Below are 113279 nucleotides of genomic sequence, written 5' to 3' on the forward strand. Positions count from 1 at the left end.
AACAACCATGAACTCCCCAGAGCCCGCCCGAGCCCGCATCAGCATCATCGGTGCCGGCCCCGGCGGACTGACCTGCGCCCGCATCCTCCAGCAGCGCGGCATAGCAGTCACCGTCTACGACCGCGACCGGGGCCCCGACGCGCGCAACCAGGGTGGCACTCTCGACCTGCACGCCGACAACGGCCAGATCGCCCTGCGTGAAGCCGGCCTGCTCGACGAGTTCTTCAAGCTCGCTCGCCCCGAAGGGCAGGAAATGCGTCAGATCGACCCGACCGGCACGATCACGTCCCATCAAGTCCCGGAGATCGACGAGCTGTTCAAGCCGGAAATCGACCGCGGCCAGCTGCGCAACCTGCTGCTCGACTCCCTACAACCGGGAACTGTGCATTGGGGCCGTGCCCTGGAAATGATCAGTGGACCCGACGACGGGCCGCGGCGGTTGCACTTCACCGACGGCTCGACCATCGAGACCGATCTGGTCATCGGCGCCGACGGCGCCTCCTCCCGGGTGCGCCCGGCCGTGTCTCCCGCCGTCCCCGGGTACACCGGGGTGAGCTTCCTGGAAGCATGGTTCTCAGACGTCGAGAACCGGCACCCGGGCATCGCCGAGCTGGTCGGCCAGGGCAGCGCCCACGCAGCCGACGGTGAGCGCGGCCTGTTCGCCCAGCGCAACAGCGGAAACCACATCCGCGTCTACATCATCCGACGAGTCCCGGTCGACTGGATCAACGCGAGCGGCCTGACCGTCGAGGACACCGATGGCATCCGCGCCCTGCTCCTCGGCGAGTACGCCCACTGGTCGCCCCGCATGCGCAAGATGATCATCGAAAACGACGGCCCCTACGTCGACCGCCCGATCTTCGCCCTCCCTGTCCCGCACACCTGGGAACACAACCCGACGGTGACCCTGCTCGGCGACGCCGCCCACCTCACGCCCCCGCTCGGCGTCGGCGTCAACCTCGCCATGCTCGACGCCAGCGAACTCGCCCTCGCTCTCGCGAACGCCGCCACCATCGACGACGCGATCCGCACCTACGAGAAGACCATGCTCCCCCGCTCCACCGAGACGGCCAAGGCCCTCGAAGGCGGCGCCGAGCACCTGCTGTCCGCAGGCGTACCCGACGTCGGCAGCGACGACGCCGCCCAGCCCTGAGAACTGGGATCAGACTGAGGTCTTCAGCCGCCGCCAGCAGATGATGGCGCAGCCGAGGGTGACGAGGGCTTGGTGAATGTCTTCGCGGATCTCCCAGCGGATGCGCAGGCGCCGGAACCAGTGCAGCAGCGCGATGGCGCCCTCTACGACCCAGCGGTGGACTCCGAGGCCGGAGCCGTGTTCGGCACCGCGTCGGGCGATAACCGGGGTGATTTCGAACCGGCGGACCTTGTCGCGGTAGACGTCGTGGTCGTAGCCGCGGTCGGCGTAGACCCGGCGGGGGCGGCGCAGGGGTCGGCCGCTCCTGCCACGAATCGGCGGAACGGCCTGGATCAGCGGGATCAGCTGTGTGACATCGTTACGGTTTCCACCGGTCAGGGTCACCGCCAGAGGGATGCCGTGCGCCTCGACCATCACGTGGTGCTTGCTGCCGGTCTTGCCCCGGTCCACCGGGGAGCGTCCGGTGGCTGGCCCGCCCTTCATCGCGCGCACGTGCGAAGAGTCGACGGCAGCCCGGGAGAAGTCCAACATCCCAGCCGACCGCAGCTCGGCCAGCAGCAGCTCGTGCAGGCGCTGCCACACCCCGGCCTCGTTCCAGTCCCGCAGCCGCCGCCAGCAGGTCATCCCCGATCCGAAGCCGAGCTCCTGCGGCAGGTACCGCCACGGGATGCCGGTGTATAGCACGAACAGGATCCCGCACAGCACCCGACGGTCATTGATACGCCGACGCCCCGGATACCGGAACCGCCGCTCGACCACCGGCAGCAGCGGCTCGATCCGCTCCGCGAGCCATATTGAAGACCCACCAGTCGACCGCGTGGCGCATTCGCTTGTTGGCTGCATAGCGGAAGCGGACCTGCCGGGTGCGGCCGGAAGACCGGGTGACCGGGGCGACTCCGGTCTCGGCCATGAGTGCGGCCGGGGTGGGGAAGCGATCGCGGTCCTCGCCCATCTCGGCCAGCAGAGTTGCCGCGCAGGAGCGGCCCATGCAGGGGAAACTGAGGAAGATCGGCGCGTCGGGGTGAGCAACCAGGAGCTCGTCGATCCGTTTGTTGAGGATGCGGATGTGGTCGTTGAGCAGGGCGAGTTGCTCGGCGAAGAGCACGGCGGTCAGCTGCTTGCCGGCGACCGTGCCTGGGGCTGCGGTCAGCAGGTGCGTACGCAGTCGTTCCACCAGCACTTCGGGGCGAGTGCGCCCGGAGTAGCCGTGACGGCTGGTGAACGCCTTCATCCGCTCAGGGCCGACGCGGCGGGCCTGCTCAGGGGGGTAGTCCTCCAGGAACGCGAGGCTGATGTCGCGGTCGAGGGAGGAGAACAGGTGCAGCACGGCCGGGTGATAGGACTCCAGGATGGCCCGCAGCTGGTTCTCCAGGTCGCGCTGGTTCCAGACGACGCGTTCCCGATCGCGGATGACGGCCCGCAGCTCGGCCAGCTTCGGTGAGGCGACCGGCAGCGGCCGCCAGTGCCGGTATTCGTGCCGGAGACTGTCGGCAAGGACGAACGCATCGAAGGCATCGTCCTTCTTCGGTGCCATCCGGTAGCGTTCCCGCGCTCGCGCGGAGATCTTCGGAGAGACGCAGTAGAGGGTGTGCCCTGCGGCTTGAAGGCGCTCGACCAGCAGGCCCTCGCCTCGTTCGATGGCGATCCCGGCCAGTGGTGCGTGGCGGCGCAGGTGCCGGTCCAGACGCTCGAGGCCGTCAGCGGTGTGCGCGTAGCGCCTTTGGTGCACGACCTGGCCGGCCTCGTCCACGAGGCAGAGCTGCTGATGGGCGTTGCCCCAGTCGACGCCGGCGAACACCCCGATGGGATCTGTGGTGTTGGTGGGTAACGAATGGTCCATGGATTCCGTCCCGTCGGTCCTGGTCACCGGCTGGGCGGCTCCGCTGGTACCTCATCTCGGCGCTCGAGGCGCGACTCCCGCTGGCCAGTTCGCGGCCCGCCTCCAGCGGGAGGGACTGGTCTGCATGGGGGCCTCGAAGGCAACGCGTCTGCATAGGTCCTCTCCCGCTGGCGCGGTGACCGGTGGGGAATTCCCGCCACCAAGGAGTGTGCACGGATGAGGTCTGCACGATGGTGCGAGGCCAGACCGTCTCCACCGCCTCGGGCAGACCCTTGAGCCCGTCGCAGACCAGCATCAGTACGTCGCTCACGCCGCGGTTCTTGATCTCGGTGAGGGTGTGCAGCCAATACTTGGCGCCCTCACCGCCGTCGCCGGCCCACAAGCCCAGAATCTCCCGCCGGCCCTCGACGGTGACAGCCAGGGCCACATAGACGGGGCGGTTGGCGACCGCGCCGTCACGGATCTTGGTTCTGTCGACGATCTTGTGATCCGGACGGTTGAGCGGGCTGTGCCGACTGTTCGCGATCATGCATCGGGTGCTCTCGTGATGTGCTCCTGGAGCTGTTTCCGTACCTGTCCGCGCTGGTGATCGAGGGGGTCGAGCGACGGCCGGACAAGGTAGTACTGCGGGCACGAGCGCGGTCGACGACGGGGACCTGCCACTGCGGTCATAGCTCGTCGCGGGTGCACGGCGGGTATGTACGCAAGCTGCGTGATGCCGCTGTGGGCGGTCTCGGTGTCGTGATCGAGTTACACATACGTCGCTTCCGCTGTGAGAATCCCGCCTGCCCGGCAGTGACGTTCGCCGAGCAGATCGCGGGGCTGACGACTCCGCACGGCCGCTATACGCCTTTGCTGCGCGGGCTGTTGATGCAGATCGGATTGGCGCTGGCCGGCCGGGCCGGGGCCCGCCTGGCGGCCGCTGTCGGCATCACGGTGGGCAGGGACACCCTGCTGCGGATGGTCCGGGCCCTGCCCGAGCCGGAGATCGGCGAGGTTGAGGTGCTTGGTGTCGACGACTTTGCCTTCCGCAAGGGTCGCCACTACGGCACAGTGCTGATCGACATGGCCACCCACCGGCCGCTGCATCTCTACGACGGCCGCGAGGGCGAGGACCTGGCCGCCTGGCTCCAATGCCATCCCGAGGTGAAGGTCATCTGCCGGGACCGCTCCAGTGGTTACGGGGAGGGCGCGCGGGTCGGGGCGCCACAGGCCCAGCAGGTCGCGGACCGATATCACTTGTGGGCCAACCTTGCCAGGCGGTTGAGAAGACGGTCAACGCCCACCGCTCCCGCCTGGCAGAACCGCTTGCTGGAGCGGAAGACGGCCCCGGCCACCCGGAAGCGGAGCCCGAGGTGGTGCAGCCGTCGAAGGAGCTGAAGATCGTGACCCGGCTGCGGGAGCAGCATGCCGCCGCCCACGAGCTGTGGGCGCAGGGGATGTCGAAGGCGGCGATCCGCCGGAAGCTCGGGCTGCACCAGGCCACCGTCCGCAAGCTGGTCAACGCCCGCTCCGCTGATGATGTCGTCGCCAAGAGCCTGCAGCGGGCGCATGTCGTCGACCCGTACGTCGGCTACCTGCACCGACGCTGGAACGAAGGCATAAGAAATGCCGCACAGCTCCACCGGGAGATCCAGAAACTCGGCTTTCCCGGAGGCGAGTTGGCCGTCCAGCGTCACCTGCGGCGCTACCGCACCGGGCGCGGCCACGCACCCGCCGTCGGCCCCACACCGCCGACGGTCCGCGAGGTCACATCCTGGATCATGACCCACCCCGAACACCTCCGCGACGGCGATGCCGACAAACTGCACCGCCTGCGTGAGCGCGACCCCGAGCTGGACCGGCTCACCGGCCACGTCAGGAAGTTCGCCGTCATGATGACCGCACGCCACGGCGACCGGCTCGAGGAGTGGATCGCCGGCGTCGAGCACGACACCCTGGCTCCGCTTGCGGGCTTCGCCCGCAACCTCCGCCGCGACTTCGACGCCGTCCACAACGGTCTGTCCCTGCCACATAGTTCAGGCGCTGTTGAAGGCAACATCAACCGGCTGAAGATGCTGAAACGCCAGATGTTCGGCCGTGCTGGCCTCGATCTCCTTCGCAAACGCGTCCTGCTCGCACGGTGACATCCTCTGCACTGGATCACAAGATCGTCGACAGAACCCTGATCTTCACGTGGATGGCGTCCACGAAGACCACCGGATAGACGGGGTCGAGAGGGCGGCTCTGCCATTCGGCCATGCCCTCGAGGACCTTGTCGGTGATGGTGGAGATGGTCTGCCGGGACACCTCGGCTCCGTAGACCTCCGCCAGATGGGCCTGGACCTCGCCGGTGGTCAGGCCCTTCGCGGCCAGCGAGATCACCATATCGTCAACGCCGGTCAGGCGCTTCTGCCGCTTCTTGACGATCTTCGGCTCGAACGAGCCGTCCCGGTCGCGGGGCACGGCTATCTCCACCGGCCCGACCTCGGTCAGGACGGTCTTTGAGCGCTTGCCGTTGCGGGAGTTGCCCCCGTCCTTGCCTGCCGGATCGTGCTTGTCATAACCGAGGTGGTCGGTGATCTCGCCCTCGAGGGCGGACTCCAGCAGCCGCTTGGTCAGCTGCTGGAGCAGTCCGCCCTCACCGGTCAGCTGCAGGCCCTCTGCCTGAGCCCGGCTCACCAGCTCGTCGATCAGCTGGTCGTCCACGGCCTTCGCCGACACAGCCGCTGCCAACTCGACAGCCTCGTGCTCGGCCACGTTCACTGGTCATCGATGCATCTTCCATAATCGGGAGTTACACCGAACGATTTACAGTCCCCTGGAGACGGTTGAATGCTCTGGTGACGGACTGGACGCAGATGATCGATGCTCACGGGATGATTGGACGAGTGCCACTGCTCCTGGATCAGGTAGGGCGGGAGGAAGCTCCGGAGACTTGGGAGGAGCTTTGGGACCGTCTGTGCCTGCACGGTGAGACGGTCTCCCCGGCGAGCTTCACCGCTCTTCCGCGCTTGGCAATCCTGGCTCCCACATGTGCCCAGGCGCTTGAATTGGCCGGCGCCATCGTGCGTGGCACCTTGCAGCATCCTGACGGCGAAGCTCTGCTCGCGGGCTGCGCGGATGCGATCGCCCGACTGCGGGAACTCGTGGACCAGCAGCTTCGGACGCGTCCTGCCAACTACAACCGGATCTTCGGCGATCTGCTCGCGCTTGAAGGGCAGTACCACTGGAGCGCCGCTCTGGAAGACTTCACCGACGACTTCTACACCGTGTCCTGCCCGCACTGCGGAGCGGAGGTGACCATCGCCGTCAGCGACTACGGCTGCTACTCGGCCATCCGTGACTGGGATCTGGGCGACATCGAGCGGCGGCCGCTGCGGCCCGCTTCGGCCGAGGAGCTTCGCGACCCCGGCCGATGGATGCATGCCACAGCCGTCCGGGACGAGCAGCAGCGACTCGCCGAGGGGATCAGGCACGTCTTTGGCCGTGCGGAGTGCCCGGCTTGCGCCAGCGTCTTCAGCATTGCGGAAGCGCACACGAGCGCGAACCTTCCCCCAGCCCTTGAGACGTCCTGACCTGGGACAGGGTGCCCCCCACCGCCTGTCATGATCTTGGTATGGCTGGCGTAATCACGGCTTCGGAACCTTCGTGGATAGCCCCCTCCACCGGGCTGAGCCCCCGGCTCTTCCGTAAGTTGATCGCAGCGCTCCGCCGCGAGAGCCCGGACAGGGCCCGTCCGGGACGTCCGTGGTCGCTGCCGCTGGAGGACCGGGTCCTGCTGGTGGCCTGTTGGGTGCTAGAAGTCCCATACTGGCGCTGAGCTGCGCATTTCGCCGGAGCATCGTGATCTTCGTCAGGCGGTGTCGCGGTACTGGTGCATCAGTCCGCCGAGAATGTCGTGTCGTTGGATGCGCTGCGCCGGGAAGGGAATGACGTCCGGGGCGTCGGCGGGAGCTCGAAGATCGAGGGCGCGGTGCGGCCTTCCGGTGTTGTGGTGCGTCGCATACTGGGCAGGACGTGTCGGGCGTGCTGCTCGTTGTAGATGAGCATCCGGTCGGTGCACTCGGCTCGTACGCTGCGGATGAACCGCTCCGCGTGGGCGTTCATCCGCGGCGCCTGCGGCGCGGTCTTGAGGATCTTGATGTTGTCGCTGGTGAAGACGGTGTCGAAGGCCTGGGTGTAGCGGCTGTCACGGTCGCGCAGGAAGTAGCGGAAGCCAGCGGCTCGCTCGCCGAGGTCAGCCAGGAGGTTGCGGGCGAGCTGGGTGGCCCAGGCCGCGGTCGGGTGGGCGGTGACGCCGAGGATGTGCACCGTGCGGGTGCCGACCTCCATGACGGCGAACGCGTACAGCCTGGTCAAGCCACGGTGTCAACGCGGAAGAAGTCTGCGGCGAGCAGGCCGGAGGCCTGGGCGCGCAGGAACTCGCGCCAAGTGGGCCCGGCGTCCGGGCCGCGTCGAGGTGCCGGGCCGAGTCCGGCGCCGTGCAGGATGCGGCGGATGGTGGAGGCGCCGACCCGGTGGCCGAGACGCCGCAGCTCGCCCTGGATGCGAGTCGAGCCCCAGGTGGGGTTCTCCCGGGCCAGGCGCAGGATCAGCGCCGTAAGCTCCTCGGATATCGGTGGTCGCCCGGTGCGTGCGGGTTTCTGTCGCCACTTCCAGCGGACCGGCCGGCGGTGCCAGTTCAGCAGCGTGCCGGGTGTGACCAGACGGTGCCGACGCAGTCGGCCCGGGATGTGCCGGGCGAGACCTGCGAGCACGGCACGCTCCGGCCAGGTCAGCCGCGGACATCCCCCGACCTGCCGGCGCAGCACCGCGACCTCGTGGCGCAAAGCGAGCAACTCGACATCCCTCGCCCGGTCGGTACGGGAGAGCAACAGCAGCAGGCCGAGGAGCCTGATGAAGATCAGGTAGAGCATGCGCAGCACCATGCCCGCTGAGCGTGCCACGCCCGCCGACCCTCGCAAAGTTCCAGCTCAGGACCTATACACGAGTTTCGGCACCCCACAGGTGAACCGCCCATCGGGCCGCTCGTGCAGCCAGCCGTGGTCGGCGAGCTTGGTCATCTTCGCCCGCAAAGGTTCCAGCTTGCCGCGCACCGCAGTGTCCAGGCCCAGCCGCTCGCCGACCGCCCTGACCTGCACCGGGCCGTCGGCCTCCCGCACGATCGCCAGGATCCTGCGGTAGTCGCCGGGCAACGCACCCTCGTCGACCGTGTCGCTGCGGTGCGGGATGAGCAGGACCGCCCCCCGGCCCTGCGCGGTTACCGGACCGACAGCCTCGGCGTCGGCCTGGACCTGCTCGGCCAGGCGGTTCAACACCCGCTCCACGATCGCCAGTTCGTCCCGCTCGGCCTGGACCTCCTGAAGCTGCTTGGCCAACTCCTCGGCAAGGGCGTCCAGTTCGCTTCGGCGGGCGGTGATCCACTGCCGCTCCTGCATCCCCGCGCCCTCCCGCGTTCTCACGGCGTGCCGACCTGCTGACGGATCGTAGCGAGGGTCGGTTTGGGCGCAGCCGAACCCGGCATCCCGCCGGAGCCGGGACCTGCCCGATGATCTACACCATGGTCATCGGCCGCCGACCGGCACGAGCACCCAACTCGCCATTCACACCAGACCCGTGAGCTGCGACTTCACGATGCACACCGCTCAATGGATGGAGAGTGGGTGTGCTTCTGGGACGTGCGACGGCCCCGAACGGAGCGACTCAGCAGGCTCCGCCGCAGGTGTTCGCCTGTTCACGCTGTCCATGTCGTCGGCTACTCCCAGGCGCCCCATGAATGCCGACTCGCTGCGTGCCAGGACAAGCCGCAGTTGCTCCTTAAACGCTGCGTAGGGCACGTCCGAGCCAGGCCTCTGTGTTGCCACGACTGGATCAACGAGACATGCGGGGCAGCCGATGTGCGTCGGACGGGCGGACGTGCCGATCGCGGCCGCGCGCATGCATCAAGGCGCAGACGCACGGTCTGCGGGAGGCGCGTAGCCACGTGCGGCGCCGCCGATGTCGTCTTACGGTCGTGGAAGGGGACTCAACGACCTTCCACCTCAGCGCCTGAAGGGCAGGCGAAACCCATGGAAGCGCCCGGCATGCGCGTGGTCGTCGTCGGGGCCACCGGAAACCTCGGCACCAGCGTTGTCCAGACACTCGCGCGGATCCCCGGATCGACTCGATTCTGGGATTGGCCCGCCGCCTTCCGCAGTGGTCTCCGACGAAGACCGAGTGGGCGAGCGCGGACATCGCGGACGACAGCACCGACCTGGCCGGTCACTTCGCCGACGCGGACGCCGTCGTCCACCTGGCGTGGCTGTTCCAGCCCACGCATCACCCGGCGACGACCAGGCGCACAAACGTTCAGGGCAGCATCCGGGTCTTCGACGCCGCGGCCGCGGCCGGCGTCCCCGCGCTGATCTACGCATCCTTCGTGGGGGCCTACTCACCCGGACCCAAGGGCCGGGTCGTGGACGAGCTCTGGCCCACTGACGGCTGGCCGGAGTCGACGCTGTGCCAAGAGAAGGCCTATGTCGAGCGCGTCCTGGACGCCTTCAAACTCCAGCACCCCGAGGTCCGCGTGGTGCGGATGCGGCCGGGCTTCATGTTCAAGCGGGAAGCCGCGTGCGAGCAGCACCGTTTGTTCCGCGGCCCGCTGGTGCCCAAGCGCCTGACCCGCCCGGAGCGCATGCCCGCAATCCCGACATCCCCGGCATGCGCTACCAGGCCCTGCACACCGATGACGCGGCCGAGGCCTTCCGGCAGGCCATCGTGCGTACGGTGCACGGAGCCTTCAACCTGGCCGCCGAGCCCGTCGTGGATGGACACGACGCGGGCACAGCGCGAACTGGAGTGGGCGCCCCGGTATACCGTCCAGGATGCTCTGCTGGAGTGGCTGAACGGTCTCCACGAGGACGCGGGACTGCCCACCCCGCCACTGGTCGGTTCACCAGGACTGCGCCGGTGAGGCAACACCAAGGCGGTCGCCCGACCGTGAAGCCGCACCCGGCTCAGGTACCGGCCAGCAACATCGATTCGGCGCTGCAGGTCACGACGGGCGGACCTGCCCAGGCGGTGTGCCGGACCGTCAGCCTCACTCCAGTGACAGGGCCCACCTCGGGAGGTACGTGATGACCAGTTCGCCGGACACCCGGCCGATCGTGGTGGGCATCGACCCCGATCCCACGCAGTGGCTGGCGCTGGCCTGGGCCGCCGACGAGGCCGGCCGGCGCAGGCTTCCGCTGCGCCTGGTGGACGTGTGAGAGGCACTGCCCTCCAAATACCGGACGGCGGAACTGACACCGGCGTGGGAGACGTCGGACGAGGCGCGGCGTACGCTCGGCACACGCGCCCTTGAGCAGGTCGAGGCTTTCTCAGGGACCGACGGCCCGAGGTTGAGGTGTCGGTCCTGCAGCGCATGGCGTGCAGCACGAGGGCGTCGTCGCGGACGCGAAGCAGGCCGAGGCGTTCGCGTCCTGACCAGGCGTATTTCGCGACGGCCACCTTGGAGGACCGGCCGAGTGCCTGGACGAGCAGCTTGTACGGCTTGACTGCGACGTCGTCGACGGATTGCAGGTAGTAGCCCTCCGCTATGCGGATGGGGTCGATGCTCGCAGTTGAAGAACTCAGCCATCTGCCTTGGCCACGCCGATCGGGCAGGACACGCTGGAGCCTCCCAGCCCGCAGTACCCGTTCGGGTGGTGACTGCTCTCGCTTGACCAGGATGGGTGTTTTGGCACGCACTGTCGGTTGCTCAGCCCTCGGTGAAGCACGCCGGCCATGCGGTGAGCGGCACGCTGGACGCCGCCGTGGGACAGCTGGCCCTCCCCGCCAGGCCGAACGTCACTGGTCGCCGGAGCGGCGCGGTGTTGTCATGGGTAGGGAGACGGGTGTGGACGAGCGGCCCGGGGAGGCCGGGGCTCCGCCCCGTCGCGAAGTGGAGGAGGCCGATGCCATGCTGCACCGCCGCAAGGTCAGTGACGTGATGACTGAGGAGGTCGTCACCCTCCGCCCCGACACAACGTTCCACGAGATCGTCGCCTTGCTGGACGCCAACGACATTGCCGCGGCCCCGGTTATCGACGACGAGGGCGCTCCCATCGGCGTCGTGTCCGCGTCCGACGTGCTGCGGCACGAGACCGGTATGCCCGACCCACAGGGGCAGGACGGCAATGACGAGCACGCGTGGGGCAAGGCTCGGGCCCGGACCGCGGGCGCGCTCATGAGCAGTCCCGTCTTCACGGCCCGTGCTGACTGGACGATCCCCCAGGCCGCGCGGGAACTCCGCAGGCGGCACGTCAAACAGTTGCCGGTGGTCGGCGACCACGGGCTCCTGACCGGCATCGTCAGCCGCAGCGACCTGCTGGACGTCTTCATCCGCTCCGACGTCGAGATCCGCGGCGAGGTCGAGCAGGACGTCCTGGGGCACATCCTCGGTCTGGAAAAGGGCACCGTCGCGGTCGAGGTTCGGGACGGCGCCGTTACCCTGCGGGGTCACGTCCCGGAGCCGCGTCTCGTCCCGGTGGCCGTGGGCCTGTGCCAGGGCGTCGACGGTGTCGTTGCCGTGGATGCCCAGCTTGCGGCCCCCTAGGCGGACTACTGAGGTTGTAGGCGCGTTGTCGTCGGGGTGAGTCCGGTGCCGGTGAGGCATCCGTTGATGAGATCGCTGCGGTACTGGAGTCGGCGAAGGCCGTGGCGGAGTGCGGCGATGAGGTGTTCGGGATCGGTGAAGGCGGTGTTGGCCTGGCTGCTGCGACGCAGCAGAGACCAGATGCCTTCGACGGGGTTGAGGTCGGGTGCGTAGGGCGGCAGGTGATATGCGGTGATCCAGTCGTGTGCATCGATGAAGGCCCGCAGGCGTCTGTCTTTGTGGACGTTGAGGATGCCCCTATGTTGCGTCAAGCGGCAGAAGAGGAGGCAGCAAGGGCCGATGCCGGCCGGATCTCACGGTAGATCTCGCGAGCGACGTAGCGTTTGAGGCAGCGGATGATCTGGCGTTTCGACATGCTCTGTTTCGTGCGTCGTTCGAGGTAGACACGTGTGCGGGTATCACGGCGGATGCGGGTCACGACGATGCGGCAGAGGGCGGCGTTGGCTTGCCGGTTGCCCCCGCGGTTCAGCCTCCGACGCTGCGTCTTCCCGGAAGACTGCTCGACAGGGCTGACGCCGCATAGCGCGGCGAACGACGCCTCACTGGCTAGCCGCTCTGGGGTGTCGCCAGCGGCGATCAGCAGGGCAGCAGCACTGTCGGGCCCGACGCCGATGACGTCCAAAAGCTGCGGATGACAGTGACGGACAGCCTTAGTGACCCGGTGGGCGAGCTCCTTCACCTCGACGGTCAGCTGCTGGATGCGCCGGGCCAGCAGCCGGAGCGTGAAGACGGCCGCATCGCCGGTGTCGGGAAGGTCGGCGCATCTGGCGATCAGCGCCGTGTTGGTGAGCTTGGAGAGTGCCTCGCGCAGCGCGGGATCAACTCCGAGCAGCACAGCCTTGAGCTGGTTCTTCGCCTGCGTGCGAGCCTTGACGGCCGACTCCTTCGCCAGCCGTAGCACGCGCATGTCGGCCGCCGGGCCCTCACCGGTCTTGGGTGTGACGTCAGCGCGTCCGGACAGCACTGCGCGGGCGGCGGCCTCCGCATCCACGGCGTCGGTCTTGCCGCGCTTGCGGCGGATGGCGCGGTCCGGCTGATTGACCTCGACGACCTGCACGTTCTCCCGGCTCAGGAAGCGTGCCAGAGCCGCTCCGTAGGAGCCCGTGCATTCCACACCGGCCCGGCGCAGGGCGCCGAAAGAGCATGCCCAGGCCAGGAGTTGCCGGTATCAGGCGGCCGTGGCCGGGAACTCTTGGTGGGCCAGGAGAGCCCCGAGCACGGTGATCACGGCGGCGACATGCACGTCCTTGTGGGTGTCCACCCCCAGGATTACGTCCTCTGCCGGCGGTTCTTCCGGCTGTGCGGGCAGAGTCGGCTGGGGGCATGCTGATGGCGGTCACTCGGCTCCTCGATCGGCACGGGGCTGTGGCCGGCGTCGGGCCGGTGGGCGGTCAGAACTGTGACGGTGCCTTGTGCGGCAAGGCACCTATCGAGACACGCTCGCCGGTCCGGCGGCAGCGAGCACCGCCCAGGACCACAGGCCGACAGATCCTCAACAAGGCAGGCTAGCCAGTTGTCCCACGGGTCAGACCCTGGCCCCGGACGGCGCCCCATGAGTCTCACAGTTGTCCCACACGAGCACGATCGGGCCGCCGAGCTGCAGGTGGGCTGTGATGAGGAGGTCGCGGTAATCGATCCAGGCGAAGCTGCGTCGTCCGCCGCTCTTGTGGTCGCTGTGTCTTCGGGGACGGTAGATCAAGCGGGAGCGTTCGCTGGGCTTGTAGCAGGTCAGGGCGGCGATCGAATAGCGGCGCTGGGACCGGCCGCGGACCCGGACGACCGGGGTGCAGCCGCACTTGGCCCAGGTGCGGCGGGCAGGCGGCGTCATCGAGAACCCGGCCTCGTCTTCAAAGACGATCCAGGCCCCGAGCGCCGCCGCGGTGCTTCCACGTGCGGCCACACGTCTTTCACCCAGCCGGCCACAGCGTCCTCGTTGCGTTCGACTGCGCGGCGGGCGGGCACCTGGTGGCTGAAGCCGTGCCGCCTCAGCATCTGCGCGATGCCGGAGAGCGTCATGGTCTTGTGGAACCTGCGGCCGATCAGCGTCTTGATGCGGGCCAGGGTCCAGGTCTGATCTGGCCAGCCGTGAGCGACCGGGCCCCTGGCCAGCTCCTCCCCCAGCACGGCGAACAGGGCATCGTTCAGCTTCGGGTGGGAGACCGGCCCCCGTGAGCGCAGCCCATCAGGGCCTCGCTCCTGCCAGGACCGGCGCCATCTTTGAACGGACCGGACGCTGACCCGTAACTCCTTCGCGACCGTGGCATTGTCCTGCCCGGCGGCGAACAACTCGGCCGCCATCATCCGGATGCGCTCACGAAACGCCTGCCGCTCAGGCGACAGACCCCCACCCTGCGGATACCTCACACTTTGGGCATACCGCGACGATCAAGACCTGTCAGCCCTCAACGACAACGCGCCTACAACCTCAGCTTGTTGTTTAACCTCGCACGTCACCCGACCTGCTGAGATCTCCCGTTTCCGGCAGCACGTGACACGGCCGTCCTCCACGCTTCGAGATGTCGAGTAACGGAGCATGAAGGAACGGCCGCTGAAGATGAGTCTTCCTCCGGATCCCCCTGCCGTCGAGGCATTGGGCGCCTTGTCCCGCTTTCGGGTTGAGTTCTATGAGTCCCTGTATTCACGCTCGGACGCGCTCTTCGAGCTGACCGACGCGATGCTGTGCACGGACGGCCCGGTGAAGTCGCTGGTCGAGCTGACGCTGGCGGCCGAGCACCGGCGCGGGCATGGTGCGATGTATGCCGCACTGGATATGGGCTGGTTGCAGCCGCGTCGCCTGCGCCGCGCCCTGGCCGACCTCCCGCTGCCGGGCGCCGCCGATGGGCGGATCGTGCTCGCGGCGGACGTGTGCAACTGGCTCCGTCCGGACGCCCCCACCAGCCCCGACCGGCTCTTCTGCCACGTCTACGGACGCGGCGGCCGCTCCAGCGACCAGTTCGTGCCCGGCTGGCCGTACTCCTTCGTCGCCGCCCTGGAGACCGGCCGCACCTCCTGGTGCGCCCTGCTCGATGCCGTGCGCCTGGGTCCGACCGACGACGCGACCGCTGTGACCGCGGCCCAACTACGCGACGTGGTCCAGCGGTTGATCGCTGCCGGGCACTGGCAGCCGGGAAGTAAGGCGATCCTGATCGTGCTGGACGCCGGCTACGACGCTCCGCGCCTCGCCTACGCGCTGCGCGATCTGCCGGTGGAGGTGATGGCCCGACTGCGCTCGGACCGGGTGATGTACCAGGACGCAGGCCCCGCGCGCTCCACTCCCCGGGGCGGGCGCCCTCGCAAGCACGGGGCGAAGTTCACCCTCGCCCAGCCCGACACTTGGCACCGCTCCGACCACTTCACCACCTGCGACACCGCCCGTTACGGCCGGGCCGAGGCGCGCGCCTGGGACCGCATGCACCCCAAGCTGCAGGCCCGCAGTTCCTGGCTCGATCACGAGGGCGAACTGCCAACGCAGCACGGCACATTGATCCGCCTCGAGGTGGAGCGCCTGCCCGGCGAGCGTGAAGCGAAACCGGTATGGCTGTGGACCTCAGCCACCGGCCTCGCCGCTGACCAGGTGGACGTGCGCTGGCGAGCGTTCCTCCGCAGGTTCGATCTGGAGCACACCTTCCGGTTCCTCAAGCAGACCCTCGGGTGGACCCGCCCGAAGGTCCGCCACCCCGACACCGCGGACCTGTGGACCTGGCTGGTGATCGCCGCCCACACCCAGCTCCGCCTCGCCCGCCCCCTCGCCGAGGACCTGCGACGCCCCTGGGAACGGCCCGTCGAGCCCCGCCGACTCACACCCGCCCGGGTCCGCCGGGGGTTCCGTCACCTCCGCGCGAAGACCACCCGTCCAGCGGGCGGGCCGAAACCCACCCGGCCGGGCCCCGGACGCCCACTCGGCTCGAAAAACCGCAGGCCAGCACCACGGCATCAGCCTGGGAAGACCGTGAAACGAACCGAAACCCTCACCGAGCACGTCCGCCTAAAACAGCAGCGAGGTTAAACAACAAGCTCAGAAGGTGTTGTCTTTCCGATCTCGAGAGATGCGCGTCGAACGGAAGTCCCCAGATTGGGTGGTCGCGGGGCGCGTGGCGCAGGTCATCGGCCCGGGCCCGAGCCGAGACCGGTCCGCGAGTGTGTTAAGGGTGCGCTGGTAGTCCACCGACACCACCGACTAGGCCAGCCCTTCACACCGCACCGGCACCTGCGACTCGGCTTCGCCGCGCCGACTGCGCGTCCGCATCTCGCGGATCCGCGGTGACCTCTGTGTCGGCGGTGTTGCCGCCCTCGGCCTCGGCGGCCTGGATGCGGTCGGCCTCCTCCCGCAACCCGTCGACTCGAGGACGAGAGCGACCTCGCGCTGTTCCAGCAGTGCGACAACCGACGGCATCCTCGACGTCCTGGGAGCGACGCCACGACAGGCCACCACTCCCACGGAGTCGCCTACGCCATACCTCACCAGTGAAAAAGCGGTTCCCGCCTGGCGCTGGAGGGCATGCCGGCCTCAACGGCGACGCCTGCGGCCGCTCCTGCGTCCGCTCGCGCAGCTCGGCGGCCACGGGTCCTGGGCATGCCCCGCGGGACGGCGGCGGTCGCCGGCAGTCACACCGCGGAACGACTGTCTATGAACAGGGTCCCGGCGGTCTCGATGAACAGTTCCGCGATGGCCTTGGCTGACGGTGTCGGTGGATTGTCGCGCAGCCGGGTGAGCAGGATGCGGCGAACCGGGGCCGCGGGGCCCAGGTCGATGGTGGTGACGTCATCCCGCAGGCTGGCCAGGGCGAACCTGGGGGCGAGCGTGATGCCCAGGCCGACCGCCGCCATGGCCTGGGCCTCTTGGTAGTCGTGTGCCCGGTAGGCGATCTTCGGCTCGAAGCCGGCGGCACGGCAGCTACGGGTGAGCAGCTCGGCGACCGGGTGATCGCCCCGGACGATCCAGTTCTCCTCGGCCAGCTCCTCAAAACCGGCGGAGTGCCGGGCGGCGAGCGGGTGGCTGGTGGCGACGACCAGGCAGGTGTGGTCGTCCAGCAGATGGATGACATCGAGGTTGGTCTCGTCCAGGCGCCGCCACGGGTAGTCCCACATCAAGGACAGCTCGATCTCCCGGCTCTCCAGGATGTCCATCAGGCCGGCGTTGCGGTCGCTGTGCACGGCCAGCTCAACCTGCGGGTACCGGGTGCGAAAGGCGCGCACGACGCGGGGCAGCAGGGATGCGGCGATGGTGGGGAAGGTACCGATGTGCAAGGTCCCGCTGTGCAGGCCCGCGATGTCATCGAGGGATCGGCGTGCGGCCCGCAACTGGCGATCGATCCGTGCAGCATGCTCGGCCAGAGTGCGGCCGGCCTCGGTGAGCGTGACGCCCCGGGGGTGCCGCGCGATCAGCGGCTGCCCGGCCTCCGCTTCCAGCCTGCTGATCTGCTGAGACACCGCCGAGGGCGTATAGCTCAGGGCAATCGAGGCCGCCGTGATGGAGCCCCGGCGAGCCACCTCGGCCAGCACCAGCATGCGGCGTACGTCGAGGCTCATCACAACCGCCTTAAGTATTTATGAAAGCAACTTCAATTTCTTTCGATTGTACTGATGGCACTGCTGGCGCATCGTCGTACTGACCGGCAGGCGGGCCGCGCAGGCCGTCGACCCGCTCACCGGGCCCTGGTGAAAGAGATCCATGCTGCGGTCGCGTACGCACACAGCCCCTGATCCGTACGCCCCAGCCCCGAAAGGATCTCCGATCCGGACATCTGCCATCCGAACCCATGGGAGTACACATGACCGAGCAGTGGGACGTCGTCGTGGTCGGCGGCGGGAACGCCGGCTTCAGCGCGGCTCAGTCCGCCCGACAGCAGGGAGCACGGGTGCTGCTGCTGGAGAAGGCCCCCCGCCAGTGGGCCGGAGGCAACTCCTACTTCACTGCCGGGGCGATGCGCACCAGCCACGGCGGGCTCACCGACCTCACCTCGCTGGTCGAGCCACTTCCCGCGGACCGCGCAGGACGCGTCGACCTCGCCCCCTACACCGACGACGACTTTCTCGCCGACCTGACCCGGGTAACCCAGGGAAGGACCGACCCCGAACTCGCCCGGATCCTGGTCGGCGAATCCCGCGAGACGATGACCTGGCTGCGCAGCCTCGGCCTGCGATTCGAGCTTATGTTCCACCGGCAGGCTTACGAGGTGGACGGGCGCTACCGGTTCTGGGGCGGACTGGCCGTCGGCGTGGTCGGCGGGGGCAAAGGAATGATCGACCAGCACCTTGCCGCCGCCGATCGCAGCGGCATCGAAGTCCGCTTCGACAGCCCCGTCACCGGCCTGGCCACCGGGCCCGACGGCTCCGTCCGCGGCGTGATGCTCGCCGACGGGCAGCGCATCGAGGCCGACGGCGTGGTACTCACCAGCGGCGGCTTCGAGGCCAACCCGCAGATGCGGGCCGGCTACCTGGGCGCGGGCTGGGACCTGGCCCTGGTGCGCGGAACCCCGCACAACACCGGCGACGGCATCCGCATGGCCCTGGCGGCCGGCGCACAACCCTACGGCCACTGGAGCGGCTGCCACGCGGTGGCCTGGGACAGCCAAGCCCGAGCGACCGGCGACCGGGAGCTGACCAACCAACTCACTCGCGGCGGCTACCCGTTCGGCATCGTAGTCAACGCCGAGGGCCGCCGGTTCGTCGACGAGGGAGCGGACTTCCGCAACTACACCTACGCCAAGTACGGTGCCGAGATCCTCAAGCAACCGGCAGGCGTCGCCTACCAGCTCTTCGACGCGACGTCCGCGCCGCTGCTGCGCCCCGAGGAGTACGCCTCGGCGGGCATCACCAGGGTAGAGTCCGACACCGTGGAGGGCCTGGCCAAGGAACTCGGCATAGACGAGGGCCAGCTGGCGGAGACGGTCGAGCGGTTCAACGCCGCCGTTGTCTCCGGTCGCTTCGATCCGACGGTCAAGGACGGCTGCCGGACCGAGGGCATCACCCCTCCCAAGTCCAACTGGGCCCAGCCGCTGACCACTCCTCCGTACGTCGCCTTCCCGGTGACCTGCGGCATCACCTTCACCTTCGGCGGGCTGCGGATCGACGCCGACGCGCGCGTGCTGGATCTGAGCGGCCACCCCGTCCCTGGGCTGTACGGGGCCGGCGAACTCGTCGGCGGGCTCTTCTGGTTCAACTACCCTGGTGGCTCCGGCCTCACCGCCGGTTCGGTGCTCGGCAGGCGCGCCGGGCGCTCAGCAGCCGCCGACACGCGTTGACGGCGCCCCAGCCGAGTGAGAGCTCACACGGCCATGGAGGACGCACCATAAGTAGCTGTTGTCGTTCCGATCTTGAGCGGTGTCCGTCGAAACGGGAGTCTCGATTGGGTGGTCGCGGGGTGTTCGGCGCATACGAGCAGGGCCTCCTGAACAGCTCGTTGGTGTCGAATCACCGAGCAACATCAGGAGGCCCCGGTGCCGCAGTGTTCCGTGTCGACGGCTGGGCAGTCCAGTTCCGTCACGCTGGAGTGTGACTGTCTGGCTCACCGGTTCGGAAACGCCGCCGACAACGGGTTGCGGCAGCCGCGTTATCCGACGGACATGACGGACGCGGAGTGGGCGGCCATCCGGCCGCTGCTGCCGGTGCCTGGCTGGATGTGCGGCCGCGGAGGGCAGCCGGAGGCGTACTGCCACCGGGCGATACTCGATGCGATCCGCTACCTGGTCGACGATGGCATCAAGTGGCGGGCGATGCCCGCCGACTTCCCGCCGTGGGACCGGGCATACGCGTTCTTTCGCCGCTGGCGCGACCACGGCCTGGTCAAGGAGTTCCACGACCGGCTACGTGCGCAGGTCCGCGAGAAGGTGGGCCGTGACGCGGAGCCGACGGCCGGAGTGATCGACTCGCAGTCGGTCAAGGCGGACGCCGTCGTCGGGTCGGACAGCCGCGGCTTCGACGGCGGCAAGCTGATCAACGGGCGCAAGCGGCACGTCGTGGTCGATACCCTCGGCCTGCTGCTGGGCGTGATGGTCACCGCCGCGGACGTCGGCGACCGCACCGCCGCCCAGGTGTTGCTGCGGCAAGTCGCCGACGCACACCACCAGTTGGAGCTGGTCTGGGCCGACGGCGGCTACACCGGCAGCCTCGTCGAGTACTGCCTGGCCACGCTCGCCCTGGTCCTGGCGATCGTCAAACGCAGCGACGACATGCACGGCTTCGTGGTGTTGCCCAAACGGTGGATCGTCGAGCGCCTCTTCGGCCACCTGATGCGCACCCGCCGCCTGGCACGCGACTACGAGCGGCGCACCACGAGCGCCGAGGCGATGGTCTACTGGTCGATGACCCTGCTCATGACCCGCCGCCTGGCCCGGCCACGCCCGCAGCCAGCGTGAACCGGCCCGGCTGTTGCTCGGCCAGCCAGCCGCGCGCGACCAGGCGCTTCGCCTTCGACCGCAGTGCCTCCACCCGTGCCGGCAGCACGTCCATGCCGAACGTCGCGGCCATCTCCTGGCAGGTCAGCGGCCCTTGATGGAGCCGTGCCCGGTCCGCGAGCGCCCTAAGGATGCGCTGGTAGTCCACCGACAGCACCGACCAGGCCAGCCCCTCACGCCACATCGGAACCTGCGACTTCGTCTTCGCTGCCTCCGGCACCTGCGGCGTCTTTCCGGTCTGCTCCTCGGCGGCCGGCGCGGTCCCCTCGGCCCGGGCGGGGTCCTGCCCGCTCTCGTCCACGGGGGCCAGCACCTCGCCGACCCGCGAGCAGGCGATGGCCCACTCCTTCCATTCCCGCTCGCCACGGTCAACTCGGCCTGGACACGGTCGGCTTCCTCCCGCAGCTCGTCCACACGACGGCGAGCACCCAGCTCACGCTGTTCCAACAGCCCAACCACCGCCGGCATCCACGACCTCCCAGGCAGCGACAGCACGACAGGCCACAACTCCCACGGGATCGCCGACCCTATGCCCGACCAGCGGAAACGCAGTCCTCAAGTCCGGAAAGACAACAGCTTCTCAGTAATCGTTGTCCGCCGGCAGATCCGGGGAATCAAGCCGTACCGCCTGATCTCCCGGAAGCGAGTCACTCACTCTTCGGCGAACTTCGCGATACCGATCGGGCAGGACACGCCGGTCCCGCCGAGCCCGCAGTACCCGCCCGGGTTTTTGCTGTCCGAGAGAAACTGCTGGTGGTAGCCCTCCGCCCGGTAGAAGTCGTTCCGTTCCCACCGCAGGGGAGGTGCTTTCCCGACGGTGCGCGGTCGTAAGCGCCCCTCTCAGACACTCCAGGCCTTCAGAGCCAGCCACCTTGCAGACGATCTGTGGGACGGCTTACAGGGCCGGGCAACGGCGTCCGAGGCTAGGCCGGCGGCGCGTGCAGGCGAAGACGTGAAGCGTCGACCGCAGCCAGCACCGCAGCAACCTCGTCCCCACTCCCCCGCCAGAGCCTCAATCCGGCTTGATGTCTGTGGACGGTTTCTCGGGGAACGCACAAGTGCCTTGTGACCTGCGGTGATGGGGTTTCTCTAGGACCACATCAGGCACGATCAGCAAGGCACTTCCGAGATGCAATCTTCCCATGCCGCGTGCAGACTCCCCCTGGCCGGGACGGTCCAGTGAACACGCGCGACGCATCCACCGACATCGCCGCGGCGCCCGTCGACGCCGTCCTGATCCGGCAGAGCTACAACGCGGTGCTGCTCGCCATCGGGCACCTTCCAGAGGAACAGCGGGCACACCTCGCGGGCCTGCTGCGCGGGCACGCCGGGCTGCTCCTGCCCGAGGTCGAGAACCAGATCCCGGGCATGCGGGGCGAGTGGCGGCACGTAGCCGAGCATGTCGTGCGCCGCACGCACAGCGCCATCGACGTCACGGTCGCCGAGTCGCGGCGGGCCGACCGCCTTCACGATCTGGCAGCCCTGACGCGCTCCCTCCTCGCCCTTCACCACGAGTTCGGCCCCGCCTGAACGACCGGAGCCGGCCACAAGACTCCCGTACCGACACGGCCGGGGTGATCCCCCCGGGACGGTACGGGCGGCCCGGCCAACACCCGGGCTTCACGCAGATCACTGGGGGACCTGACGGAGGGGGGAGCACTCGGTGGGCAAGCCGCCCCCTGAGCCTGGGCAAGCTCTGCAGCTCTGGGTGGGCAAGCCTGTCCTGGCAGCCATGGCCGGGGACGGCAGAGCGGGCTTTCAGTGGCGAGTGACGGTGCGCGCCGGTCTGCGCGGACCAGGTGTGCCAGTCCCTCGATGATGTGGTGCTCGCCGTAGAGGAGCGGTGTCGCCTCCTGCAGCGCCCGTAGCACGGCGTCCCGAAGGTCGGTCCGGACAGGCGGTTCGGTCGGGCGGTACTGGGGGGCGCGACGTCCCTCAGACGCTCTTCGCACATGTCCCCGATCAGCCGGAGCCAGTCCCTCGCGTCGATACCGAAGTGATCGATGTTGTAGCCCCGGCCCGAGGCGGACAGCCACAGAACAGTGATCGTCTCAGCGCGCAGGCAGGAGCCGAGCAGGCGGTGCACGTCTGCGAGCAGCAACCCCGCCGCCGAGCCCGGGGTTTGCGCGCTGTCGTCGGCGGCCGCGACCTGCCGGACACGGTCGTCTGCGCTGCCCTCCTGCCAGCCCCCTTCGAACCGCGACGAGAGCGCGTCACGTGGGGGCGCGGCCCGGGACGTGCCGCAGGGGCGGGCGGTTTCCCCGCCCGCCCCTGCGGCACGACGTTAGTCGGTTCGGTCGATGCGTCCTTCGGGTCCCGAAGGCTCCTCACGCATGGTGAGCCATGGTGAGAGGAGGTTCGTGAACTCCTCGTCGGAAATGTGGACGCTCCCCAAGCCGAACCTCTCCCATGCTTGCGCCCGCTGCAGAACGGGCAGCGGTATGTCAAAAGCGAGACGGAAGGAGGCAATGAAAGGGACGGCCCTGAACCCTGCACCCAGCTTGTCCCTGGCGAGCAATGCGAGTTCTATCGCGTTCTTTCCATCAGCGTGGGCCGCCTTCAGCTCGCCGACAAGAGTCTCCATCTCATTCATCTCGTGTCCGACTTTCCGATCTTTCGCGTGACGGCGTTGGGGCGGGACGCGGCCTCGCGATACCCGCCCCAACGCGTGTCCTTCAGCCGTGGATACCGTGGACTGGTGACCTAACGACGGAAGGTCACGCCCACGTTTGTGTAGTGCCCCGGCATGCCCCTGAGCTCAGTTATCTCCACCTTCGTGAAACCTGCTCGCGCGGCCATTTTACCCGTGAACGTTTCCTTCAGTGCCGCTTCTTCGAGCGATGCACCGCCCCGTACGGCCGCATTGAAGGAGTTCAGATTATCGCTGAGTGAGCCTCCGTCCTGCCAGTACCCCTTGATCCCCTTCACTGCGTCGCCGAAATGCGCGAGCGCGGCGTTGAACATCTCGCTGCCTCTGGGCTCTTCGTCCTTGACCGCCTCGATGGCGAGCCCGAAGAGACCGTCCTTGTCGATGTCTGCGACGATCGAGGCCCCACTGGGGTATTGCGCAAAGTAGACGGGGCAGTCGACGTTGTGGACCAGTACGGGAGTCCGGCCCGCGAGCACGTAGAAGGTGTGGAGGTCGGCGATGCTCAGGTCCCACACCTGCTGTGGCACGGCCACGGGGCGGATACCGACCACCTTGTGCAGGGCACCGGTCGGAGTCCGGAGCGGATCTGCCCTGTGCAGGCTGGAGGCGTGCACCCAGCCGCGGCCCGGAACATACATCCGGTGTCCCGGCGTGGTCAGTATCCGTCCGCCGTCAGCGAAGGAGATCTGCATGAGCCGGTCTGCCGAGTGAGAGAACGTCGACGTGACCGGTTCGGGGCCGGTCGTACCGGCGTCCGGGTCAGTGGCGAGCAGTCGATCGCCGACCTTGACCGCGTCGATGCGCTTGACCGAGCCATCGGCGAGCAGTACGGGTGTCGCAGCGGGGAAGCTGTTCTTCAGGCAGAGTCCACGCAGTCTCTGGCCAAGTGACTTGAAGATGCCGGCGACAGCATCTTCCGGCAGATTGAGGGCGCGCAGTGCCTTCCACGCGTCCGTGAACGCGATCCCGGTCCGGGCGGCCGCGTCTGCTGCTTTGAGCGCGTCGGCGATGGGCCGAAGGATCTTGCCCGCGAACAGGCTCGCGACGTCCAGGGATGCCCAGCCGCAGCCGCTCCAGCTTCCGCTCTCACCACCTGGCGTGAGCTTCTGGGCGCACTTGATCCAACTGCCGAAGAGGATGTCGATCGGGTCGACGCCCTCCTGCCACTCGGCAATCGTGATGTTGTGGGTGACCTCTTCGTAAAGTACGTCGGTCTTGACTGTCTGGAGGTAATGCGTCGCGCCGGAGGGGCACATCAACTTCTGCGGATCGATACCTTCGGCGCTGCACAGATAGAGGTCGACGACGGCCTTGTACGGAAGCTTCGCCGTGATCGTGCAGTTGCCCGTGTAGGCGAGGTGGTTCCACCAGTGGTCGCAGCCGTCGGTCTTGCTGACGACCTCCGGGTCACCGACCTTCTCGATGTGGTCGATGACGTAGAACATGTTGCCGATGGAGCCGCCGCTTCCGTCGGGGACGGTTCCGGCCTCGATCTGTTTGCCCTTGGCGGCCTTCTCGGCCCTGTCGGCGGCGTCCTGGGCTTCCTTGGCGTACTTGTCGGCGCCCTTTGCGGCTTGTTCGGCCTCGGTCGCGGCGGTGTCGGCGCGGTCGGCGGCGGCGCGGGCGTCTTTGGCGTCCTGTTCGGCCTGGGCGGCGGCGCTGCGGGCGGCTTCGGCGTCGAGTGCGGCGGTGTCGGCGGAGTTGCGGGCGTCCTTGGCGTAGCCGTCGGCCGTGTCGGCGGCCTTGCCGGCGGCGGTGGCGTCGGCGGCGGCCTGTTTGTCGTAGTCGATGGTGCGGGCCAGGGAGGCTGAGGCTGCTGCTGCGGCCTTGGCGGCGTCGGCGGCGTAGCCGAGGGCCTGCTTGGAGTAGGTGCGGGCGTCGGCGGCGTACTGGGCGGCGTTGGCGGCGTGCTGGTAGGCCTCCTTGGCGTCTCCCTTGGCCTGGTCGGCTAGGTCCTTCGCCGCTTGGGCCTCGGACGCCGCGTTCTTGGCGTGGGCGTCGGCGACGGCCTGCTGCTGGTCGGCGATGGACTTCGAGGCCTGTCCGGTCAGCACGACCAAGCCGGCGGCGGAGTCGGTGTCGACGTACCGCGCTCCGAGTTGGATCGCGTCGTTGGCGGGGTCGGCGACCTGCTCGGCCGCCTTGCCGGCGTCCACGGCGGCCTGGGCGGTGACGTGGGCGTAGCCGGCTGCCTTCGCCGAGGCCGCGAGGGCCTTGCCAGCTTCCGTCTTCGCGGTGTCCGCCTGGGTCTTGGCGTCCTTGGCGTGCTGTTCGGCCTCGTCGGCGAGCTTGACCGACGCCTTGGCCTCGCTCGCGGCGTCCTGGGAGGCCTTGATGGCGTCGGCGGCGGCGCTGGTGGCGGTCTTCACCGCCGCGTCCGCCTTCGCCTTGTCCGCCTGGGCTGCGTCGGCGTCGGAGCGGGCTCGCTTGGCGGCCGCCTCGGCGCGGGCGGCGGCGGCGTCGGCGGCGGCGGCGGCCTGGGTGGCGGCGTCCGCGTCGGCGCGGGCGTTCTTTGCGGCGGTCTCGGCGTCGTCGGCGGCCTTGTCGGCGTCGTTGGCGGCGGCGCGGGCGGTGGTGGCTGCGTCTCCGGAGTCGAGGGAGTCGGCGTAGGCGTCCTTGGCGTCGGCCTTGGCCCGGGCCGCGTCCGCCTTCTGCTCGGCGTCCCAGGCGTCGTCCCGCTTGGCCTTGGCCTTGTCCCGGGCCGCGGTCGCGGCGTCACGCTTGTCCTCGGCGGTCTTCTCGGCGGCGTCGGCCTTGTCCTTGGCGTCCTTGGCCTTGCCCGCCTGGTCCTCGGCGTTCTTCCGGTCCGCCGCGGCCTCGGCCTGTTTCGCGGCGGCCGTCTCTTTCTCCGCCTTGGCCGTCTTCTGCTCGGCCTCGGCGGCGAGGCGTTTGGCGTGGGCGTCGGCGGCGGCGGCCTTCGCATCGCCCTCGGCCTTCAGGGCGTCGGCGAGCTTGGCCTCGGCGGTCTCCTTGTCCTTCTTGGCGTTGTCACGGTGCACCTTGGCCGCGTCCGCGGCCGCCTTGGCCTGGGCCTCCGCCGCCTCGGCCGCCTTCTTGCGGAACTCCGCCTTCGACTGTGCGGCCTGCGCGAGGGCGCGCTGCGCGATGGTCGCGCTGTCCCCGGCCGAGGCACGGGTCGCGGCCTCGGCCGTCTCACCTGCCTTTTCCATCGCCTGCAGCGCGGCAGCCGCGCCCTTGGTGACCTGGTCCTTCTGCAGGCCGACCAGCAGACCACGACCCCGCGGGGCGCCGTTGGTGCCGGCGATGCCGTACGCGGCCTGCAGCGCGGTGTCCGAGCCGGCCCCGGCCTTCTGCGCGGCGGCCAACTGCGCCTTCAGGACGTCCAGTTGCTTTTTCGCGCCGGCCTGAGCGCCGGTGACGCCGGCCTTGGCCTTGGTGAACTGGGCCTTGTCCGGATATCCGAGCTTGTCATCGCCATTGTGTCCGTCAGGGACGATGCGGATCTTCTGCGCGTCGGTGCCGTTGCACGTGTACAGCTGGGCGTCGTTGCCGTTGGTGAAGGTGTGCAGGTCCAGGCACTTGTTCGTGGCGGCGTTGCGCAGCTCACCGGCGGCACGGACATCGAAGTCCCACTGCTGCGCCGGGCTGCCGTTGCACGACCACAGCTGGATCTTCGTGCCGTTGGCGTCGTCGCCGCTCTTCACATCAAGGCACTTGCGCGCGTTAGTGTTGTACAGGGCGTAGCCGCCGTCGTAGACGCCCCAGAACTTCCACTCCTGGGCGGCACTGTCGTTGCAGGTGTAGATCTGCACCGCCGTACCGTTGGCCGTCCCGCCGCCCTGCACGTCCAGGCACTTGCCCTTGGCCGCCTCGACCCGCATGGTCAGCGAGGAGTCACCGATCCAGCCGATACCGCCCGGGGACCAGTAGTCCTGCCAGCGCGTGAGGTGGTCCGCGACCCAGGACTGCCCCAGCATCTCGCTCAGCGCCTTCGCGCCCTTGGCGAGCGCGTCGACCGCGGTCTCGTTCGCGTCCAGGATCTGGTTGCGCTGCGCGGCCTGGGAGGAGACCTCCTGCTGCCACTCGCCCGCCGCCGTGGACGTGATGTCGCCCAGCACGCCGTCCGGGTCCAGCGGATCACGCCAACCACACGCCGCGAACCGGGACTTCACATCCTCCACCGCGATACGGAACTCCGCCGTCCCCGGCTGCGGAGCACTACGCGGGAAACCACCCGAGGACAGGAAGATCCGCGCGTCATCCGCGCCCGCGTTCGTGGCCGGGCCGCCGTGCATCCACTGGAACGCGTTGTGCTCCGCCAGCGCCCGGTTCCACTCCTGCTGAGTCGTCCCGGTCGGGTCCGGATCCTTGCCGTAGAGCGGATTGCCCACGGCGTCGACGGCCTTCAGGGACGCGTCGTCGGCCTTCGGAGTGTCGTCCTGGTAGAAGTCGTCGTCCTTCTGCCAGAACCGGTCGGCGACCCACTTGCCCAGACCTGTCTGGTTGTAGAAGCTCTGCTCGCCGTCGGGCGGCCAGTGGAACGCGGCGTCCGTGAATCCAGCCGGGGTCACCAGGCCGTCGAGAGGCTTCTTCCAGCCGTCGCGCTGAGCAGCCAGATCGTCCATCTGCTTGCTCGCCGCGTCCCGGTCCTTCTGGTACGCCACAGCCAGCGGCGTCTTCTCCCAGCTCTTCCGGTCCGCCAGGACATGAAGTTTGTCCGCGGGTTGTTTCAGGCCGTCCTGAGCGGTCGCGGACATCGACGGCCCGCCGAGCCGCAGTACGTCGGTCATCAGGCACTGGTCCTGCCGCAACTGCTCGGCGGCCGTGTCCTGGTACCAGGGATAGGAATCGTCCGCCGGTTCGGCGTGCAGCCGGGACGGACCCGGCTGCACCGCGACACCCGCCACAACAGCTAGCGCGGCCACGGAGGTTACGGCGGAGGTGAACTTCCCTGGTCTTCGTGATCCGCGCAGGCGGAACCAAGGCGTGGAGTGCAAAAGAGCGGTCCCTTTCTTCCTCAGGGGGATGCGCCGGGCGGAAGCCGACGATCCGGGAGCAGGGAACGCTCTTACTGGCTGGCGCGTACGAACAGTCGGTACGACGGCATGGCGAAGCAACCTCTCCCCGTGAGCGACGGTGTTCCCCCGGTCGCTGAGTGATGTGCGCCCAGACGCGGATTGGTCATGATCCCGTCATGCGCGGCTTTACCTTACGCATACATCAACGGGCCCGTACAGACGTTCACTTCCGGAGACGCGAGGATGCTGGCCTGAAGTCGCCGCACCGGCCAGGCCCCGAAGAAGGCGGGAAGGACCCGGCCCTAAAAGGAGATTCCACGATCTTCTTGTGTAGCTCCGGTGTGCATGGATGGAAGAAGCGAGCTCATCAAACGACAGGAGATGGCCGGATTCCGCCCCCAGCGCACACCTCGCTGAGCAGCACTCCGTCCGGTCAGTAGAGCCGGGCCGACCACAGCCTGCCCGCCGAACCGTCGTTGCTTACAACACCGTACTCACGGGCGAACCGGTTGGCCTCCGCGACCGACCCGCACACGCAGGTCATGTCCCACGGGGTGGTGTAGTCACGGCAGCTGTTTCGGTTCCGTTTGTGGGGTGATCTGTGGTTCGGGTTCGGTCGGCTTGGTGGTGAAGAGCTCGGCCATGGAGGAGGCCGAGCAGGCGTTGGCCGAGCAGGGCGCCTCGCTGGCCCTCGGGCTTTCCGCTGAGGAAGTGGAACAGCTGCGGGCTGGTGAGCTGGACATGGGGGTCTCCAGCTGCCGAGACCCGTTCGCTTCCCCCTTCGGCCGCCCCGGACAGCTGTGCCCGGTCGCCCCCACCCGCTGCCCGGAATGCCGCAACGCCTTCGTCCTGCCCTCGAATCTTCCCCAGCTGCTGCTGTTCGCCGCCCATCTCGATCAGCTCCAGCACCGTCTGGCGCCCTCCCACTTCCACGCGCTGTGGGGCCAGAGCCGCCGCAACGTCATCGAGGCCCTCAACCTGCGCACGCGTGAGGAGATCGCTCGCGCCCGACGGCGCATCGCCGACGAAGGGCTGACCCTCAGCCTTCCGCTCGCCGCCCAGGTGGAGTTCGACACATGACGGGCCGCCGACAACCGCACGGTGCCGAATCGAGCATCTTCGCCGACGACGAACCGGTCCTGCAGTCCATGCCCTTGCTGGCTGGCGCGACCTCCCCTGTCTTCGGCGACACGACCGGTTGGGACTTCAATGGCGTCCTTCGCCGCCCGGCGAGTCATCTGACCGGCCAGTGGCGGCTGCCGTTCACCAGCCTGAGCCCGGCCCAGAATCTCCTCGCCCGGGAGTTGGCGATGACCGAGTTCACCCGCGCCATCCCGCCGTCCTGGCCGCGGGCGTGCACCTTGCGCCGACCCCGCGCAAGGTCCCCACCCTGCGCGGCCACGGCCAGGTCCTGCGTGCACTCGCCGCGTTCGGCGCCGCCCAGCACCTGCCCGATGACTTCGGCCTGTGGGCGGCCGAGGACTTCCACCGCTATCTCGCCGTCCGCCTCCGCGACACCGACGCCACCGCCATGCGCCCGCACATCGCGGTAATCAAGCTCCTTCACCGGCTCGCCCCGATTCTCAGCATGCGCCTGCCAGCGGACCCGTGGCACGGCCAGAGCGCCGGGAGGGTCTTGGGCCTGTCCAGGGACGACGAGCTGCGGACTCCGGTGGTCGAGCCCGCCACGTGGTTCCCGCTCATCCACGCGGCCTGGAGCTACATCGACGTCTTCGGCCCTGACATCCTGCGGGCCCGCTCCTTGTGGAGAAGCCTCCAAGCAGGCAGGCAGCGTCTGCCCGCCGACCAACAGCGCCACCGGCAGCCGCGCTGATGTGGGCCCGCACCCTGGTGGCCGGTTAGTAGCTGGTCAGGTCCACGACCACATCACAGAGGGGATCGTCGGTCGGCTTCCGGTCATGCTCGTTGTCGAGGTAGCCGGATGTGATTCCGGCGAGCAGGCCGGGGCCGGTGTGGCTGATGATTACGTCGGCGCCGTAGGTGAGGCTTCCGTCGGGTGCTGTGAGGTACAGCCGCATGCGGTCGCTGCCGGTGATCACCAGCCCCTTGAAGGCGGGGAGATCCAGCGTGTGATCGGCGACCAGGGCGCGGACGATCCCGGGCAGACACTCGAAGACCCCCTGGTGGTGGTCGTGGCCTGGAGCTGTCACAGCTTCGCCCAGGCCGGGCACTTGTTCCCCGGCTGGTTCTTGCAGAACGCGTTGATGACGCCGATGGTCTGCCCCCGGCCGGCGTCGTATCGCTGGTCTTTGGTCTTGCGTGAGTACTGAACGATGACCACGATCTTCACCATCCGAGGCCGAGGTACGCCGGTCTCGAACTCTACCCCGCCATACACGAGGCGGCCGTGATGAACGTCGCTCTCGGGGTGCTCGTTGACGACGGCCGCGATCGTTCCGCACTTCTTGATGTTCTGTCGGCTTCATCGCCTTCCGCAGCGTCCGCGCGGGCCCCATGATCCGGGTCATCTCGTCCCAGCACGTCCCCGCTTCCTGCGGGCAACTGCCGTTGGCGTTCTCCGCCACCGCATCCTGGAACGCCGCGGTGGCCTTCTCCAGGCTCGGCGCCGCCGCGGCGGTCGCCTTCTTCGACCCGTCCGCTTTCGCGTCGCCTCCGCAGCCACTCAGCCCGGCCAGCGTTGCGGCCAGGACCACGCCCACGGCCTCCTTCCCCCATACGTGTGATCTCCCCATGACCGGGGATCAGCCGCTGAGCTTCTTCCCGCTGGGGCGCGGATGCGCCGGATGTGCCGACGCACCACGTGGTATCCCTCAGGCACCTTCGCCACCGCCCACTCCTTGCAGCACCACGGCGGGCCCCCCGCTGCGGCCTGCGCTGTGGGGATTGATGTAGCAGCGGCCACTGACATTGATATTGGTACGCAGGTTCTGGTGGTCGTGGCTCTGCCACTGACTGACGCCCTGCTGGGCTGTCTTCTGGCTGTTCTGTCCGGCTGCCGGAGCCTGTTCTCATGGCTCCGGCCGGGCGGAAGACAGGAAGGGGAGTGCGGTGGGCACCCTGACTTGAAGCCACTGCGTCACCTTCATGCCTCTGTCGAGCCACACCGCTCGGGTGTCGGCCGGCGGCGGCACGCTATTAGTGAGCCAGCCCGAAGGCGGCAAGGAGCACTGCGGGCCCGTGCCGACCGACACCCTGGACGCTACGGCTGCAGACCGAGCATCTGGGGTCGATTCAACAAGTCAGGAGCTTGGTCAGAAGCCCCCTCAATGTCCTGTCTGCGCCACCCGGCCGGCGCCCACCTCCGGTTGGGAAGGCAGTATCAGCATGACATCAGCGGTCGCGGACGACACCGCGGACCAGCAGGTGTTCGGCGGGGTCGACTCCCACGCCGACACCCTCCATATCGCGGTCATCAGCGACAACGGCGGCTACCTCGCCGACGCCGAGGTCACCACCACCGCCGCCGGATACGCCGCGGCCCTGGCCTTCGTGAACGCCCACGGCCATGTGATCGCGATCGGGGTGGAGGGCACCTCCTCCTACGGAGCCGGCTTCACCCGCGCCGCCCGCCAGGCGGGGCTTCGTGTCGGGGAGGTCAACCGGCCCGACCGGGCCGAACGCCGCCGCATCGGCAAGTCCGACCCCATCGACGCCTACGCCGCCGCCCGCGCCGCCCTGTCCGGACGGGCCTCCAGCGCGCCCAAGGACGCCATCGTCGCCGGCATACGCGCCCTGCACAACGCCGCCCGCTCCGCCGTCAAGGCCCGCACCGCCGCGCTGAACCAGATCGGCAACATCCTCATCACCGCTCCCGAGGCCATCCGCGCCAAATACGGGCCGCTCAAAGGAACAGAGCGCACCGACGCTCTGGCCCCGCTGCGGCCGGCCGGGGACGCGGTTCACACTGCCGTCCTCACCGCGCTGAAGAGCCTCGCCCAACGCCTCAAAGAGCTGACCTCCGAGCACGAAGACCTGACCAAAGCCCTGGACAGCGAGGTCACCGTCCACACCCGCGGCCTGCGGGCCGCCCACGGAGTCGGCCCCGACACCGCGGCCCAGCTGCTGGTCACCGCCGGAGGCAATCCCGAACGCATGCGAACCGAAGCGTCCTTCGCCGCCCTCTGCGCAGCCGCACCGGTCCCCGCCTCCAGCGGCCGGACCAACCGGCACCGCCTCTCACGCGGCGGCGACCGGGCGGCCAACGCCGCCCTCTACCGCATCGCCCTGGTCCGCATGGCCAGCGACTCCCGCACCCGTGAATACGTGGCACGCCAGACCGCCTCCGGCCGGACGAAACAGGAGATCATCCGGCTTCTGAAGCGGGCCATCGCCCGGGAGATCTTCGGTTGCCTGACCACCACGGTCGCCATCCCGGACATCGCCGATCTGCGTCCTCTGCGACAGTCCAAGAACATCACCCTCACCGCAGCCGCACGCCACCTCGGCGTCTGGCCAGCCACCATCTCCACCCTCGAACGGGGAATGCGCCGAGACGACAACCTCGCCCACACCTATCGCGACTGGCTCCAAGCCGCTTGACGACCAATAGGAGCATCAGCCGTCCCCCGAATGCGCCTCACCTGCCATTGGGCGAGGCTGAGGCTATGGCTGAGCGTCGCGTGATCGTGTTCCGGAGTTCTGTGTTTATCCTGGTCAACGGCCTGGCGGTGGGCAGTGTAGCGGGGGTGTGGCATGCATGGGACGGTCGTGGAAGGGCCGTGCCAAGGAACACATGGGCGCGTATGGCGAGCGTGATGTGCCGATACCAGCCCACGTGGCGGCGGACCTCGTACTGGTCCAGGCCGCACTCGTTCTTTGCGCTCTGAGTGGGCGGTTCGTAAGGTGATGTCCGTTTCTGGCTTGGGCGGAGGCAAGGCCGCTGGTGGAGGTTGTGTCGGCTATTGCTTCCTGGAGAAGTTGCCGCTGTCGGCCTCGGTGAGGATCCCGAGTTTGACCAGGCGTTTGAGCTTGGCGCGGGTGCCTTCGACGTTCTTCGGCAGCAGTTCGTGGCCGAGGGCTTCGCAGACGTCCTTGGCCCGTAGCGGTCCGGTCGCGTGGTTGAAAGCGGCGAGGATGCGGGGATAGTCCGGGTGCTCGGGCAGCTCCGGCGGGGATATGGGGAGCCGGTCGGCGAGGCCGGTGACGGTCTTGCGGGTGATCGTGAGGTGCTCCAGGTGCGTCTCGGCCTCCCGTAACCGGGTCTGCAGGTCGTCGATCTGTGCGCGGAGGTCGTCGGCCAGGGCCCGGGCGGCGTCTTCCTGGAGGTCCAGGGCATCGAGCAGGGGCCGGATGTTCACGCTGCCACCGCCTGCTCCGCGCGCCAGGTGGGGGTGTTCGCGCCGGTGAGGCGTCGGGTCATGACGTGGGTCATCGCCCAGTAGACGCGGGAGGCGGAGGAGGAGGGGCGGTGCTCGTAGTCGCGGACCAGGCGCCGGTGCAGTATCAGGATCCCGTAGGTCTGCTCGACCCTCCACCGCTTCGGCTGCGGCACGAACCCCTTGTCCTGCGGGTTGCGTGCGACGATCTCGACGTCGATGCCCAGGCCGGCGCCGTGCATGACGACCTGGTTCTTGAAGCCCTGGTCGACCAGGGCTTTGCGGACGGTGTCGCCGGTGTGCTCGACGACCTGGTCCAGCAGGATGATGCCGGCGGCGTTGTCGTGGGTGTTCGCGGCGAGGACGACGACTGCGATGACCAGGCCGAGGACGTCCACGGCCAGGCCGCGTTTGCGGCCGGGCACCCGCTTGGCCGGATCGTGGCCGGTCGTGGCGGCGGGGACCCCGGCGGCCGCATGGACACTCTGGGTGTCCAGGACCACCAGGGTCGGGTCCTCTAATCGGCGGGCGCGTTCACGGACCTGGCAGCGCAGGAGTTCATGGATGACCTGGTCGGTTCCGTCGTCCCGCCAGGCGGCGAAGTAGTAGTAGGTCGCGCTCTTCTGCGGCAGGTAGTGCGGGAGATAGGCCCACCGGCAGCCGGTCCGCCCCTGGTAGAGGATCGCGTTAACGATCTCCCGCATGTCGTAGGCGCCCTGGTGGCCGCTGACCGAGCGGTGCCGGTCCTTCCACGCGGTGATCACCGGCTCGATCAACGACCACTGCTCGTCCGATAAGTCACTCGGATACGGCTTGCGTTCACTCACCCGGTCACATCACCAGATCACCAACCGCGGACCGGCAGATTCCGCCCCGCCGCCACACCATCAGGCGACAGCGGACCCACTCAAAGACTCACGAACCGCCCACTGAAAGCTGTCCTCGATCTTCCAGCGGCATCCGGCGACTCGGACCGGGTCGGCGAGGGTGGCGTCCAGCGGGGCGCAAGCCAGGTAGTAGGCGATCACGTCGGACTTGCTGAGGCTGCGGCGGGCCGGCATCCACCGCTGCCGGGTCGGCTCGTCGCCGTCCAACTCCCCCACTGCGGGCACGTGGGCGGCTGCCCAGTCGTAGAACCGTTTGCCTTGGCTCCCGGCCCCGCCGACAGGCGTTGCACTGCCTGGGGCGGGGTCTGGGAGAAGAGGTTGTCGCTGCGAACCCATCGATCAGTATCGAATCTCGACGAGGCGCCCTTCTGTATCCGGCTCGGGCACCTCCGGAATGCGGTTCGCTGTCCCGAGCGCGATCCGGTGCGCCGACCAGGCCGCGACAGCGGCGTCGAGTACGTCGTCCACTGGAATGCCGTCCGCCTCACCAAGCTCGTCGGGGAGCACGAGGCAGGCCTCGGCCAGCAGGGAGCGGCGCAAGTTCTGGCCGCGCCAGGTCTTCTTGGCGTAGGCCAGCGGCACTCCGCCAGCCAAGGCGTAGAAGGACACCTCGGGGTGCACCTCGTGGACCCGCTCATCGGCGAGCCAACACGCCCGCGCCTCAAGCAGCTTCGGCCTCAGCGCCCACGCCTGCTGGCTCAGCCGATTACCGGTGAGCTCCTGGCATCGGCCGGCGGCCGCCTTGTAGTCCTGCTCCTGCCACGCCATTCTTGGCGCTATGGGGAAAACGCTGCTGCGCCGCACCCCGAGCAGCGCCCTGGCCGCGAGATCTGCCGCACGCCAGCCCTTGTCGACCAGGCCCAACGGCATGTCCACCGCGATCGCATCCACCTCGGCGGCGCGCTCGATCAGCCTCTCGAGCCGGGGATCCACCAGGCTGCCCGCGTACGCGCCGTCCGTGAGCCTGATCCCGACCCACCCCTGCTTACCACAGGCGTCGGCTCCAAGGACGTCCATCCCACCCACCCCTCGCGCACAAGCCCAAGCCCCAACGTAGCAACACCGACGGCCCCAGAGACCGCGGGTAGAAGATATTGGACACTACACATAGTAGCCAACCCGTCGCGATGCGCGAGGAACGGGCGTCAAGGACAGGGCGGGCGGCACCCTGGAGGAGAAGGTGTGACGGTGGGAGGAGGCGTGATGCGCACCAGCGACGAGATCTATCACCGGATCCGCTGGGACCCGCGGTTCGATCCGGCCCGGTTCGTGCTGGGGATCAGCCAACGCGGGGATGCCTGCAAGCGCATCTCGCTGACTTCCTTCGTGCCGGGAGGCGACATCCCGTGGCACCGGGTGGTGTTCATCGAGGCGGACGGCGAGGTGGTCTGGGACCGGACCACGGGAATGGACCGCATCGACGCGTCCGGCGCCGGCCGGGTGCGGGACCCGCAAGCGGACCTGAGTTTCGGCAGGGGCGCACCCGCCGACGCCCTCGGCGTGTCCCCGACAGCCCGCACGGCGGTGGCCTGGATCCCGCCCGCGGAGCTGTGGCCGCCGATCCAGGACATCCGCCGGGACTACAATCCCCAGATCCACCGCTGGCCACCGCACGTCAACATCCTGCATGGCTTCGTGCCGGAGGCCGACTTCGAGCGGGCCGCCCCGCTGCTCGCCGCGGCGACGGCCGAGACGCCGGTCTTCACCGCCCGGCTGGACGGGGTGTGCACCTTCCGGCACAGGGAGTACGTCACCGTGTGGCTCGACCCGACGGCGGGCGGCGAGGCGCCGTGGACGGACCTGCACCGCGCGCTGCGGCGGCGGTTCCCGCGCTGTCGTGGGGCCGCCGAGAACTTCACCCCGTATCTGTCCCTGGGCCGGACCCGCGATCCGCGCCGAGTCAGCGCCGACTGCGCCACCCGGCTCGACGCCATGACGGCGACGGTCTGGGAACTGGTCCTGCTCTCGCGCAGGGGCCACGGGCCGATGCGGCCACGGGCCACGATCGCCCTGCGCACGGGCGAGATCCGCCGGTTGCCCGCACCCGGCCTCGAAGCGCCGGACCCGGAGGACACGGCATGGCTCTCCGAGATCACCGACAGGTGAGGCCATGGCCAGGTGGGGCAAGACGCCGCCGGGGATTCAGGTCGTAGGGGACCAGCCCACCGGCCGGCCACCGTCACCTGACGTGCGGCCGGAGCCACCCCAGGACTGCCGTTGGTGCTGAGCACAGCCAGGATCTCCTCGACGCTCTGCTTGGCGGCACGGATCACCGGGCGGGCCTGGGCGAGCATCTCGGCCGCCTCCGCGGCCGGCAACGGCGCTGGGCCGGGGTCGATGCCTCAGCAGTGGGCGTACTCGTGCGGACGCAGCAGCACGGCCGCGGCCATCGCCGGGAGCATGAGCAGGTGGCCCGCCACGCCTCCCGGCCGGGACAGGTCGGCGAGCGTCCACAGAGCGGCTCGTTCGTGGTCCTCTCGCAGGTCACCCAGCAGTTCCGGCGCCCCCTCGTCCTGGTGCCGGGCGGCCACGTCCGCCAGGAGGGCGGAGGTTGCCCCCCCAACGGCGGTAGACCGAGCTGGGGTTGACGCCGGCACGGCGCGCCACCGCGGGGATGGTCACCTTCTCGGTCACCGACTCCGCGACCGGCGCCGCCGTGCAGGGCTACCCCGCCGAGGCACTCGCGCTGGCGGCGAACTCCCTCGGCGAGCGCGGCATCGAGATTGCGGGACAGACCCAGCTCCGCGGCCAGCTGCTGCTCGGGGGGCAGCTTGGCGCCTGGCGGCAGCTCGCCGGACTGGATGAGATCCCTCATGCGGTCGATGGCCTTGTCGGTCAATGACATGCGGCTGCTCCCTGCTCGTGTGCCCAGGCCGCGGCAGCGTAGCAATACATCCCATCACTTCAGAAGAGATGGGATGGCCGTCCACCTCCGTGCACACTTCGCCGACGTAAATACCCAGGTGGAGCGCGTCCATGTGCATCGATTGCCGCAAGGGTATGGACACCCGGGCCGGGCGGCCCTATAAATCCATCCCATGTCCAGCGTCTGCCGTAGCAGAGAGGACATCTCTTTGACACACGACGACGACGATGGGTGGTCGCCATGGCGCCGAGACAGCACTCGGCCCTCCGAGCCGAAGGTGCTTCGCCCGATGAGTGAGCTGATCAGCGCGGTCGAGGCCCTCGACGTCCGGTTCCCGACCTCCCGGGAGCTCGACGGCTCCGACGCCATGAACCCCGAGCCCGACTACTCGGCCGCCTATGTGACGATCCGCACGAGCGCCGGGGACGACGAGGGTTACGGACTCGCCTTCACCGTGGGACGCGGCAACGACGTCGAGGTCGCCGCCGTACGGGACCTGGCCCCACTGATCGTAGGGCTGCCGGTGGAGAAGGTACTGGCCGATCTCCGCGGCTCCTCCCGGCGGCTGACCGGCGACAGCCGGCTGCGCTGGCTGGGCCCGGAGAAGGGGGCCATCGACATAGCCGCTGCGGCGATCGTCAACACCGTCTGGGACCTCTACGGGCGCCGTCTGGCCGAGCTCTCCCCGGAGCAGCTGGTCGACTTGGTCGACTTCCGCTGCCTCCAAGACGCCCTCACCCGTGACGAGGCCCTTGAGATCCTGCGTCACGCCGAGCCCGGCCGCGCCCAACGCACCGCGGATCTGCTGAAGCACGGATACCCGGCATACACCACGACCCCCGGCTGGCTCGGTTACGACGACGAGAAGCTGGTACGGCTGTCCAAGGAGGCCGTCGCCGATGGCTTCGGGCAGATCAAGCTGAAGGTCGGCGCCGACCGACAGGACGACGAGTGCCGCATGCGACTGGCCCGCGAGGTGGTCGGCCCGGACATCAGGATCGCCGTCGACGCCAACCAGGCGTGTGGGGTTCAGCAGGCGATCGACTGGATGGCGACGCTCGCGCCCTACGATCCCTACTGGATCGAGGAACCCACCTCGCCGGACGACATCTTCGGCCATGCCGCCATCCGCCGGGAGCTGGCGCCGGTCAAGGTGGCCACGGGTGAACACACCCACAACCAGGTGATGTTCAAACAGTTCCTTCAGGCGGGCGCGCTCGACGTCCTGCAACTCGACGCCAGCCGCACCGCCGGCGTCACCGAGAACGTCGCCATCCTGCTGCTGGCCGCCAAGTTCGGTGTCCCGGTCTGCCCGCACGCCGGCGGCGTCGGACTGTGCGAAATGGTGCAGCACATGGCGATGTTCCACTACGTGGCCGTCAGCGGCACCACCGAGAACCGTGTGATCTTCGCCGTCGGGATCGTGGTGCTCGGCTTCACCAGCTTCGGCCGCTCCCTCTATGCGATCGGCGGCAACGTCGACGCGGCGAAAGCGGCCGGCATCCGCACCGACCGGGTGCTGTGGATCGTCATCGTCACCGCCAGCGTCCTGGCCGCGCTGAGCGGTCTGCTGCTCTCGGGACGCCTCGCCTCGGTGGCCTCCGCCCAGGGCAACGGCTACATCTTCACCGTGTTCGCCGCAGCGGTCATCGGAGGCATCAGCCTCAACGGCGGCAAGGGCGCCGTGTTCGGCGCGCTCACCGGCATCCTGCTGCTGTTCCTGATCCAGAACGTCCTCACCCTCGGAGGTGTGCCCGCGCAGTGGATCGGCGCCCTCAACGGCGCGATCATCCTCATCGCCCTGGCCCTGTCCCGCATCACCGGGGGCAAGGCACAGGAATAGCCACCGCCGCCCTTCCCCGGCATGCGCTCCCCCTGCGCTGCCGTCCGAGCCCGGCCGGCCACGCCACCACACCCGAATGACCAGCCCAACCCGCGATCGAAAGGCAGGCATTCCCATGGAACGAAGAGACTTTCTCGTCGCCTCCGCAACCACGTCCGCCGCACTCGCCGTCGGTCTCCCGCCCGCTGCGGCGGCCGCGTCGCCGAAGACCACCTCGGGGTCGGAGGATGCCGCCACCCCGGAGGCCTCCCGTCTCGTCCTCTGGTACGACAAGCCCGCCGGCGAATGGCTGGAGGCGTTGCCGCTCGGCAACGGCCGCCTTGGCGCCATGGTGTTCGGCGGAGTGGACACCGAGCAGCTCCAGCTCAATGAAGACACTCTCTGGGCGGGAGGCCCCTACGAACCCGCCAACCCTCAGGGGTTGGCAAACCTCCCCGAGATCCGGCACCGAGTCTTCGCCGGCGAGTGGAGCTCCGCCCAGGACCTGATCAACTCCACCTTCCTGGGCATCCCGGTCGGGGAGCTGATGTACCAGACAGTCGGCAACCTCCGCCTGACGTTCCCGAGGACAGGTGACGTCAGCTCCTACCGTCGTGAGCTGGACCTGGACACGGCCGTGGCGACCACGACGTACGTCCGCGACGGAGTCGCATACCGTCGTCAGGCGTTCGCCAGCCACGCCGACCAGGTGATCGTGGTCCGGCTGACAGCGGACTCCCCCGGTGCCGTGTCGTTCACCGCGGCCTTCGACAGTCCCCAGCAGGCCGAGACGTCCTCCCCGGACCGGATCACCGCCGCTCTGGAGGGGACCGGGCAGACGCGTGAAGGGGTCGCCGGCCGGGTCCGCTTCCGCGCCCTGGTGCGTGCCCGCGCCGAAGGGGGCATCGTACGCAGCGAGAACGGCACGCTCGCCGTGGACGGGGCCGACGCGGTGACCCTGCTGGTGTCCGTCGGCACCAGCTACAACGACTACCGGGACGCCTCGGGTGACCACCGCGCCCGCGCCGAGGGCCCGCTGAACGCCGCAGCCGACACCCCGTACGGGCAGTTGCGCTCCCGGCACGTGCGCGACCACCGCGCGCTCTTCCGCCGGGTCACGCTCGACCTCGGCACCACGGATGCCGCGAAGGCGTCGACCGATCGGCGGGTGGCCGCGTTCGCTCAGGCCGACGACCCGCAACTGGTGGCGCTTCACTACCAGTTCGGCCGCTACCTGCTCATTTCCTCGTCCCGTCCCGGTACACAGCCCGCCAATCTGCAGGGCATCTGGAACGACCAGCTCTCCCCGCCCTGGGACTCCAAGTACACGATCAACATCAACACGGAGATGAACTACTGGCCCGCGCCCACCACCAACCTCCTGGAGTGCTGGGATCCGGTCTTCGCCCTGCTCGACGACCTCGCCCAGGCCGGACAGAAAACCGCCAGCGTGCAGTACGGGGCCGACGGCTGGGTCGCCCATCACAACACCGACGCCTGGCGCGGTACCGCGCCCGTGGACGGAGCCTTCTGGGGGATGTGGCCCACCGGCGGCGCCTGGCTCGCCACCTCCATATGGGAGCACTACCGCTTCACCGGCGACCGCGACGCCCTGCGCCGCCGGCTCCCCGTCGTCGAAGGCGCGGTCCGCTTCTTCCTCGACGCGCTCGTCCACGACCCCACCAGCGGATACCTGGTGACCTGTCCGTCCGTCTCGCCCGAGAACGCCCATCACCCCGGCGTGTCCGCATGTGCGGGCCCGACGATGGACAACCAGATCCTGCGCGACCTCTTCGACGGCTATCTCGCCGCCTGCGACGTCCTCGGCACCACCAGCCCGTACGCCGACCGGGTGCGCCAGGCCCGTGCCCAACTGCCGCCCATGAAGATCGGCGCCCTGGGGCAGCTGCAGGAGTGGCAGCAGGACTGGGACGCGGGTGCGCCCGAGCAGCAGCACCGCCACATCTCCCACCTGTACGGCCTCCACCCCAGCAACCAGATCACCAAGCGCGCGACCCCGGAACTCTTCCAGGCCGCGCTGAAGACGCTGGAGATGCGTGGGGACGACGGCACCGGCTGGTCCCTCGCCTGGAAGATCAATTTTTGGGCGCGCGCGGAAGACGGCGCCCGCTCCTACAAGCTCCTCGGCGACCTGCTCACCCCGGATCACACCGCCCCGAACCTGTTCGACCTCCATCCGCCCTTCCAGATCGACGGCAACTTCGGCGCCACCGCCGGCGTGACCGAATGGCTACTCCAGTCCCACACCGGTGAGGTCCACCTGCTGCCCGCCCTGCCGCCGCAGCTCCCTGCGGGCCGGGTCACCGGCCTCCTCGCCCGTGGCGGCCTCACCGTCAGCCTCTCCTGGCTCGACGGCGCGCTGGCCCAAGCCCACCTGACAGCGCGCGTGCCCGGCACCGTCCGACTGCGCACCGCCGCACCGGTCGCCGTGCATTCCACAGGCGGCGCCGAAACAGAAGTGAAGCGCCCCGAAAGCACCCTCGCGGTGTTCCAGACCGAGGCGGGCGGTGAGTATGTGATCACGCCGCTCTGACACCTCGCGGCGCCCTCTGAGCGGAGCAGGTCATGCTGCAGGACCCGTGGAGTCACGGACATTGAGGGTGGTCGCCAGCTGGAGGTGCCGGGAGGCGGGCTGGACGCCGTCCGCCATGCTGAGGGCGGTCTCGACGGCCATTCGGCCCATGCCGACGAGAGGCTGCCCGACGGACGTCAGCCGGGGGGTCGTCCATTGGGCCTGCGGCGTGTCGTCGAACCCCGTGACCGAGAGATCCCCCGGGACGGCGATATCCAGTTCATTGGCCGCAGCGAGCACCCCGACCGCGATTTCGTCGTTGCCCGCGACGATCGCGGTCGGCCGCTCGTCGAGCGCCAGCATGTCACGGGCGTGCTGAAGACCCGCTTCGACGGAGAACGTGTCGTGGCGGATCATCACGTCGTCCGGCGTGATGCCCGCCGAGTGCAACGCGGCCTGGTACCCGTGGAAGCGCTCAGCGGAGGGAGTTGAACCCAGCGGTCCGCCGATCCAGGCGATCCTGCGGTGTCCCAGCCTGATGACATGCTCGGTCGCCGAGCGGCCACCCGCCCAGTTGGTGGAACCGATGCTGACGATACGCGAGTCGGTGGTGTCGATCGGGTCGATCGACACCACCGACAGCTCCGCCTCCTCCGCGGCGAGGAGCACGGAGTCGGGCACGGCCACGGCGAGCGCGATGATGCCGACGACACCGGACGCCCGCAGTTCCGCGATCCAGGCACGGGCCGCTGTGCGGTTTGTGCCGGTCCAGTCTTCGGGCGGGAGGCGCAGGAGGAGCTCGGCCTGCGCAGCCGTCGCGGCCACGAGGATCCCTTGGAGCACGGTGCCGGCGTAGCGAGACTCGACGATGTCGAGCACGGTCACGAGCGTCCGCTCCCGCTGCACATCTCGTCGCGCTGTCGTCGGCTTGTAGCCGAGCTCGGCGATGGCGCCGAGGACGAGGTCGCGCGTGTTCGCCCCTACGTCGCTGCGCCCGTTGAGGACCTTGGAGGCGGTCGCCGGTGAGACACCGGCCAGCCGGGCGACATCCGCGAGGGTGGCTCGTTCGGAATGAGACCGCCGACTCATGGTGACTCCGTTTCGCGCGAAACTTTTTCGAACCCAGGCGCACGTTACACATGTGCCGCCCTGGCGTCCAATTCCTGCCTGTCCAAGTCCTTGACGTGACCGGATTGAGCCCAGTAGCTTCCCACGTGCTTCGAAAATAGTGCGAAAAAGTTTCGAGTCTTCTCAAGGAGGAGGCGGCTCATGAGGTTCCGCAAGCAGGCAAGGCTCCTTTCCGCGGCGCTCGGGCTGACGCTCGTACTGGGCGCTTGCTCGAGTGGGACGTCGGACGGCGGCAACGGCCAGGTGAAGCTCACGGTCTGGAGCTGGGACGACACCGTCGCGAAGGCCGTCCCCGGGTTCGAGGCGGCGAACCCGAACATCAAGGTCAAGGTGGTCAACGCCGGCTCGTCGTTCGACGAGTACACGGCTCTCGACAATGCGATCCAGGCGGGTTCCGGTGTGCCGGACCTCGCAATGTTCGAGTACTTCGCGGTGCCCTACTTCGCCATTCCCGGCAAGCTCGACAACCTCGGAAAATTCGGCGCCGACAAACTCAAGAAGGACTACGTCGACGCCGCGTGGAACGACGTGACAGTCGATGGCAAGGTCTACGCACTTCCCTCCGACTACGGGCCGTCGGTCATGTTCTACAACCAGGCCACGCTCAAAAAGGCGGGTCTCAACCAACCCCCGGCCACGTGGGACGAGTACTACAAGGACGCCAAGAAGATTCGCGCGCTCGGTGGCGACTACTACATCGCCCAGGACACCGGGGACCTCTTCTTCCTGCTCTCGCTCATCTGGCAGGCCGGCGGTCGCCCGTTCAAGGTGAACGGCACCAAGGTGCACATCGACTTCTCGGAGCCCGCCACCACCAAAGCCGTGGCGTTCTGGCAGAAGATGCTCGACGAGCACTTGCTCAACACCAAGGTCACAGCGTGGTCCGACGACTGGAACCGCACGCTCAACGACGGAACTCTTGCCTCGCAGATCATGGGCGGCTGGCTGACCGCGTCACTCCCCCAGCGTGCGCCCAAGGCCGCCGGTGACTTCAGAGTCGCGCTGATGCCGCAGTGGCAGAAGGGCGAGAAGGTCGGGGCCGAGAACGGCGGAAGCGGCTTCGGCATCCCGGCTGCTGCCCCGCACAAGGACGCGGCATTCAAGTTCCTCGAGTACTTCACGCACGGCGGCGGCCTTTCGCCCCGCGTCGATGCGGGCGCCTTCGTGCCGAACACGTCGGTGTTGGCGGGCACGGACTCCCAGAGCAAGGTCAACAAGTACTTCGGTGACCAGAAGGTCGGTCCCGTGCTGGCAGAAGCATCGAAGTCGGTCGCGCCCGGCTGGCAGTTCCCGCCGTTCTTCGAGTGGGCCCGGTCGACCTACGGCGACCTCGTGTCGAAGTACTACACCACGGGCAAGGGCTCGCTCGCGGGAATCCTCGAGGAGTGGAAGCAGCGCATGATCAAGTATGGCAACGAGCAGGGTTTCGAGGTGGACTAGCCCTGTGACGTCGCCCAATACAGCGCAGCACCCGGAGTCGGCCGGAATGCGTGGCAGGAAGCAGATCGGACTGGCGTTCATCGCACCCTTCGGGCTGTTGTTCACGCTCGTGTACATCGTGCCGATCGTCTACGCCGGCTACCTCAGCCTCTTCCAGCAGAAGCTCATCGGGGGCAACACGTTCACCGGGTTCGCCAACTACACCAAGCTGTTCCACGACGCGCAGTTCTGGGACGGTGTGGGCCGGGTCTTCTCGTTCACACTCGTCCAGGTGCCGGTCATGCTGATCCTCGCCGTGGCACTGGCGCTGGCACTGGACTCCAGGCGTCTGCACGGCACCAGGTTCATGCGGGTGTCGATCTTCCTCCCCTATGCGGTGCCGGCGGTCGTGTCGACTCTCATGTGGGGATTCATGCTGGGCGTCAAATACGGCCTGCTCGGCAGCCTCGACAAAGCTCTGGGCACGGATCTCAACCCCTTCACCCCCAGTACCACGCTCATCTCCATCGGCGTGATGGTGACCTGGGCCTTCACCGGCTTCAACATGCTCATCTTCTACGCCGTGCTCAAGGCCGTGCCGCGCGAGCTGTACGAGGCCGCAGCACTCGACGGGGCGAACGAATTCCAAGTCGTCCTCAGAATCAAGCTGCCGGCACTGCGGCAGTCCCTGGTCATCGCGATCATCTTCTCGATCATCGGCACGTTCCAGATTTTCAACGAGCCGCAGATCCTGCCATCCATGGTGGCCAACAGCGGCATCACCACCCACTACACGCCGAACTTGTACGCCTACAACCTGGCCTTCACCGGATCTCAGCAAGGCTACGCGGCAGCCCTCGCCCTCGTCATGGCCGCGATCACGATCGCGGTCGCCTACGCCGTCCAGATCAGAGGATTGAGGAATGCCTTCGATCACTAGCACAGGAGCTCGATCCGCGGAAGTCAACGTCGCGACAACCGGCCCCTCCACAGGACATACCCGCGACCGCCATCGCCGCTATACCGTGGAGAACCCCAAGAAGAGCGTGACTCTGACTGTCATGACAGGGTTGTCCGCCCTGTACTGCCTGCTGCCACTTGTGTGGCTGGTCATCAACGCGACCAAGACGCAGGCCGACTTCGTCTCCTCGTTCGGGCTCGCACCCGGTCACAGGTTCGCCCTATGGGACAACATCGTCGAGGTCTTCAGATACCAGGACGGGATCTTCTCCCGGTGGCTGCTCAACACCGTCATCTACGTCGTCGTAGGCGCGGTCGTGTCGACGTTCCTGGCGGCCCTCGGCGGGTACGCCCTGGCGAAGCTCCAGTTCAGCGGCAAGCGCGTGCTGCTGTTCGTCATCCTGGGATCGATCGCGGTACCGGGAATCGCCCTCGCGATCCCCCAGTTCTTGCTGTTCGCGCATCTCGGCATCACCAACACCCCGTGGGCCGTTCTCATACCGAGTTTCATCAACCCCTTCGGGTTGTACCTGATGTGGGTGTACACGGCCGAAGCCGTACCGACGGACCTGCTCGATGCAGCAAAGGTCGACGGCGCCGGCGAGTTCAGGACCTTCGTCCAGATCGCGCTTCCGCTGCTCGCACCGGCGAGCGTGACGGTCCTGCTCTTCTCGTTCGTATCGATCTGGAACAACTACTTCCTTCCGCTGATCATGCTCAAGGATCCCAACTGGTATCCACTGACCATCGGACTCAATCAATGGAACAAGCTGGGATCGACCGCGGGGAACGGCGCTCTCATCCAGAACCTCGTGATCACAGCCGCGTTGCTGACCGTCGTACCGCTGATCATCGCGTTCCTCAGCCTGCAGCGGTATTGGCAGTCAGGCGTTTCGCTCGGCGCCGTCAAGGGCTAGGACCTGTCCGGCGGACCTTGCCGACGAAGCGGGGCGTCGCACGCCCCGCTCACCGGCACCGACCGACGACGACTGAGCAGCCCGATTACCGACCTCGCGGCCGGCGTGGACAAGCCGGCTGTCTTCAACAAGCGACTCTTCAAAGAAATGTGAGACGATGACAAACGACGCCCAGGGCGAATCTCGGTTCCGGATCGACGGCGAGCTTCGCGACGAGAGCCCGCTTCCGCATATCTGGTCGGAGTGCGTCGGCGCCGGACGGGCGAATGAGGCATTGCGCGCAGACTGGCAGCAGCAGTTCGGCGAGGCCGTCGATGCCTGCGGATTCCGCTACATCCGCTTCCACGGGGTCTTTCACGACGACATGTTCGTGTACCGGGAGAGCTACGGGCACGGGTTCGGCCCGAATACGCCACTCCCCTCCCCGATGTACACCTTCAGCTACGTCGACAAGGTCTTCGACTTCATCCTGAAGTCCGGCGCCCGTCCCTTCGTGGAGCTGGGATTCATGCCACGCGAGTTGGCGACGGCACACGAAACGGTGTTCTGGTGGGGTGCTCACTGCAGCCCGCCCAAGGACATGGCACGCTGGGTTGAGCTGGTGACGCGTTCGGTCGAACACTGGATCGACCGATACGGTCTCGCTGAGGTACGCCAATGGCGATTCGAAGTGTGGAACGAACCGAATCTGGTTCCGCACTTTTGGACGGGAACGAAGACTGAGTACTTCGAACTCTACGAACACACTGTGACGGCGATCAAGAACATCGATCCCGAACTGAAGGTGGGCGGGCCCGCAACGAGCGTCTTCGTGCCCGACGACCGCTACAAGGGCGAGGCCGAGGACCGCTCGGCGATGCACGAGACGGCGAGCGCGTCAGACGTGGACGCGCTGGACTGGCGCCCGGTGTGGATCGAAGACTTCATCGACTGGTGCGCGAAGCGCAGACTCCCGGTCGACTTCATCTCGACTCACCTGTACCCGACCGATTTCGCGTACGGCGCCGACGGACAGGCGGTCCACATCACCCGATACGCCAATGCGACGTTCGACGACCTGACCCTCCTCCGCGATCTTGTCGCGAACAGCGCATATCCGGACGCGGAGATCCACATCACGGAGTGGTCAACCTCCCCGTCTGCCCGCGACTTCATCCATGACACACTGTTCGCCGCCACGTACATCACGCGGACCTACCTGAAGTGTGCCACCCTCGCCGACTCGATCTCCTACTGGACCTTCACGGACGTGTTCGAGGAGGGAGGAGCTGGGCTCGGACCGTTTCACGGCGGATTCGGCCTGGTGAACGAGGTCGGCATCCACAAACCCACATTTCACGCGTTCAGGATGCTCCAACGGCTGGGTGACCGACTTCTCCTCGGGACGGCCGAGGGCGTCGTGACCCGGGACAGCCGGACATCGGCTCTGTCAGCGCTGTTCTTCAACTACCCAGAGGAGATGGCCACGAGTGGTGTCGGCTCGGCGAACTCGTATCCGGCGACGCGCGCGCTGGTCGAGATGGGACCGAACCGAAGGATCCGCCACTCGATCGGTGAACTCAAGCCGGGGACCCGATTCCTCGTCGAAATCATGGACTGGGAGCACGGCAACGTCGCCGAAGCCTGGCACCAGCTCGGATCGCCCCTCAACCTCTCCCGGGCGGACAGCGAATACTTGCGCACTGTCGCCGACTCGCTCCGCAGTTTCACGCTGACTGTGCCCGACAGTGGTGTGCTCGAGATCGATGTCGACCTCTCGCCGTGGGCGGTGATGTCGCTGCGGCAGGCGGCGTGAGACCCGCCACCCGTTCGGATGGCCGGCAGCGGAAATGACGCGAATCGGCGACGATCCGGGCTGTATCGGGCCGCTGGTCAGCTCTGACCGGGGCGCTCGATGGACAGCCCGCAGCGGGCCGCCGGCCCGGCTCGGCTGCGGAGGTGCCGGGTGCACTTCCTGCGCAACGTCTTCAGCGTGATCCCGAAGGACGCCGCCGAGATGGTCGCCGCCACCATCCGCACCATCTTCGCCCAGCCCGACCAAGCCGCCGTTCGTGCCCAGCTCGACACGGTCGCCGACATGCTCGGCGCACAGATCCCGCAGGTCAAACAGATGCTCCTTGACGCCAAGGACGACCTGACGGCCTTCGCGGCCTTCCCGGAACGCCACTGGAAGAAGATCCAGTCCACAAATCCGCTGGAGCGGGTCAACCGAGAAATCAAGCGTCGCATCGACGTCGTCCAGGTCTTCCCAAACGACGACGCGCTGCTGCGACTGGTCACCGCCGTGCTCTTCGAGATGCACGACGAGTGGATCGCCTTCCCCCGCCGCTACCTCCCCGAAGGCAGTATGGACCAGATCTACCCCCGCCGAGCTCCCCGAAAGCGTCCCCGGACTACCCAACGCCACCAACACAACGGCCGATTGATCGCCTACACCACGACAAGGGACATCCAGCGGTTGACTGTATGTCAACTACCAGTAGAGCATCTAACGTTGGTGTTCACGTCTGCATCGGGGGTTGCATGTCCTTGGCGGAGCGCAAGGAGGGCGACGGGCTTCCGGCCGACGTTCGCTTCAAGCAGACCGAACGGACAGGCCAGGCCACCTACCACGTCTACGGCGGGCCGAGCCGGCGGGCCGCACTGGAATTTCTTCGTGGGGCCCATGTCAAGGACGAGCTGGTCTACAACATCGTGGAGACCCCGGAGGGCAACTTCGGGCGGGACCTCATCTACTTGTTCCACGAGGCCGACGGCAAGCCGATCGAGTTGGGGGAGCGGCCGCAGAGCCAGAGTCCTTCGCCGTCGGGCACGCGGTGTGCCTGGTGCGGCTTCTTCGTCGTGCCGTACAAGCTGCCGATCAATGACGAGAACGTCGGCTCGGTGTCGTTGCATCTGACCTACGACGAGCTAGCTGTCCTGGTGAAGACGGGCGGCGGGCTGCACTGCGGTGCGTGCTCGATGCTGCAGTGCGCCGTGTGCAGTGGCATCGCCCAGACCGGCGGTACGGCGCTTGCGACCGTCTGCCGGGCCTGCGGTGGAGAGATGGCGGTCCAGACCGTGGTCGGCCCTGTCGAGCGCGCGGCCGTGCCGGGCGGGCCAGACGCGGAGCAGATGGTCACGCTGCCCGCCGATCCGATGGGGGACGAGCTGTGGGGCATGGCGCCGTTGCGTCTGCCCTGGAGCATCGATGTGGCACGCTTCTTCGAGCAAAGCACGCTGCCGTATGTGTGGCCGGAGGATGGTCGTCACACGGAGTACATCGGCAGTGGGGAGCGGGCCCAGACGCTCCTGCGCGCCAGTTGGACCAAGGTCTTCCTTCATCACCCCAACCCCGAGGTGGCGCTGGGATGTCTGCGCAGCGCACCGCCCGACGGGATGCTGACCCTGGCGTCGCTCGCCGATCTGCTGGCCTCGCGCACGGCCGAGCCACGGGTCAAGGAGGAGGCATCGAGGGCACTCTGGCGGCTGAGCGACGGGCTGGTCGGTTACACGCTCAACGTCCTTTTGTCGCGTGGCGTGATCACGTCCGGCTATGACACGCACTCGGTTCACCAGGCGCTGGGGCATCTCCGTAGGGCCTGTCCTCAGAGTCGGCGTGCCTGGTTCGAGGAGCAGTTGGCGCGGTCCGAGGATGAATGACCTCGGGGGCGCCGAGGAGTCAGATGCCGATGTGGACGTAGGACGCCCAGAGGAACGGGTTCTGGAGTGCGTCCGCCGGTCCGTCCGTGGTCCCGTCTCCTCTGCGGGCGCGGAGGGTCGCCCGATGGAGGGCCTGTGCTGCGCAGCTCACGTCCAAGTCGCCCTCCGGCGTGCGGAGTCGGGCGTAGAAGTCGTCGGCGACGCGTACCGAGAGTTGATCGTCGATCTCCCACAGCGTGCTGATGACATGCGGGAAACCGGCGATCTGGAATGCCGAGGCCAGATGGATCGACTCGTCGAGCAGGCGCACCGGTTGGGTCGAGGCGGTGTTGCATGCCGACAGGTAGGCGAGCTGTGCCTGGTCCAGCGCGACCGGTGCCAGGCTCGCGGCGGTCAGCGGGTCGTGCTCGTGGTCCCGCAGCAGGAGCCGGCTGCGTGAGGGCTGGTGCGGGTCGGTAGCGCCGTGGCAGGAGAAGTGGGCGATCGGGTGGTGGGCGAGGCGGGCGAGGACGGAGGCCTTCGTCGGCTCCGCCGTGGCGTCCAGTACGGCCCCCTGGTCGGCGAGCACGGTGAGTTCGGGCAGGTGGCTGCGCAGCACCCCGACCTCTTCCGTGACGTACGGCAGGCGGCCCAGGCTGGGGAGTCCCGGCGTGGCCGGCATCGCCACCACCAGCGCCGGGAGCGTCGGCCCGCGTCGCGCGGGTGACGCGGTCTGCCTGGTGTGGATGAGTGTGCGCAGGGACGGGGCGTAGCAGGAGACCACGCGGTCGATGACCGTGCGCGGGCACCGCTCGCGGGCCGCGGTGGTGTGGTGGCCCGCGGCGTGGATCGGCAGCAGGCTCAACAGGCCGCAGGGGACCCACCAGACACGGGGCCAGGGCTCCGTGTCGGCACAGGGGCCGGTGCGGTGGCCGAGTGCCTCCAGCACCGGGGCCGCGATGGCGTCCCACAGCCACTCCAGTACGGAGAGCATCCGGGCCCCGCCCCGCTCCTCCGCCGCCGCGTCCCCCATCAGAATCGACTGCCGGGCCGCCAGGAACGCCGAGGCCTTGGTGGCCACACCGTCCGCGTCGGCCTGCGGGAGCGGCAGCGCCGTGACCCCGTCCCGGGTGACCAGGAGGGCATGGCTCCCGTACGCGCTAACGTTGAGCACGACCACCGGCCCTGCCTGCGCCGCGCCGAGCAACTCGTCGGCGCCGGGCGGCAGACCGAACGAGCCGAAGCCGTCGAGCGCCCTGATCCTGGCCTGAGTGGCGGCGAACTCCGCGGCGAGTTCGTGCCGTTCGCGGCCGCCGCCGGGCTGTGGTGCGGCCGTGGGAGTGCCGGGCTCCGCGCATCCCGACGACGGGCTGGCTTCCCAGGGCTGGTCCAGCAGATCGCGGAGTTCGACGAAGCGCGCGGCGAGATCTGGGTGTCTGAGGCGCAAGGCGGACAGGTCGTCGCGGCTGTCGAGCGCCTGGCTGATGAGGACGCCGCGTCCGGCCTCCAGCAGGCTCAGGGCCCGCCCCGCCCGGTCCGCCGCGGGCAGCCGCGGATCGGCCAGGACGAGCGAGGCCGCCTCGCCGGCCAGTCCCGCCAGGCCGCCCAGCGCGTACTCCTGGTCGCTGCGGGCCAGGCGGCGGGGGCTGACCTCCGGTAGGAGCCGTACCGCGTTCTGGAGCAGGTCCGTCGCACGCAGTACTTCGGACGCGGCGACCAGGTCGGCGGCGGCCGCCCTCGCGGAGCCGAGGCGTTGCCACACCGGCGCCGTGTCCACGGCCGACGCTTCGACGTCCGCCGCCGTCGCGGCGCACCGGTCGTCAGGGTTGCCCGTGGACGCGTGGCGGGCGCGCAGGGCGGCACCCAGGTTGGCGAGGAACCGGGCGCGTTCCGGGTGGCTGCCGGAGATCAGCGACACGCTTCTGCGGCCCGCGGACACCGCCTCTTCCACGTCCTCGAGGCGCCCGGTCCGTTCGTGCCTCTGGGTCAGGGCGTGCGTCAGGTTCGCGAGGTACCGGGCCAGATCGTCGGCTTCCCGACCGGTCGACGCCGCCACCGCGCGACGCGTCACGTCGATCCCCTCGTCCAGATCCTCGGGCCGGCCAGCGTACTCGAACCGCGCCAACAGGGCGTTGCCGAGATTGGACAGGTGCATCGCCCGGTCGGACCTGTGGATCCCGGTCGCCACCGCCTCACGGCAGAGAGCGATCGACGCCTCGATGTCGTCCCGGTCCCGTGTCCGCCGGGACCGGGCCCACAGCAGCAGGCCCAGCGCGTTGAGCACCGTGGCACGCCGTCTGCGGTCGAGGGTGGGGTTCTGCAACTGCGCCCGCTCGTGGCGGATCGCCTCGTCCAGGTCCGTGACCGCCCCGGCCTGCCTGTGCCGCAGGAACAGCAGTTGGGACAGTACGCCCGAGAAGTGCGCGGGTCCGGGCCAGTGGTCCTGCGTCCGGGTCAGACCGGCGCGGGTGAGCACGATGGCCTCGTCCAGGTCCGCGACCGTACCGGTCGCCTGGTACCTGTTCACCAGGGCCGCCACGAGGATCAGCTCGGCGGGCGCCTCGGTGCGTGCGGGGGCGCTCTCGGCGGACGCGCGTGCGAGGCGTACGGCTTCGTCCAGGTGCGTGGGGTTCCCCGAGAAACGTGCCTTGAGGGCCAACTGGACCACCAGGTTGACCAGATACGTCTGCCGCTCGGGATGGTCCACTGGAGTCATGTCGAAGGCCTTTAGGCTGCACGCCAGGGCCTCGTCCAGTCCCACCGCGGTGTGAGTCAGCTCGCAGCGGTCCGCCAGGGCGGCGCCGAGACCGTTCAGGCTCACGGCCTGGTCGCTGCCTTCGCGCGGGCGGGCGTTGACCCCGCGCCGGGCAACGGCGACGGCCTCATCGATCGCCTCGGGGCGTCCGGTCTCCATGACGAGCAGACGCAGGCTCTGGACCAGATTGTGGAGCGCGTGCTTGCGCGAGGGGCCCGGTCGGCTCAGCACGACAGCCGTGCGCTTGAGGTCGATCGACTCCTCCAGGTCCTCGACCGATCCGAGGTACTTGAACCGCTCGCTCAGCGCCGAGCCGAGATTCGCCAGCGCGGCAGTGCCGTCCGACGGCCGCGGGGGAGGCAGGCACGTCGCGCTACGAGCCACCTCGATCGCCTCGTCGAGGTCCGCCTGCCGCTCGGCCACCTTGAACCGCTCGAGGAGCAAGGCCGCGAACGCTGAGAGGCAGACGGTGTCCCTGCGGGCCAGGGAGATAGCCTCGCGCCCGGCGGCGATCGCAGGTTCCAGGTCCGCCGCATCCCTGGTCTCCGTGAAGCGTAGATGCAGCGCGCTGAGAAGCCGGTAAAGATGCGGTACGCGGCCGGGATCGTCGGCCGGCAGCGCCGCGACGGCGGCACGGAACGAGGAGATCGCGCTGTTCAGCTCCGCCGGGGAACGGGTTTGCTCGAAGCGGTCCCAGGCGGAATCGCCCGTCTTTGCATACGAGTTCGCCTCATCAGAGGGGTACACCCAGGGCAACCCTTCCCTTCACGGCAGGAGGATCCGCTGGGGATCCTCGCGGATCTGACTGAGCATCCGGTCCAGTTCGGCCGGTTCGATGCCCGCCGGTACCTCGAGCCTGGCCCCAGACGCCAGCTCGATCACGATGCGCTGCCCCTCCTTGGCCGCGCCGCGCCCCAGGATGCCGGTCACCAACGCGGTCAGGGCGGAACTCGCAGCAGCAATGGTGGCCACGAGGATCGCAGCGTCCCCCGTCCGGAACCTCGACGCCGACTGTTCCAACTCCACCGAGATCCCGGAGTCCCAGGAACCGTCACGGCTCAGTTCGCCGTGCACGTCCTCCGCCGCACGCGAATCCGACGCGACGATCACGCGCCACTTGGGCAACTCCAGCACCATCCCCCAGTCCCTTCGCCAACGTGATCAACACAGGCTTCACAGAAGCCAGTTGATGGCTGAGTATGGCACGCGGGCGGTATTCCCCGATCGTAAGACGATTCCATGGCGCACAGGCACCCTTGACCAAGGTCCATGCGAGCTGTTCCGTGGAGAAGTCGGAGCGTCGCACTCGGGGGTGGCCTTCGCGACTATGCCGGTTAGCGGTGTCTGCTGTCTCGCCAGCGGCACTGATGCGTCGACCACTCCCCCGGTTGTTGGTGCCTCCGCATGAGGCTCCGACGCGGACTCGCGATCGCTGGCGGCCGCTGAGGATCAACGCAATCAGCCGAACCGGTCAGCCGTCCGCTCATTGTGCACGTGTCACACAGAGTTACCTTGATGCGAGGCGGCTGTCGCTAGCCCAGGCAGGCACAAGTATCCCTTCCATGCGATGGACAACCTCCTCACGTCAGTGTGGACGTGTCCGCACCCGCATAAGAGCCGCCCAGCTCCGCTCCGAGGGCTACGAGATCCGCGACGAGGACATCGCCCGGCTCTCCCTGCTCAAGCACCGCAACATCAACGTGCTCGGACGCTACAGCTTCACCGCCACCATCCCGGCCGCCGGCTCCCTACGCCCGCTGCGCGACCCGGACACGGCCGAGTTGGATGACGATGATGACGGTGACGAGGGCGGTAGCTCGCCGGACCGGTCAGACCATCGGGGCGGTGAGAGGTAGTCAGACGGCGGCGCTCAGCGCCTCGGTGATGACGTCGCGCTCGGCAGTGGTCAGGGGCGCGTGGTGTCCCATTTATCTCGGGTCCGGGAAGCCATCAGGCATGTAGGAGGTCGTCTTCTCCCGCTGTTTCATCCCGTAATGCGGATTTGAACCGGTGATGTCGGGTTACGCCAGGAGATGGTTGCTTCACCGGTGAGGCGGCGGGCCATCAGGCCCGTCATGGCCAGGTGGATCATGGCTTCGGAGCGGGCCGGGAGGGTCTCGTAGTCGCGGGCCAGGCGGCGGTGGAGCATCAGCCAGTCGTAGGTCCACTCGACCGCCCACCGCTTCGGCATCGGGGTGAATCCCCTGGTCCCGCAGGCATCGGACAGATCACTCGGCTATGGACGTCGTTCACTCATGACCTGGACGTACCGTCCCGAGTCGAGTGCGCCCAGGCGTGCGTCTTCGGCCGTGGAAGCACGGCATGGACCAGGGCGTCTTGGAATGAGACAGGCTGCTTTCCCGACAGAACCTAGCCCTGCGGGGCCGGGTGGTGGCGCCGGTAGTGGCGGGCGACGCGCATGCGGTTGCCGCACACCGGGGAGCACCATTCCCGTCGTGCGTGATTTTTGACGAAGAAGAGTGGGCAGTTTGGCGCCAGGCAGGGGCGCAGGCGATAGCGGTCGGGTCCGGTGAACAGCTCGACAGCCTGGTGCGCGATGAGCCGTACGGCGAGTTCCGCGGCCGTCCCGCCGCCCTGATAGGCGCGTGAGGGTTGCCCGTCGGCGGGCCAGGCGAGCTCGGGCCAGGCTTGGGCGAGAGCGTTCAGAGCGCTGATCGCTTCCCCACGCGTCAGTTCCGGCGTCGCAGCCGGAGGGCGCGGATCCTCGGTTGCCTCCGCTGCGAGCAGTCGCAGCGCGTCACGCAGCGTACGCAGTGTTCCGGCGACCGGGCGCACCGCGTCCTCGTCCAGTTGGTCGGCCTTGATCGCGGTCTCGGTTCCGAGTCGGTCGGCGACCGCCCGCAGCCAGGCCGCGGCGTCGGCGTCGCGGTCGAGGGCGTCGCCGGTGCGGCTGCTGTCGACGAAGACGGTGTTCATCAGCTCGACCGGCAGCGGCTCCCCTAGTAGCGGCGCGCTCGTAGTCAAGGCATCGCTCATCACGCCTCCATCATACCGCCAGCCTAATGGATGACGGCATGGGCATCCATTTGACGGCCCGGGAATGGCGTGCCATGCTCCTAATGGTAACAGCGGCATCCAACCATTAGTCTGGATGTCTAGGTGTAAGAAGGAGACCGCAATGTCGACGCTGCCCCAGATCAACCCCGCCGAGGCCACCGGCGAGGCCGCCACCCTGCTCGCCGAGCTCAAGAAGAACATCGGCTCGGTTCCGAACATGGCGAAGGTGATGGCGAACAGCCCTGCCCTGCTCAAGGGGTGGATGGGCCTGTCTGACGCACTCGCCGGCGGAGTGCTGCCCCCCGCCGTCCGAGAACGCCTCGCACTGGCCTCCGCCGAGTACAACCGCTGCAGCTACTGCCTGTCCGCCCACACGTTCCTGGGCAAGAACGTCACCAAGCTCAACCCTGACGAGATAGAGCGCGCCCGGCGTGCCGAGTCCAGCGACCCCCACGCGGCAGCCCTGCTCAGCCTCTTCGACGCCATCGCCCGCGCTCGCGGCACCCTCGACGAGACCGCACTCAAGAGCGCTCGGGCCGCAGGCGTCACCGACGCCGAGATCGCGGAGGTCATCGGCAACCTCGCCCTCAACATCCTGACGAACTACTTCAACATCGTTGCCGACACCGACAACGAATTCCCCCTCGTCACGCCGCACCAGCAGGCCTGACGCCCCAGCCGTGCGGGTCGCCATGCATTGTCTTGCCAGCAGCGGCGACCCGCACGCCCACATGGCTCACCAAGGCAGTTCGGGAGCTGCCGCAAGGAGGCGCCTCATGCGGAGCCAAGGCACCGTGCCTCGTCTTCCGGAAAACGCAACAGTCGTGGACGGCCGCTCTGGGAAGGCGCCGGAGTCTGCGGGAATGACACTTTCCGCTCAGGCGGCTCTTGTCTGCAGCGTCCGCCGCTTCACCAACAGTCTGCTCCGCCTCTGGCACATCGGCGAGGAGGAACGGGAGGCGGCCGTGCTCATCGTCGACGAGCTGGTCGTCAACGCGGTCCAGCATGGCCGCACGGACATGACACTGCTGTTGACCCTGAACGGCGCAACCCTGCGCATCGCCGTTGCCGACACCGGACCGCGCGCCCCCCACCCCGACTCCCGTCTTGATGCCGACGAGCACGGGCGCGGCGTGGGAATCATCGAGCACCTGGCAGACCGGGTCGAATTCCACGAGAGCGAACGCCGATGCCTGGCCTACGCCTGGATGCGAGTAACCCCTCTCTCCGACACTGGCGTCCAGCTCGCCAATAGGTCTTCCGGCGACCACTCCTGCCGCACGCCCGCGGGTTCGCTCGTTCGGCCCCAGCCAGGACGAGAAGGACCGGGTAATGGACGACCTGACGGTCACGAATTTATCCAACGGCCAGTTTGCGGTCCTGGCAGCACATTGAGCGGACGGGACGACGGTGTCGGCACGACCACGTCAGCCGCAGGCGGCTGAAGTCCAGCGGGCTTTGCCCGCCAACCTGTTCGGCATCTGTTTCGGCCTCGCGGGCCTGGCTCAGATGTGGACCACCGTCCACGAGCTGGGTGAGACGGCCCAGTGGCCGGGTGTTGCCTTGTGGCTGGTGACGGCGGTGGTGTGGCTGGTCAGCGTGGTCGCCTATGCCCAGCGCGTGGTGGCCCGGCACGTGTGGCGAGCCGAACTCGGCCACCCCGTTCAGGGTCCCTTCGTCTCGCTGGCCGCCATCGTCCCGATGCTGCTCGGCGTGGCCTTGGCCCGCTACCAACGACCGCTTGGCGAGAGCGTGTTCCTGGCCGGTCTGGTCCTGACGCTCGGCTTCGGCAGCTGGATCACCGGGCAGTGGATCACGAACGACATGCATCTGGCCCAATGGCACCCCGGGTATGTGCTGCCCACGGTGACCGGTGGCCTGCTCGCTGCGGGCGCCAGTGCAAGCCTCGGTCACCGGAGCTTGTCGTTGGTCATGTTCGGCTACGGCGTCCTGTGCTGGGTGCTGATCGGTTCGATCGTGCTGCTGCGTTTGGTGACACAGCCGGCGCTGCCCGATGCGCTGTTGCCCGCCCTGGCCATCGAGGTTGCTCCGCCTGTTGTCGCCGGCAATGCATGGCTCACGCTCAACGGCGATAGAGTCGATGCTCTTGCTGCCGGGCTGACGGGGCACGCCGTGTTCATGGTGCTCGTGCAGTTCACGTTGATTCCCCTCTACCGTCGAGCCCCCTTCGGCCCCGGCTACTGGGCGTTCGCGTTCTCGTACACGACGGCAGCCGGTCTCGGAATTCGCTGGCTGATGGCAGAGCAGGTACGCGGCCGCCATGAGCTGACCTGGCTACTGGCGATCCTGGTGACGGCCGCGATGGCGTTGCTGGCCGGTCGGACCGTGCTTGCGCTGAGGCGCGGCATGTTCCTGCCCCAGTAACCGCTCCCCGCCGGCCCACAAGTAGCCGAGCAGGCCCCGCGGAATACACACCCACGCCCACGTGTGCACGCTCGGTGCACACAGGAACGCACAGGGTTACTATCTCGCTGTGGCAGAGGCGAGCTATGACGTGATCGTGATCGGGACCAGCCAGGGTGGGCGGTTCCTCCCCCTCGATCTGGCGAAGGCGGGCAAGAAGGTGGCGCTCGTCGAGCGCGACCACCTCGGCGGCGTCTGCGTGAACATCGGATGCACCCCGACCAAGACGATGGTCGCCAGCGCACGCGTCGCCCACCAGGCACGGCGCGGCGCGGAGTACGGCGTACGGACCGGTCCGGTGTCGGTCGACCTCGCCGCCGTACTAGAGCGCAAACGGGCGATGGTCGCGGGCGCGCGGGAGAACTACGCGAGCCGCCTGGCGACGGAAGGGCTCGACGTGATCGAAGGCGAGTGCCGCTTCACGGGGCCGAAGACCGTCGAGATCGCCCTGAGGGACGGCGGGACACGGGAGATCGGCGCGCCGCTGATCGTCATCGACACGGGCACCAGGCCCAAGCCCCTGACGATCAGCGGCGCACAGAACGTCCCCGTCCTGGACTCGACGTCGATCATGGAGCTGAGCACGCTCCCCGAGCACCTGATCATCCTCGGCGGAGGCTACATCGGCCTGGAGTTCGGACAGATGTTCCGCAGGTTCGGCAGCGAAGTCACCATCGTCCAGACCGGCCCGCGCCTTTTGACGCGGGAGGACGACGACGTCTCCGACGAGGTCGCCGCCATCTTGCGCGATGACGGGATCATGGTCCTGACTTCGGCGACGCCGGAGAAGGTGGAGGAAGCAGACGGCGGGCGGATGCGGCTGACCGTTCACACGCCGGACGGCGAACGGCAGATCGAGGGCTCCCACCTGCTGTCGGCCATCGGCCGCATCCCCAACACGGAGACGCTCACTCCGGCAGCGGCCGGCATCCGGCTGAGTGACAACGGCTTCATCGAGGTCGATGAGCACCTGGAAACCTCCGTCCCCGGTGTCTACGCCATGGGGGACGTCAAGGGCGGCCCAGCCTTCACCCACCTGTCCTACGACGACTACCGCATCCTGCACGCCAACCTGCTCAACGGCGAGAAGGCGAGCACTTGGGACAGGATCGTTCCGTACACCGTGTTCATCGACCCGCAGCTCGGCCGCGTCGGCATGACCGAGCGGCAAGCCAGGGAGCAGAACCGCGCGGTCCGCGTCGCCAAACTGCCCATGAGCGCCGTCATCCGGGCCCTCGAGACCGGGGAGACACGCGGCTTCATGAAGGCCGTCATCGACGCGCACACTCAGCAGATCCTCGGCGCCGCCGTGCTCGGCGCCGAAGGCGGCGAGATCATGACGATCATCCAGGTCGCCATGCTGGGCAAGCTCCCGTACACCGCCATGGCGAACGCCATTTTCACGCACCCGTTGCTGGCGGAGGGCCTCAACAGCCTCTTCACGACGCTCGACGCCTAGTAGTGCTCCGTTAGGGCTGTTTGCCGGGTCGTGGTGCGCGAGGCACGGTGGATGGATGGATATGCGGCAAGTGGCGGAGTGGTAGCACACAGGGCGAGGATCTCAATGTCTTTGTCCCGGTTGCTCAGCGGCAGCAGACGCGGGAGCGCGCGCGATCAGCGGACACGGTCGGCGCGTGGGCATCAGGGCTCAGACCTGGGCGGATGAATTATCGGCACCCGCAGGGTTCGGCGGGCGGGCGGGGGAAACCCACCGGGAGCAATCCTGGCAGGGCGCCCGGGTCCGACCCAACAATCTCTGCGACAAAGTCTTGCCCGGTCCGTCCGCACGTCGGCTGCTGGGCCACCATCAACCGGCCCTGCTCCGCCCCGCCCCGCCCCCACCCACGGTCATCCGGTCTTCGTTGCTCCTGGTGCCAGCGGTCTCTCGCGCCGGAAGCGGGCGGGTGTCGTGCCGAGATGCGCCCGGAAGGCCCGTGAGAACGCGGACTCGGAGGAGTAGCCGACCTGCCCGGCGACACTCGCGACGGTTGCGTCTGTTGTGGTGAGCAGTTCCGCTGCCGCCATCAGCCGCGCCCGTGCAAGGAAGGCGCCCACGGTCGTCCCCGTGTCCCGGGTGAAGTGGCGCAGGAAGGTGGCACGGGACATGGCGGCCGCGCGGCTGAGCCGTTCGATCGTCCAGTCGGCCCCTGGCTCGTTCAGCATGCCCTCGACGGCCGACGCGATGCGGCCGTCGGCCGCCGCGGTCCACAGGGTGGCCTGCGTGGTGTCGCCCCGCGAGGTGCGCAGCACCATCGCCAGCAGCACGGTGCACAGAGCAGAGAGGATCGCCGCGGTGCCCTCGCCCTCGCGTCGCGCCTCACCGCGCATCAGGGCGCCCAGCATGCGCAGCACCTCGTCGCTCTCGGCCGACTGCCCGAAGGAGACATGCACCGGATCGGGCAGGCTTGCGAACAGCAGCGAGCCCGCACCAGCGTCAAAGGTGTAGTGCCCGCAGAACAGGTCGATGACGGGTGTGCCGCCGTGCTCGCTGCGCGTGGTCACGAACACGTCGCCAGCGGTCTCCGTCGTCCCCGTCGGGCCAGCTTCGCCGTCAGTGATCACCCGGTGCGGAGCGCCGCTCGGGATCATCACCACATCTCCGGGGTGCAGGTCGAGCAGGACCGTGCCCACCTGCAGTCGGCATGCGCCGTCCAGCAGCACGTGGAAGGGCGCCTCCAGCTGCCCGTATGCCGATACGTCCATCCTGGTACCGGCTCCGAGCAGGCAGCGCTTGTCGAGGCCGGCCTCGAGGCGGGCCATGCGCAGCAGTCGGCTGACTGAGTCCATGATGAGACTTTCGGGCAGGAAAGCGAGACGATCGAGTCTAGTTGCACCAGCGGCCGCGCCGCAGACTCGACACATGGAGATCACCACAGCACTCACCGCGGATATTCTGGTCATCGGATTCGGTAAGGGCGGCAAGACCGCCGCCCGTGTGCTCGCCGACGCCGGCCGCCGAGTGGTCCTGATCGAGCAGTCCGAGAACATGTACGGCGGGACCTGCCCGAACGTCGGCTGTGTACCGACCAAAATGCTCGTCCACTACGCGAACACCAAGCGCCTCAAGGACGACGCGCAGGAGTTCTTCGCCCACTCGATCGCCGGCGTCCGCGCGCTGACCAGTGCCTTCCGCGCCGGCAACTTCGAGGCTCTGAACGGTAAGGACACCGCGACAGTCATCACCGGCACGGCCCGGTTCGTCGATCCGCACACCGTCTCCGTCGGAGAGGGACCGGACCTCATCACCGTCACCGCTCCCACGATCCTGGTCAACACCGGATCCGAGCCGGTACTCCCCCCGATTCCCGGCCTCGCGGGCAGCTCCCACCTGGTCTCCAGCACGGAACTCACCCGCACACAGAACCTGCCCGAGCGGCTCGTCGTCCTCGGAGGCGGATACCTCGGCCTGGAGTTCGCGGGCATCTACCGGCACTTCGGCACCGAGGTCACGGTCCTCGAAGCAGCCAGCCGGCTCCTGCCGCGGGAGGACGAGGACATCGCCCAGTCCGTCGAGGAGATCCTCACCGGCGATGGCATCCGCGTCATCACCGCCGCGAAGGTCACCGAGGTGCGCGACAGCGGCGCCGTCTCAACGGTTGTATACGAGAAGGACGGGCGGACACACACCGCTGAGGCCTCCGCACTGCTGCCCGCCACCGGGCGCCGACCCGCCACGGACCACCTCCGGCTCGACGCCGCCGGCGTCCGGACCGCGCCGAACGGCGCGATCGAGGTGGACCAGTACCTGCGCAGCAGCCAACCGCACATCTACGCACTCGGCGACGTCAACGGCGGCGAGCAGTTCACCTACATCTCCCTGGACGACGCGCGCATCGTCCTGGACCAACTCCTGGGTGAAGGCAAGCGCACCACGGGCGACCGCAGGGCAGTGCCCCACACCCTGTTCATCACCCCCCCGCTCGCCACAGTGGGACTGACCGAGAGCCAGGCACGTGCGCAAGGACTCAACATCAAGGTCTCGCGGGAGAAGGTCGCAAACATCGTGGCCATGCCCCGCGCCTACACCGTCGAGGAAACCCGCGGCGTCATGAAATTCATCGTGGACTCGGACACCGACCTGATTCTCGGAGCCGCTCTGCTCAGCATCGACGCGCAGGAGATCATCAACACCGTCGCACTGGCCATGCGGCACAACATCACGGCCACGCAGCTCCGCGACGCGATCTACACCCACCCGAGCTCGACCGAAGCCCTCAACGAGGTCTTCGACAAGGTCCTCTCCTGAACCTGCCCAGCAGCGCACACGACGGGCATCTACCCAGGCACGGCGTGCAACCACGCCCAGGTCGCATGCCTCAACGCCCTTCACGTGGCATCGACGGAAGCCCGCGTCGGAGCGGGATGCAACTGCCGTCCAACCATGAGACAAATAGGACAGGCCCAAAGAACGAAGGGCACCCGTGCATACGTCGAGGAAAGGCTACGACGTGCACGCCGACGACGCCGACTGCCAGGCGCAGCGCTCGCCACCTCAATCACCCACCTACTCGCACACCAGGCACCAGGGCGCTCCTGACCGTTGTCCGGCTCAGCCCCCGTGCGAACGAAGGCATGCCTCAAGCCGCAGGCGCTGAACGAGGTCGACCAGCCTTCCCGTCTTCCAGAACAGAAAGAACCATGCAGCAGAAGAACAGACCTTTCGAACTTGCCGATGTCCAGATGCGCGCGCGCGAACTCGCTGACGGCGTATACGCAGTCATGGCGACAGACGTCGACGACACCGACCACACCGCGACCAACGCCGGGTTCATCGTGGGTGATTCGGGAGTGCTGGCGGTCGAATCGCTGAGCAACGGCCGTTTGGCGTCCCAGGTCATCGGCGAGGTGCGCAAAGTGACCGCGCTGCCCATTCGGTTCTTGGTCAACACCAGTTTCCACGGTGATCATTGCTTCGGAAATTTCGCCTTTCCCACACAGACGGTGATCATCCACCATGAGGCGACCAAACGTGTGATCGACGAGCGCTTCGAGCAGGACCGCGCCTTCATGATCGACTTGCTCGGCGCGGACGCCGGCATCGAAGAGGCGGTAGCCCGTTCAGCGGACGTTACGGTCTCCGGGTCGTGCTCCGTAGATCTGGGAGGCAAGCATGTGGACATCGAGCACATCGGCTACGCCCAGACCGACGGCGACCTGGTCGTCCGCATGCGCGAAGACAACATCGTCTTCGTCGGGAACATGCTGCAGGCGCCGCCCCCGGCATTCCCGTGGCTGTTGGAGGGGCGGGCCGACGAGGCGCTCGTCACCTACCGGCGCCTGCACGACATCCTTGACGATGACACACTGATCGTGCCGGGCCACGGCCGGACTATGCGCCGTGCAGACATCCTGCACTCGATCACCTACCTCGAGACGCTGACCAGCCTGGCACGGGACGCCCGGGACAAGGGACTGTCAGCCGCTCAGGCCCGCGAAGCGCTCGCGATGAAGGAATACAGCGACTACAGCATGTACGAATTCATCCACTTCCAGGTAAACATCCCCGCAGTGCTGAACACGGAATGAACAGCGTGCGCATAACTGCGGCACTGATGCCTTTCCAGCCCGGCGGCGGGGCGAGGAGATGTTCGCTCCTGCGATCTGACCCAGCCCAACGGGCGCGGCTTGCCGAGATCCGCGACAACTTGATCGCCCGAATCGCCGAAGCCGAGGCGGAAGGCTGGCTCGGCGAGGTCGAAGGTCTCCAGGTCAGGCTGGCCGGTGCCGAGGAGAAGCTCGCCAGCTCGATCGGGGCCACGGGCAGCCTACGGCCGTGGACCTGGGCATCCCCACCACACGTGGTGATCGATGAACCCACGAAGGTGGGCTGCCGCCTGGCTCAATCAAGATCGAGAACAAGTTCGAAGAAGCGTGCGTCAAACGCCCTTCAGAACACGATCAAGTGCCGCCCGGCCTACGGGTCCCCAGTGCGGCTTGCCACCGGGAAGGCCCCGATCTCCGTTCTGCCCCATGAGCATCAGGAAGAGGCTCTTCATAGCGGCCAGCCCGCGGGCGCGCCGGATCGCCGCCTCGTCTGCACGCGCGTACGTGTCGAAGAACCGTGAGGCCATGCCCGCGGGTAGCAACACCCATGCGGCGGCGAGGTCCAATGCCGGATCGCCGGCGAACAGGTCACCGAAGTCGACGATGCCCGACAGCGTTCCGCCCGAGACCACGACGTTCGCGGGATGAAGGTCGCCATGTACCCAGAGCGGTGGCCCCTCCCACTCGGGCGCTGCGACAGCGTCGTCCCAGACGGCCCGGACATCGTCGGCGAGGTCGTCGAGAGCAACGGCGTGGAGGAAGTGGTCGAAGCCGTCCGTGCAGTCCCTGGGATGGGCACCGCGGTCCGTAGCGATCGGCGCCTCGGCGGGCGCCTCCACGTGCAGTGCCCGGAGGAAACCCGCCAAAGCGTCGGCCGCGTGGGCGCCGCGGCTGATCGAGACATGGTCCAGTGGCTCGCCAGAAACCCACGTCATCACGGTCCAGTGCCTGGGAAAGCGCTCGGACGGTTCGCCGAACCGCACCGGAGTCGGCACCGGGAGCGGCAGTCTCGGGGCCAGCACGGGCAGCCACCGCCGCTCCTTCAGCTGGAGCGCCGGGGTGGGGTCCATGCGCTGCATGCGCACGGCCAACTCGTCTCCAAGGCGCCACATTTGGTTGCCCCAGCCGCCCGCCACCTCGCGGATGGCCAGTCCTGCAAGGTCTGGATGTTGCTCCTGCAGCAGGTTGCGGACCAGGTCTGCGGTGATCTCGCTCTCGGTGTTGGTCATGCGAAGTCACAGTACCGAAGCCGCAGGCGGAGCGGCTCTCGCTCTCCGGAACGTCTGTAGCCGAGCCTCATCCACACGGACGATCTACACCCCGACTCACAGCCTACGGGCGGCGGGCCAGCAAATGGGTGTCGAGAAAGCCCCGCTCTGTCGCTGGGTCGTGGAGCAGCCGGGCGAACGTGACGAGGCCGGCCGCGGCCAGCAGCTCGGCGAACTGGTCCGCCGGCCAGCTATAGGCGGGCGTCACCTTGTGGTCGAAGCGGACCGGCTCCGGTCCCTCGGTCCCGAAGAGAGACACCAGGAGCAGGCCCCCTGGCGCCAGGACACGCACTTGCTCGGCGAGCAGCGCGGGCAATTCTCCAGGTGGGGTGTGGATCATCGAGTAGTGGGCCAGCACTCCGCCGAGCGCGCCGTCCTCGACCGGCAGGGCTTCCATTCGTGCTTCGTCGAACCGCAGCGCCGGATGGGCCCGCCGAGCGTGGTCGACCATGGCCGGGGAGAGGTCGAGCCCGAAGGCGTCCAGCCCCAAGTTATGCAGCATGGCCGTCAGATGACCGGGGCCGCACCCGACGTCGGCTACCCGCAGGTTCCCCGTGCCACGCACGAGCTCGGCGAAGGTGCCGATCATGTTCCGCGCGAACGGCCGCGTCTCCAACTGATCGCTGAACATCGAGGCGTACAAGTCGACGACCCCGTCGTAGGCCGCCCTGGTCTCGTCCTGGTGTCTTAACACGGGAAGGAAAACTAACACCCGTACCGTTCGCAGCCGTTCTCCGGCCCCATTACGGCGCCTCCCCTCAGGGCTGATCGTCCCGGCACCTGATCACGCGACACTCTCCTTAGAGGTCGTTTTCTCCCGATGTTTCATCCCGGAATGAGTGTTTGATCCCGTGGTGTCGGGTCGCGCCAGGAGATGATGGCCTCGCCGGTGAGGCGGCGAGCCATCAGATCGGTCATGGCGAGGTGGATCATGGCTTCGGAGCGGGCGGGCAGGGTCTCGTAGTCACGGGCCAGGCGGCGGTGGAACATTCAGCCATCCGTACGTGCGCTCCACGGTCCAGCGCTTGGGCAGCGGAGTAAATCCCCTGGTCCCGGGGGTGCGTTGGACGATTTCCATGTCGATGCCGAGGGCGGCGGCGTGCTCGACGAGGTGCTGGCGGTAGCCGCCGTCTACCCACACCTTGCGGATGGTGGGGTGGGCCGCGGCAACCTGGTCGACCAGGTGGGTGCCGGCGACTGAGTCCTGCACGCTCGCCGCCGTGACCAGCACCGCGAGGAGCAGTCCCAGGGTGTCGGTCACGATGCTCCGCTTGCGGCCGACGATCTTCTTCGCCGCATCCGTGCCCTGGTCGGTGGCCGGGACGCTGGTGGAGGTCTTCACGCTCTGTGCGTCGATCACGCACGCGGACGGCTCCGCTTCCTTGCCCTCCTTCTGCCGTAACAGCCTGCGCAGCACGCCGGTGAGCTGGGCGAAGATACCGTCCTTCTGCCACTTGGCGAAGTAGCCGTACACGGTTTCCCAGGGCGGGAAGTCGTGCGGCAGGTAGCGCCACTGCACCCCAGTGCGGTCCACGTACAGGATCGCGTTCATGATCTCGCGCAGGTCATGCTCGGGCGGGCGTCCGATGTTCAGCGCATACCGGTGTCGCTCGGCCCGCCAGGCACACCCAACACCGGCTCGATCAACTCCCAGCGCGCATCGGAGAGATCACTCGGATACGCACGACGTTCGTCCATGGACGTACCGCCGATGAGGGCATGCGCCCAGGCGTGCAGCGCGAGCCGCGGGAGCACGAATACGTGACGGGCACCTTGGGATGAGACAGGCGCAAGCCGCACTCCGCCACAGCCGTCACCCCGTGGATCACTTCCGCCGCACCCACTCCACCAGACCCACCGTCGCGATGCCGCACCCTCGAAAGATGCAGGAGAAAGTGCACCCCAAGGGAGAAAACGACCTCTTAGTGTCAGTCCATGTCACAAGATCACATAATGGGCGACGACGGATCGCTGACAGCACCCGAATCGACGCCCGGGCCCGTCACGGCGGCAGATGTCGAGCAGGCCGTGCGAACGGCAGTAGCGACGCTGGCAGACGCGCTCGCAGCGGACTGGCGTGTCCGGGCCGGAGACTTGGAGTGGGACTGTTGGGAGACCCTGGAACACATGGCTGACGGGCTTTTCGCCTACGCGGTCCAACTCGCACCGGCCCGTCCTCCGTTGGACAGCTTCGTGCCACTTCGCTGGCAGCGTGACCGGCCCAATGGGCCGCCGAACGTGGTGTTTGTTGACCGTGCCGTCGGCCCTGAGGGGCTACTGCAAGTACTGGAGGCCGGCTGGGGACTTCTGACGGCCATGGTTCGGACGGTTTCTCCGCAGGTCCGCGCCTTCCACGCCTACGGGGTGTCGGACCCGGAGGGCTTCGCCGCGATGGGGGTGGTGGAGACCTTGGTACACACCCATGACGTGGCTGCTGGCCTCGCCCTGCCCTGGGCTCCACCCGCCGACCTGTGTGACCGAGCCCTGGCCCGGCTGTTCCCCGAAGCGCCCAGGGACACCGACCGGTGGCCCACCCTGCTCTGGGCCACCGGACGCGCCGAATTGCCCGTGCACCATCGCCGAGCCTTTGACCGCTGGCATAGCGCACCGCTGCGGAACGAAGAGGTCTGAACGTTCAGTCCACCGCTCACGGAACGAAGCCAAAGCCAATTCCAAGGAGGCAATCATTCCGACCCAACCGCAGTGCCGTCAAAACTGTCCCTACTGGCTCTCCCTCGCCCTCCCTGGACCATTGACCAGACGCCAGGCGCAACACAGGCTCCGGGTCAACCCCCGAAGGACTTCGAGCGTCGACCACTTAGGACCCTCTTGGGCACTCATTCACCACCGGGACCGCAGGCTTTTGAGGTGGCAGCGGATCAAGTGCATGGGCAACTGCATGCCGGAGCACTGCCCGCTACACGCGCCTACAACCTCAGTAGTGGGCCTGGTAAGTCTGTGGGCCGGTGCGCGAGAGGCACTGCTGCAGATACGACTGAGCCGCTCCGGGGTGCACGCCCACGCCCAAGGGGTGGTGGTGGACCAGGAACATGAGCCCGGAGACGATCATTCGAGGCCCGTCATCGAGTTCACCGACCGGCAGGGCCGAGCCGTCAGATTCACGCCCGTCGCGACGGGGACGGGGCTGGCTCTCGGAACCCGTTTGCCGGTTGTCTACCTGCCCAACAGTCCGAAGAGCGCGCGGGTGTTCACCCGGAAGTACTGCCTGACTCCGATCGTCGGCCTGTTCGCCGGAGGCATGATCTTCCTTGGTGTCGTGGCTGGGGTCGTGCTCACGCGCTGAGCTTGTTCTCCCTCCCAGTTCTCACCCAAGGTCCACCCCGCGCACGTATCATCCCGCGGCCCGCGCATGAACGTCTTCGGCAGCTCGCCGCCGCGGGCACGCCGATGTACAGGCCCGCCACGGCGGACGCGAGAGGCTGCGGCTTCCGGGCGCGGTCCGGTCGATTTCAGCTACACGGCGTTTCACTTGGCCGGGCAGCCGGACATGACGCTGGTGATCTGCTCCGATGGCCAGGAATCGGCCGCTGGAGGTCGACAAGCTCGTGCAGGGTTGGCGGTGGCGCGTGGTGTGCCCGTGAGGCGCGGGCGAATTCGCCTGTGAGGGCCAGCAGGCGGGGTGTGAGGACCCTGGCGCCTCCGGAGCGAAGGACGAGCCGAAGGATGGGCAGTCGGCGTCGGCCGCCGCGGGGGGTGCGACAACGCCACGGACGGGGCGGCCGATATCAGGCCGCGCAACGTCAACGGGCGTCTGTGGCCGATGAGTACGGATACTCAGGCCCGCGCACCGCGTGGCGGGCACAGTGGGGGGGTGACTGGTGCGGCGGCCGTCGACGGCCGTCGACGAAGAATGGGGATGACCATGTTTTTCGCTTGGAGCTCTGCCCGGCCCGCGCGGTCACCGCGTCCGCGCCGCGTCGTCGCTGCCGTGGCCGTGAGCGTAATGACCGCCTTGGGGCTCGGGGCCTGTGCGGGCCTGGAGTACAAGGAGGACGTCTGCTCCAGCGGGGAGTACCCGGTTCTGACGGTGGGCGGCACCGGGTCGGCGTGCGTCACCGAGGGCATGGAGCCGCCGAAGGGGTTCGTGGCCTACCCGGAGGGCAAGGTGCCCAAGCAGGTCGACGACAAGTGGGATCGCTACTGGAACACCCACACCCTGGACTCGTCCGGGAAGATCATCGAGGCGCCGTAGCCGGCCGGAGGGCGCATTCCCCCCGTGGTCACCGCCGCCAGGTGCGGAACGCGGTCAGGAGCCGGTGCTGGGCTTCGTCGGAGAGGCTGTCGGGGGGAGTGCGCCGAGCTCTTGGACGGTCCGTCGGATCTGGTCGAGGTAGAGATCGCAGCCGTCGCACGCGGCGATGTGGTCGACGAACCGGGCTTCGGTTGCGGGTTCGAGTGCTCCGTCGAGGAAGGCGGTGGCCAGCTCGACGAATTCATCGCAGTTCATCTGTGTCATCGTCGCCTGTTTCTCCCCGCCGTCGGGGCAGTGTTGTCTGAGACCGAGGAGAAGTACCGCTCCAGTCTGCCGCGGATGGCGGCGCGCCCGCGGTGCAGCAGTACCCGCTGGTTGCCGGGTGAGATGTCCAGCAGGGCGCAGACCTCGTCGGATCCGTAGCCCTCTACGTCGCGCAGGGTCACCACGATCCGGTTGCGCGGGGGCAGTTCGGCCAGCGCCGCGGTGACGATCCGGTCGATCTCCTCGGCCAGGACGTGGTCCTCGGGCTCGGGCCAGGGGCGGGGCTCGTGGCCCGGCGCCCAGTGGCCGGGGAAAGGATCGACCTCGCGGCCGACGACCCGCAGACCAAGCTCTTCGTCACCATGCTCGCCGGAGTCCTCGAATTCCAGCGCGACATGATCTTGGAGAACACCAGGGAAGGCGTCGCCGCCGGCGAGACCGCGGGCAAGACCCCGGGCCGCCCCGCCGCGCTCAGCACCGCCCAGGCCGCCGAGGCGGTCCGGGCCTACTACAAGGGCGCCGCCATCAAGGCGCTCGCCCGCGGCTATGGCGTCTCGCCCAAGACCATCCGCCGGGTCCTCAACGCCGCCAACGCCCGCGACGCTGCGGCAGTCCCCAGCCCGCCGGCCACCGACACCGAGGTCGGGGACCAGGAACAGGCGCACGATCCCGGGCAGCCGCACATGATCGACATACCCGGCAGGCTCGCCGAACACCTCAAGGACACCCCGGACACCGCCGTCCGCGAAGCCCTGCGCGGCGGGCGGACCATCCGCCGCGGCCAGGGCTACTCAGTACGCATCACCGCCCCGCTCGCCCTCCACCCAGACCGCACTGGAACAGTGCACCGCCCTTGCCGATATCGGCGCGGCCCCGGCCGGGCGCAAGGCATACCGCACCTACGCCGACTGGATCACCCCGGTCAAGGTGACCGCCGCCGCCCTGGCCGCAACCGGCGCCAACGCCCTCGGCAACGGCATCTGACAGGGAGTATCCCCAGGCCAGGGGCTACTCCGTTGTTTTCTCGGCGAGTACTACTGGGACCCCATCAGCGGAGATGTAGGGGGTCTGCTGCACGATCGGGTGACATCTTGACCTGTCGCCCGAACCTGCATCAGACCCCGAGGACGAGCTGGGTGACACCTGGCCGGGGGTTGCTCCCGCCCGGCCGGCACTTGTCCGACTTCCGGGTCGAGGTATCAGCCCTTGAGCTTCTCCGGGTCGATGACCTCGCCGGGCGGCGGGGGCGTGACCGTCACAGGCTCGTTGAACGCCGTGAAATCAAAGGAACCGGGCTCCTTGCCGCCCACGGCTGCCAACCTGAGCGCGTAGGGCTGCCCCTTGGCGGATACGAGGAGCGTCTGCGTCGCAGCGCCGTCCTTCCCCGTGAGCGTCACGGCGGGCGTGCCGTTGACCTCGGTGTCCGCTCCCCGGGTGAGGTGGCTTTCCTTCTCGTCCTCATCGAACATCGTGCCGATGTCGCAGAAGGGGAACTTGTCGTCCGCCTTCGCATCCCCCGCCGGCATCTTGACCCAGCGTCCCTTGAGCATCTCGGTGAGGGCGTCCGTCTCCTTGGACGACGAGTGCTCCTCGCTGCCCGTCTGCTGCCAGAACTTCTCATCGCCCTTCATGAAGGTGTCGCCACCGAGCTGACGGATTTCGGCGGACGCACCCCCGGTGGTGAAGGTTCCGCGGCAGTTGCCCTTCGCGGCCACGGCGAAATCGAAGGTCATGTGCTCGCCGTCGATGGTCATGCCGCCCTTGACCTTGAACGAGTCCAGCTTCGTCATGGCCACCCGGGCCTTCTCGGAGATCTGAGCCGGAGTCAGTCCCTTGAACGGGTCCACCGCCTTCGGGGGCGACGGCGTGGCAGAGACAGAGTCCCCTGCCCCCTTGGCGTCCGCCTTCTTGTCGTCTCCGCATGCGGTGAGTGTCAGTGCCGCCGTCACGCACAGGACTGCCGTAGCCAGGAGGGTGCGATTGCCCATTTTGTTTCCCCTTTAACAAGACCGTTCGATGATCGGACTAGAGGGCAGAGCAAAGGGATGCGACGACCGCGACGTGATCTCCCTCACACAATGTCGCGCAGCCGTTGGGCGAGGACGGCCAGGTGACCGAACCTGTCGCCCACACCTGCAGCAGACCGTCCCGATCATGTCTGGGCTTCACCTGTGGTCCACCGCACGGCCACAGGTAACGGCTGTCCCTTCTGCGCTGGCCGACAGGCGTCAGTCACCAACCGTCTGTCCCTGTATCCCGACGTCGCTGCCCAGGTCGCGGCGCAGCAACTGCGGATGGGCGGTGAGCGTCTGGACGGCGAGCTGGGCCAGCTGCGGTCCGTCGCCGGGCGGGTAGGTGGTGAGGTTGCCGCTGACCAGCCAGGCATCCGTGTCGGGATGGACGGGCACGATGCGGCCGGCCACGAACATCCCTGTGCGCAGTTTGCCTTCACCCAGCCGGTGAGCCGCTACACAGCTGCGCGGGCGGCTGCCGGGCGGCGCAACCCCGACCGGCGCGGCACCTGGACGTCGCCGCCTGCCGCCGGGACCGGACGCCCGCCTACCGGGAACCTGCCCTGCGGCTCGCAGGGGCTCAGCACCGCAGGTGCGCGGCCCGCAGCAGGGCCGACCGTCCAGGTCGGCGCCCCCTAGAAGGCTCATGAAGATCTTGGTTGGGGGGTGTCCGGCCGTAGGCCGGGCAGCCCCTGTTCGCTATGCGGTGGCCGGGGCGAGTTGCCAGCTGCCGCCGGTGTGGGTGAGTCCGAGGTTGACCAGTCGCCGGAGGTTGAGGGCGGCGGCTCGGGTGTGGAGCCAGGTGTTGTTGACGATGGCTCCGCGGTAGCGCAGGCGGCGGTTGCCGTGCTGGACGAGCCAGGCGACGGCTCGTTCGACCGGTGGTCGCCAGCGCCGGTAGTCGGCTTGCCATTCGGGATCGGTGGTGGCTTGGTGGCGGGCTGCGGCCTGGAGGTCGTGGTGGGGGCGGATGGTCAGGATGCGGCCGGCCTTGGCCTTGGTGCACCGCTCACGCAGCGGGCATCCGGTGCACAGGTCCTTGAAGGCGGCCTTGCGCTGGTGGTGCTGTCCGCCGGGGTCCGACAGGGGGACCGTGTGCCCGGCGGGGCAGGTCACGAGGGCGGCGGTGGTGTTGATGGCGAAGTCGTCCAGAGTGAAGCCGCCGGGGACGGCGGGCCGTAGCGGGGCGGGCTTGAAGAACAGCCGGTGCCCCGCCTGGCGGAGGGCTTGGCGCGTGTCGCCGGCGGAGTAGGCGGTGTCACCGAAGGCGTCCACCGGGCTCTCCTCGTCGGCCAGCAGGTCCAGGCCGACGGTGGCCTCGTGGTGCTCGGCTCCGGCGCCGGGCCGCAGAGCCACGGCGGTGTATAAGCCGGTCTCGGGCTCGATGGCCAGGTGGGCTTTGTATCCGTCCTGCTGGTGGGTTCGGGTCTTGTGGATGTGCCGGGACTCAGGGTCGACGGTGGAGACCATCCGGTCCGGCGCGGTCCCCTGGGTGATGCGCCAGCGTCCGTCGCGGCCGTCGGAGTCCTCGGCGGGCTCGACATCCTGCCCGGCGACCAGGGCCAGCAGGCCGACCGCGTTGGCCGCTTTCTCGCCCAGTTCCTGCTCGGGCAGGTGGCCCAGCAGCCTGAGTGCGTCGGTGACCAGAGCGTCGACGAGGGCGGCGCGGGCCTGTTCGTCGTTCCAGGCGATACGGGGCTTGCCGGGATCGGTGTAGTCATGCGCAGTGCACTGGACCGCGGCCACCTCGCCGGCCCCGGGGACCTCGCGGATCACCGCACGGACGGCGGCGATGAGCTGAGTGACGGTGTCCTGGGTGGCGACCGCGTCGTCCAGCACGGTGGAGTCCAGCGCCCGCCGCTGCTTGCCCTTGAGGACACCGGTGGCCTTCACGACCTCGCGCACGGCTTCGAACACGCGGTTCGGCCGAACCGAGCGGGAAAGGCGGCGGCGGAAGTAGGCCAGCAGCGACGCATCGAACGCCATGTCGTGCAGACCCAGCCCGCAGGCGGCCTTCCACCGCAGGTCACACCGCAGTTCCTGGACCGTCTCGAAGTCCGACAGCCCGTGCAGGGCCTGCAGCGTGACCGCCGCGGCCAGGATCTGCGGCGGCATGCTCGGCCGCCCGTTCGCCGACGGGTACATGTCCGCGAACATCTCAGCCGGAAACAGCGCGCCACGGTGCTCGGCCAGGAACGCGAACACACTCCCGGCCGGGATCAACTCCCGGCACGTCTCCCACACATCCGGCCCGACCGTCTCCCCGGCCCATTCCCCCATCACCACGAAACGAGTCTGGCCCCGCCGCTCACGCGGCGGGGCCAGAACCCCAAGATCTTCATGAGCCTTCTAGGGCCTGTGTGAGGTCGTGATCAATCTCGGGTTCTCGTCCCGTGTGGGGACGGGACCTGGTAGGACGCTGGGTGTGACACGTAGGCAACTCACCGACGAGCAGTGGGAGTTCATCGAGCCGTACCTGCCGATAGGCGAGTACGGTCCGTACCCCGAGCGGCTGCGGGAGCAGTTCGAGGGGGTGATCTGGCGGTTCCGGTCCAGCGCTCAGTGGCGCGAGATGCCCTCCGAGTTCGGACCGTGGGCGACCGTTTACGGGCGCTTTCGCGTGTGGCGGGACGCCGGGGTCTTCTCCGCTCTTCTGGAAGGCATGATCGCCGAGGCCGCCCGCCGGGGAGAGACGGACTTATCCCTGGTCAGCGTGGACTCCACCACTGCCCGCGCTCACCACGACGCGGCCGGGATGCGCATCGGCAAGGACGTCATGGACGCCCTTGAGGAAGCCGCCGCCGAGCAGGAGCGGGCCCGGCAAAAAGGGGCGGCCCGCCAGAACAGAACGGACAGGACGGCAGGGACGACCCCGAGCAGGAAGAGCGACGGCGGATCAGGCGGCGGCGCAAGCTCCGCTTGACCCAGGCCCTGCTCGGCAGATCCCGTGGTGGACTGACGAGCAAGATCCATCTCGCCGCCGACCGCAAGTGCCGTCCGCTGTCCCTCGTACTGACCGCAGGACAGGCCGCCGATAGCCCGCAGTTCGTCCCCGTGCTGCAGAAGGTGCGCATCCGTCTTCCCGTTGGTCGGCCCCGGAGCCGGCCCGACGCTGTCGCCGCCGACAAGGCCTACTCGTCCCGCGCTAACCGCTCTTACCTGCGGAAACGCAACATCAAGGCAGTCATCCCGGAGAAGAAGGACCAGACCGCCAACCGGAAGAAGAAAGGCCGCCGGGGCGGCCGCCCCACATGCCACGACGGCGATCTTTACAAGGAGCGGAACACCGTAGAGCGGCTCATCAACAAGTTGAAGGCCTGGCGGGGTATCGCCACTCGGTACGACAAGACGCCCGAGAGCTACCTCGCCGGCCTCCACCTCCGCGCGTCGATGATCTGGATCAACGACCTCCTGAAGACAACTGGATGATCACAACATCACACAGGCCCTAGCGCCGCGGCCTCAGCCCAAGAGTGCGCGTCTGGCGCCCGATGGCCTCCTGGGCTACGCGCCACGCTCGGTGCACTAGGGAGCTCGAGCCTTCGGCGGGCCTGGTCCCGTCCCCGAGTGCCGCACTCAGCAACGCCAGGGATGTTCCGTACATGCTGACGCCCGGGAGAAAACCGTGGATAAGCAGAGTCGCCGCGCCGGGCGCGAGGTTGACGGCCGCCGCGCCGGCGAAGTACCGCTCCGGGGCCCCGAAGTACCACATGGCCACCATGCCGGCACTGACCAGCGCCTGGATCACGACACTCATGTCGACCCCGTCGTAACCCCCGTTCTCAGCCGGGACGAGCACACCCGCGAAAGCCACCGCCGCTCCGGCCAGAAACCGTGAGTCGTGCCGTTCCTCCATCACCGCAGCTATGCAGAAGAACACCATCGAACTCTGCAAAAGGGCCTGTTCCGAAGAGTTCAGACCGAGACTGACCACAGAGTACAACCACAGAACACCAAATAGAAGAGCCGTTCCCAAACGCAAGATCCGCACGCCGCGGGCCGTCCCCGAATCCCTCGCCGCGAGCGAGTCGAGAAAACAGCAGAGTGTCGACAGAGTAGCCAGAGATCCGCAGCCCAGAAAGAAGAGTTCTGTCTCTCTGGAATAGCTTTCGTATCCCAACTTGACGTCATGCTTCCACGCCAGCCAGGCCAGACAGGAGAACAACCCCGACAGAAGATTGGACAGCAGTAACACCCTCCAGGAAAGGCGATCTCCGAGCGAGGGATCGGCGCGCCGGCGGGCGGCGCCAGCGAACCCCTGGCCTTCCAGCCACGTGGCGGGGAGATTCGCCGCTGCGACCGGTTCCTGCCATATGGCTTCGGGCGCCGCGCTGCCGGACGGGCCGACGGCGCTCTCCCTGTCCTGCGGCGCCCGGTCCGGTCTCTTCGCGATGACTGCGTCCCCTGCTCCGTTGACTCGGCGCTGCGGCTGCGGAAGCTCCTTCGGCAGTGCCCTGACCGCGTAGTTGTACACGTCGTCCACGACGAGTGTCGTCTCCTGAGCGGACCGTGGCTCGGCGTGACGCAATGCCTCGACCAGAGCGCGTGTGAAGGGGCTCGGGTGGCCTGCCTCCGTCGCGTCGGCCGCCTTCTGTGCGGGGCCCGAGGCCGTCATGACGAAACGCCCCTTGCCGGCTAGGGGCGCCGGCGAGATCTGCGGAGGCTCGCCCTTGAAGGCACCTGCATGACAACAGTCCAGGATCACGATGACGCTCTGCGCCGGACTTGTCTCCATGTAGCCCTTGAGTTCATTGCCGGAGACGCTGGAGGAGGGCAAGAGATTGATGGTCGTGTCGCGGGCGCAGAGATGGAGATTCGACCTGCCCGGCTTTCCGTGGCCGCTGTAGTAGAACAGCAGCACGTCGTCCGAATCGCAGTCCTGGAAGAACCGGTTGGCCGTCTTCAGGATCTCGTCCTTGTCACATTCGAAGAGGACTTCCACGTTTTCCGGTTCGAAGAGACCGCCCTTCTCCGTATCGGTGAGCGCGGACCACATGGTCAGGCCATCGCGTACCGGCCCGAGCAGCTTCGGCAGTTGCACTGGCTCGGACGGATACACCGAGTTACAGATCAGCAGAGCCCGATACATGACACCCCCTCCGCGCCCTATGATCGGGCTCAGGGTACGCGCCTTGCGAGGGGGACGAGGAACATTGATGCAGCGAACGGAAGTTGCGGTGCGACTCGGAGTGGCCGGCATCGATCCCGACCACCCGTTGGCCCAGTACGCGTACGAAGAGTTCATGGAGGATGCGGACGCCGTCGCGGGACTGGTCACCGAAGAACGCGCCACACCTCTGGCCGGGCAGAAGGGCGCATTGACGGAACTGGTTCTCATCCTGAGCACACGCGGTGCCGGAAACGGCGTCATCAACCTGATCAAGCTCTGGCTGGAACGAGATCAGAAGCGCTCCGTCGAACTGACCGTCACGAAGCCCGGCGAGCAGCCGTTCACCGTGCGTGGATCCGGCGAGAAGATCTCACTCGGCCTCCTGGAGGAGACCGTCAAGGCGGCGATCGAAGGCGCGACGGCGCAGGGGTCGACGGCCGGGGACGGGAGCGGGCAGACGGCCGACTGAGGCCGGAACCGCCCAGCCGCGATCTCGGCCCTCGCTTCAGCAGCAATCCCCGGTCCACACTTAACTCCCTTGTCGCTCAACGGTTGGGCAGCAGGAAGTCCCGGCGGACCACGCACTCATCTGCCGATGAGCGGGCGTTACGGGGGCTTGCCGGTGCGGACGTGATCCGCGAGGTGGCGTCGATGTCCGCGCCAGTCGGCCGCACACCTGTGCCCATGTGGAGCGAGTGAGCGTCGATCACGCGGGAAAGCTGCTCACTCGCTCCATTGAACGTGCCTGCATCTGGCACCCATGCCTACCGCCGTACGTGACCGGGCTCGGTCCGTGCGGCCGGGGCGGCCCCTCGTCAATTGACTCGAGGCCTACTCGGCAGCGCAGGTCGTGGCCTCGGATCCAGTCGATTCCGTAGACCTCGTGCCCGTGCTCTCGCCCTTCTCTCCCGCCTCGCTGGGGGTGTAGCGCCGCCGTTGAAGCGCATCGCGTTCGCTGTCCGGGATCGTCATCGACTCGGCAAGCACGGCGGCGAGCGCGTCCACTTGGGAGTTGTGGATGTCAGCGTGGAAGTGCCACCGGATGTTCTCGTCGCGCGTGATGAGGTCGATCGCCGAGCGCGCGTTTTTGCCCTGTGTGGTTGCTGCTCGGACGTATCGCACCTGGTCGATCGGGATGACTTGACCGATCTCGCCTTGCTCAAGGAAGGCGTTCGTCTTGGCCGTGATGATGCGGCGATCGGTGAGGGCGATCAGTGTCTTGGCCGGGGCCTTGTCCCTCGCTGCCGCCAACATCTCCTTCGCTCCGCCGAGGATCGCGGAAAGGGGATCGGGGGCATCGAGCTGGTCGGAGAAGCCGAGGACACGCAGGGTCTCACCGTCCTCGAGGAACCATCGCAGGATGCGAAGGTAAGGCTCGGGAGCCAGCGATTTGGGTGCGCAGACGACGCCCGGAGCCTCGAGTTGAGGGGCCGGCGGATGGAGAGCGTCGGCAAGAGGCTCGATCGCCTCCAGAAGACGGGCGGAGATGTGGCGGGCTGCGTTGGAGTCCCTCCGCTTCCCCGACAGCGGCAGCGTGTCGCGTCCGGGCAGCTCGGCGATGATGCGTAGCTCCCGCGTGAGGGAGTCGACGAGGCTCGTCGTCTCGGCGAGAGCGGAGTCGAGCTCTGCGCGAGTGTCGCGCGCAATGATGTCGACGAGCCGCGCCTCGCCGGCGTCGTCGGGTCCAGCGGCGCGCGCCCGCGCGGCGTGGAGCGCCTGGTATCCGGTCCATGCCTTGAGGGAAGACAACAGGGCGTTGGCGTCGAAGAAGATCGCCGCGGCGTTCGTCTGGAGATACTCACGGCGGCCACGTAGGTCGAGCTCATGGATCTTCCCGATGTGGCCGCGGACGTTGAGGCGGTACAGCTCCAGCTGCTTGCCCAGGTCCGCCTCCTTGTCCGCGACCTTGTGCCACAAGGTGGTGGGGACCGATTCGACCTCTCGGGCGTGGTCGACGGCGCGATCGACGGTGGCGACGAGGCTCGTCAGTTCGGCCCACTGCTCGTTGCGGATGGTGGTCAGTACCTGGCTTGTCAGCGCGATGTTGGTCCTGACAAGGCCCGTGACCTCGCTCAACTGCATCTGAAGGCCGATCATGGCCAGCGTCGGCCCGAGGGAAGCCGCGCTCTGCACCGCGCTCACCTCAGCCACGGGGATGAAGCGTGCCTGAGCGATGAAGCGACTGGAGGAGATCACCGTTCCGAGGTTCGCGCCGTCCTTGACGGCGAGCGTCGCGCCGGCCCGCAGTAGAGCCTGTGTCGCGTCGCTGATCCTGTAGAGCCCCTGCGCGCCGGCGAATGCGTTTTTGAGGTGGCCGGCCACGGTCGCCGCGTTCCCGACCGAGGCGAGGACCGTGGAGATGCGCCTGCGGTCGGCCGCTGGCACGAGCCCGAAGTCGAGGAGATCGGGCTTGAGTTCCGCCGGGACCTCACCGAAGACGACAGCGACCCCTGGGAGCACCTCCGCCAGGACCGTCGATGGTGTCGTTGAGCCGATGTCCGAGTCGGGTGTCGGATCGTCCACCACAGGTGAGTCGGCGGTATTGCTCTGGCCGTTCTCCTCAGGCTCGGCGATCTCCGTCGAGTCCGAAGGGTCCTGCATGCGATCTCCTCCCCGCGAGGACGCGCAACGGCCAGACGTCGTCGGCGTTCACTGCCGAAGTCTACGGCTCGACGCCCTGCGGTTCACTGATCGTTTCAGAATGGGAAACGCCGTCGTCTGGCCTGCATGGTCAATGGTCCCGGCCGTAGCCACACCCTGGGGGCCTGGGGGGCTGACGTTGGCTCAAGCCCACTGCGTCTGCAGCCCGAACCGCTGCACGTGCTCCGCGCCCAGGAACGAGGTGAAGGGATGCCCCACCCGTCCCAGGACGTGCTCCCGGGTGCCGCCGTACCACCACCCCGGCAATAACAGCTCCAGGCGCCTCGTATTCTCGGAACATGGTCGGGGCACAGACACAGAAGGCCGAACGCGGACCGGGGCGGCCGCGGCAGGAGCGGGTCACGGGCGACACCCTCGACGCGGTGATCAATCTGGTGACCGAGCAGGGCGTGAAAGCGGTGACGATGGATGCCGTGGCGGCACGCGCCGGGGTGAGCAAGCCCGCCATCTACCGGCGCTGGCCGTCCAAGCAGGCCTTGATCATCGCGGCGGCCGAGTCCCGTATCGGCCCGCTGTCGGTGCCGGACCTGGGTGACATCCGGGCCGAGCTGCGCGAGGTGCTGACCGCGCGCTTGGAGGCGTACCGGCTGCCCGGTACGGCGCGGCTGCTGACGGAACTCATGGCGTCGGCCGTCGAGGCGGGCCGGGACAGCGGAGAGTACGCGGACTACACCGAACGGATGATGGCCGAGACGCGCCGCATCCTCCAGCGGGGCATCGCCCGCGGCGAGGTGCGGCCCGACGTCGACATCCGGTCGGCCGCCACGCTGGTGGCGGCGCCGCTGGTGTACCGCCTGTTGGCGGAACGCGAACTGCCCAACGAACGCTTCGTTGAGGACATGGTCGACCTTGTCGTCCGGGCGGTCGGTCACCTGGGAACCTGACAACCGCCGGCCCGTGGGCAGCGGTCGGTGACGACCGTCAGGGGGCCAGGCGCCGAGCGTCGCGGGCCGGGTCGATCAGTGTCACGGCGGCCGTACCGCCCAGCACGAGTAGTACGGCGGCGAGGAGCACGGCGTGCTGGTAGCCGGCCCTTGCCTGGGTGTCGACCAGATACCCCGTCAGGGCGGGGGCGATCAGGCCGCCCGTCGTGACCACGGCGTTCATCAGGCCGAGGGCGCCGCCGCGTCGGCGGGCCGGCACGATTTCGGCGACCGTGGTCACCGCGACCGTCGACATCGCCCCGCACAGGCCGAAGCCGACGACCAGGAGCAGCACGGTGACCGGCCCGCGTGCGGCCTGCGACAGGGCACCGCAGCCGAGGGCGGACACGAGCAGGGTGATGCCGCCGACGCGGCCACGGGCCCACCGGCTGCTCACGCCACGTCGTAGCAGCCATCCGGTCACTCCCGCCTGCCCCAGCAGCGCCATGCCGCTGACCGCCCAGATCCCGGCGACCAGGCCGGCGGCGGTGGTGGTGGAGTAGCCGAGGCCGTCATGCAGGTAGGAGGGCACCCACACCAGTGACAGGGCGATCATCCAGTACGTGCAGAAGTAGCCGGTCGTGGCACCGATCCAGGTCCTGGTGGCCATGATGCGACGGTACGAGGGGGCGGGCGAGCTCTCCTCGCCGCCGCCGGCGGAGTCGGCGCCGACACCGTGGGCTTCGGCTTGCGACGCCCGGTCCTTGCCGAAAGCGGCCCAGGCCGCCGCCCACACCACGCCGGCGACGGCGACCGCGGTGAAGGCGGAGCGCCAGCCGTGGTGCTGGATCACCCAGGTCAGCCCCGGGGCGGCGAGCACCACCCCGAGGGCGATGCCCACGCTGAGCAGAGCGCCGGGAAGGTTGCGTCGCCGGTCCGGGAACCATGCCAGGGCGCTGTGCTGGGCCACGGGGTAGGCGGGCCCCTCCGCTGCACCCAGCACGATCCGCGAGGCGACCAGCGCGGTCAGTCCTCCGCCGAGGGCCATCGGCAGCTGGGCGATCGACCACAGCAGTGCCATCCCCAGCAGCAGCCACCGTGCCCGCATCCGGTCCGCCAGCAGCCCGCCCATGGCGCCGCAGATCGAGAAGAGCAGGAAGAACGCGCTGTTGGCCAGCCCGAAGCCGGTCGCCGACAGACCCAGGTCATGGCGTATCGGGTCGGCCGCCAGCCCGAGCACGGACTTGTCGGCGAAGTTGACCATCATGAAGACCACCAGCAACCCGGTGACGGTCCAGGCCTGCCGTCGGTGGCCGCGGCTCGTCGTGACGGGCTCGGTGAGCGTGACGGGAGTGAGATCGGTGTTGGGCACGGGGGCTCCGCGAAGGTAGCTGTTCTCGGGCAGGCGTGGTCGGCGTGCAGCGTGGGGGAGGGAACGCCGGCGAATCGAGGCGCGTCGGCACACACCGATCGCAACGACACGTAAATCGTTACGTGAAGTATCGATACGGTTGGGCAGGACGACAAGGCCTGTCCGCTGCGAATACGGGACGATACCCGGAAGAGTGGCGTGGCGAAATGATCACGCTGGAACCCCTTGCGGCCGTCCATCTAAATATCGATACTTCGCGTAACGTTTTTTCGATGCGATCGTGGAGGACCGCATGCAGACCACCCGAGCCGACAAGAACCCGCTCCTGGAAAAGCCGCTGATCCACTTCGGCCGGCGTGTGCTGGAGCGGACCGCGCCCGGTACGGAGCCGGCCGAGTACCGGCTGCTGCGGATCGCGCCGATGACTCCGCACATCGGTGCGGAGATCGACGGCGTGGACCTGTCCCGGCCGATCGGCGAGGAACTCGCCGAGGAACTGCGGCAGGCGCTGCTCGAATGGAAGGTGATCTTCTTCCGGGACCAGCACGACTTCGGCGCCGAAGCCCACCTGGCCCTGGCCGCGGTGTGGGGGGAGCCGGAGCCGAATCCGTTCTTCCCCCAGGGCGACACCGTCGGCGTCTCACGGCTGGCGAAGGACGCGACGGCCATCGGCCAGGAGAACATCTGGCACAGCGACCACTCGTTCATGGCCGCGCCCGCCCTGGGCTCGATACTCCGCGCGGTCGAGGTCCCGTCGGCCGGCGGCGACACCATGTGGGCCGACATGGGCGCCGCCTACGACAACCTCGGCGACGCGATGAAGCAGCGCATCGAGGGCCTCACCGCCGTACACGACTGGGAGCCCAGCTGGGGCACGTTCATGACCCCGCAGCAGATCGAGGCGCTGCGCGTGTTCCTGCCTCCGGTGGAGCACCCGGTCGTCGTGCGGCACCCGCGCACCGGGCGCAGGACCCTGTACGTCAACGAGCCGTTCACCACCCGCATCGTCGGACTGCCCGAGGACGAGAGCCGGGAACTGCTCCACGAACTCGGCCTGCAGGCGCGCGTTCCCGAGCTCCAGGTGCGGTTCCGCTGGCAGCCCGACTCCATCGCGGTCTGGGACAACATCGCCGTCCAGCACTACGCCGTCAACGACTACTACCCCCAGCGCCGTGTGATGGAGCGCATCGCGATCGCCGGCGTCCCGCTGTCCTGAGCACCCGGCCCCTCGCCCGGCAGTCCCGGTGATCCGGGCCGGCCGTCTGCCTGCACACGGTGGCCGTGCCGCTCGCATCCGGCGGGACGGCCACCGTCGGCCCGGTCGCCCGGGACCACGACGTTCGGCGCCGCGACGCCCGAGCCTCCCATTCCAACCAGCTTGTTCGCCCCGCCAAGGAGTGACGTGAACAGCTCCGCCCTCGCCACGACCGTCCTCGACCAGCCCCTGAGAGAGCTGCGTCACCACGCCCCGTCCTGGGCGACCATGCCGCTCGCCGAACGCATCGGATTGCTGGAAAGGCTCATGCCCAGGATCCGCGACGGCGCTGCCGAGATGGTCGCGGCGGCCGCACACGCCAAGGGATACCGCCCCCACTCGCCGTGGGCCGCAGAAGACTGGGCCGGCGGTCCGTGGTCGCTGGCCCAGCAGGTCACCGCCCGGCTGCACGTGCTGCGGCGCCTGGCCGCCGGCCACGAACCGCTGCACGCGGGCGCGGTCCGCGAGCGAGGCGCACGTACCTGGGTGGACGTCTTTCCCACCACCGGCTGGGACAGCCTGCTGCTGGGCGGCTACTCGGCCCAGGTCCGGATGCAGGCCGGGATCACGGCCGAGCAGGTACGACAGGGCGCGGCCGCACAGTACCGGGGTGGTGTGCAGCGCCCCGGCGTGGCCCTGGTCCTGGGAGCCGGCAATGTCGCCTCGCTCACCGCGAGCGACATCCTGCACAAGCTCTACGCCGAGGGCCAGGTCGTCATCGCCAAGATGAACCCGGTCAACGCCTACCTCCGCCCCCACTTCGAGAAGATCTTCGCCGAGTTCATCGACCGGGGCTGGGTCCGGTTCGTCGACGGCGGGCCCGCCGAGGGCGCGTACCTCACCACGCACGACGGCGTGGACTCCATCCATGTCACCGGCAGTGACCGCACCCACGACGCCATCGTCTGGGGCACCGACGAGCAGGCCGAGCAGCGCCGCCGCGACGACACCCCGCTGATCGACAAGCCGTTCACCAGCGAGCTGGGCGGGGTCAGCCCCTGCATCGTGGTACCGGGCGAGTGGAGCGCGGCGGACTTCCGCTTCCAGGCCGAGCACATCGTCACCAGCAAGATGAACAACTCCGGCCACAACTGCATCGCCAGCCAGGTGCTGGTGCTGCCCCGCTCCTGGGACGGCACCGAGCGGCTGCTTGAGGAGATCCGCAAGGTACTGCGCGCACTGCCCGCCCGCACCGACTACTACCCCGGCGCCCGGCAGCGGCTGGACGCCGTGCTCACGGCCCACCCGGAGGCCGAGAGCCACGCCGACGGCTGCCGGCTGCTCGTACCCGACATCACCGACCACAACGACGTGCTCCTCACCCGTGAGGTCTTCGCCAGTGCCCTGGGCGTGGTGCGCCTCCCCGGCGACACCCCAGACGAATTCCTGCGCCACGCCGTGGACTTCGCCAATGACACCCTGCCGGGGACACTCGGCGCGACCCTGATCGTTCACCCGCGGACCGAGAAGGCCCACCCCGAGGCGGTCGAGTCGGCCATCGCCGAGCTGCGCTACGGCACCCTCGGCGTCAACACCTGGTCCGCCCTCGGCTTCCTGCTCGGCTACACCCCCTGGGGCGCCTATCCGGGCCACACGCGGCAGGCGATCGGCAGCGGCATCGGCTTCGTCAACAACGCCTACATGCTCGAGGACATCGAGAAGACAGTGCTGTGCGCCCCCTTCGCCCCGGCCCCGCGCGGGCTGTTCACCGGCTCCCCGTCGCTCTCGCCGCGCCCGCCGTACTTCGTCACCAACCGCACCGCCCTCACCACCCTCGAACGGGTCACCCGCTTCACGACCGCACCCGGCATCGCCAAGCTGCCCGCCATCTTCGCCTCCGCGCTCCGCGGCTGACCAGGAACCGGCCCTGACATGAACCTCAACGACCTCCTCACCCGTGCCGCCGCCGAGCACGGCCACCGCCGCGCCGTCGAGCTCGGCGAGCACGGGCTCACCTACGCCGAACTGGACGCCCTAGCCGGCCGTACCGCCGCGTTCCTCGCCGCCCGCGGCGTGGTTCCCGGCGACCGCGTGGGCCTGATGCTGCCCAACCTGGTGGAGTTCCCCGTCCTCTACTACGGTGCGCTACGCGCCGGCGCCATCGTGGTGCCGATGAACCCGCTGCTCAAGCCGCGCGAGATCGCGCACTGTGCGGGCGACTCCGGCATGGCACTCCTTCTCGCCTGGGACGGGGTGACCGAGCCCGCCCTCGCCGGGGCCGCGGACACCGGCACCCCTGTGGTGCCGATCGTGCCCGGCGGGCTCGGTGAACTGCTGGCCGAGTGCCCGGAACCGGCGCCGGTCGTGCCCCGCGAGGACCACCACCTGGCCGTCATCCTCTACACCTCCGGCACCACCGGCTCGCCCAAGGGCGCCATGCTCACCCACGCCGGGCTGGCCCGCAACGCCGAGATCGGCGGGCGCACCCTGCTCCGGCTCACCCCCGACGACGTGGTCATGGGCTGCCTGCCTCTCTTCCACGCCTTCGGACAGTCCTGCGCCATGAACGCCGCCGTGGCGACGGGTGCCCGACTCACCCTGCTCGCCCGCTTCGACCCGGACCAGGCCCTGAGCACCATCGAGGAGCGAGGGGTCACCCTCTTCGAGGGCGTCCCGACCATGTACGGCGCCATGCTCGCCGAACACGAGCGCAGCGCGGACAAGCGCGACACCAGTTCGCTGCGCGTGTGCGTCTCCGGCGCCTCCTCCCTCCCCGTCGAACTGCTGCACGCCTTCGAGGCCGTCTTCGGCTGCCCGGTCCTGGAGGGGTTCGGCATGTCCGAGACCTCCCCGATCGCCTCCTTCAACCACCCCGACCGGCCCCGCAAGCCCGGCTCCGTCGGCACACCCGTCGAGGGCGTCGAGATGTGCCTCCTCGACCCGCAGGACGGTGTCGGCGAACTGTGCGTGCGCGGGCACAACGTGATGGCCGGCTACTGGAACCGCCCCGAGGCAACCGCCGAGACCATCGTCGACGGCTGGCTGCGCACCGGCGACCTGGCCCGCGTCGACGAGGACGGCTACTACTACATCGTCGACCGCAAGAAGGACCTCATCATCCGCGGCGGCTACAACATCTACCCGCGCGAGATCGAAGAGGTCCTCTACGAACACCCCGCCGTGGCCGAGGCCGCCGTGATCGGCATCGCCCACCCCACCCTCGGCGAGGAGGTCGCCGCCGCGATCGCCCTGCGCCCCGGCGCCGAGGCGGGCGCGGACGAACTCCGCGACTTCGTCCGCGAACGGGTGGCCGCCTACAAGTATCCTCGCGACGTCTGGCTGGTCGACGCCCTGCCCAAGGGCCCCACCGGCAAGATCCTCAAGCGGGAGATCGCCACCCCCGAGAGCCGCTGACCCAGCGCTCCTTGCCCCGGGCGCTGCGGCGGTGCGCTGTTGGGTGAGGGCGGCGTCCTCTGCGCCGGTGCCGCGCCTCGCACGGCCGCTACTCCACCGACAGGCGCGCCTCCTAGGGCTCCTACCGTCCCAGCAAGGCCTGCGACAAAGGCCGCCATTCCTTGATCCATGTCGCTGACCTTTCCTCCGACGCCCAACCGCCGCTAGAGTTCGATCTTCGTAGTCAAAGGGTGTTCTGGTGGCGCCGTCCGGCGTGGTGACAGAGATGCCTGGTCGTGTACGAGGACCCGGCTCCGCATACGTGTTTACCGAGGTCGAACCGGAGAGCCATGTCCGCCATACCGCTGCCCACGCCGTCTCAGCCAGGCTCCAAGCGCAATCAGAAGGGCCGCAGACTGGCGACCGCGGGTATGCTGGCGCTCGGTGGGGTCGTGCTGGCAATGAGCCTGATCAGCAGGGCAATCTCCGGTGACGCCGACGAGAATCCGGACAAGCGGATGTCGGGCGCAAGCGACCGATCGGCCGTGAGCCTCGCGGTGGGCGACTGCTTCACCAGCTCGCAGCACAAAGAGGTCTATTCCACGGTACCCGTGCCGTGCTCCCGGCCACACGACGGCGAAGTGTTCGCCACGGTCGCTCTCACCGGGTCCAGCGGCGCCGACGACGTCCTCGCAAAGCAGTCATACCGCCAGTGCAGCGATCGGCTGACCGACTACGTCATGGACGACTGGTCCTTGCCTCACACAACGGGCGTCAACTACTACTACCCGACCGGTGAAGTCCAGCAGGCGGGTAACACAACCGCCACCTGCTTTACGGCCGACACGCACGGCCAAACCACTGGCAGCGTACGCGAGCAGGAGACCAACCTGACGGAAGACCAGCTTGCCTTCCTCAGGCAGGAGCTGGCCTCCGCGCGCGTCTTCAAGACCTATCCGCACCTGGGAAGCACGGCCGCCAACCAGGTCTGGGCTGCGAAGATGGCGACCGCGCTGGACCGTGAGGCAGATGGCCTCAAAGCCACCAACTGGCCTGTCGGTGCCGTGCCCGAGGTCACCGCCTACGTCGGGGAGCTTCGAAAGAGCGCCGAGCTGTGGCGCAAGGCCGTGGTGGCACGTTCGGACAACAGTTACTGGGACCGTTCTGACAACGCCTGGAACCACCCTTCCTACAAGTATCAGCGGGAGGTCCGGAAGGCCCTGGGGCTGGCTTCGGATGTCCCCGCCACCTCCTTCGGGCCACCGTTCTAGGGCCTGTGTGAGGTCGTGATCAATCTCGGGTTCTCGTCCCGTGTGGGGACGGGACCTGGTAGGACGCTGGGTGTGACACGTAGGCAACTCACCGACGAGCAGTGGGAGTTCATCGAGCCGTACCTGCCGATAGGCGAGTACGGTCCGTACCCCGAGCGGCTGCGGGAGCAGTTCGAGGGGGTGATCTGGCGGTTCCGGTCCAGCGCTCAGTGGCGCGAGATGCCCTCCGAGTTCGGACCGTGGGCGACCGTTTACGGGCGCTTTCGCGTGTGGCGGGACGCCGGGGTCTTCTCCGCTCTTCTGGAAGGCATGATCGCCGAGGCCGCCCGCCGGGGAGAGACGGACTTATCCCTGGTCAGCGTGGACTCCACCACTGCCCGCGCTCACCACGACGCGGCCGGGATGCGCATCGGCAAGGACGTCATGGACGCCCTTGAGGAAGCCGCCGCCGAGCAGGAGCGGGCCCGGCAAAAAGGGGCGGCCCGCCAGAACAGAACGGACAGGACGGCAGGGACGACCCCGAGCAGGAAGAGCGACGGCGGATCAGGCGGCGGCGCAAGCTCCGCTTGACCCAGGCCCTGCTCGGCAGATCCCGTGGTGGACTGACGAGCAAGATCCATCTCGCCGCCGACCGCAAGTGCCGTCCGCTGTCCCTCGTACTGACCGCAGGACAGGCCGCCGATAGCCCGCAGTTCGTCCCCGTGCTGCAGAAGGTGCGCATCCGTCTTCCCGTTGGTCGGCCCCGGAGCCGGCCCGACGCTGTCGCCGCCGACAAGGCCTACTCGTCCCGCGCTAACCGCTCTTACCTGCGGAAACGCAACATCAAGGCAGTCATCCCGGAGAAGAAGGACCAGACCGCCAACCGGAAGAAGAAAGGCCGCCGGGGCGGCCGCCCCACATGCCACGACGGCGATCTTTACAAGGAGCGGAACACCGTAGAGCGGCTCATCAACAAGTTGAAGGCCTGGCGGGGTATCGCCACTCGGTACGACAAGACGCCCGAGAGCTACCTCGCCGGCCTCCACCTCCGCGCGTCGATGATCTGGATCAACGACCTCCTGAAGACAACTGGATGATCACAACATCACACAGGCCCTAGGTTCGACACGCCTCGGGTTGCCAATCGGAAGATTTCAAGTCCAGTGAGACGGTCGTGACGCTATGAGGTTTGTGGTGCGTGTTCCCTGCGCTTGGCCGGGTCGTTGATCCATGCCCGCTGGGGTATCTGGGGTGGTCGGGGGCGGCGGCCGAAGCGTTCGGGGTGGCGGGCGTATGCGTCGGCGAGGGTGACGGCTCGCTGGTCGCGGACTTCCTCGGCGGTGCCGAAGTGCACGCTGGCGGGCGTGTGCCAGCCGATGCCCGAATGCCGGTGCTCGTGGTTGTAGTACGCGATGAACGCGTCGAACCACTCGCGGGCATGGGCCAGCGAATCGAACCGTTCGGGGTAGTCGGACATGTACTTCGTGGTCTTGAAGTGGGCTTCGCTGTAGGGGTTGTCGTTGGAGGTCTTCGGCCGCGAGTGCGACCGTGTGACGCCGAGGTCGATCAGCAACGGCGAGACCTTCTTGGAGGTCATCGAGGTGCCGCGGTCGGCGTGCACGGTCTGGGGCACGATGCCGTTGCGGGCGATGGTCTCGCGGATCAACTCCTCGGCCCGCGCCGCTGATTCGGCCCGCTCGACGGTGTGGCCGACGATGTAGCGGCTGAAGATGTCGATGACGACATAGGCGTGATACCAGACGCCCTTGACCGGTCCGGCTGCCTTGGTGATGTCCCAGGTGAACACCTGTAACGGTGCGGTGGCCACCAGCTCGGGCACCGTCTTCGCCGGTGACGGCGGCCATGGAAAGCGGCTCTGATCCACTTGTTGTGGCCGTGCGACGTTGCGTTACGAGCTTCTGATCCGTTGATCATTCGTGTGACTGCAGCATGCTCTGGGCCGCCTTCTCTCACCTGAAGTCGGTTGCGGTGGAGGAGATCACGGTGGATGACGACGCGGTGGGTGACGACGCGGTGGGTGACGACGCGGTGGCCGTCGTGGCGCGGGCGGTGAGTCGAGAGGCACTGTGCCCAGGGTGCGGTGGTACGTCCAGCCGCATCCACGGGCGCTATCACCGACGGCTGGCCGACATGGCGGTGGCGGGGCGCAAGGTCGTTATAGATCTCTTGGTCCGGCGATTCTTATGTGGGGCGCCGGAGTGCGCTGGCCGGACGTTCGTTGAGCAGGTAGAAGGGCTGACCGAGCGGTTCGCACGTCGTACACCGGTTTTGCGCCGGACGCTGGAAAGGCTTGCGCTGGCCCTGGCCGGGCGTCCGGCGGCCCGGCTGGCCGCGCACCTGTCGATCCCAACGAGCGCGAACTCCCTGCTCAGGCTGTTGAGCAGGCTCCCGGACAAGAGGCTAGGCACGGCCCCGCGTGCCCTGGGCGTGGACGACTTCGCGTTCAAGAAGGGCCACGTCTACGGGACAATCCTGATGGACGTGGAGACCGGCGAGCGCGTGGATGTGCTGCCCGACCGTACGTCGGAGACACTGAGTGTCTGGCTGCGCGATCACCCTGGCGTGGAGATCGTGTGCCGGGACCGGGCCAGTGCCTACGCCGAGGCCGTCCGCGCTGTCTGCCCCGACGCCACGCAGGTCGCCGACAGGTTTCATCTGTGGAAAAACCTGTGCGAGGCCGTCGAGAAATGTGTCCGCGAACATCGCAGGTGTCTCGCCGAGCCCGCCGAGGACGCTCCCGCCGGCGGCGCCGTCGTGACGGTCGGCACGGCAGGCGACGACATGCTGGAGCCCATGGAAGGACTGCGCGCGATCAAGCGACGCCAACGCCATGCCGCGGTACACGACCTCTACGACAAGGGCGTCCAGATCGAGGTGATCGCCAGGACCCTCGGGCTCGACCGCAAGACCGTGCGCCGCTACACGCACGCGGCCACCCCTGACGATGCCTCCCGCGGAACCGGCTCCCGCCGCTACGGCCACATCCACGCCTACTCGCCCTATCGGTACCGGCGCTGGAACGGAGGCCGCACAGACGCGGCACGGCTTCATGCAGAGATCGCCGAGCAGGGCTACAGCGGCAGCAAGCGGACTGTCCGCCGCCACCTGGAACAGATCCGAGCCAGCGGCAAACCCGCACCCGACAAGCCCAAGGAGCTGACCGTCCGGAAAGCGACCTGGCTGATCACCGCGCACCCCGACAAGATCGACGAGAACAACGCACTCAAACGCAAACAACTGCTGGCCCGCTGCCCGGAACTGGCAGCCGTAGCCGACTGCGTGTACGCCTTCGCCCAGATGATGACCGAGCGCCGCGGCAGCGACCTCGACAACTGGCTCACCCGCGCCGAGCACACAGGGATGAAGCCACTGCGGAGCCTGGCACGCGGCCTGCGGCAGGACTTCGACGCCGTCACCGCCGGACACACTCTGGAGTGGAGCTCCGGCAAAGTCGAGGGCAACGTCAACAGGGTGAAGCCGATCAAAAGGGATGGGTACGGCCGTGCCGGATTCGACCTCCTCCGACGCCAGATCCTCCTCGCGGACTGACCACGAGCCATGAGCACTCGGCCTTTACCGCTTCCGGGCGACGGAAGCCGAACGCCAGACCCGTCCGAGGCGGTGACCCCGACGACCTGTCAGCCTGCCAGCCGAGCTTTCCAGATCTCCTCGCTGGGCCACTGGTGAGCCCAGTCGGCGGAAATCTCCGCGTAGTCCCGGTGCGCGGGCTGGGGTGCCTGGATCTCGATCAGGTCGTCGACGAGGAAGCCGCAGGACCGAAGCAGACGAACCATCTCGCCATGCCGAAGGACGAACTCCACGTGGTTCCCCCAGTCAAGCCGAGTCAGGCCGAACTGCCCGCGGGACAGCGTGGTGGATACCGACCCCTCGGGCCGCACGCACAGCGCGAACAGCGGCGAGAAGCGCATGAACACCAGATGGCCTCCAGGGACCAGCAGCCGGGCCGCCTCCGGGATCCACTGATAGGGGTCGCACCACAACGAGGCCCCGTACTCGCTGATCGCCAAGTCGAACGTGTTGTCGTCGTAGGGCACCTCCTCGGCCTTGCCCAGGATGAGGGGGAAGTCGACGCCGAACTCGGCCTGCATCGCGCGAGCGGTGGCGAGTTGCTTCTCCGACAGGTCGATTCCGATCGGGTGAGCCCCTGCTCTGGCCAGCCAAGCGGAAACGTAGGCAGTACCGCAGCCCAGCTCAATGGCGCGCATCCCGGCTATGCCGTCGGGAAGTACGCAGACCTGCGACTCAGGGGTCGCCCACAATCCCCAACGCGGTTCCGCCTGTGACCAGTGATCGCGGGCGAGCGGCCCGTGCCACGCAGCCGCCTGGTCATCCCAGTAGCGTCGGTTCTGCTCCACGTGGTCCGCACGGCCGTCAGTGGCAGTCATGGAGGCATTCGACCGAAGATGCTGATGCTCCGGCAACGGGTTTACGACCTCACCAGCCTGCGTCGAGGACGAGTGACTAGCACAAAGGTCAGGTCACGGAGGCGTACAGCAACCTGAACTCCAGCATCATCGGAGCGGGCTGGCCACCACCGTGACGCAGTGCAACCGAACCACAAGGAGTGGATCAGAGCCCATCTCGTTGGCCGCCAGCGGGGCGACCTCCTGGCCGCCTACGGGGAGAACTACAAGACCGTTGACACCACACCCTGGGGGCCTGGGGGGCTGACGTTGGCTCAAGCCCACTGCGTCTGCAGCCCGAACCGCTGCACGTGCTCCGCGCCCAGGAACGAGGTGAGGCCTTCTACGAGCTCGCCGCGCAGGGTCAGCACCGTGATCGACCACGCGAGGTGCGGGGTCGACCGGCTCGCGCCCACGTAGAAAGCCACTGCCGGTTGGCCGTTCGCCGAAGTGAGGTGGTAGTGCCAGCTCGGGCAGCGGGTGAGGGGGGCCTCAACGGCGAAGTCCATGACGGCGGCACGGCCCCCCGGTACCACTGGGCCAGCGGCGGCATCGACCAGGCGACATCCTCGGTGAGCAGGGCGACCAGGGCGTCGGCGTCGCCGCTTTCCAGGGCGGTGGCGAAGGCGGTGACGGTCTCGCGGACCCGGGCGTCGCCGAGCTTGCGCAGGGTCTGCTGCTGCGAGCGCGCCGAGACCCGCTCGGCGAGCAGTCGACGGGCGCGGGCCAGGGCGGAGTTCACCACGGTGGTGGAGGTGTCCATCATGGTGGCGATCTCGGCGGCGGAGAAGCCGAGCACGTCGAACAGGAGCAGCGCGGCCCGCTGGTTGCCTGACAGGTGCTGCATGGCCGCGACGAAGGCGAGTTCGACGGCCTCGCGCTGCTCGTACCGCGCGGCCGGTCCGGCCGGGCCGGCGGGCAGGCCCGCGTCGGGGTAGGGGCCCAGCCAGGCGACCTCGGTCAGCGGGGTGGCGTCGACCACCGCGTGGTCGCTGGCCGGGCCGAGGTCGATGGGCATCGCCCGCCTGCCGCGCCGGTCGACGGCGTCCAGGCAGGTGCGGGTGGCCACGGTGTACAGCCAGGCACGCAGTGGACTACGCCCCTCGAAGCGGTCCAGGCCCCGCCAGGCCCGCAGCAGCCCCTCCTGCAGTGCATCGTCCGCGTCGTGGGTCGACCCGAGCATCCGGTAGCAGTGCGCGTGCAGCTCCCGGCGCAGCGGCGCCACCAGGCGGGTGAACGCGGCGTCGTCCCCCTCGCGCGCCCTGGCCAGGTCGCTCGTCGCGGATCCCGCCGAAATTTCCTCGCCCACGAGGGACGATCCTGCCCCACTGCGGGAGTCACCTCTTCGACCGATCGTTTCCCACACCCCGAGGAGACCCCGATGAGCAGTGCCGCCTGGTTCGACATCTCCACTCCCGACGCGCTGCGCGCGGCCCGCTTCTACCAGGAGCTGTTCGGCTGGCCGGTCCACGTGCTGGACGACACCTACGCCCTGGTCGGCGACGAGGACGGCTGACCGACCGGCGGGGTCGGGCAGGCGGGCCCGGACAGCCCGTACACCGGGCTCGTCGCTTACTTCCCGGTCGACGACGTCGATGCCGCGCTCGCCCGCGCCGAGCGGCTCGGCGCCACCCGAATCCTCTCCCCCACCGACACGCCCGCCAGCCGCATCGCTGTCTTCACCGATCTCGACGGCAACCACGTCGGCCTCATCAGCCGCTGACCGGTCCCCTGCCCGCCCGACCACCGCACAGGAGCATCACCCCCCATGACGACACCCGCCACCGGAACCTCTTGTCGAAGTCGAAGCGGCAGCGGATCACGCCCGCCATCCACCGCACCGGGTTGAGGCCGGCCGCCGAGGTCAGGTGCGCGAGCACCTCACGAACGGTGAGCCCCTCGCACAGCGACGGGGTGGCCCACTGGGTCGCCATGCGGCTGGCCGAACAGCTGGGCGCTACCCCGGCCGAGACGCTCGACTGGTTCCGCCGAGTGGCCACCCGCACGACGAAGCCGATCCCCTCGACCGTGGCCATGCTCGGCGAGACCATCGTGCACGGCGAGGACATCCGCCGGCCGCTCGGCATCGAACGCGACTACCCCGTCCGCACGTTGACCACCCTGGCCGACTACTACCAGCGCACCGATCTGCCCGTCTTCACCAAGACCCGCATCCGCGAACTGCGCCTGACCGCCACCGACAGCCCCTTCACCACCGGCGAGGGGCCACGCGTGTCCGGCACGACCCTGGCCCTGATCATGGCGATGGCCGGTCGCGCGTCCTACCTCGATGCGCTCGATGGAGACGGCCTTGCCATCCTTCGCGAGCGCCAGGCACAACCACGGGCATGACGCCCTGTATCAAGGTGTGAAGCTCAATGCCGCCGCCCCGTCCGGGGCGGCGGCATCCGACGCATCGACGTGGGTGGCCTGCGGCGTGGCCACGGCGCAGGCCACCCACGCCACCAGCCTGTGCCCCTGCTCCAAAGCCATCTCCGACGACGACACCCCACAACCAGCGCAGCGAGATCACCCTCGAGGTCACCGGCACCAGTGACACGCCCTACCCGCTGCCCGTCCACGAGATGGTCGACCTGCCCCGCGCCGCCGACTCCGCCCCCGTCATCCCCCTCATCAAACGCCCCGATGAACGCATCGTGACCACGCAGGCTACGGCCACCCCATCTGCACCGAAGACGCGACATCACCTCACCTGCCGCCAAAAGCGCCATGCCGTAGACCGTACCGGCGGTCCCTGACAGCCTGCCGGCCAGCCGCCGGCGCGCTCCGACCGTGTGACCGTGGCACGCCTCGGAAGGTCCTCGGTGCGTGCGGTGGCCACCGCCGCAGCGGCGATCACACCGTAGGTGAGATGGTCCGCCACCTGCGGCCACCGTGGCAGCGCGCGGATCTGGGCGGTACGTCTGCCCGGCACACTGAAGTCGAGCGCGGCGATCGCGAGTCCGGCCAGCGCACCCCACGCGGTGGTCGCCCGTCGCGGCAGTACGGCCGCGAGCGCCACGCCCCAACCGACGCTGAGCCCAAAGTGGACGGGGAATGCCGCAGCGAGCAGTCGCGCCGAACGGGCTTCGTCCGGCAGCAGCAGCGATCCGGCCGCGCGGGTCGCCGCCAGCGGATCACGCCGCGTGGCCAAGGCATGCAGCGTCGACGGCACACCACTGAGCACACCAGCGACAATGCCCGCGCGCACCCCCGTTCCGAAGACGGTCATACCCTTGGGCTAACACCATGCGGGCACACTCCGCAATGACACGCCGGTAGGTCACGCAGAGCTACTTTTTCCCTTGAAGACACAGATGTGAGTCCGGGGGACTGATCCCCGCGAGTTCGCGGAAACTGAAGGTTCTTCAGCAGGAACCCGAGGGTCTGCGGGTGCCATTGTCGGGGGTGAACCCGTGGGTTCGTGGCGAACACGCGGGATCGGCTTCGAGGTCGGCTTGGAGAAGCTGCCGGGCGGAGTCCGCGTAGCGGACGGCGGTCTTCTCGTCGATTCCGAAGACGAGCGCGAGGTGGAGCGCGTCGGCACCATGTGTGAGGACCTCTTCGAGAACCTGCGGTGGCTGCGCCGCGCAGCCACCGAGGAGTGGGCTCCGGGCCCGCTCAGAAGTCGTAGCAGGCGTAGTCGCCGTCGGGGCCCCGGGCGATCCGGTCCGAGCCCCAGCAGTGCAGCATCGGCCCGATGCGGTAGACGGCGGCACCGCCGACCAGCAGCACGGCTGCGGCGAGCACGGCGGTCACGATCCGCATCACCTTCATCCGACGTACGACCCACCACGCGCGGGCGACGGCCGGCACCCCCAGGATCAGGGCGATGGCCGAGACCGGCGCGTTGTTGTGCTGGAGCCCGGGGAAGGCATCTGGATCCACGGCCTTCTGGACGGCGGCGTAGGCGAAGAAGAACAGCACCAGCCCGAGGAGCAGCAGCCCGACGGAGCCCGCTCCGCGCCCGACGTCCCGGCCCCGGCTCGGCGTCCTGTCGGCGTCCGGCGCCTCGGCGGCCTCCGCGCGTACGAGGTGCCGAGCGAAGATCGCCCGCAGCCGGTCCGCATCCTCCGGGTTGCTCAGGCCGCGCTTGGGCAGGACGCCGACGCCGACGGCGGACTTGTCGGCGCTGAGCAGCACGAACAGCTCCGGGGTCTCGGCATAGCGCGGGTAGAGGTGCCAGTCGAGGGTGGCCGAGCTGTGGGCGGTGGTGAGGCAGATCCCCGTGCCGTCGACGACGGCGCGGAAGTCGCCCTGCCGCTCGCTGAGCCGGTGGAACTGGCGGGCCTGCAGCCGCGGCCCGGCGGTCATGAAGGCGACGAAGGCCACCAGCGCCAGGTACAGGTACCACGGGGTGTCACGCCGGCCGTCGCCGAGCGTCGACAAAAGGACTCCGACGGCCGTGACCACCAGCGTGTAGATCAGCAGCCGACGCCGGAAACGGCCCGCTCTGGTGACCTTCGCCCGGGTGCGGATCGCTGCCCCAAGGTCGTCGACGGTGAGCCGGTAGGCCAGCTCCACCGGTCTCTCCGCGACGGCGTCCGTCGCTTCCCGGCCCTCGGCCATGTCCCCTCCCGGTTCGGTGATCAACCGGATCGTAGCGCCGGGGAGGGAGGGGACGTGCTCGGGGTCAGGAGGCAGTTCTGAGAGCGTCGCCGCCCTGGTCGTGACCTGCTGGAACCGTGCTTACCGCTACAGTAATCGCTGTTCCGTTGTTCCCCGAGGCCGAAGACATTCGGGACGCCAGTGGGCACAAGCGCCGCTACCGAGTCGGCGACCGCCTCGCCGAGGGGCGGGTGGAGTCTTCACCCTCTGGCTTCGGCCGCAATCCAGTTCCGCCAAACATGGATCGTGTTGGGTACCTCGGGACGATCGAGGAGCCAAAGAACATAGCCGGCATGTCGCCATGCCCATGGCTTGTCAGATCGAGCGGCAGTTTCCAGCCTGCCGCGCAGATCCTCACTGTCGACGGCTCGAGCAACGCGCACGTACTCGCGGTCCTTGCAGCGGTAGGCCCTCTGAACGACGATCTCGACCAGGTCACTAAGTTTCGCCCTGACCGTCTCACTGTGGCCAGCGACCGCCACGTCCCGTATGCGGCTCTGTTTCGTGCCCCACTCCTTGGCATGCCGGGTCCACTCCTGCGGATACCTTGCCTCCCATTCCAGGAAGAGGAGCGCATACGGCAGACCCTGCCACGTCCTGATGTCCCCGGGCGGGCGGTTCCACAACGCGTTGGGCAGCGAATACCTCCCGGCTTCGAGGTACGTCTCATGTGCCTGCAGGAAGGCCGGATCCTGCCACTGCTCCTGTCCCCCAAGCGGCAGCGTCAAGCGCCACAACTCATTGAACCGCCCAAGAGCATCCCGCACGTTCCCCTGGACATCAGCAAGACGGACCAGCGCCGCAGCCCGTACCGCGGGATCGTCCCAGGTTGGAGTGGACCCGGTAGGGGAGGTCGTCGAGCAGGTCGCCGATGTGCGCCATCAGCGTGTGCGGGATGGGGGCGTCGTAGTCGATGAACAGCACCCGCTCGCTGTCCCACACATCCACCGCGCACCAGGCGCCGCTAACGGCGGCAGACGAGGATGCCTCCCCGGCAGTGGATCTCGAACGCCCCATGCCGGGCGATGTGTTCGTTCAAGATGGTGCGGGCCCGCTCGATCGTGGCCTCGAAGGGCACGTCGTGCTGATCCGCCCATGCCTGGTACGAGGCCATGTGCGCAACCACGGGCTCGGCGTCGCGGACGGTGATGGTGCCGGGCAGTTCAATCGTCTCGACGCGGCCGAACTCCTCCCCCAGGAAGGCCGGGGCCTTCTCCAGGGAGAAGCGGGCGCTGAGCGAGACGCGGGCGGGGCCGCGTCCGGTGCCGAGCACGTCGCCGGCGGCCCGCTGCCACAGGTCGTCGAGTTCGGCTTTGTCCCGATCGCTGTTGGTGGAGGCGATCACCAGCCCGTCACGGGCGACCACGCGAGACAGCTCCCTGACCGCCTGAGGGATGTCCGGGACGTGGTAGAGCATGTGCAACGCCAAGACAGCATCAGCGCTCTGCGTGGCCAGCGGCAAGCGGGTGGCGTCCGCAACGGCGACCAAGCCGTGGACACCGGCGAGGATGCCAGGAGCGATGTCCAGGCCCAGCAGAGTCAGGTCGGGCCGGTCCTGGCGGAGCCGCTGGATGAACTTGCCGTTGCCGCAGCCGACATCGACCACGCACCCGTTCACGCCCCTCAGTTGCTCGACGACGATGCCTGGCAGGTCGTAACGGGGCGTCTGCCACTGATAAAGCGACTGTCGGGCGGCCAGATCCCGGTCACTGCTGTAGGCACTTCCAGCGAGACGGCCCCGGTCGGTGACGGCGGCGTCGTGTGCGGCGGACAGTTCGGTCACGTCAGCAACTCCGGAGGGTGGGCGGCGGGTGCGGCCGCAAGGGCGGCCTTGTGCTGGAGTCGTTCGCGCAGGTGTACGGCCTGCGCGGCTCCACCGTACTGCGGCCCACTCAGCTCCTGGCCCAGAGCGGTGAGCCGGCGCGCGATGCTGGCCGACATGCGCTCCGGCGGAGAGCCGAGGACGAAACCGAGCATCGCCTCGGTACCGTCCAGGTCGCCGAGGAGCATGTGGCCGCGGGCGAGATCGACATGGGCGGCGAACAGGTCACCGACCGACTGGTCGTCGTCTTCGACGCTGCGGTAGAGCCGGATCGCAGTGTCTGCGCTGGCGATGGCCTGCTGGACGTGCTCCCGCCCGCCCACGGCCAGGTGGCTCGTCCCCGCGTACGCGAACTGCTTGGCGGCCGGGAAGGCGAAGATGCCCGGCACCTCGTCATGGCCACGCATCGCCTCACGGGAACGCTCCGCACCCGCCAGCGCGGCTACGGCACCCGCCCGGTCTCCGACTATGGCCAGCGCCCGCGCCTCCAGGCTCGCCAACCGAGCCCCGATACTCCCTCCCGCCTGGTGTCGGCGACCGGCCTGCGCCAGCCGAGCCGCCCGCTCGTAGTGCCCGGTCCAGTAGGCGATCAGGGACTCCACAGCGCGTACCCAGGCGAGCATCCCCTCGTGGCCGGCCGCCTCGGCGCACGCCCGGGCGGTACGGCTGTGCGTGGCGGCAGAGTCATAGGCTCCCAGGTCCAAGCAGACGTGCGCGGACAGCCCGCACAACCGAGAGGCCGCGACGTACAGGTCGGTGGTCTGCCGGGGATGCTGCCGCCCGCGCAGCAACTCGAACACCCCGTTCCGAAGCTGCTTGATCTCGACGTACACCTCCAGCAGCGGATGGCTGACGTAAGTACGGGCGAGCCGAGCGACATCGGCCTCCAACTGCTCTACGACGAACTCGTCGGCGTTGCGCTGCGCGATGAACCGGGTGAACTCCGCCGAGGCCACCGCATCCGCCGACACAGCTCCGGCGACGGTGTGTGGACGCGCCGTGGGCCACGCGAGCGGTGCCTGTCCCACCTCATCCACGCCCTCCCCACCCCGTCGGCTCTTGCTGACGGCGACCGCCTGGTCGAGCACGGCGGCATCGACACCGAAGACCTGCGCCAGGTACTTCCGCGTGTACGGCACCGGGATGCGCACCTCGCGCTCGTAGCGCCCGATCTCCTTGCCCGTCTTGGTGGCCCGCCCCTCCAGGGTGTTGCACTCGTCGGCCACCCGCTGCTGGGACCAACCACGCTCTGTGCGCAGCCGGACAAGCAGCGCACCGATCCCTGTGTCGCCCATCCCCTCACCCCGCAGCACGCGAACTCTGGCTCCCATAGTGGCCCCCGGCATGGCCCCCATGCTGGCTCCCGACCCAAACGAGCGAGAGCGGTTGGCTGTTGGCCATGCCCAGCACACCGCCCGGCAAGCCGGGCATTCTCGCCCTGGCCCCGGCCCCTGCCGCCGGCGCCGACGTCGAGCGCCGCAGGAAGCTCTTCGACCGACGCCGGACCACACCCGGCGCCGCACGGGGGTTCGTCGCCCAGCCCCTTACCCAATGGGGCCGGACCGAACGCCTCGACGACGTCCAGCTGTGCGTCTCCGAACTCGCCACCAACGCCACCTGCACGGAGCCCCCTCAGGCGGACTGGTGTTCGTGCGCATCACCCTCGCCGACACCCAACTCCGCATCGAAGTGCACGACAGCGGCGACGCCCCACCCCACAGACGACAGGCACCAGCCACAGCCGAGACCGGCCGCGGCCTACTGCTCGTCGCCGCCCTCGCCGACGACTGGGGCGTGGAGGAACGCCGGAGCCCCGGCAACTGCGTGTGGGCCGCCTTCCAGCACAGCACGGCGCCGGCATGCTGACTCACGCCAGCACCAGATCCCTCACGATCTCCGCCGGGCTGATCGCTTCCCTGGCCACCGTCACGTGGCTGGACACCGCCCCGACCGGGGCCACTCTCTGCTGCCTCCTGCTGGTGCCCCAGCCACCCCGCAGCCGCTACGAGTCGCAGACGGTCGCCGAGCAACGCATGCGGACAATCGCCGAGGCCCTCCACCTCGGCCCGGCCACCGAGCCCCCACCAGACATCGGACCACGCCTGCGCCCCATCACACCCACCGAGGTCGCCCTGAGCTTCGACAGCACCCCCTACCGCAAGCGCATCCCGGCAGGCCGTTCCTGGACGCTCCTGCTCGGCCGACGAACCCCGGTGGCCCTCGTCCTCGGCCTTGACCCACTCACCCGCAGCGCCACTCCGGCCGAGATCGACAGCTACCTCGACCTCGGCACCCTCCGCCAACGTCTCCTCTTCGGCCACACCCGAACCGAATGAACCCCGACCCACCCGAGGGGGAAATCCCGTGACGACTCACCCGGTCTCACCGAACACCGTCCTCGCCAACGCCCTCCACCATGCTGAGGACGTCCTGACCCCGCGCATCCTGGCCACCCGCCCGAGCGGATCGTGCTGGTCGTCGGCACCCAGATCAACGGTGCCCCCCACATCGGCACCTCGCTCGTGCAGTCCCTGGCCTTCGCCATGGCCGCCCGCCTGCGCGACCGCTTCGGCTTACCCACCGAGGTCCTCTTCAGCGCCCTCGACAACGCCCCCTACGAACTGACCAAAGACCCCACGACCGACCACCGCTACCAGCGCGCCTACGCCCAGGCCCTCGGAGACCAGGCTCTCGGCGACCTCGTCTCAGCCCTCTACCAGCCCCTGTTCACCACGCTGTCGCGACGCCTGGGAATCCCCTTCCGGGTCGAGACCTACACCCAGCAGCAGGCCGGCGACCACTTCCGCCGGACCTGGCTGCGGCTCCTGCCCCGCCTCGACGCGGCCCGCTGGTGGCTAGCCCCCTCCACTGGCACCCCGCACCTCCGCATCCCTTGCCCGCACCCCGGCTGCGGCTGGGCCGAGAAACACGCCGAACGTACCCGCGTCCACCTCACCGACCACGAGGCCGCGCAAGTGGCCGCCGTCTGCCTCCACCACGGTCCCTACCGGGCCACCATCACCCCGACCGGGGGCTCCTACCTGGACCTGGCCACCCTGTACCGCAACATGGTCAAGGAACTTGCCCTGTCCACCCACCAAGGCACCCTGCACGTCATGGTCAAGGGCGGCGACTGGGTCTTCGGCTCCCACCTGGTCGACGAGGCCCTCCAGGCCGTCGGCCTCACCCGAGGACAGCTCCCGGCTCGTCTGTTCTGCCCCCAGGTCGTCACCGACACCGGCGCCAAGCTGTCCAAGTCGCTGATCCGCGAAGGCCGCGCTCCCCTACCCGCCGGCGCCGCCGACTGGATGCTCGACACCCGGCAGTGGCCCGGCACCATCACGGACTATGCCGAGCAACTGCTCGCCATGACCGATACCTTGCTGTCCGACCCCCGACACTTCTTCCGCGCGTACTCGGCCGCCGAGATCGGCCGCATGATGACCGCACCAGCCACGAGGAGCATCCCCGCCCCATGAGCGACACCACCGCCCGCGTCCACGAGCTCAACCTCTACCGCCAGTACTTCGACCTCGTCGCCGCGGGCACCAAGACCATCGAGGTGCGGGTGAAATATCCGCACCTCGCCGACCTCACCGCCGGCGACACCATCCGCTTCCGCATCAAAGGCACAGACGAGACCTGCGAGGTCAACGTCAAGCGGGTCACCGAGTACCCCGATTTCGAAGCCCTGCTCGACAGCGAGGGACCCGACAAGGTGAACCCGACTGCCACCCGAGACCAGCAGCTCGCCAACATCCGCACCATCTACCCGCCCGAGAAGGAAGCCCTCGGCACTCTGGCCATCGAGATCGCCTGCCACAAGTAGGAGCTGCGGGTGATCGCCTCCGGCGGCCGGATGTTCTTGGTGTAGCCGCCCTTGCGGCAGATCGTCGACGCCAGGTTCGCCTGCGTCACCGCCGGCGAGATCGCACCCGGCGTGCACGACCGGTCCTCGAGGGGCTCGCCCTTCTCGTACCGGTAGTGGCAGCTGCCCGCGGGCGGCTGCTGCAGGCACCGTGTACGTCGTCTGCGGCCCCACACCCAACGCAATCTTCGCCGCTCCCGCGGGTACGGCCGTCCCCGACGGCCCCGTCGCCGACGCTCCGCCCTTCCCCGAGGTGTCCGGCCCAGACGACGAAACGTTCGAACAACCCGCCAGCAGCATGCAGGAGAGCAGCACCGGCGGCGCGGCGCGGCGGAAACGCATGACGAACACTCACGAGCAAGCGAACTGGGCACATGCTCCCCCACCTAGCGGCTGTGGTGAAGTTCGCTGCTGATCCTCGGACACGCGTTCTTGGGCGGGGCAACACCTGGTCCACGGCAGTGCCGAGGACATCCGCACTGGTGAGCTGCCGCCGTGTTGCGGTGAGATAACTTGCCGTGAGATCTCTTGAACGCGCCAGGAGCAGCATGCGGGCCTGCACTCGTTGGTTTCGCCGTCATCGGGCCGCGATAGGGCTGGCCTCGGGTATACCTGCTGTGCTCGCTTTCATCCTCGTCTTGCTGGGGCCTGTGTCGTGGCTGGTGGCCGGCGGCACGGTACGCAGCCTCAGCGGCAAGGAGCAAGCCGATGCACTGAACGCGGTGCGCCAGAACGTTCTCGCCGCTGCGGGAGGAGCAGCAGTCCTACTCGGCCTTGGATACACCGCCCGCACGTATCACCTGTCGCGGCGCGGTCAGGTGACTGGACGGTTCAGCACGGCTATCGGGCAGTTGGCGTCCGACAAGCTCGAAGAGCGGGTGGGAGCCGTGTTCGGCTTGGAGCACGTCATGGCCGAGTCTTCGCAGGAACACGCCACAGTCGTGTCTGTGCTGTCCGCGTTCGTCCGTGAGCGCGCTCGACGCGATGCCGTGCTGGCCCCGGAAGGCAGCGGCAGGCAGCATCAATCTGCCCCGCCGTTCGGCACCGAGCCTCCTGCGGACATCAGGGCTGCCATGGAAGTTCTTGCTCGCAGACCCGAACGAGAGGAGGCCCGCCGGATAGACCTGCGCCGGACCCATCTCGTCGGGCTGATCATGCGTAGCATCGACTTCGATTCCCCGCCTCGCCTCGCATGCGCTTACCTGACCTGGGCGGACCTCCGCCTGGCCGATCTGCGCGGAGCCGACCTTCGTGGCGCCGTCCTCAACAGCGCCGATCTGAGTCGGTCGCTTCTTTCCGGAGCCCTTCTCGATGGCGCGGGACTTGCCAGGGCCGATCTGCATGGCGCCCATCTCGGCGGAGGAACTTCTCTGCTCGGCGCGGATCTCAGCGGTACTGATCTCACCGATGCCCGCGGCGTGACCGCCGAGCAGTTGTCGGGCTCCATGCTTGACGGGGAGACCCGTCTACCACCAGACCTGGCTGCCGACCCGTGGGTCAGGGCTCGTATCGCCGACTGCACCGCGTGGACAGACCAACATGGCCCAGCAGCCTCACCTCCACCACCGACAGCGCGGCCGAGCTGAGCGGCCTGGGGGTGAAGTCAACTCCGTGTGCAGGTAGGCGCTTTGGCGGGAGTGGTGATGATGCCGAAGGTCTTGACGATGGAGTTGCCCCTGAACAGCAGGCCGAGGTGCATCGGCGGCTGGCCGGGCGTGACCTGCCGCGTAACGAGCGTCGGCGGCTGGAGTGCATCCGCTTGCTGGGCCGAGCCTGACCGTGCCGCAGGTCGCCGGCCTGGTGGAATGCCACCCGGTCACGGTGCGCAATGCAGTGCACCGTTTCACCGGTGGCGGGTTCGATGCCCTGGCTGATGCCCCGCGGCCGGGGTGGCCCGCCCAGGTCACCGACGACGACCTTGCCACGCTGGGCGCATTGCTGGACGCCTCGGCTGAGTCCGGGGTGACCTGGACCGCCCGGGAGCTGTGCGACTGGCTGGAGCAGGAGCGGGGCGTGCGGGTGTCGGCGGCGTGGCTGACCGAACTGCTGCACCGGGAGGGATTCCGGTGGAAACGCACCCGCGAGAGCCTTCGGCACAAGGCCGACCCCGACCTCCGGGTGATTGCGCAGCCAGGAGTCCAGCGGCTCAGCGTCCATGCCCGGAAGCACGTCGACCGGGAGTAATCTGCCGGGACCGGGCCGGTGCCTACGCCGAAGGCGCCCGCAGCGGGGCTCCGCAGGCCCAGCAGATAGCGGACGCCTGGCACCTGCTCCGCAACCTCGCCGAGGCGGTGGAGAAGACGGTCGGCGCCCATCACCCGTGCATCCACACGGCGTTCACCACGGCCCCGGTTGTCACGGAGCCCACCACCGCGTCCACGGGGATGGCCAAGCCGCCAGCGGAGGAGATGCCGTTCATCGGGCCGAATGGCACCCGTCCTCGGGCGCCCGAGGCGGCTGGTGGCCCGCACCACCGAGCGGTACGCGACGGTACAGCAGCTAATGTCCGAGGGAAAATCTCTGGCCGCGATCAACCGCCAGCTGCGGCTTGACCACTCGACCGTACGGCGCTTCACCCGCGCTCAAAGTCTCGACGAACTGGTACTGAACTTGAAAGGGTGATGTCGGAGGAAGGGATGGCCGCCGTGGGCAGGAGAGGCGGGCCTCTCGTCAGACAGTCCGGCGGTGCCGGCTGGCACTCACCACTCGAAGGTCTTCCACTCCAGTTGGGGGATGCATCCCTCCGTGGTGTCCCAGCAACGGTCGGCCCATGCTTCGGCCACCATCTCTCGACCGGAAGCGGTGGCGCACCCGGCTGGAGCTGTCCACCGCGCTCTTCGAGTACCTGGAGATCTTCCATAACCGACAACGCAGGCACTCCGCTCTGGCATGCTCAGCCCAGTGGAGTACGAACTGCGTGCAGAACCTGTAGCGTGAAATCAGGTATTCCGACTCCGTGTAACTCGGGGCAGGCCGGGGACTCCACGAAAGCAAGAGCAGCTCACTTGACCGGTTCAACTGATGCTCGGGACACTGTGTGATCAAGCGTCGACACTCGCCGGGGGCCGCTATGCGCAGGCAAGGAACGATGCGACTCCGGTTCTCTGCGATCCTCGCGTGCAGTGTTGCGGGCGCCCTCTGGGGCACCGGGTGTGACCCCAATCCTCCCAGCCCGTTCGATGCCAAGCCCCTCCTGGCGCTCCAGTGGGTCGGTGGGCACTTGAGAATGTCCGTCGCGCTGTGCCCTGGCGAGTCCGTTCGGGACGCAGCCATCGAGGAAGACGCGCCGGTCGGGTCGATTGGCCATCAGTGGTCGGTGGTGGCACCTACCCATGATCGAACTGAGGCCATCACCGCCTTCGTGGTCCCGACCGGGTGGACCCTGGAGCATGGCAGCTACGACGAGCTGCGGAGCTTGGACGACGACGGTCTCCAGGAATTGCTGCCCGGTGTGAAGTACACCGCATCGGTTTTCACCACCGGAAGTGAAGGTCGGCAGTCACGTATCACGTTCACACTGAAATCCTTCCAGCGCTTGACCGCCGGCCAGCTCTTGGTCGGCAAGGGTGACGATACGAGTAGCAAAGTCGAAGACCGGAACACCTTCCGAAGCGAGGCGCTGTCCAGCTGCTGAGGTCCAGCGGCTCACGCACAACTGATAGGGCCCACGGAACCGGGACCTTCACGCGCCAGCCGCTCGGTGCGCCGTGTCCACCGGGGCGGGGCGCTGCGAGCGCACCTGCGCGACGGCTTCGGGCATGAACGACAGAACCGTGTCTACCTCGGCCTGAGTCGTTGGGATGCACCAGAGAACGATGAGGGTGTTGCTCTCACGCACGACCAGCGCATCGTCGTGCAGGACAACCCTGGGGTGGTCGCTCCAGGTCGTGGTGGCCCGTACCCGGATGCTGTCGTCGCCCATGCGGGGCCCGGAGACGGCTGCAAACCGTTCCGTGGAGCTGGGCGAGCCGAGTGTGGATCGGATGGCAGGCGTGACGACCTTCGCGCACTCGGCCGCCAGCTGTCGTATGTGGTGCATGGCTTGGGCGGCGTCGTCTCCGGAGAACGAATACAGGGTCTCCCCACCGACCATGACACCGCCTCCGGCACTGTGTCCCCCGCTGACCGAGGCCGTTGCGGACGCCACCGCGGCCGTGGCTCCTGCGTCCGCCAGGTCCCCGCCGCTCAGGAAAGCGCAGCGGGGTTCGCCGTTCGCAGCGCTACCCGACCCCGGATCGGCCGGATCCGCCTGAGAGGTCCAGCCTTTCGGCAGGATGGCGGGCAGCAGATGCGTACGCAACTGTGCCGCGGACATCGGCCGAAGGAGCTTAGGCTTGTTCGCAGCGATGGGCTGGGCGCTGCTCGTGCAGGCCGCCGCGGACGCTATGGCCAGGACCCCCGCCACGAACCGGCTCACAGCGGCGGTGCGCACCACTTGTTCCCCCCAACGTGATCAAGATGCCGCAGGCTAGCAGACAACGTACCGTGCGGTCGGACCGGCTTGGAGGCAAGCGGCCGGTGTAGTGGCTTTGGCGGTGTCCATGGCCGGTCTGGGGTCGAGCATGATCAGGGGGCCGTACGCTGGCCGCGAAACGGTCCCTCTGAGCCGGGCGGAGCTGGGGTGGGTGATCGCCCGCAGGCGGGTCGGCACCGTGCTGACTCCGGACGGCGACACCGCCGCCGTGGAGGTCGCCCCGGATCCGCAAGGTGCGGATGCGCAGGAGGTGCCCCGGGATGCGGCGAAGCGGAAGTCACAGGTGCCCATGTGGCGTGAAGGGCTGGCCTGGTCGGTGCTATCGGCGGACTACCAGCGCTTTCTCACGGCACTCGCGGACCGGGCTCGGCTTCATCAAGGACCGCTGACCTGCCAGGAGTTGGCCGCCGCCTTCGGCATGGACGTGGTGCCGGCACGAGTGGAGGCGCTGCGGTCGAAGGCGAAACGCCTGGTCGCGCGGGGCTGGCTGGCCGAGCAGCAGCCGGGCCGGTTCACGCTCGCGCAGGGCCCCGCCGGGCAAGGCGGCGGGTCATGAGCAGGGTCATCGACCAGTAGACCATCGCCTCGGCACTGGTGGTGCGGCGTTCGAAGTCGCGCACCAGGCGCCGGGTGCGCATCAGGTGGGCGAAGAGGCGCTCGACGATCCACCGCTTGGGCAGCACCACGAATCCGCGCATGTCGTCGCTGCGTTTGACGATCTCCAGGACCAGCGAGAACGCGGCCAGGCAGTACTCGACGAGGCTGCCGGTGTAGCCGCCGTCCGCCCAGATCAGGGCGAGGCGGTGGTGCGCGTCGGCGACCTGCTCGAGCAGCACGCGGGCGGCGATGCGGTCACCGGTGTCCGCGGCGGTGACCATCACGCCCAGCAGCAGGCCGAGGGTTTCGACCACGACGTGCCGCTTACGGCAAAGCTCTGCGGCGGGTGCCATCCGCTCCAGCCGCGTCGTTCGGCAGAAGGCCGAAGACGCCGAGATCTGCCTGGACCGCTCGCACCAGCATCCGTCGGCCCAGCGACGACGGCAACCACCATCGCCACCGCCTCATGCACTCCCCCAGCACCCGAGCACGATAAGGGGCGCGGGGTGACGCAGGCGAACCTGGTCGTCCAACAATCCCAACACCCCGGCAATCCGTTCGACGCAACCACTTCGCCAGTTCTGTGACCGTACCGCCCTGGCTGGCGGATCGCGGGAGGGAGCGGATCTCGGTTTGCCTATGAATCCCACGACGACTCCGGCCAGTGGTACCGCTCGTACGGAAATGAGAATTGGGATTTCGGCGAAGACGGCCTGATGAAGGTTCGTCATGCGTGCATCAACGACCTCCCGATCGCCGAGTCCGACCGCAAGTACCACTGGCCACTCGGCCGGCGGCCCGATGACCACCCCAGCCTGAGCGACCTTGGTTTCTGACACATCCCTGCTCCGGCCCTGTTCCCAACGGCGGGCTGCGCGCGGTGATTGTCGCCAGACCTGCCGAGCGCAACGCCTCCATCCCGCCCTCACGCCAGGCCCGGCGCCAGCGCTCCACCGAGCGCACACCCACCCGCAGATCCCTCGCGATCACTGCAGTCTTCTCACCCGCCGCGAACCGGACCCCGGCCTGCGGCCGGATCTTCTCCCGGATAGCCCGACGCTCAGCGGTCAGGCCCCCACCCTCCGGATAAACGCATGCCAACGGCATACCGCAGGGGGGCACCACCCGACGACAACCCGAAAACCTCAGTAGGCGCTGCGTGGTCGCCGGCCAGTCGTCTTCTTCGCGGTCGTCTTCTTCGCCGCGGCCCTTTTGGCGGGCTGCTTCTGCGCGGCGGCCTTCTTCGGCTTCGGCAGCTCGTGCACCTCGGCCTCGCCGCGGGCCGCCTTCACCTTCGACACCGACTCCTGCAGCGCGGCCATCAGGTCCAGCACCTGGGCCGGCTGTTCCGGATCGGGCGCCTCGGGGAGCGGCCTCTCCTCGCGCTTCGCCTCGATGATCTGGGCGATCGCCTCGGTGTAGCGGTCCCGGAAGTCGGGGCCCTCCAGCCTGTCGACGGTCAGGGTGTCCATGAAGGCAAGGGCACCCTCGATCTCCTCGTCGGACACCCGGACCGGCGGCGGAAGCAACTCGGAGGGGTCGCGGATCTCGTCCGGCCAGCGCATGGCGTGGAGCACGAGGACGTCGCCGCGGACGCGGAGCAAGCCCAGTCTTTCCCTGCCGCTCCATGCGTACCTCGCGACGGCCACCTTGGCCGAGCGGCCGAGGGCCTGGACGAGGAGTTTGTACGGCTTGGCCCCGACCGGGCTGGATGGCTGCAGGTAGTAGCCTTCGGCGATCCGGATCGGGTCGATGGACGCCAGCGGCACGAACGCGTCGATCTCGATGGCCTTCGCCGTCGGCAGCGGCAGGTTGCTCAGATCCTCGTCCGTGATCGGGATGACCTGGGTCTTGGTCAGCTCGTAGCCCTTGCCGATCTCCTCCTGGGAGACCTCGCGGTCCTCCAGCTCGCAGATCTTCCGGTAGCGGATCCGGCCTTGGACGGCCAGGTGGTACTGGTGGAAGTGGATCGAGTGGTCCTCGGTCGCGCCGACCACGTTGATCGGCACGGTCATGTTGACTGAACTAAGGTCGTGAAGCGGCAGGTCGGAGAGGTACCCATTAATTTCCGGACCGTGCCCGGACATGGTGGCCGAACGTGCCTGCTGCGGGTTCCACCGTGGACCTTGGCATCCCGACCCGCGACAGCGGCGGCCAGGACGGCTTCGCACCTCCGCGACCCGAATGAGACGTCATCGGCCCGCAGACGATGCATCGGGTGAGAGTGTGTGGATCGCAACCCGCTTGGAAGGTATCGACGTGGACATGCCCGCACATGCATCTGCGGTGGAGTTGGTCTCCGCCATCCATGCCGGCGACACCGAGGCCGTTCAGCGCATCGTCGCCGCCGCACCCGAGCTTGTCGCAGGGCCTCTCGGGGGTGCATTCAAGACGCGCACCGCGCTCCACGTGGTAGCGGACTGGCCCGGCTACTTCCCCAACGGGCCCCGCATCGTGCGACAGCTGGTGGCGGCCGGCGCTGACCCCAACACCCGCAGCCCCGGCGACGAGAGCCCTCTGCACTGGGCGGCCAGCAGCGACGACGCCGATGTCGCCGCCGCTCTGATCGACGCAGGTGCCGACATCGAAGCGCCCGACGGATCCATTGGTAGCCCGCTCGACAACGCCATCGGCTATGCCTGTTGGCACGTCGCGTCCCTTCTCGCCGCCCGCGGTGCCCGGATCGACAAGCTGTGGCACGCTGCGGCGCTCGGCACGCTGGAGCGCCTCGAGCAGCTGCTCGACACCACCAACCCCACGCCCGAGGAGGTGTCCCAGGCGTTCTGGCACGCCTGCAGCGCGGGACAGCGGCGAGCCGCCGAACACCTGCGGGCCGCCGGTGCGGACCTGAACTGGGTGCCCGACTACGCCGAGGGCACTCCCCTCGATGCGGCCAGAGGCCGCGGCACCCGCCGGGACAACGTGATCGGCTGGCTGGAGGAACAGGGCGCCGGATCGGCGACCGCCAGCCAGGAATGACGCACAGATTCCCCAGGAACCTGCGGGTCAGCGGCTTCGTTGTTCGGTAGGCTTCGCCGGTGTCAGCAGGGATCCGAACACGGCCCGGCCCAGGGCCTCGGCCTGGGCGTGGTCAACGGTCTTGCCGGTGTAATCGGGGTGCGCGCGTGTCCAACTCCTGGCCGTGCGGGGGCTGGTGAAGAAGTTGAGGGCGCCGCAGGCCACATCGGCGGCGGGGCCGGTGCAGGTGCGCTGGCCGACGTAGACCACAGCGGTGGGCGGCTGCCAGGTCGTCTGCCCGCCGGCGGAGGCGACGGTGATGGTCTGGCCGGTGACCGGGTCGGCCGAGGTGATCACGGCGTCGGTGCCGAGCATGTCCGGGATGCCCAGAGCGTCGATCGCGCACATCGCCCAGACCTACCGGCAATACGGCTGAACTCCGCCGCCAGTGGCATCCGACACTTGGTTGGCGGCGTCTTCGGGGAGCTGTTCGCCAAGGACCCTGAGCGGGCCGCACGCCGCCTGGTGCACATCCCGGTTCGGCCGGTTCGCGGAGGCCGTGGAGATCGCCGCGGCGGTCGCGTTCCTCGCCAGCGACGACTCCTCCTTCGCGAACGCCACCGACTTCGTGGTGGTGGACAGCAGGATCTCGGGCGCGTACGTGACACCGCTGTGAGGCGGGCGGGACGGTCAATCTCGGTGGCCGTGCCGTCAGTGCGTGAGGGTAAGGTGCCGCCGTGGACATGGCGACCCCTGGGTGGTACCCGGACCCGTGGCATGAGGGCGGCGGCCCGGCCGGGCATCGGTGGTGGGACGGCACGACCTGGACCGAGCACGTACAGGCGCCGCAGCCGCCCGGCGGGGGTAAGCAGCGCCGCGGCCTGGTCGTGGGCCTCATAGCCGGCGCCCTCGTGCTGGTCGCCGGGGGCACGGCGGCCATGGTGCTGACTGGCGGCGACGGCGGCCGCAAGGCACCGTCGGCCCACGGGCCGGCCTCCCCTGACCGGCACGCGCCGAGCCCCTCGGCGTCGCACCGCGCTCAGCCGAGCCCTTCCGGATCCACGGGCGAGGACCGCCACAGTGGCGGGAGTAGCCGGCCCCCGGGGCAGCGCCCGGCCGTCACGGGACACGTCGATGACACGGTCAACGGCCTTCGCGTCCCCGTGCTGCGCGGCTGGCGGGGCACTTCCACCAAGACCGGCGCGGGCCTCGGGTACGGCACCGTGTACCACTGCCCGGCGGTGCCCGCCGACTACTGCCTGCCCGGCGGGGCGTACACGCGGGTCATCGCCCATCCTGGCGACCTGACCCTCAAGGAACTGGCGCAGGCCGAGATCGGCGAAGTCGCGCGGAGCACGTACGGCACCAACACGAGCGGCCTGAAGGATTACGGCGGCGTCACCGGACATCGCCGGACCGCCGCGGGGGCTGTGACGGTCGCGGGCCGGAACGGGTACTTCATCCGCTGGAAGGTCAGCACGGGCAAGGGGCCCGGCGCCGTCGTGGAAGCGGTGGTGTTCCCCTCGCCGCGGGTCCAGGGCCGCTATCTGCTGCTCGGCTTCGGCTTCGACGACAACAGCAGGGGCCCGTCCGTGACGGACATGCAGTGGATCATTGATGGCATCGAGCGCCTCGACGGCAGCGGCAGTGGCACCAGCGCCTGACCGTGGCGCCGCCCGGCCGTCACAGGAAAGTCCGGCGCACGCCGCGGTACGTCGGCACGGTCGCCGTGACTTCGTCGCCCTCGATCAGGTGCAGCGTGTCGAACTGTTCGCACGGCTCGGCCGCCTTGGCATGCCGGAACCACACCTTGTCGCCGATGAGGAGGTTGTCGGCGGGCACGCCCAACAGCGGCGTCTGCACCTGGCCGGGACCCTCCTGGGGGTCGGGCTTCAGTCCCACGGGCAGATACGGGATGGCAGCCGGTCGCGCGGCCTGCGGCGCCCAACCCACCACTCCGACGCCCGGCCTGCGCACGACCGGCTGAGCAGACAGCGCGGCCGGACGCCCGCTGAACGAACTCCTGGCCCGGCACGGGCGGGGCGACGAGGCGATCGAGGTGATGCGCGCACTCGCGGAATCGCCCGGCGGCGGGGAGGACTGACAGTAGTCCGACCCCACCGGCCTTGATCCATGCGGTGGCCTGAAGTGCGGCCACGAAGGCGGCGTTAGAGGGCTGTCATCCGCGTAGGTGTAACCGTTCAGGGATTGGGCCTCGCCCGAGCCTCGCCGTCGATGCCGCAACCCAGGCCGTCACCAAGCGCTACACGACAGCCTTCGGGGCACCGCGCAGCTCCCAGAATGTCTCACTCGCCAGGTGAATTGCGTCAGGTTCGTCCCACATGCCGCCGGAGTCCGACAGCCGGTACTCATGGCCACCCGGCCCTATCCACCAGTGGGCGCGCGTCGGCGCAGCGCGGGCGGAGCGGGCCGAAGGCAGGAGCGTCGCCCGCAGCGGAGCCGGGAAGCGCGCCCGGCGGAGCGGAGCGCAGCCGGGGCTTGATGGAAGTAGGGAAAGTTCTCCCGCTCGTGCGGCGTTGGTTATCAAGACCGGCCAGCGATCGAACGCGACTGGGCCTCTGACCTGCTCATTCTCAGACAGCGCGAGGCTAGCCGGCCGTCTCCTGGCCAGAGGATGGCCGCACGCTACCTCGGCTACACGATCGGGCCTCATCCATGCCAAGCCGGTCTACTGATCAAGGGTCTCACCGACCAGCTGACGAAGCCCACGGCTCTGAACTGCTCGGATGCCGTGGGCTTCTGTCCCTGTTGGTCGGCATCGGGTGATCTCGGACGGCCCCGGGACGGCCCCGGCTTCGCCGGACCGTGGACCGTCTTCGTAGCTGTATCGCGGGCTTATAGGTCCATGCGGGACGCACTGTCGCCGCGCCTGACGACAACGTGTGCCGGCCGGAACGGCAGACCGCGCAGCATCGGCTCCATGACCTTGAAGAGAGAGTCTCCATCCGGTCCGTAGGCGTAGAGGACGACCTCGCCCGCGCCGAACTCGTTGCCGTCGAATTCCCCGACCCCGGCCATATCGATCGCTGCGGCCATCACCTCCTCAGCGGCGTAGACCCGCTCTCGCTGGTCGGCGTCGCCGAAACCGTCAGCGGCAAGCCGGAAGTGGGCGATCACGGCGTGCTCGTCGTCCCCGCTGTCCGGGGCACTGGATGTCTCCATGGCGGAGACATTCTCACCGAGCTCTGACATCGCCTGCTGCGGCCGGGGTCACCGGGGGCTGGTGGCACGACCTCTTCGTCCCGAACTATCGGCCACTCGGTTATTACAGTCCAGGAGGCTGGTCACGGGGCTATCGAGAGCCATTCGTAGTCAGCTGCGGTCGCGGTGGTTGCTGTACTTCGCTGCTGTACAGCGATCACCGCCGCACTTGTGGAGAGCTGCCGGTCAACTGCAGCCAAAGCCCGCTGTCGCCTCGGTGGGCTGGCCGGTGCAGCCGCCCTCGGCGGTGACGTCAGGGGCGGCGCCCTTGTCGCAGGTGGCGGGGTCAGCCTCCATGGCGTAGACCTCCCGGGGCTTCTGGCCGGTTACGTGTGCCCAGCCGGCCCCGGTCAGTCTGTGCGCTGCTGCAATCCGGGCTGGGCGCTTTCGGTGAGAGCCGTGCGCGCGGCCTGCAGCAGTTCTTCGGAGATCGGGTTGCCTCGTGTAGCGCGGGCGAGGACGAGGGCACCGACCATCGTGCAGAGCTGGGCCATGCCGTCGTCGTTGCCGGTGGCCAGCCTGGCGGCGCGGTTCCGTATCCCGTTGACGTAGGCGTGCTGGGCACGGGCGGCCTGCTCGGGCTCACGCCCCAGGTCAGCGGCGAATCCGGAGACCGGGCAGCCGTCCGCGGGGTGATCACGGTGCCAGACCGAGAGGTAGTTCTCGATCAGCGTCCGACGGGCGGCCTCGTGCTCCCCGATGTGCTCCTTGAACGCCACCGCCGAGTGTGCCGCCTGTGCGGCGAAGGCGTGGGTGATGGCCTCGTCGACCAGGTCCTCCTTGGAGGCGAACTGCTTGTAGAACCCGCCATGGGTAAGTCCGGCAGCCTTCATCAGATCGGCGACGCTGACCGTGGTG

General features: G+C 68.4%; 93 protein-coding genes and 29 pseudogenes (1 of these 122 only partly in view). 61 read left to right on the forward strand and 61 right to left on the reverse strand.

Annotated features, from left to right (window positions below; all coding sequences use genetic code 11):
* Positions 1-7 precede the first annotated feature (7 nt).
* Positions 8-1153 (forward strand): FAD-dependent oxidoreductase, encoded by a 1146-nt coding sequence (locus tag ACQPXS_RS00570; protein WP_433445906.1) that lies wholly within the window; start codon positions 8-10, stop codon positions 1151-1153.
* 9 nt (positions 1154-1162) lie between these two features.
* Here the strand turns inward: ACQPXS_RS00570 and ACQPXS_RS00575 are convergent, their stop codons facing one another.
* The 3 genes and pseudogenes from ACQPXS_RS00575 to ACQPXS_RS00585 all read right to left on the reverse strand — a co-directional run.
* Positions 1163-1912 (reverse strand): IS5 family transposase, encoded by a 750-nt coding sequence (locus ACQPXS_RS00575; RefSeq protein WP_433445907.1) that lies wholly within the window; start codon positions 1910-1912, stop codon positions 1163-1165.
* Positions 1866-3020, reverse strand: a complete 1155-nt coding sequence (locus ACQPXS_RS00580) for an IS110 family transposase (protein ID WP_433445908.1) — start codon at positions 3018-3020, stop codon at positions 1866-1868. Before ACQPXS_RS00580 ends, ACQPXS_RS00575 begins: the two co-directional genes overlap by 47 nt.
* 181 nt (positions 3021-3201) lie before the next feature.
* Positions 3202-3459 (reverse strand): annotated as a pseudogene (locus tag ACQPXS_RS00585) (transposase); the annotation flags it as partial.
* A gap of 83 nt (positions 3460-3542) precedes the next feature.
* On the opposite strand from ACQPXS_RS00585, the gene ACQPXS_RS00590 reads away from it, so the two are divergent.
* Together ACQPXS_RS00590 and ACQPXS_RS00595 are read left to right on the forward strand one after the other, a co-directional pair.
* Complete coding sequence (locus ACQPXS_RS00590) at positions 3543-4373, forward strand: ISL3 family transposase (RefSeq protein WP_433445909.1); 831 nt, start codon at positions 3543-3545, stop codon at positions 4371-4373.
* A gap of 383 nt (positions 4374-4756) precedes the next feature.
* A complete protein-coding gene (locus tag ACQPXS_RS00595; protein WP_433455634.1) occupies positions 4757-5119 on the forward strand; it encodes a transposase in 363 nt (120 codons plus the stop codon).
* Between the two features lie 37 nt (positions 5120-5156).
* Here the strand turns inward: ACQPXS_RS00595 and ACQPXS_RS00600 are convergent.
* A pseudogene (locus tag ACQPXS_RS00600) lies at positions 5157-5732 on the reverse strand (IS256 family transposase); the annotation flags it as partial.
* 83 nt (positions 5733-5815) lie between these two features.
* Here ACQPXS_RS00600 and ACQPXS_RS00605 point away from each other — a divergent pair.
* Together ACQPXS_RS00605 and ACQPXS_RS00610 are read left to right on the forward strand one after the other, a co-directional pair.
* Positions 5816-6550, forward strand: coding sequence for a hypothetical protein (locus ACQPXS_RS00605; protein ID WP_433445910.1), 735 nt, complete (start codon positions 5816-5818; stop codon positions 6548-6550).
* 41 nt (positions 6551-6591) lie between these two features.
* Positions 6592-6792 (forward strand): annotated as a pseudogene (locus ACQPXS_RS00610) (IS5/IS1182 family transposase); the annotation flags it as partial.
* Positions 6793-6854: 62 nt separating this feature from the next.
* Here the strand turns inward: ACQPXS_RS00610 and ACQPXS_RS00615 are convergent.
* Genes ACQPXS_RS00615 through ACQPXS_RS00625 form a run of 3 tightly spaced genes read right to left on the reverse strand, consistent with a single transcriptional unit; the run spans position 6855 to position 8413 of the window.
* Positions 6855-7334: an integrase core domain-containing protein gene (locus ACQPXS_RS00615; RefSeq protein ID WP_433445911.1), complete on the reverse strand. Its 480-nt coding sequence runs from the start codon at positions 7332-7334 to the stop codon at positions 6855-6857.
* The gene (locus ACQPXS_RS00620) at positions 7331-7921 is read right to left on the reverse strand and encodes a helix-turn-helix domain-containing protein (protein ID WP_433445912.1); all 591 of its coding nucleotides are present in this window, start codon (positions 7919-7921) and stop codon (positions 7331-7333) included. The genes ACQPXS_RS00615 and ACQPXS_RS00620 overlap by 4 nt, the downstream gene beginning before the upstream one ends.
* A gap of 27 nt (positions 7922-7948) precedes the next feature.
* Positions 7949-8413 (reverse strand): hypothetical protein, encoded by a 465-nt coding sequence (locus ACQPXS_RS00625; RefSeq protein ID WP_433455636.1) that lies wholly within the window; start codon positions 8411-8413, stop codon positions 7949-7951.
* Between the two features lie 630 nt (positions 8414-9043).
* On the opposite strand from ACQPXS_RS00625, the pseudogene ACQPXS_RS00630 reads away from it, so the two are divergent.
* Both ACQPXS_RS00630 and ACQPXS_RS00635 read left to right on the forward strand, forming a co-directional pair.
* Positions 9044-9927, forward strand: a pseudogene (locus tag ACQPXS_RS00630) (NAD-dependent epimerase/dehydratase family protein).
* A gap of 163 nt (positions 9928-10090) precedes the next feature.
* Entirely contained in the window at positions 10091-10222 is a 132-nt protein-coding gene (locus tag ACQPXS_RS00635) for a universal stress protein (protein WP_433445913.1), read from the forward strand.
* 151 nt (positions 10223-10373) lie between these two features.
* On the opposite strand, the pseudogene ACQPXS_RS00640 reads toward ACQPXS_RS00635, so the two are convergent.
* Positions 10374-10571, reverse strand: a pseudogene (locus ACQPXS_RS00640) (Ku protein); the annotation flags it as partial.
* A 262-nt stretch (positions 10572-10833) separates the two neighbouring features.
* On the opposite strand from ACQPXS_RS00640, the gene ACQPXS_RS00645 reads away from it, so the two are divergent.
* Complete coding sequence (locus tag ACQPXS_RS00645; protein WP_433445914.1) at positions 10834-11550, forward strand: CBS domain-containing protein; 717 nt, start codon at positions 10834-10836, stop codon at positions 11548-11550.
* A gap of 5 nt (positions 11551-11555) precedes the next feature.
* Here ACQPXS_RS00645 and ACQPXS_RS00650 read toward each other — a convergent pair.
* The 3 pseudogenes from ACQPXS_RS00650 to ACQPXS_RS00660 all read right to left on the reverse strand — a co-directional run.
* Positions 11556-11840 (reverse strand): annotated as a pseudogene (locus tag ACQPXS_RS00650) (transposase); the annotation flags it as partial.
* Between the two features lie 17 nt (positions 11841-11857).
* Positions 11858-12919, reverse strand: a pseudogene (locus tag ACQPXS_RS00655) (IS110 family transposase).
* A gap of 237 nt (positions 12920-13156) precedes the next feature.
* Positions 13157-13974 (reverse strand): annotated as a pseudogene (locus ACQPXS_RS00660) (IS630 family transposase); the annotation flags it as partial.
* A 190-nt stretch (positions 13975-14164) separates the two neighbouring features.
* On the opposite strand from ACQPXS_RS00660, the gene ACQPXS_RS00665 reads away from it, so the two are divergent.
* Complete coding sequence (locus ACQPXS_RS00665) at positions 14165-15616, forward strand: NF041680 family putative transposase (RefSeq protein WP_433445915.1); 1452 nt, start codon at positions 14165-14167, stop codon at positions 15614-15616.
* A gap of 599 nt (positions 15617-16215) precedes the next feature.
* On the opposite strand, the gene ACQPXS_RS00670 is transcribed toward ACQPXS_RS00665, so the two are convergent.
* Positions 16216-17139, reverse strand: a complete 924-nt coding sequence (locus tag ACQPXS_RS00670; RefSeq protein ID WP_433445916.1) for a LysR family transcriptional regulator — start codon at positions 17137-17139, stop codon at positions 16216-16218.
* Positions 17140-17381: 242 nt separating this feature from the next.
* Here ACQPXS_RS00670 and tcuA point away from each other — a divergent pair, with 242 nt between their 5' ends.
* Both tcuA and ACQPXS_RS00680 read left to right on the forward strand, forming a co-directional pair.
* Positions 17382-18854, forward strand: a complete 1473-nt coding sequence (gene tcuA / locus ACQPXS_RS00675; RefSeq protein ID WP_433445917.1) for an FAD-dependent tricarballylate dehydrogenase TcuA — start codon at positions 17382-17384, stop codon at positions 18852-18854.
* A gap of 321 nt (positions 18855-19175) precedes the next feature.
* Positions 19176-19967, forward strand: coding sequence for an IS5 family transposase (locus tag ACQPXS_RS00680; RefSeq protein WP_433445918.1), 792 nt, complete (start codon positions 19176-19178; stop codon positions 19965-19967).
* Here the strand turns inward: ACQPXS_RS00680 and ACQPXS_RS00685 are convergent.
* Positions 19924-20474 (reverse strand): annotated as a pseudogene (locus tag ACQPXS_RS00685) (hypothetical protein). The gene ACQPXS_RS00680 and the pseudogene ACQPXS_RS00685 sit on opposite strands and share 44 nt — an antisense overlap.
* Positions 20475-20657: 183 nt before the next feature.
* Positions 20658-20795: pseudogene (locus ACQPXS_RS00690) on the reverse strand (peptide-methionine (S)-S-oxide reductase MsrA); the annotation flags it as partial.
* A 390-nt stretch (positions 20796-21185) separates the two neighbouring features.
* Between ACQPXS_RS00690 and ACQPXS_RS00695 the strand changes: the two are divergent.
* Positions 21186-21536, forward strand: a complete 351-nt coding sequence (locus ACQPXS_RS00695; protein WP_433445919.1) for a hypothetical protein — start codon at positions 21186-21188, stop codon at positions 21534-21536.
* Positions 21537-22290: 754 nt separating this feature from the next.
* Here ACQPXS_RS00695 and ACQPXS_RS00700 read toward each other — a convergent pair.
* Entirely contained in the window at positions 22291-22599 is a 309-nt protein-coding gene (locus tag ACQPXS_RS00700) for a hypothetical protein (RefSeq protein WP_433445920.1), read from the reverse strand.
* A gap of 110 nt (positions 22600-22709) precedes the next feature.
* The gene (locus ACQPXS_RS00705) at positions 22710-27407 is read right to left on the reverse strand and encodes an RICIN domain-containing protein (RefSeq protein WP_433455638.1); all 4698 of its coding nucleotides are present in this window, start codon (positions 27405-27407) and stop codon (positions 22710-22712) included.
* An 852-nt stretch (positions 27408-28259) separates the two neighbouring features.
* On the opposite strand from ACQPXS_RS00705, the gene ACQPXS_RS00710 reads away from it, so the two are divergent.
* Positions 28260-28715 carry a hypothetical protein gene (locus ACQPXS_RS00710; protein ID WP_433456261.1) on the forward strand — a complete coding sequence of 152 codons (456 nt, stop codon included), beginning with the start codon at positions 28260-28262 and terminating at the stop codon, positions 28713-28715.
* A 274-nt stretch (positions 28716-28989) separates the two neighbouring features.
* The gene (locus ACQPXS_RS00715) at positions 28990-29469 is read left to right on the forward strand and encodes a hypothetical protein (RefSeq protein ID WP_433445921.1); all 480 of its coding nucleotides are present in this window, start codon (positions 28990-28992) and stop codon (positions 29467-29469) included.
* Positions 29470-29494: 25 nt separating this feature from the next.
* Here the strand turns inward: ACQPXS_RS00715 and ACQPXS_RS00720 are convergent, their stop codons facing one another.
* Together ACQPXS_RS00720 and ACQPXS_RS00725 are read right to left on the reverse strand one after the other, a co-directional pair.
* Positions 29495-29806 (reverse strand): hypothetical protein, encoded by a 312-nt coding sequence (locus ACQPXS_RS00720; protein WP_433445923.1) that lies wholly within the window; start codon positions 29804-29806, stop codon positions 29495-29497.
* The gene (locus tag ACQPXS_RS00725) at positions 29803-29949 is read right to left on the reverse strand and encodes a hypothetical protein (RefSeq protein WP_433445925.1); all 147 of its coding nucleotides are present in this window, start codon (positions 29947-29949) and stop codon (positions 29803-29805) included. The genes ACQPXS_RS00720 and ACQPXS_RS00725 overlap by 4 nt, the downstream gene beginning before the upstream one ends.
* A gap of 992 nt (positions 29950-30941) precedes the next feature.
* Between ACQPXS_RS00725 and ACQPXS_RS00730 the strand changes: the two genes are divergently transcribed.
* Positions 30942-32156: an IS110 family transposase gene (locus ACQPXS_RS00730; protein ID WP_433445927.1), complete on the forward strand. Its 1215-nt coding sequence runs from the start codon at positions 30942-30944 to the stop codon at positions 32154-32156.
* A 37-nt stretch (positions 32157-32193) separates the two neighbouring features.
* On the opposite strand, the pseudogene ACQPXS_RS00735 reads toward ACQPXS_RS00730, so the two are convergent.
* The 5 genes and pseudogenes from ACQPXS_RS00735 to ACQPXS_RS00755 form a co-directional block, all read right to left on the reverse strand.
* Positions 32194-32442, reverse strand: a pseudogene (locus ACQPXS_RS00735) (IS701 family transposase); the annotation flags it as partial.
* Positions 32443-32515: 73 nt separating this feature from the next.
* Positions 32516-32914: a hypothetical protein gene (locus ACQPXS_RS00740; protein ID WP_433445929.1), complete on the reverse strand. Its 399-nt coding sequence runs from the start codon at positions 32912-32914 to the stop codon at positions 32516-32518.
* Positions 32911-33759: an IS5 family transposase gene (locus ACQPXS_RS00745; RefSeq protein ID WP_433445931.1), complete on the reverse strand. Its 849-nt coding sequence runs from the start codon at positions 33757-33759 to the stop codon at positions 32911-32913. Before ACQPXS_RS00745 ends, ACQPXS_RS00740 begins: the two co-directional genes overlap by 4 nt.
* An 87-nt stretch (positions 33760-33846) precedes the next feature.
* Positions 33847-34148, reverse strand: a pseudogene (locus tag ACQPXS_RS00750) (IS701 family transposase); the annotation flags it as partial.
* A 10-nt stretch (positions 34149-34158) separates the two neighbouring features.
* Complete coding sequence (locus ACQPXS_RS00755; RefSeq protein ID WP_433445933.1) at positions 34159-34836, reverse strand: DUF429 domain-containing protein; 678 nt, start codon at positions 34834-34836, stop codon at positions 34159-34161.
* A 186-nt stretch (positions 34837-35022) separates the two neighbouring features.
* Between ACQPXS_RS00755 and ACQPXS_RS00760 the strand changes: the two genes are divergently transcribed.
* Positions 35023-35925 (forward strand): RNA repair domain-containing protein, encoded by a 903-nt coding sequence (locus tag ACQPXS_RS00760; RefSeq protein WP_433445935.1) that lies wholly within the window; start codon positions 35023-35025, stop codon positions 35923-35925.
* Positions 35926-36161: 236 nt separating this feature from the next.
* Here ACQPXS_RS00760 and ACQPXS_RS00765 read toward each other — a convergent pair whose 3' ends face one another.
* The 3 genes and pseudogenes from ACQPXS_RS00765 to ACQPXS_RS00775 form a co-directional block, all read right to left on the reverse strand.
* Positions 36162-36350, reverse strand: coding sequence for a hypothetical protein (locus tag ACQPXS_RS00765; RefSeq protein ID WP_433445937.1), 189 nt, complete (start codon positions 36348-36350; stop codon positions 36162-36164).
* Complete coding sequence (locus ACQPXS_RS00770) at positions 36304-36453, reverse strand: TetR family transcriptional regulator (protein WP_433445939.1); 150 nt, start codon at positions 36451-36453, stop codon at positions 36304-36306. Before ACQPXS_RS00770 ends, ACQPXS_RS00765 begins: the two co-directional genes overlap by 47 nt.
* 85 nt (positions 36454-36538) lie before the next feature.
* Positions 36539-36664: pseudogene (locus tag ACQPXS_RS00775) on the reverse strand (GntR family transcriptional regulator); the annotation flags it as partial.
* A gap of 310 nt (positions 36665-36974) precedes the next feature.
* On the opposite strand from ACQPXS_RS00775, the gene ACQPXS_RS00780 reads away from it, so the two are divergent.
* Both ACQPXS_RS00780 and ACQPXS_RS00785 read left to right on the forward strand, forming a co-directional pair.
* The gene (locus ACQPXS_RS00780) at positions 36975-38528 is read left to right on the forward strand and encodes an enolase C-terminal domain-like protein (RefSeq protein ID WP_433445941.1); all 1554 of its coding nucleotides are present in this window, start codon (positions 36975-36977) and stop codon (positions 38526-38528) included.
* A 115-nt stretch (positions 38529-38643) separates the two neighbouring features.
* Positions 38644-41061 carry a glycoside hydrolase family 95 protein gene (locus tag ACQPXS_RS00785; RefSeq protein ID WP_433445943.1) on the forward strand — a complete coding sequence of 806 codons (2418 nt, stop codon included), beginning with the start codon at positions 38644-38646 and terminating at the stop codon, positions 41059-41061.
* Positions 41062-41091: 30 nt separating this feature from the next.
* Here ACQPXS_RS00785 and ACQPXS_RS00790 read toward each other — a convergent pair whose 3' ends face one another.
* Positions 41092-42129 carry a LacI family DNA-binding transcriptional regulator gene (locus ACQPXS_RS00790; protein WP_433445944.1) on the reverse strand — a complete coding sequence of 346 codons (1038 nt, stop codon included), beginning with the start codon at positions 42127-42129 and terminating at the stop codon, positions 41092-41094.
* A 180-nt stretch (positions 42130-42309) separates the two neighbouring features.
* Between ACQPXS_RS00790 and ACQPXS_RS00795 the strand changes: the two genes are divergently transcribed.
* From ACQPXS_RS00795 to ACQPXS_RS00820, 6 genes and pseudogenes are all read left to right on the forward strand, one after another.
* On the forward strand, positions 42310-43608 hold the full coding sequence (locus tag ACQPXS_RS00795) for an ABC transporter substrate-binding protein (RefSeq protein ID WP_433445946.1): 1299 nt from the start codon (positions 42310-42312) through the stop codon (positions 43606-43608).
* Positions 43609-43654: 46 nt separating this feature from the next.
* Entirely contained in the window at positions 43655-44527 is an 873-nt protein-coding gene (locus ACQPXS_RS00800; protein WP_433445948.1) for a carbohydrate ABC transporter permease, read from the forward strand.
* Positions 44511-45464 carry a carbohydrate ABC transporter permease gene (locus tag ACQPXS_RS00805; RefSeq protein WP_433445950.1) on the forward strand — a complete coding sequence of 318 codons (954 nt, stop codon included), beginning with the start codon at positions 44511-44513 and terminating at the stop codon, positions 45462-45464. The genes ACQPXS_RS00800 and ACQPXS_RS00805 overlap by 17 nt, the downstream gene beginning before the upstream one ends.
* Positions 45465-45621: 157 nt before the next feature.
* On the forward strand, positions 45622-47259 hold the full coding sequence (locus tag ACQPXS_RS00810; protein WP_433445952.1) for a GH39 family glycosyl hydrolase: 1638 nt from the start codon (positions 45622-45624) through the stop codon (positions 47257-47259).
* Positions 47260-47388: 129 nt separating this feature from the next.
* Positions 47389-47826: pseudogene (locus ACQPXS_RS00815) on the forward strand (transposase); the annotation flags it as partial.
* 167 nt (positions 47827-47993) lie between these two features.
* The gene (locus ACQPXS_RS00820; RefSeq protein ID WP_433456263.1) at positions 47994-49106 is read left to right on the forward strand and encodes a hypothetical protein; all 1113 of its coding nucleotides are present in this window, start codon (positions 47994-47996) and stop codon (positions 49104-49106) included.
* A 19-nt stretch (positions 49107-49125) separates the two neighbouring features.
* On the opposite strand, the gene ACQPXS_RS00825 is transcribed toward ACQPXS_RS00820, so the two are convergent.
* Both ACQPXS_RS00825 and ACQPXS_RS00830 read right to left on the reverse strand, forming a co-directional pair.
* Positions 49126-52587, reverse strand: a complete 3462-nt coding sequence (locus ACQPXS_RS00825) for a CHAT domain-containing protein (protein WP_433445954.1) — start codon at positions 52585-52587, stop codon at positions 49126-49128.
* A gap of 18 nt (positions 52588-52605) precedes the next feature.
* Positions 52606-52977, reverse strand: a complete 372-nt coding sequence (locus ACQPXS_RS00830; RefSeq protein ID WP_433445956.1) for a hypothetical protein — start codon at positions 52975-52977, stop codon at positions 52606-52608.
* Between the two features lie 482 nt (positions 52978-53459).
* On the opposite strand from ACQPXS_RS00830, the pseudogene ACQPXS_RS00835 reads away from it, so the two are divergent.
* Positions 53460-53696: pseudogene (locus ACQPXS_RS00835) on the forward strand (hypothetical protein); the annotation flags it as partial.
* 128 nt (positions 53697-53824) lie between these two features.
* Here ACQPXS_RS00835 and ACQPXS_RS00840 read toward each other — a convergent pair.
* Both ACQPXS_RS00840 and ACQPXS_RS00845 read right to left on the reverse strand, forming a co-directional pair.
* Positions 53825-54052 (reverse strand): annotated as a pseudogene (locus ACQPXS_RS00840) (IS5 family transposase); the annotation flags it as partial.
* A gap of 158 nt (positions 54053-54210) precedes the next feature.
* Complete coding sequence (locus ACQPXS_RS00845; RefSeq protein WP_433445958.1) at positions 54211-54837, reverse strand: CGNR zinc finger domain-containing protein; 627 nt, start codon at positions 54835-54837, stop codon at positions 54211-54213.
* Positions 54838-54979: 142 nt separating this feature from the next.
* Between ACQPXS_RS00845 and ACQPXS_RS00850 the strand changes: the two genes are divergently transcribed.
* The 4 genes from ACQPXS_RS00850 to ACQPXS_RS00865 all read left to right on the forward strand — a co-directional run bounded on the left by ACQPXS_RS00850 (position 54980) and on the right by ACQPXS_RS00865 (position 58741).
* Positions 54980-55528, forward strand: coding sequence for a carboxymuconolactone decarboxylase family protein (locus tag ACQPXS_RS00850; protein WP_433445960.1), 549 nt, complete (start codon positions 54980-54982; stop codon positions 55526-55528).
* A 193-nt stretch (positions 55529-55721) separates the two neighbouring features.
* Complete coding sequence (locus tag ACQPXS_RS00855) at positions 55722-56303, forward strand: ATP-binding protein (RefSeq protein WP_433445962.1); 582 nt, start codon at positions 55722-55724, stop codon at positions 56301-56303.
* 13 nt (positions 56304-56316) lie between these two features.
* Positions 56317-57243 carry a TDT family transporter gene (locus tag ACQPXS_RS00860; RefSeq protein ID WP_433445964.1) on the forward strand — a complete coding sequence of 309 codons (927 nt, stop codon included), beginning with the start codon at positions 56317-56319 and terminating at the stop codon, positions 57241-57243.
* Positions 57244-57352: 109 nt separating this feature from the next.
* Positions 57353-58741 carry a mercuric reductase gene (locus tag ACQPXS_RS00865; protein WP_433445966.1) on the forward strand — a complete coding sequence of 463 codons (1389 nt, stop codon included), beginning with the start codon at positions 57353-57355 and terminating at the stop codon, positions 58739-58741.
* 389 nt (positions 58742-59130) lie between these two features.
* On the opposite strand, the gene ACQPXS_RS00870 is transcribed toward ACQPXS_RS00865, so the two are convergent.
* Positions 59131-60069 (reverse strand): cupin domain-containing protein, encoded by a 939-nt coding sequence (locus tag ACQPXS_RS00870; protein ID WP_433445968.1) that lies wholly within the window; start codon positions 60067-60069, stop codon positions 59131-59133.
* 73 nt (positions 60070-60142) lie between these two features.
* Between ACQPXS_RS00870 and ACQPXS_RS00875 the strand changes: the two genes are divergently transcribed.
* Both ACQPXS_RS00875 and ACQPXS_RS00880 read left to right on the forward strand, forming a co-directional pair.
* Entirely contained in the window at positions 60143-61528 is a 1386-nt protein-coding gene (locus ACQPXS_RS00875; protein ID WP_433445970.1) for an FAD-dependent oxidoreductase, read from the forward strand.
* A 392-nt stretch (positions 61529-61920) separates the two neighbouring features.
* Complete coding sequence (locus ACQPXS_RS00880) at positions 61921-62808, forward strand: MBL fold metallo-hydrolase (protein WP_433445972.1); 888 nt, start codon at positions 61921-61923, stop codon at positions 62806-62808.
* 350 nt (positions 62809-63158) lie between these two features.
* Here the strand turns inward: ACQPXS_RS00880 and ACQPXS_RS00885 are convergent, their stop codons facing one another.
* The 3 genes and pseudogenes from ACQPXS_RS00885 to ACQPXS_RS00895 form a co-directional block, all read right to left on the reverse strand.
* Positions 63159-64055 (reverse strand): aminoglycoside phosphotransferase family protein, encoded by an 897-nt coding sequence (locus ACQPXS_RS00885; RefSeq protein WP_433445974.1) that lies wholly within the window; start codon positions 64053-64055, stop codon positions 63159-63161.
* Positions 64056-64158: 103 nt separating this feature from the next.
* Positions 64159-64788, reverse strand: coding sequence for a class I SAM-dependent methyltransferase (locus tag ACQPXS_RS00890; protein ID WP_433445976.1), 630 nt, complete (start codon positions 64786-64788; stop codon positions 64159-64161).
* A gap of 131 nt (positions 64789-64919) precedes the next feature.
* Positions 64920-65792: pseudogene (locus tag ACQPXS_RS00895) on the reverse strand (IS5 family transposase).
* Between the two features lie 255 nt (positions 65793-66047).
* Here ACQPXS_RS00895 and ACQPXS_RS00900 point away from each other — a divergent pair.
* From ACQPXS_RS00900 to ACQPXS_RS00910, 3 genes are all read left to right on the forward strand, one after another.
* Complete coding sequence (locus ACQPXS_RS00900; protein WP_433445978.1) at positions 66048-66725, forward strand: hypothetical protein; 678 nt, start codon at positions 66048-66050, stop codon at positions 66723-66725.
* A 406-nt stretch (positions 66726-67131) separates the two neighbouring features.
* Entirely contained in the window at positions 67132-67398 is a 267-nt protein-coding gene (locus tag ACQPXS_RS00905; RefSeq protein WP_433445980.1) for a DUF3592 domain-containing protein, read from the forward strand.
* A gap of 645 nt (positions 67399-68043) precedes the next feature.
* A complete protein-coding gene (locus tag ACQPXS_RS00910; protein ID WP_433445982.1) occupies positions 68044-68307 on the forward strand; it encodes an SCO0607 family lipoprotein in 264 nt (87 codons plus the stop codon).
* 54 nt (positions 68308-68361) lie between these two features.
* Here the strand turns inward: ACQPXS_RS00910 and ACQPXS_RS00915 are convergent, their stop codons facing one another.
* Together ACQPXS_RS00915 and ACQPXS_RS00920 are read right to left on the reverse strand one after the other, a co-directional pair.
* Complete coding sequence (locus ACQPXS_RS00915; protein WP_433445984.1) at positions 68362-68562, reverse strand: anti-sigma factor family protein; 201 nt, start codon at positions 68560-68562, stop codon at positions 68362-68364.
* A 5-nt stretch (positions 68563-68567) separates the two neighbouring features.
* Entirely contained in the window at positions 68568-68960 is a 393-nt protein-coding gene (locus ACQPXS_RS00920; protein ID WP_433455640.1) for an RNA polymerase sigma factor, read from the reverse strand.
* 6 nt (positions 68961-68966) lie between these two features.
* Between ACQPXS_RS00920 and ACQPXS_RS00925 the strand changes: the two are divergent.
* Positions 68967-69098 (forward strand): annotated as a pseudogene (locus ACQPXS_RS00925) (hypothetical protein); the annotation flags it as partial.
* A gap of 672 nt (positions 69099-69770) precedes the next feature.
* On the opposite strand, the gene ACQPXS_RS00930 reads toward ACQPXS_RS00925, so the two are convergent.
* The 3 genes from ACQPXS_RS00930 to ACQPXS_RS00940 form a co-directional block, all read right to left on the reverse strand.
* Positions 69771-70520 carry a hypothetical protein gene (locus ACQPXS_RS00930; protein WP_433445986.1) on the reverse strand — a complete coding sequence of 250 codons (750 nt, stop codon included), beginning with the start codon at positions 70518-70520 and terminating at the stop codon, positions 69771-69773.
* Positions 70521-70799: 279 nt separating this feature from the next.
* Positions 70800-70994, reverse strand: a complete 195-nt coding sequence (locus ACQPXS_RS00935; protein WP_433445988.1) for a hypothetical protein — start codon at positions 70992-70994, stop codon at positions 70800-70802.
* A gap of 288 nt (positions 70995-71282) precedes the next feature.
* The gene (locus ACQPXS_RS00940; protein ID WP_433455642.1) at positions 71283-72863 is read right to left on the reverse strand and encodes an IS1182 family transposase; all 1581 of its coding nucleotides are present in this window, start codon (positions 72861-72863) and stop codon (positions 71283-71285) included.
* A 145-nt stretch (positions 72864-73008) separates the two neighbouring features.
* Between ACQPXS_RS00940 and ACQPXS_RS00945 the strand changes: the two are divergent.
* Positions 73009-74012: pseudogene (locus tag ACQPXS_RS00945) on the forward strand (IS5 family transposase).
* 19 nt (positions 74013-74031) lie between these two features.
* Here ACQPXS_RS00945 and ACQPXS_RS00950 read toward each other — a convergent pair.
* Positions 74032-75672 carry a caspase family protein gene (locus tag ACQPXS_RS00950; protein WP_433445990.1) on the reverse strand — a complete coding sequence of 547 codons (1641 nt, stop codon included), beginning with the start codon at positions 75670-75672 and terminating at the stop codon, positions 74032-74034.
* A 100-nt stretch (positions 75673-75772) separates the two neighbouring features.
* On the opposite strand from ACQPXS_RS00950, the gene ACQPXS_RS00955 reads away from it, so the two are divergent.
* Complete coding sequence (locus ACQPXS_RS00955; protein WP_433445992.1) at positions 75773-76162, forward strand: effector-associated constant component EACC1; 390 nt, start codon at positions 75773-75775, stop codon at positions 76160-76162.
* 362 nt (positions 76163-76524) lie between these two features.
* Here ACQPXS_RS00955 and ACQPXS_RS00960 read toward each other — a convergent pair whose 3' ends face one another.
* Positions 76525-78294 carry a hypothetical protein gene (locus tag ACQPXS_RS00960; RefSeq protein WP_433445994.1) on the reverse strand — a complete coding sequence of 590 codons (1770 nt, stop codon included), beginning with the start codon at positions 78292-78294 and terminating at the stop codon, positions 76525-76527.
* 338 nt (positions 78295-78632) lie between these two features.
* Between ACQPXS_RS00960 and ACQPXS_RS00965 the strand changes: the two genes are divergently transcribed.
* Entirely contained in the window at positions 78633-79238 is a 606-nt protein-coding gene (locus ACQPXS_RS00965; protein ID WP_433445996.1) for a TetR/AcrR family transcriptional regulator, read from the forward strand.
* A gap of 37 nt (positions 79239-79275) precedes the next feature.
* On the opposite strand, the gene ACQPXS_RS00970 is transcribed toward ACQPXS_RS00965, so the two are convergent.
* Positions 79276-80589: an MFS transporter gene (locus ACQPXS_RS00970; RefSeq protein ID WP_433445998.1), complete on the reverse strand. Its 1314-nt coding sequence runs from the start codon at positions 80587-80589 to the stop codon at positions 79276-79278.
* 292 nt (positions 80590-80881) lie between these two features.
* Between ACQPXS_RS00970 and ACQPXS_RS00975 the strand changes: the two genes are divergently transcribed.
* The 5 genes and pseudogenes from ACQPXS_RS00975 (at position 80882) to ACQPXS_RS00995 (ending at position 87524) form a co-directional block, all read left to right on the forward strand.
* Positions 80882-81805: a TauD/TfdA dioxygenase family protein gene (locus ACQPXS_RS00975; protein ID WP_433446000.1), complete on the forward strand. Its 924-nt coding sequence runs from the start codon at positions 80882-80884 to the stop codon at positions 81803-81805.
* 186 nt (positions 81806-81991) lie between these two features.
* The gene (locus ACQPXS_RS00980; protein ID WP_433446002.1) at positions 81992-83698 is read left to right on the forward strand and encodes an aldehyde dehydrogenase family protein; all 1707 of its coding nucleotides are present in this window, start codon (positions 81992-81994) and stop codon (positions 83696-83698) included.
* 18 nt (positions 83699-83716) lie between these two features.
* Entirely contained in the window at positions 83717-85198 is a 1482-nt protein-coding gene (locus tag ACQPXS_RS00985; protein WP_433446004.1) for a long-chain-fatty-acid--CoA ligase, read from the forward strand.
* A 329-nt stretch (positions 85199-85527) separates the two neighbouring features.
* A complete protein-coding gene (locus ACQPXS_RS00990) occupies positions 85528-86448 on the forward strand; it encodes a septum formation family protein (RefSeq protein ID WP_433446006.1) in 921 nt (306 codons plus the stop codon).
* A 72-nt stretch (positions 86449-86520) separates the two neighbouring features.
* A pseudogene (locus tag ACQPXS_RS00995) lies at positions 86521-87524 on the forward strand (IS5 family transposase).
* A gap of 83 nt (positions 87525-87607) precedes the next feature.
* Here the strand turns inward: ACQPXS_RS00995 and ACQPXS_RS01000 are convergent.
* A pseudogene (locus tag ACQPXS_RS01000) lies at positions 87608-88279 on the reverse strand (transposase); the annotation flags it as partial.
* A gap of 98 nt (positions 88280-88377) precedes the next feature.
* On the opposite strand from ACQPXS_RS01000, the gene ACQPXS_RS01005 reads away from it, so the two are divergent.
* Entirely contained in the window at positions 88378-89997 is a 1620-nt protein-coding gene (locus tag ACQPXS_RS01005) for an ISL3 family transposase (protein ID WP_433446008.1), read from the forward strand.
* Between the two features lie 89 nt (positions 89998-90086).
* On the opposite strand, the gene ACQPXS_RS01010 is transcribed toward ACQPXS_RS01005, so the two are convergent.
* Together ACQPXS_RS01010 and ACQPXS_RS01015 are read right to left on the reverse strand one after the other, a co-directional pair.
* Positions 90087-90854, reverse strand: coding sequence for a class I SAM-dependent methyltransferase (locus ACQPXS_RS01010; RefSeq protein WP_433446010.1), 768 nt, complete (start codon positions 90852-90854; stop codon positions 90087-90089).
* Positions 90855-91236: 382 nt separating this feature from the next.
* The gene (locus ACQPXS_RS01015) at positions 91237-92181 is read right to left on the reverse strand and encodes an RNA polymerase subunit sigma-70 (protein ID WP_433446012.1); all 945 of its coding nucleotides are present in this window, start codon (positions 92179-92181) and stop codon (positions 91237-91239) included.
* Positions 92182-92253: 72 nt separating this feature from the next.
* Here ACQPXS_RS01015 and ACQPXS_RS01020 point away from each other — a divergent pair, with 72 nt between their 5' ends.
* The gene (locus tag ACQPXS_RS01020; RefSeq protein WP_433446014.1) at positions 92254-92388 is read left to right on the forward strand and encodes a hypothetical protein; all 135 of its coding nucleotides are present in this window, start codon (positions 92254-92256) and stop codon (positions 92386-92388) included.
* Positions 92389-92451: 63 nt separating this feature from the next.
* Positions 92452-92595, forward strand: a pseudogene (locus ACQPXS_RS01025) (VOC family protein); the annotation flags it as partial.
* A gap of 49 nt (positions 92596-92644) precedes the next feature.
* Here ACQPXS_RS01025 and ACQPXS_RS01030 read toward each other — a convergent pair.
* Positions 92645-92797: pseudogene (locus tag ACQPXS_RS01030) on the reverse strand (maleylpyruvate isomerase N-terminal domain-containing protein); the annotation flags it as partial.
* A gap of 1 nt (position 92798) precedes the next feature.
* On the opposite strand from ACQPXS_RS01030, the pseudogene ACQPXS_RS01035 reads away from it, so the two are divergent.
* Positions 92799-93224, forward strand: a pseudogene (locus tag ACQPXS_RS01035) (maleylpyruvate isomerase family mycothiol-dependent enzyme); the annotation flags it as partial.
* A gap of 26 nt (positions 93225-93250) precedes the next feature.
* Entirely contained in the window at positions 93251-93631 is a 381-nt protein-coding gene (locus ACQPXS_RS01040) for a GTP cyclohydrolase, FolE2/MptA family (protein WP_433446016.1), read from the forward strand.
* Here ACQPXS_RS01040 and ACQPXS_RS01045 read toward each other — a convergent pair.
* From ACQPXS_RS01045 to ACQPXS_RS01070, 6 genes are all read right to left on the reverse strand, one after another.
* On the reverse strand, positions 93577-94104 hold the full coding sequence (locus tag ACQPXS_RS01045) for a hypothetical protein (RefSeq protein WP_433446018.1): 528 nt from the start codon (positions 94102-94104) through the stop codon (positions 93577-93579). The two genes, ACQPXS_RS01040 and ACQPXS_RS01045, sit on opposite strands and share 55 nt — an antisense overlap.
* 389 nt (positions 94105-94493) lie before the next feature.
* Positions 94494-95441 carry a YcxB family protein gene (locus ACQPXS_RS01050; protein ID WP_433446020.1) on the reverse strand — a complete coding sequence of 316 codons (948 nt, stop codon included), beginning with the start codon at positions 95439-95441 and terminating at the stop codon, positions 94494-94496.
* A 239-nt stretch (positions 95442-95680) separates the two neighbouring features.
* On the reverse strand, positions 95681-96208 hold the full coding sequence (locus tag ACQPXS_RS01055) for a hypothetical protein (protein WP_433446022.1): 528 nt from the start codon (positions 96206-96208) through the stop codon (positions 95681-95683).
* Positions 96209-96260: 52 nt separating this feature from the next.
* Positions 96261-96428 (reverse strand): hypothetical protein, encoded by a 168-nt coding sequence (locus ACQPXS_RS01060; protein WP_433446024.1) that lies wholly within the window; start codon positions 96426-96428, stop codon positions 96261-96263.
* Positions 96429-96444: 16 nt separating this feature from the next.
* Positions 96445-97263 (reverse strand): class I SAM-dependent methyltransferase, encoded by an 819-nt coding sequence (locus ACQPXS_RS01065; RefSeq protein ID WP_433446026.1) that lies wholly within the window; start codon positions 97261-97263, stop codon positions 96445-96447.
* Positions 97260-98597 carry a helix-turn-helix domain-containing protein gene (locus tag ACQPXS_RS01070; RefSeq protein WP_433446028.1) on the reverse strand — a complete coding sequence of 446 codons (1338 nt, stop codon included), beginning with the start codon at positions 98595-98597 and terminating at the stop codon, positions 97260-97262. Before ACQPXS_RS01070 ends, ACQPXS_RS01065 begins: the two co-directional genes overlap by 4 nt.
* Before the next feature lie 349 nt (positions 98598-98946).
* Here ACQPXS_RS01070 and ACQPXS_RS01075 point away from each other — a divergent pair, with 349 nt between their 5' ends.
* The 8 genes and pseudogenes from ACQPXS_RS01075 (at position 98947) to ACQPXS_RS01110 (ending at position 104804) form a co-directional block, all read left to right on the forward strand.
* The gene (locus ACQPXS_RS01075) at positions 98947-99168 is read left to right on the forward strand and encodes an ATP-binding protein (protein WP_433446030.1); all 222 of its coding nucleotides are present in this window, start codon (positions 98947-98949) and stop codon (positions 99166-99168) included.
* Positions 99162-99638 (forward strand): hypothetical protein, encoded by a 477-nt coding sequence (locus ACQPXS_RS01080; protein ID WP_433446032.1) that lies wholly within the window; start codon positions 99162-99164, stop codon positions 99636-99638. The genes ACQPXS_RS01075 and ACQPXS_RS01080 overlap by 7 nt, the downstream gene beginning before the upstream one ends.
* Positions 99639-99666: 28 nt before the next feature.
* Positions 99667-100781 (forward strand): annotated as a pseudogene (locus tag ACQPXS_RS01085) (hypothetical protein).
* Positions 100778-101131 (forward strand): ASCH domain-containing protein, encoded by a 354-nt coding sequence (locus tag ACQPXS_RS01090; protein ID WP_433446034.1) that lies wholly within the window; start codon positions 100778-100780, stop codon positions 101129-101131. Before ACQPXS_RS01085 ends, ACQPXS_RS01090 begins: the two are co-directional and overlap by 4 nt.
* A gap of 656 nt (positions 101132-101787) precedes the next feature.
* Complete coding sequence (locus ACQPXS_RS01095) at positions 101788-102756, forward strand: pentapeptide repeat-containing protein (RefSeq protein WP_433446036.1); 969 nt, start codon at positions 101788-101790, stop codon at positions 102754-102756.
* A gap of 193 nt (positions 102757-102949) precedes the next feature.
* Positions 102950-103354 (forward strand): helix-turn-helix domain-containing protein, encoded by a 405-nt coding sequence (locus ACQPXS_RS01100; RefSeq protein ID WP_433446038.1) that lies wholly within the window; start codon positions 102950-102952, stop codon positions 103352-103354.
* 276 nt (positions 103355-103630) lie between these two features.
* Positions 103631-103792, forward strand: a complete 162-nt coding sequence (locus ACQPXS_RS01105) for a hypothetical protein (protein ID WP_433446040.1) — start codon at positions 103631-103633, stop codon at positions 103790-103792.
* A gap of 604 nt (positions 103793-104396) precedes the next feature.
* Positions 104397-104804 carry a hypothetical protein gene (locus ACQPXS_RS01110; protein ID WP_433446042.1) on the forward strand — a complete coding sequence of 136 codons (408 nt, stop codon included), beginning with the start codon at positions 104397-104399 and terminating at the stop codon, positions 104802-104804.
* 48 nt (positions 104805-104852) lie between these two features.
* On the opposite strand, the gene ACQPXS_RS01115 is transcribed toward ACQPXS_RS01110, so the two are convergent.
* Entirely contained in the window at positions 104853-105485 is a 633-nt protein-coding gene (locus tag ACQPXS_RS01115) for a hypothetical protein (RefSeq protein WP_433446044.1), read from the reverse strand.
* A gap of 247 nt (positions 105486-105732) precedes the next feature.
* Between ACQPXS_RS01115 and ACQPXS_RS01120 the strand changes: the two genes are divergently transcribed.
* The gene (locus ACQPXS_RS01120; RefSeq protein ID WP_433455644.1) at positions 105733-106200 is read left to right on the forward strand and encodes a hypothetical protein; all 468 of its coding nucleotides are present in this window, start codon (positions 105733-105735) and stop codon (positions 106198-106200) included.
* Here ACQPXS_RS01120 and ACQPXS_RS01125 read toward each other — a convergent pair.
* Complete coding sequence (locus ACQPXS_RS01125; RefSeq protein ID WP_433446046.1) at positions 106157-106594, reverse strand: transposase; 438 nt, start codon at positions 106592-106594, stop codon at positions 106157-106159. The genes ACQPXS_RS01120 and ACQPXS_RS01125 overlap by 44 nt on opposite strands.
* Before the next feature lie 276 nt (positions 106595-106870).
* Between ACQPXS_RS01125 and ACQPXS_RS01130 the strand changes: the two are divergent.
* Positions 106871-107077, forward strand: a pseudogene (locus ACQPXS_RS01130) (DUF1348 family protein); the annotation flags it as partial.
* A 51-nt stretch (positions 107078-107128) separates the two neighbouring features.
* On the opposite strand, the pseudogene ACQPXS_RS01135 reads toward ACQPXS_RS01130, so the two are convergent.
* Together ACQPXS_RS01135 and ACQPXS_RS01140 are read right to left on the reverse strand one after the other, a co-directional pair.
* A pseudogene (locus ACQPXS_RS01135) lies at positions 107129-107348 on the reverse strand (helix-turn-helix domain-containing protein); the annotation flags it as partial.
* Between the two features lie 38 nt (positions 107349-107386).
* A complete protein-coding gene (locus ACQPXS_RS01140; protein ID WP_433446048.1) occupies positions 107387-108256 on the reverse strand; it encodes a Ku protein in 870 nt (289 codons plus the stop codon).
* A gap of 250 nt (positions 108257-108506) precedes the next feature.
* On the opposite strand from ACQPXS_RS01140, the gene ACQPXS_RS01145 reads away from it, so the two are divergent.
* Positions 108507-109220: an ankyrin repeat domain-containing protein gene (locus ACQPXS_RS01145; RefSeq protein WP_433446050.1), complete on the forward strand. Its 714-nt coding sequence runs from the start codon at positions 108507-108509 to the stop codon at positions 109218-109220.
* A 27-nt stretch (positions 109221-109247) separates the two neighbouring features.
* On the opposite strand, the gene ACQPXS_RS01150 is transcribed toward ACQPXS_RS01145, so the two are convergent.
* Complete coding sequence (locus ACQPXS_RS01150; RefSeq protein ID WP_433446052.1) at positions 109248-109607, reverse strand: alkylmercury lyase family protein; 360 nt, start codon at positions 109605-109607, stop codon at positions 109248-109250.
* Positions 109608-109682: 75 nt separating this feature from the next.
* Here ACQPXS_RS01150 and ACQPXS_RS01155 point away from each other — a divergent pair.
* A pseudogene (locus tag ACQPXS_RS01155) lies at positions 109683-109875 on the forward strand (SDR family oxidoreductase); the annotation flags it as partial.
* 67 nt (positions 109876-109942) lie between these two features.
* Positions 109943-110863 (forward strand): DUF2510 domain-containing protein, encoded by a 921-nt coding sequence (locus ACQPXS_RS01160; protein WP_433446054.1) that lies wholly within the window; start codon positions 109943-109945, stop codon positions 110861-110863.
* Between the two features lie 19 nt (positions 110864-110882).
* On the opposite strand, the pseudogene ACQPXS_RS01165 reads toward ACQPXS_RS01160, so the two are convergent.
* From ACQPXS_RS01165 to ACQPXS_RS01175, 3 genes and pseudogenes are all read right to left on the reverse strand, one after another.
* Positions 110883-111242: pseudogene (locus ACQPXS_RS01165) on the reverse strand (amino acid deaminase/aldolase); the annotation flags it as partial.
* An 813-nt stretch (positions 111243-112055) separates the two neighbouring features.
* The gene (locus ACQPXS_RS01170; RefSeq protein ID WP_433446056.1) at positions 112056-112382 is read right to left on the reverse strand and encodes a hypothetical protein; all 327 of its coding nucleotides are present in this window, start codon (positions 112380-112382) and stop codon (positions 112056-112058) included.
* Positions 112383-112771: 389 nt separating this feature from the next.
* Positions 112772-113279, reverse strand: the 3' portion of a protein-coding gene (locus ACQPXS_RS01175; protein WP_433446058.1) for a TetR/AcrR family transcriptional regulator. Its footprint extends 83 nt past the window's final position; 508 of the gene's 591 nt are visible here — the last part of the coding sequence; its start codon lies beyond the right edge, outside the window; it ends in the stop codon at positions 112772-112774.

Origin of the sequence: Streptomyces sp. CA-142005, from assembly GCF_050942335.1 — a bacterium.
Taxonomy (GTDB): domain Bacteria; phylum Actinomycetota; class Actinomycetes; order Streptomycetales; family Streptomycetaceae; genus Streptomyces.

Coding starts and splice junctions, on each gene's coding strand:
- ACQPXS_RS00570 (WP_433445906.1), top strand. CDS start 8: ATGAACTCCCCAGAGCCCGCCCGAGCCCGCATCAGCATCATCGGTGCC.
- ACQPXS_RS00595 (WP_433455634.1), top strand. CDS start 4,757: ATGACCCACCCCGAACACCTCCGCGACGGCGATGCCGACAAACTGCAC.
- ACQPXS_RS00625 (WP_433455636.1), bottom strand. CDS start 8,413: ATGCAGGAGCGGCAGTGGATCACCGCCCGCCGAAGCGAACTGGACGCC.
- ACQPXS_RS00635 (WP_433445913.1), top strand. CDS start 10,091: ATGACCAGTTCGCCGGACACCCGGCCGATCGTGGTGGGCATCGACCCC.
- ACQPXS_RS00645 (WP_433445914.1), top strand. CDS start 10,834: ATGGGTAGGGAGACGGGTGTGGACGAGCGGCCCGGGGAGGCCGGGGCT.
- ACQPXS_RS00665 (WP_433445915.1), top strand. CDS start 14,165: ATGAGTCTTCCTCCGGATCCCCCTGCCGTCGAGGCATTGGGCGCCTTG.
- ACQPXS_RS00670 (WP_433445916.1), bottom strand. CDS start 17,139: ATGAGCCTCGACGTACGCCGCATGCTGGTGCTGGCCGAGGTGGCTCGC.
- tcuA (WP_433445917.1), top strand. CDS start 17,382: ATGACCGAGCAGTGGGACGTCGTCGTGGTCGGCGGCGGGAACGCCGGC.
- ACQPXS_RS00680 (WP_433445918.1), top strand. CDS start 19,176: ATGACGGACGCGGAGTGGGCGGCCATCCGGCCGCTGCTGCCGGTGCCT.
- ACQPXS_RS00700 (WP_433445920.1), bottom strand. CDS start 22,599: ATGAATGAGATGGAGACTCTTGTCGGCGAGCTGAAGGCGGCCCACGCT.
- ACQPXS_RS00705 (WP_433455638.1), bottom strand. CDS start 27,407: ATGACCGACGTACTGCGGCTCGGCGGGCCGTCGATGTCCGCGACCGCT.
- ACQPXS_RS00725 (WP_433445925.1), bottom strand. CDS start 29,949: ATGGTGAAGATCGTGGTCATCGTTCAGTACTCACGCAAGACCAAAGAC.
- ACQPXS_RS00730 (WP_433445927.1), top strand. CDS start 30,942: ATGACATCAGCGGTCGCGGACGACACCGCGGACCAGCAGGTGTTCGGC.
- ACQPXS_RS00755 (WP_433445933.1), bottom strand. CDS start 34,836: ATGGACGTCCTTGGAGCCGACGCCTGTGGTAAGCAGGGGTGGGTCGGG.
- ACQPXS_RS00760 (WP_433445935.1), top strand. CDS start 35,023: ATGCGCACCAGCGACGAGATCTATCACCGGATCCGCTGGGACCCGCGG.
- ACQPXS_RS00780 (WP_433445941.1), top strand. CDS start 36,975: ATGAGTGAGCTGATCAGCGCGGTCGAGGCCCTCGACGTCCGGTTCCCG.
- ACQPXS_RS00785 (WP_433445943.1), top strand. CDS start 38,644: ATGGAACGAAGAGACTTTCTCGTCGCCTCCGCAACCACGTCCGCCGCA.
- ACQPXS_RS00790 (WP_433445944.1), bottom strand. CDS start 42,129: ATGAGTCGGCGGTCTCATTCCGAACGAGCCACCCTCGCGGATGTCGCC.
- ACQPXS_RS00795 (WP_433445946.1), top strand. CDS start 42,310: ATGAGGTTCCGCAAGCAGGCAAGGCTCCTTTCCGCGGCGCTCGGGCTG.
- ACQPXS_RS00800 (WP_433445948.1), top strand. CDS start 43,655: ATGCGTGGCAGGAAGCAGATCGGACTGGCGTTCATCGCACCCTTCGGG.
- ACQPXS_RS00805 (WP_433445950.1), top strand. CDS start 44,511: ATGCCTTCGATCACTAGCACAGGAGCTCGATCCGCGGAAGTCAACGTC.
- ACQPXS_RS00810 (WP_433445952.1), top strand. CDS start 45,622: ATGACAAACGACGCCCAGGGCGAATCTCGGTTCCGGATCGACGGCGAG.
- ACQPXS_RS00830 (WP_433445956.1), bottom strand. CDS start 52,977: ATGGTGCTGGAGTTGCCCAAGTGGCGCGTGATCGTCGCGTCGGATTCG.
- ACQPXS_RS00845 (WP_433445958.1), bottom strand. CDS start 54,837: ATGAGCGATGCCTTGACTACGAGCGCGCCGCTACTAGGGGAGCCGCTG.
- ACQPXS_RS00850 (WP_433445960.1), top strand. CDS start 54,980: ATGTCGACGCTGCCCCAGATCAACCCCGCCGAGGCCACCGGCGAGGCC.
- ACQPXS_RS00855 (WP_433445962.1), top strand. CDS start 55,722: ATGACACTTTCCGCTCAGGCGGCTCTTGTCTGCAGCGTCCGCCGCTTC.
- ACQPXS_RS00870 (WP_433445968.1), bottom strand. CDS start 60,069: ATGGACTCAGTCAGCCGACTGCTGCGCATGGCCCGCCTCGAGGCCGGC.
- ACQPXS_RS00875 (WP_433445970.1), top strand. CDS start 60,143: ATGGAGATCACCACAGCACTCACCGCGGATATTCTGGTCATCGGATTC.
- ACQPXS_RS00880 (WP_433445972.1), top strand. CDS start 61,921: ATGCAGCAGAAGAACAGACCTTTCGAACTTGCCGATGTCCAGATGCGC.
- ACQPXS_RS00885 (WP_433445974.1), bottom strand. CDS start 64,055: ATGACCAACACCGAGAGCGAGATCACCGCAGACCTGGTCCGCAACCTG.
- ACQPXS_RS00900 (WP_433445978.1), top strand. CDS start 66,048: ATGGGCGACGACGGATCGCTGACAGCACCCGAATCGACGCCCGGGCCC.
- ACQPXS_RS00915 (WP_433445984.1), bottom strand. CDS start 68,562: ATGAACTGCGATGAATTCGTCGAGCTGGCCACCGCCTTCCTCGACGGA.
- ACQPXS_RS00940 (WP_433455642.1), bottom strand. CDS start 72,863: ATGGGGGAATGGGCCGGGGAGACGGTCGGGCCGGATGTGTGGGAGACG.
- ACQPXS_RS00950 (WP_433445990.1), bottom strand. CDS start 75,672: ATGTATCGGGCTCTGCTGATCTGTAACTCGGTGTATCCGTCCGAGCCA.
- ACQPXS_RS00960 (WP_433445994.1), bottom strand. CDS start 78,294: ATGCAGGACCCTTCGGACTCGACGGAGATCGCCGAGCCTGAGGAGAAC.
- ACQPXS_RS00965 (WP_433445996.1), top strand. CDS start 78,633: ATGGTCGGGGCACAGACACAGAAGGCCGAACGCGGACCGGGGCGGCCG.
- ACQPXS_RS00975 (WP_433446000.1), top strand. CDS start 80,882: ATGCAGACCACCCGAGCCGACAAGAACCCGCTCCTGGAAAAGCCGCTG.
- ACQPXS_RS00985 (WP_433446004.1), top strand. CDS start 83,717: ATGAACCTCAACGACCTCCTCACCCGTGCCGCCGCCGAGCACGGCCAC.
- ACQPXS_RS00990 (WP_433446006.1), top strand. CDS start 85,528: ATGTCCGCCATACCGCTGCCCACGCCGTCTCAGCCAGGCTCCAAGCGC.
- ACQPXS_RS01005 (WP_433446008.1), top strand. CDS start 88,378: ATGCTCTGGGCCGCCTTCTCTCACCTGAAGTCGGTTGCGGTGGAGGAG.
- ACQPXS_RS01010 (WP_433446010.1), bottom strand. CDS start 90,854: ATGACTGCCACTGACGGCCGTGCGGACCACGTGGAGCAGAACCGACGC.
- ACQPXS_RS01020 (WP_433446014.1), top strand. CDS start 92,254: ATGAGCAGTGCCGCCTGGTTCGACATCTCCACTCCCGACGCGCTGCGC.
- ACQPXS_RS01040 (WP_433446016.1), top strand. CDS start 93,251: ATGCCGCCGCCCCGTCCGGGGCGGCGGCATCCGACGCATCGACGTGGG.
- ACQPXS_RS01045 (WP_433446018.1), bottom strand. CDS start 94,104: ATGACCGTCTTCGGAACGGGGGTGCGCGCGGGCATTGTCGCTGGTGTG.
- ACQPXS_RS01050 (WP_433446020.1), bottom strand. CDS start 95,441: ATGGCCGAGGGCCGGGAAGCGACGGACGCCGTCGCGGAGAGACCGGTG.
- ACQPXS_RS01070 (WP_433446028.1), bottom strand. CDS start 98,597: ATGGGCGACACAGGGATCGGTGCGCTGCTTGTCCGGCTGCGCACAGAG.
- ACQPXS_RS01080 (WP_433446032.1), top strand. CDS start 99,162: ATGCTGACTCACGCCAGCACCAGATCCCTCACGATCTCCGCCGGGCTG.
- ACQPXS_RS01090 (WP_433446034.1), top strand. CDS start 100,778: ATGAGCGACACCACCGCCCGCGTCCACGAGCTCAACCTCTACCGCCAG.
- ACQPXS_RS01110 (WP_433446042.1), top strand. CDS start 104,397: ATGTCCGTCGCGCTGTGCCCTGGCGAGTCCGTTCGGGACGCAGCCATC.
- ACQPXS_RS01115 (WP_433446044.1), bottom strand. CDS start 105,485: ATGTCCGCGGCACAGTTGCGTACGCATCTGCTGCCCGCCATCCTGCCG.
- ACQPXS_RS01120 (WP_433455644.1), top strand. CDS start 105,733: ATGATCAGGGGGCCGTACGCTGGCCGCGAAACGGTCCCTCTGAGCCGG.
- ACQPXS_RS01125 (WP_433446046.1), bottom strand. CDS start 106,594: ATGGCACCCGCCGCAGAGCTTTGCCGTAAGCGGCACGTCGTGGTCGAA.
- ACQPXS_RS01140 (WP_433446048.1), bottom strand. CDS start 108,256: ATGACCGTGCCGATCAACGTGGTCGGCGCGACCGAGGACCACTCGATC.
- ACQPXS_RS01145 (WP_433446050.1), top strand. CDS start 108,507: ATGCCCGCACATGCATCTGCGGTGGAGTTGGTCTCCGCCATCCATGCC.
- ACQPXS_RS01150 (WP_433446052.1), bottom strand. CDS start 109,607: ATGTGCGCGATCGACGCTCTGGGCATCCCGGACATGCTCGGCACCGAC.
- ACQPXS_RS01160 (WP_433446054.1), top strand. CDS start 109,943: ATGGCGACCCCTGGGTGGTACCCGGACCCGTGGCATGAGGGCGGCGGC.
- ACQPXS_RS01170 (WP_433446056.1), bottom strand. CDS start 112,382: ATGGAGACATCCAGTGCCCCGGACAGCGGGGACGACGAGCACGCCGTG.